This window comes from Candidatus Oscillochloris fontis (genome assembly GCF_004138135.1).
GTDB classification, from domain to species: domain Bacteria; phylum Chloroflexota; class Chloroflexia; order Chloroflexales; family Chloroflexaceae; genus Oscillochloris; species Oscillochloris fontis.
This window is the reverse complement of the sequence record NZ_RYFD01000004.1, coordinates 1-115,343: the sequence shown is the minus strand read 5'-3', so window position 1 is coordinate 115,343 and position 115,343 is coordinate 1. Positions and strand designations below refer to the sequence as shown.

Here is a 115,343-nt window from a genome sequence, read left to right as displayed (position 1 = left end):
TGTAGTTCTCCGAGATACGAACTAATCGTCGGGCGTCTTTGTACGACCGCCGACCCATGAGGCTATGACACACCTACTCATCACCCTCGCCCATGACCCGACGGTACGCCCGGCCTCGACGGAGATCGCCAAGCACATGCAGACGCGGGCGGTCGAACTCTACACGGCCTTTTTGGATGACAGTATTGCACTAGCAACACATATCAACCACGCTACAATCAGCCTGATCGTGCATGATACGTCACTCCTCCCCGAATATACCCGCTACACCGGAGAGATAGAGATCACCAATGTCCCCAACATGAGCCAAGCCACACTCGCCCAAGAAGTAGCACTGGCACTCGCAAGCGGGCCAGTGCTTCTCTTTGGCGGCGACATGCCACACCTGCCACTTTGGCGACTGCGTGACACCTTGACTCATCTCCAGAACGGGGTTGATCTGGTGATCGGATCGGGTGAGCAGGGGGACTGGTATCTGATCGGGTTACGCATGGCGCACCCGGCCTTGTTGCGCAACCTACCACTGAGCGGTGCCGCCCCCGATGATCTGTGCATTGCGGCGGCGACCCATGGGCTACGGGTTGAGCAACTCCCCCCGTGGTACACGCTGCGCACCATGAGTGATCTCAACCGACTGGCTGATGATCTGCGCACGATGCCACACGATGTGGCCCCGCAGAGCCGGATCTTCCTCACAGCGAGTGAGACCCTTTCGCGAGCGGTGGGGTATTAGGGAACGGGACGATCCTCACCCCCAGCCGCTCTCCCGCGTGCGGGAGAGCGGCTGGGGGTGAGGGTCACAATGCTGTCTCACCCACACTGGGTTGGGCGTTGCGCCTGCCCAAAGACGCGCTCAAACTCCTGCATATACCATTCGGCAAGCTCCGGGTCATCAATGATCAGCAGGTTCTCATCATTCAGATCCTCGGCACGGGCGGTAAAGTTGTATGATCCAGTGATCACCACTCGGCGATCAATAATGATCACCTTGTGGTGCATGGTGTAGCAGTTACCGTCGTTCAGCACATCAACCCCGGCATCGAGCAAGGTCTGGTATTCACTGCCCAACCCCTGGGCATTACGCTTCTCGAAGACCCCACGCACGGCCACACCGGCATTGTGGCGTTCGATCATCGCCTGCGCGATCTCGTCGCTGGTGTAGGAGAAGGCCAGAAAATCAATCTGCTCGCGGGCCTGGCTGAGATACTCGACAATGCGCTGGCGCGGTTTCTCCTTGGGCGAGAAGTAGTTCTCGATCTGGCCAGTGCCAAAGCGAATCTCTGGGTTTGGAGTGGATTTCTGTTTACTAGTACTGAAACGCCCCGCCATCATCTGCTCAAACTCGGTCTGGTAGTTGTCAATCAATTCGGGGATGGTGATCCGCAACAAGTTATTGTTGTTACGGTACGTATCGTTGATCGTCGCATTCCATGAACCTGTCCACAACACCTGCGCATCAATAATGATGAACTTGCTATGCAGAAAGGCATCGCTCTCCTGCCAACTGATCGAGATCTGCGCATCCTCGACCACACCGGCCCACTTCGCCATAACCGGATCTTCCAACTCTTCCTGATCCAGCGCCAGCCGAACATCCACCCCACGCTGCGTAGCTCGCGCCAGTGCATGCGCAATACTACTCAGATTGTACTCAAAGGTCACCATATCAATGCTACGAGTAGCCGCATCAATATCAGCAATGATCGCCTGTTCATGGGGCGGAGGAATACGATTCTTGGGCACATCCGGGTAGACGAGGCTGGGGGTGGTAAAAAAGACCTGGATGGCTTCGCTGCCATCAACAGAAGCCGCCGGTGGAGCAGATGACTCCAACCCAAAGAACCCCTGCTGAAGGAAATAGCCAATACCCAGAATGATGGCAACGATCAGCGCACTCAGAATAGTTTTGCTGGTACTTTGCTGCGGACGTGACTGTGCGCGACGAGTGGACATAGTACCTTTGCCTATCTCAAATAGACCCGGTGGGTTGTCAGTGAGATCTGACGCACCCGTAAGGAGACGCGCAGACGCTGGGGAGCCTGCGTTGGGGAGGAAGGAGGTGCAGGGGGCGGAGACTCAATTTCCGTCGGCTTGCTCAGCGTGGGTGCGCTTGTGGGCGGGGCGGTGGGGAGTGCCGGGGCTAGTTTGGCAAATGCAGCCTGGGCCAAGACAAGCACATCCTGGCCAGTGTAGGTTTGGCGCGCCGCTTGACGGGCAGCCTGACGCAATGCACTGAGCGTCGCATCAAGCAGATCATCACTCACCTCAGGAACAGCAGCTTGCACCGCCACCTCACCCGCCCAGCGGATCAACCGCACCGCCGCAGCATCCTCCAAGCCTCCAGCAAAGCCCTCATCCTCCTGAATACGTTCGGCGGCCAACAACTGGCGCGGGGTGAGATTCTCGGTGTCGGGCATAGCGCCATTCCTTGCCTAAGTACGGAAGAAATCAACCACCTGACTGCGCTCCTCATCACTGGGCATAAGCTCCAAAAAGGTGATGCGATGCCATGGATAGATCACCGACTGCACACCAGCCGCGAGGTAACTCACCGGCTTTCCGTCACGCTTACGCATGTTGGTCACTTTGAGAAACTGATCGCTCGCCTGCGGTTCCTGATCAATTTCAGCCAACACGGGGTCTTCACCACTCAAGTGGAGAATAACGGTCTTCGCCACACATAACTCCTTAATCTAGATCAATTCAGTTCAAAGCGCAGGATGAGCGTTCCAAAGCGCAACTCATCACCATGCTGAATCGGGGACGGCGTTTGGGGTTCCACCCGTCGCCCATTAATAAAGGTGCCATTGGCACTCGAAAGATCCTCCAACAAATAGATTCCGTGATCAGGGGTAATGATCGCATGACGCCGTGAGACACCCGCATCATAGCCACCATCAAGACCCAGATCAACATCGGGGAAGATCCCGCGCTGGTTATCTTTGCGCCCCACCAACAACTCTTCGCCCGCTTCAAGATTGATCCGTCGCCCGCTATTGATCACCACCAGGCTAATCGTATTGAGGGCTAAGGGTGGAGCGGGGGTAACCGATTCGGGTTCATCTTCGACCACCATCGGTACATCGTTACTCTGCTGATTCAGTGAGTTGGTCGTTTCGCGATTGGGACGCACATTCAAGAGCGATTCGCCGCATTCCGAACAAAAGATCGCCCCATTCATCTGATTAGCATGACAGTTACGGCAGCGTATCATCGCCTCCCCCTCACAGCTTAGACTTCGCGCTCCTGCATCCCCTCACCCTTCATCAGGCCACGGGTTCCATACTTGATTCGCTTGCGGCCCTCAGCACTGGTCTGCCCAGAGCGACTGAGGCGGGTAGCCTCTTCCTGTACGGTACGGGCGAGATCAACCTGCCCGGCCTCAAAGAGGCGGGTACCGGCCATCTGGAGGCGGCGAGTGGCCTCTTCGATACGGCCCTCTTCGACATCCTGCCACGCCCCGGCTTGGAGGCGATACGCCACCAGACGCTCCAACCAGTGGCGCACCGTCGCATCAACCTCATACCCAACCGTAGCACTAGGGCGAACACCGATGCGCAACACCAGATTGCCCTCTTGGTTCATCAGGTTGGCACCTGGCAGGCTATAGCGCAATGTCAAGCGTACCAGAGGATGATCGCCTGCGGGGAGGGGCGGCACCACCACCTCAAGCAGAAAGGCTTGCGGATCGGTTCCTGGCCAATCACCCAGACTCGCCGTCCAGAGCAGATCCTTCTCTTCAACAACCGGGATCGCGGCAATAAAGGGGCGCACACGATCCAGCGAGCGTAGCAGGCCACCAGGACGCACCTCGGCGCGCAGTTGGAGCCCCTGCGCAAAGACGGAGTGCATCCGCTTGACCTCATCGGTGAAGAGTTGGGTAATTTCAGCCGCTGAGGTGATGTACTGAGTACGGCTATTTTCGCGGGCCGACATCGTCTCAAGCAGATCTTCATTCCACTCACTACCGATGCCCAATGCGGTTAGCCCCACCCCACGTGCCTGAGCGCGGCGTGCAATCTCGACACAACGCCCTTCATCACCATAGGTACGTCCATCGGTGAGCAAGAGAATCCGGCTCACCCCACGCCCAGTCAGGGCGCGTTGCGTCTCTTGAATTCCTAGCGCCATACCGGTGGCCATCTCGGTACCACCAGCAGCCTCGATACCAGCAATCATACGCTTGAGATCGGCGCGACTCTGCGGGCGCTGGGAAGGAATGACTACCTCAGCACGATCATTAAACGTGACGAGGGAGAGATAGTCATCATCGGTGAGCATATCCACAATGCGGTAGGCAGCATCCTTCACCTGCTGAAGGCGCTCACCACGCATTGAGGAGCTACGATCAATTACCAGACAGAGGTTGAGGGGCAGCTTCGAGATGCTGGTAGGCACCCCATGGGCACTCACTTCGACCAGCACATAGACCAACTGCTCCTCGCTAACATCGGGAAGCAGGCTACGGCTCAGCGTTGAGCGGAGTTGGATGCCTGGTGCCATGAGATCACCTTTCCGCCAGTGGGAGTGAGACAACCACGGCTGAGATATTATCCTCGCCACCAGCCAGATTGGCCAGAGCTATTAACTCATTACAGGTATCCTGTGGCCAAGGGCTGCGCTTCAGTGCCTGTTCCAACATCGGAGTATCAATCAAGCCCCACAAACCATCGCTACAGAGCAACAGATGAGAACTGACGCCTATCGGCTGGTAGATAAAATCAACCATGACTTGAGGTTGTTGGCCAATGGTACGATAGAGTTGGTTGCGTAACGGATGCTCACGCGCTTCTGAGGGATCGAGCTGGCCGAGTTGAATCAGCCGCCCAACCGTCGAATGATCGCTCGTGAGTTGACGCAAGCCACCCGGTTCAAAGAGATAGGCCCGCGAATCGCCGACATGGGCGAGGTAGAGCGCGTGCCCGACCAGCAGCGCGGCGGTACAGGTGGTACCCATATCGGTACCCAAACTCTGCGCCGCCTCCCAGATCGTCTGGTTCGCCACCTGTACCGCCGAGATCATGAGCGGTTGGAGGGCGGCATTCATGTTGTCATCGAGGGCGGGTAGCACCAGTTGGCTCAAGACCTGATGCACGACGGTGCGCACGGCGAGGCGACTCGCCAGTTCGCCCCCCTGATGCCCACCCATTCCATCGGCAACAATGAAGAGCCCCACCGTAAGATCCGTCCCATCGCGGGGGAGGGTGGTGATCATCGCAAAGACGTTATCCTGGTTCATCTCACGCACACGCCCAACATCACGCACCGCCATTGCAGCGAGACCCTGGCGAGAGCGGCGGGCAATCAGGGCGGGAGCCTGGTTTATATCGAGTTGATGGGTCGCATCAATCGGTTCGGTAGCCAACTCAGAGACCATCGCTGGTTCATCCTCTGCGGCTGCGACCTGAGCGGCAATAGTGGCAAGGCGCTGACGGGCATGCTCGATCTCCAACAGACTCATCGGTGCCGTGGGAGTATCCTCCTCAGCAGCCGGAACCGGAGTCGCCTGAATTGATGCAGGCAGCGGGGTATCATCAGTGGCGGAGCTATTCCACCAAACAGCAGCATCAGGCACCGTGGTCGGGGCGGCTTCGGTAGCACCCTCACTCGTCTTCTGCTCGGCCTCAGATAGTGGTGTAGTCGGTGCCCCCTCATCTGTTGTGGCATCCGCCTCCTGATCGAGCGACTGATGTATATGCGCCATACCTAGCCTTTCAGGGCATAGATGTTATGATCCATGCTACCCACATAGACAATCCCATCCGCAATCGCTGGTGTTGAGACCACCGCTGCACCGGTGAGATACTTCCAAATCAAGGTTCCCGTTCCAGCGTCCAGGCAGTAGACATTGCCATCAACCGCCCCAAAATAGGCCCGTCCATTCTCCACTCTGGGCGAGGAGGTAATCTGGCTACCAACTTCAAACTTCCATGCCAAGCGGCCATTCTTAGCATCGAACGCATACATAAAGCCATCCACGCCACCCACAAAGACCCGCGATCCAAAGACGCAGGGCGAGGAGTTGATATAGTGGCCGGTACGGAAGCGCCATGCCGGCCAGCCGCCCTCAGCATCAAGCGCATAGAGGCTCTGATCGAGCGACCCCACATAGACCAAGCCTTCGTGGAAGGTGGGCGAGGAGCGCACAGGTTGCTGGGTGCGTTGCTTCCACTTCAGCGCACCATTGCGTATATCGAGGCAGTAGACATGGCCATCATCGCCACCAATGAAGATAACCTGGCTGGTAATGGCCGCCGAGGAGCGAATGGGGTTCCAGGTGCGATACTTCCAGATCGGCACCCCACGGATAGCATCCACGGCATAGATATGTTGATCATCGGAACCGATATAGACCACCCGATCTTCAATGCGCGGCGAGGAGCGGATCGGCTTACCCGTGCGGAATGTCCAGCGCAACGAGCCACGCCGCATATCACAGGCATAGAGGGCACCATCTTCCGAGCCAACAATCACATAATCCTGCCACACCGCTGGTGATGAATTGATCCCACCATCGGTAGCATACTTCCAACGGAATTCACCCCGTACCGCATCGAGCGCGTAGAGGTTTGTATCATAACACCCCACAAAGAGCATCCCGCTGTTGACTGCCGGGGAGGAGCGAATTTCATCTTCACAGGCAAACTTCCAGACCAGTTCTGTCTGGGGGGTACCTTTGGCAACAGCGGGAGCCGCAGGCAGAGCGGTGGCCCCTGGGGCAGAAACCCCACTAATCGTTGCCAAGAGCGCCTGCTTCATGGCATCGGCACTCTCCCAACGCGCATTCATGTCATATTCGAGCGCCTTAACGACGATGATCTCCATATCAACCGAGACATCGGAGTTAAGCTGGCGGATCGGGCGCTCATGGAAGGTGAAGGGGGTTTCAAGGCGGGGATCAGTATTGGTAAGGAGGTGGTGCAGCGTCGCCCCCAGGGCATATACATCACCCTGGGGTTCAGCCACCCCACGATACTGTTCGGGGGGCGAATAGCCCTCAGTGCCAATCATTGTCCCCTTACGGTCGCTCCGATTCAGGTTACGTGCAATGCCGAAGTCAATCAGCACGATTCGATCATCGCCCACCACCATGACGTTAGAGGGCTTCATATCGCGGAAGACAATCGGTTGGGGGGTGTGTTTATGCAGATAACTAAGCACATCACAGATCTGGATGGCCCATGTAACAACCCGCGCCTCGCTAATCGGGGTGCCTACTTCTTCCAGAACCGCCTCGAGATCCTTCCCCGGCACCAGTTCGAGTACCAGGTAGAGACGGTGATCCTCTTCAAAGAAATCGTAGACTTTGGGGATAGCAGGATGTTGCAGGGTCGCCAACAGACCTGCCTCACGCTCAAAGTTCTTCAGATTGAGGGCACGGGTATGCGAATCGGGTGCTGTCTGCGCCATCTCTTTGATGGCACAATAGCGCACCACATCCTTAAAGCGCATATCGCGACCCCGATAGACCACGCTCATCCCACCCACGCCGATGGGTTCTTCGATGCGGTAGCGCCCTTGCAGCAGCGTCCCGGTTGGGAGGATATGAATATCAGCGATTGAGGCCGCCGCTGACATCGCTGGGGTAGGCGGAGCGGGGCGGGGCGGGGCAACCGGTATCTGTTTGGTGCCCTCATCCGTCGGCTGGCCCTGGATACGGCGCGTGCTCTCCTCCTCAGTGGGAGGGGTGATGCGTGCGCTACTCTCTGCGGCGGGAATCTGGCGCGTGCTATCATCTGCCGATGGCGTGCCAAGACCCTTTGTGCCGACTCGTTTAATCAGGCCCATGCTGCGGCTTCCTCGTAACGTAGTGGTGGGGGACGAAAAAGAACGATTTAGGTGGTTGGGTGATGAACACTACCTTGTGCGGTTCTATTATAGTGTTTTGGCATACCTATCGCAACACCCGATCTGGGATTGTCCCAGAGTCGTAGGGGCGAAGCATCGCCCACCATGTGGTAGAGGAATCCGAACGAGGTTGGTGGGCGATGCTTCGCCCCTACGGGATGACGACACGATGCTATAATAGTCAACCATGCCTCACCCACCCCACAATCCCGATCTACACCACCAATTGCGCGAGCAGATCTTCATGCTCTCACCGTATGCCTTCGAGTTACTGGCGGGTGATCTCTTGCCGTATGTGGGTCTGCAACGGGTGACGGTGACCCGTCAGCGTGGTGATGGCGGGATTGATGCCGAGGGGGATCTGATCACACCTTCGGGGCTGGTGCATGTGCGCACCGGGGTGCAGGTCAAACGCCACCGCAACAATATCGGGCGGCCCGATATTGACCGCTTTATCGGGGCTTTAGGCGGTAGATTCCGCCACGGCATCTTTATTACTACCAGCAACTATGCGCCCCAAGCGCTCCAGAAGGCGAAAGAATCGCCCCTGATCGGGGTGGATACGATCAATGGAGACCAACTGATTGCTTTGATGCAGCAGTATCATCTGGGGGTTCAGGTGAATGCGGAGATTCCGCACGTAGATGCGGATTTCTTCTTGCAGTTTGAGGCCCAAGCACGGCTCTCTGCTACACACCTCAAAGATTCTCCCGAAGACTATACCGTAAGCCACGAGGCGGTTGTAGTCCCTCCACAGGATGATCTCATCTCCATGCGTACCCTGGGTTTTGAGTTGCGGGTTGACCCCTATACCGTGCAGGATTGGGTGCGCAGTGGTCGCTTGACGCCCGATAGTGCGCCGCTGGTTGGTAAGCACGAGCGTTACTTCTTCCGCCGTGATCGCATCAACACCATCCGCCATGAACTGGGGCTGGATGCACTACCGACCAGCGGAGCCGAGTGGCGTCAGGCATTCCTCAGTTTTGCCCGTACCCGCCAACTAACCCGTTCCTACAAGCCGGTGTTCCTGCTCGTTCTGCTGCGGCTGGTGGATCGCTGCGGCGAGGCCCATATTGATGCTATCGCCCGCGATTTCCGCGCCTTCTACCAAGAACAACTGCGCGCTGGGGTGCAGATTGAAACCGAGGGACTGCTCCACAACCCTGATCAGGCCGACCTAGCGGCGGTGCGGCGGTTGATCATCAAGCATCCGCTTGATCGCTTCATCCTTCAGCACTTCCTCGAATATGATGCAACGACGGGGATGGTGCGCTTTACCCCCCAACTCTGGCAGGAACTACGCGCCTATGAGTTGCGCGATCTCCATGCGAGTGCCGAGGCGCAGTTGCGTGATTACCGACAGCGCACCAAGCCGGGCTGAAGCAGGGGCGAAGCATCGCCCGCCAACCTCATTCGGGTGCCCCATGGCGGGCGATGCTTCGCCCCTACTAACGGTCAACCCGACTCTTCTTCTCCCCATCCTCGCCCCCTAAGAGCAACCAATCAAAGCTGACTCCCAAAATTGTGCGTAACACAATCAGTTCATCGGCACTTGGCAAGGCATCGCCATTCTCAATCCGGCTATATTGGGTGCGGCTCATGTAGACATGAGCCAGTTCCATGCGTGCCCGTAGATGCTCCTGAGTCAGATCGAGGGCTGTCCGGCGCAGGCGTATGCGCTCACCAATGGCACGGGCCAGAGTGCGTTGGTGGGTGAGGTATTCCTCTGGAAGATCTTGCATCCGCTTGGGCATAGTTGCTCCAAGCGGATACTATGCAACCTCGGTTCTGTTTTATGTCCCATAGAAGGGAGTTGCCTTAAAACATATGCAAGATCCCAAAATTGTTAATCAACCCTAACACAACAGCGGGGCGGTGCGAGGGGTAGAGACGCGGTATATTGCGTCTCTACCCCTCGCACCGCCCCGGTAACCCCAATCCCTAAATTACCCGCTCGTTCCCACCATCCACCGGCACCTGGGCAGCGGTGGTCTTCGCAAAGAGCGGCCCGCACATCTCGGCGGCCAACTCGGCCACGTCACGGCTGGTCACTTCGATTCGCATGACGTTGTTGGTCTTGTACTGCTCCACGGTCAGACCGTAGTTCTTAGCGCGTGCCTGTAAGACCTCCTCGGTCCAGATGCCGGTGTCGAAGACGGCATTGGGGTGCAGGCTGTTGATGCGGATGCCATCCTGGCCCCATTCGAGGGCTGCGACACGCGCCAACTGGTTGAGGGCGGCCTTGGAGGCTGAGTAGGCGGCTGCGCCCGGCCCCGGTGCGGGTACGTTCTTGGAGCCGATGATGACCACGCGGCCCCGGCGCGGGGCGAGTTTGAGCAGTGCGTGGGCCTCGCGCATCAGGATGAGGTTCGAGTCGAGGTTGATGCGCATGGTGCGCTGCCACTCGGCCAGCGGCATCGCATCAACGCGGCGCGAGGGCGGGAAGATGCCCGCGTTAAGGATGAGCATGTCGAGGCCGCCGAAGGTGCGGGCGATCTGCTCCAGCGCGGCGATCATCTGCTCCTCGCTGGTCACATCACAGCGGATGCCCAGGTAGTCGGGGCGATCAAAGAGGGTCTCGATGGCCGGATTGATGTCGAGCCCCACCACGGCTGCCCCACGCGCCATGAGCGACTCGACACACGCCTTGCCGATCCCCGACGCCGCGCCGGTGACGAGCGCGATCTCGCCCGCAAAGAGCGGCGGGCGGCCTAGGCGCTTCAGTTTGGCCTGTTCCAGTTCCCAGTACTCGAAGTCGAAGACCTCGGCGGTGCTCTCGGACTGGTAGGACTCCAGCGCTGTCGCCTGCGCGATGATCTCCATGGTGTGGCGGTAGATCTCGGCAGCGATGCGCGCCTCCTGGGCGGTGCGCCCGGCGGCAACCATCCCCAGGCTGGGATCGAGAACGACCCGTGGGGTGGGATCGAGCATGGTAAGCTCGAAGTTGGCGCGATCCTTATTCTCGGCGAAGTACTGCTCATACTCAGCGCGATAGGCAGCCACATCGCGGCCCAGCATCGGCACGCGCTTCGTGCGGATGACATGGTCGGGGGTGGCCGGCCCCTGCTGGGAGATGGTGGCCAGATCGGGGCGCTGGGCAAACCGCAGGCATGCCGCGTCGTTGTGGGTGGCCAGGATCATCGGAGCACCGGCAGCCTGCGAGATGGCGTGGCGAAGTGCGGCCAGATCGTAGCGCAGGGGGGCTTCGGGGTCGGGCATCTGCACCGGGGTATCGGCAACTGGGCAAGCCGCCAGGTAGGCTTCGGCCTGCTGCACCAGCGCGATCATCTGATCGTAGGCTTCCTGGGCTGTCTCCCCAAAGCTGAAGAGGCCGTGGCGCAGCAACACCACGCCCCGCGTCTGCGCGGTAAGCTCGGCGGCGAAGATACTGGCACAGCGCTTAGCGACGGGGAAACCGGGGCGCACGTAGGGCACCACGATCACGTCATCGCCGTAGATCTCGCGGATGCGCTCGCTACCACCAGGGGTATTGGTGATTGCCAGCACCGCGTCGGCGTGGGTGTGGAAGACATACTTGGCCGGGAGGAGCGCATGCAGCATCGCCTCCACTGAGACTGGCGGAGCCGAGGCATCCACGACACTGCCGCGTAGCTCATTCAGCCACTGCTGATCGGAGAGCGTCTCCAGCGTCGTCAAGCGCCGCAGATACTCCAACCGTACCGGGGCAAAATCCTTGGCCTCCACCGTGGCCAGATCAGAACCACTGCCCTTCACATAGAGCAACGTCTGGGGTTGACCGAAGATGTCGGCTTGCTCGATCTTGACCGACGTATTGCCACCGCCATGCAAGACGAGGGCCGGGTCGGAGCCGAGCAGCCGCGAAGCGTAGACACACTGGGCGAGGTCATCGGCGAACGAGGCCGCCGTCGCATGATCCCATCGGTTTTGCATAGGTAAATATCTTGTTGGTATATGGCGGCTTTGCCGCCATATACATAGGGGCGCGTCGTGACGCGCCCCTCTACCCCTCAAGTTCACGCAGTTTCTGCTTGGGGCTACGCCCCAAACCGAGGTTTTTGATGGTGCGGTTGGCCGCTTTGCGGCCAACCGCACCATCAAAAACCTTTTTATTCGTGGGGGCCTGCGGCCCCCACACCCCCGCTATGGGTGTTACGCCGCGCCGCCCTCGTTCTTGATCGTCTGGTAGAGATCATTAGCCTGGGCGGGGGTGAGATTCTCGTGGATGAGTGCCTGGAGACCCCGCGCCGCCGCGACGGGATGCTCGTCCTGCCAGACATTACGGCCCAGGTTGACACCGATAGCGCCGCGCTCTAGGCCGTCGTAGACGAAATCATAGACTTCGAGGATCGTATCGCACTTGGGGCCACCAGCAATCACCACTGGCACCGGGCAGGTCTCGGCGACCTTGTGGAAATCCTCGCACCAGTAGGTCTTGACCGCCGTGGCACCCAACTCAGCGGCGATACGACAGGCGAGTGCCAGGTAGCGCGCATCGCGCTTCTCAAGCTCTTTGCCCACAGCGGTGACAGCCATGGTCGGAATGCCGTAGGGTTCACAGGCATTGATCAGGTTGGAGAGGTTGCTGAGCGTCTGGAACTCATAGTCCGAGCCAACAAAGACCGAGAGTCCCACAGCAGAGGCATTCAGGCGAATGACCTCATCAATCGAGGTCGTCACCGTCTCATTAGAGAGATCGCCCCCAATGACGCTGCTGCCACCCGAAACGCGCAGGATGACCGGAACCTTCATGTTGGGATCAATACTGGCGCGCAGCACGCCACGGGTCACGAAGAGCGCATCAACATAGGGCAACAACGGCGTGACCATCTCGCTCGGCTTCTCAAGGCGGCGAGTTGGCCCAAGGAAGTAGCCGTGGTCCATCGCGAGGAAGAAGCAGCGCCCGTTCTTGGTGATCTGAGACCAGCGGTTCTGTTTGCCCCAATCCATAGTCACAAGCTCCTCAGTGTTGCGTATATGTCACAAGGATGACAACGAGGGAAGAAATGGGGCAATTATAAACTCTCGTGGGCGGCTGTCAACTAGGGGGTAAGAAACTCTATCATTGCCGGGTTCCCCGATCATCTCGTAGGGGCGAAGCATCGCCCGCCAACCTCGTTCGGGTACCCCTGCCACATGGCCGGCGATGCTTCGCCCCTACAAGTCATCGCCGTACCGCATGGCGGCTTTGGCGCACGAGCAGCAGCAGAAACAGCCCCCAGCCCATCCAGGCGAAGAGGCCACCACTGAAGCGCGAGATGAGCAGGCCCAGCAGCAGGAGCATACGAAGGGTGGCGATGCTCCATTGGCGCAACGGATCAACCCGCACCTCAGTCTCCCAATTCATGCGGCTGATGTGAGGCAACAGGCCACGTTCGACACAGCCCTCCAGCGAACAGATATAGATCAAGTCGGTATAGTGGGCTGCCAACAGCAGATCACGTTCGAGGGCCGCCCCCGGCAGGGGCGGTAGATCGTCGGGGGCACTGGAGACGGCAATACTATTGACCGCGCCCACCCCAATGCTGTCGGCGGAGGGGCCATAGTTACGGATCAAGGCTCCGCCCATATCATTGCCGAGGGTGTCAATCGGCACGCTGCTATAGCACATCACCACCTCGACATCAGCGGGGATACCCACAATGTCAAAGGCACGCTGGATCACCGTCGTACCTGCGCGGCGATCATCAATCAGGGCCGGGAGTTGGTAGGCATGCACCTCGTAGCCGTCACTATGGATCTCGCCGACCAGATCGGTGTAGGCGGCGCGCGCTGCGGTAAAGAGCACATTCTCGTGAGCCAACCAGAGCCGCCGGGTCAGGTCGCGCAGCCCCCAACGCTGGATGCGGTCGAGTTCACTTGAGGGTGGCTCGATGTCTATCCCGATCACCTGGAAACTCAGGTCATGCTCCTTGGCCCAGCGATGCACACTGCGGTAACGTTCGACCGCCTGGGGGTAGTTTTGCAGGTGGAACCAACTGCCCTCGTGCTGTGGTAGTTGCAACCAAGCGACGAGCGGGATACGATGCTGATTGAGCCGCCGCACCGCCGCCACCAACGCAAAGCTGAGGTCGCGGATGGCGACCGCCACCCCATAGTTCTGGATGGTCAGTTCATCCAACAGGCCGGGCTGCTCCAAGAGCGCCAATAACTCCGGCCCATCAAGGTCGCAGAAAAAGATCAGGGTTGGCCGCCCGTAGTGGGGTGCGGAAGAGAGGGTTGTGGTGTTGAATGCTTGCACAGCCGTTCCAAAAGATTTTGGTATGGTGTTGCATAGCGGCTACGCCGCTATGCAACACCATACCATGGGGTTTGGGGGCGCGTTGCAACGCGCCCCATTCACTACCCGGCATTATAGCACGCGGCATAGTCGGAAGGGTATAATAGGGGCGCAACCGCATAGCAACCGAGGCACCAATGAACACAACACGACGCTTTCCGTCCGGCTTTCTGTGGGGCGCGGCCACCGCCGCCTACCAGATCGAGGGAGCCTGGGCCGAGGATGGTAAGGGTGATAGTATCTGGGATCGCTTTGTGCGCAAGCCCGGTGTGATTGTTGATGGCACGACTGGTGATGTGGCATGCGACCACTACCACCGCTATGCCGAGGATGTTGAACTGATGGCGCAGATGGGCCTAGGAGCCTACCGCTTTAGTATCGCGTGGCCGCGCATCTTTCCGCAGGGCGGCGGGAAGCTCAACCAGAAGGGTCTCGATTTCTACAAGCGCTTGGTGGATGCGCTGCATAAGCGCGGCATCAAGCCGGTGGCCACGCTCTACCACTGGGATCTGCCGCAGGCGTTGGAAGATCATGGTGGTTGGGTCAACCGCGATACCGCACTGCGGTTTGCTGAATATGCCTATGCGCTCTTTCAGGAGTTGGGCGATCAGGTGCCGATCTGGTCAACCCTGAATGAACCCTTTATTCAGGCATTCTATGGCTATGGCAATGGCGAGAATGCCCCTGGCCGCCGCAATCCGTGGGCGATTCTGCCGGTTGTCCACCACTTGCTCCTCGGCCATGGCTTGGCAGTCGAGGCATTCCGGGCGGTACGCCCCACGAACGCGCAGATCGGCATTGTCATGCTGATCTGGCCCAGCCACCCGGCGACCTCGCTCCCCCCTGATGTGGCGGCGGCACGGCGCGTGGATGGCGCGATGCACCGCATCTTCCTCGATCCGCTCTTTCGTGGGCATTACCCCAAGGATCTCATGTTCCGCCTGGGTGTGCGGATGATGCGTGCCCCAGTACTCCCCGGCGATATGGCGATCATCAGCCGACCGCTCGATTATGTGGGGGTGAATACCTACACCCGCCTGCTGCACCGCGCCGATTGGCGCGACCCGCTCCTGGCGGTGCGGAAGATCGAACCGCAGGCTCCCACCACCGCCATGGGCTGGGAGATCTATCCCGATTGTATTGTCGAGTCGCTCCAGAAGGTGCGCGAGTATACCGATCTACCACTCTACATCACCGAGAATGGGGCGGCCTTTGAGGATACCCTCGACCCCGATGGCCAGATCAACGATACCGAGCGGATCGCCTATTTGCGCAGCCATATTGCTGCCGCCCACCGTGCGATTGAGTTGGGGATTGATCTGCGTGGCTACTTTGCCTGGACGCTACTCGATAACTTTGAGTGGGCCAAGGGCAAGAGTAAGCGCTTTGGGCTGATCTACACCGATTACGCCACCCAGCGTCGCATTCCCAAACAGAGTGCTGCGTTCTTCCGCGAGGTGATTGCCAACAACGGACTCTGAACCGATGCACCAACTCAGCCCTGTTGCACGGCTCTATCTGCTCCATGTGGCCCTGATCACCTTTGCTCTGGCCCTCAGCAGTCTGTTTCTCAACCTGATGTTACTCGATCTGGGCTACGATCAGCGCACGCTGGCCCTGCCCCTTCTGGGCGAGATCAGTCTGCTGGGGGTCTTCAATAGCCTGCCGGTACTGACCGCGAGCCTAAGTAGTTTGCCGCTCTGGGGCTTGTTGCTGCGGGTGGGGCTGCAACGCAGCATGCTGATCGCCTGCGGGCTGCTGGTCGCTTCCCTCTTAACCCTCGCCTGCAACACCGACCCGTTGCCGCTGTTGGTGGGCGCGGGACTGAGTGGCCCGGCCTCGGTGCTCTTCCAACTCAGCGCGGCCCCGCTGATGATGCGCCTGAGTGGGGATGGTGCGCGCGACACGCTCTTTAGCATGCGCTTTGGCCTGAGCATCGCGATGAGTGGCGTCGGCAACCTGGTGGGCGGCTGGCTACCGGGGCTTGGCGTGGCACTATGGCGGGTTACCCCACAGAGTGCGGCCAGTTACCAGTTCACCTTCGCCATCTCGGCGCTCCTGGTTCTGGTGGCGAGTCTGCCACTGCTGCGCGTGCGCGTTGCGGCCAGCCCGCCGCAACCCAGCGGCACACCCCAAGCGAGTAGCATGGGGCACCTGTGGCGCATCTGCATGCGCCGCCCGTGGGCGATTGGGCGGCTGCTGATCGCCCCGCTCCTCATCTCGTGCGGGGCATCGCTCCTCATCCCCTACCTGAGCCTTTACGTGCGCCAGCGCTATGCCACCCCCGACACCACACTCGGCCTGGTCTTTGCCGCTATCGGCATCAGCACCGGGCTGGCCGCGCTACTCGCGCCCCAGATCTCGGCACGCCTGGGCAAACCGCGCAGCGTCGTACTAACCCAGGGGCTGGCGGTAGTGTGTCTCCTCCTGCTGGCATGGGCACCCAGCCTATGGATCGCAGCGTTCATGGCGCTGCTACGCGGGGCGCTCATGAACATGGCCAACCCACTCTACGAAGCCTATGCCATGGAACAGAGCGCCGATGAAGCGCGCCCCGTAGTGAGCGGGTTGCTCGCTGGTTCCTACTCGGCAGCCTACATCATCGGCCCAACGATCAGTGCTGAGGTACAGCGTCAGTTCGGGTTCACCCCGATCTTCATCGCGACGGCGATCTGCTACGGGTTGGCGGTAGGTTGGGTGTATATGGTGTTTGTGCGTCGGGGGCGTGTGTAGAGACGCAACATCTTGCGTCTCTACAAATAACGCACCCGCAACCGCTCAGCCTCGTGGCGAGCGGCGGCGGCCTCATCATCCAAGCCCTGCGCGGTGGCAAAACGGGCAATATCGTGCCAGATCTGCACTTCGAACATGCGCATCCGCATGTTCGAACTGATCGTCAGGGCGTGCAGGGAACGCCGCTGGGCCTCGTCATACTCGTCCTGGTAGGCACTGATCGCCGCGAACTGGCGCAGGATGATCGCTTGGCCGGTGCGATCACCCACCGCCTTACTAGTGGAGAGCGCCCGGTTGGCTTCGCCCAGCGCCATGGTCAAATTCTGCTGAAAGAGATAGACCTGCGAGAGCCCGGCACGCGCCCGCACCTCGCCACTCCAGTTGTTGCAGGTACGTGCCTGAGCCAGCGCTTGGCGAAAGTTCTCGGTTGCGACCTCCAAGTCGCCCTCGTACAACGCAATCTGACCAAGGTGGTAAAAGCAGTGCCCCGCGAGGACCCGGCTATCTAGCCAACGGTAGGGAGTGTAGCGGTTTATCTCACCAATCATCCGCACATCAAGCGCCATGACGAGGGCTTGGCGATGATATTCGCGTGCCCGACGCAGATCACCGGCAGCAGTATAGGCCGCTCCGCAGAGATCACGTGTCCCAGCGCGTAAGAGCCGAATCTGCCGCAAGCGGTCGGCTACGGACTGTTCGTTGGCAACTTGAGAGATCGTCGCTTCAAACTGCTGACACTGTTTGAGTACATGGCCATACATACCGACAGCTAACAAATGCCCCAAATGATAATAGTGAACATAGAGTAACCGCAAGCGGTCGTTCAGTTGCTCACTAATCTGGCGTATGGCTTCAAGATCTTCAAATTGACTGCTGTGATTTTCTACTCGATCATTGATCATCACACGTAATAAGAGCAGATCTGCCCGTTCAGTCGGTTCGGTCGTCATGATCAGTGCCTGCTCGATATAGCGCAGCGCAGCGGTATTGGAGAAGAGCTGCGCCGCCTGTTCGGCGGCAATCCGCGCATAGCGGGTGAGGCGCTGCCACTCCTCAGCACGGTGCAAGTGCGAGATAAGCACATCATAGACCGCCATCGCAGCACGTCCGGCCACAATATCGGCTGCATAGGTCTGTTCGTACCAACGTGCGACGGCGGCGTGGAGCTGACGGCGCTGGCCAAAGAGCAGGCTGGTGTAGGCAACTTCGTGGGTAATGCCATACATAAAACGGTAGACCCGTTCGGGATCTTCGAGTTCGAGATCGATGATCTTCAGATGGATCAGAGTCGTGAGTTGGGCTAATAGTACTTGGTCGCTCGGATGGGCCGGGTGGATCTTCTTCAGCAGACGAAAGGGGAAACTGCGCCCAATCACCGCCGCTGCCTTGAGGGTGAGGCGAGTTGGTTCATCGAGCCGATCAACACGGGCCTGAATAACCCCCTGCGCCGAGCTTGAGACCTGCATCGTCAGGGCGTTGGGCACCAGTTTGGCGACACCATCTTCGATAAAAGCCAAGTTCTGTTGTTGCAGCACCCGCAGATACTCTTTGATAAAGAGCGGCTGGCCTTCGGTCTGGCGTTCGATATGTTGGCGCAATTCAGGTTGCACCTCGGCGACACCGAGCAGGGCGCGGATCAACTCAACACTCTGGGCACTACTCAGCCGCCCCAAGCGCACGCGGGTCGTCCGGCGATCATTACGTAGCGCGTTGAGTGCAGGCGGAGCAGCCGAATCCAATGGGCGGTGCGAGAGAGTCAAGCAAAGGGGGAAGAACTCTTCACCGACTGGTGCATGGAGTAATTGCGCCGCTACCTGGAGTGAGAGCACATCGGCCCAATGAATATCCTCCAGCACAATCAGCAGGGGGCCGAGTTGGAGTTGAGCGCGGATAAGCTCAATCACCACCCCGATCAAGCTCGCTTGCTCTTCGGGATCACTCAGGAGGCTCATCCCTTCAGTGGGAACCTCCTCATTCACGCCCAGAATCCATGCCAACGATTGCTGAGTCGCGGGATCAATAGGCGGAATCGTCATCAGCGCATCCTCAAACTGATCGCGCTGGATCTTCAGGTTGGCTCCCTCATCAATACCACAAATATCGGCCAGAATAGGCCGCCATGCCAATAGCGGCAGACCAATCCCGCCACTCACACACTCGCTACTATAGCCACGGTAGCCGCGTTCGATCCAACTCGCGGCCAAATCCTGTAAAATGTAACTCTTCCCAATCCCCGACTCGCCTTCGAGCAGAATGATACTCAAGCGCCCATTCACGGCCCGCTGAGCGGCGGACTGCATCGCACGGCGCTCCTCGGTTCGCCCAACCAGGCTCACCGCATTGGGCAGATAGCGCTGCAACGCCACCCCCCGCCCAATCCGTGCGCCCCCCGAAATCACCCGCGCCACCGGGACCCCCTCGCGGTGGCCCTTGGTGATAATCTGCGTGACTTCGCTAGTCTGGTAGCGCCCCATGATCTCGGCGCGGATGCGCCCCGAAACGAGTACCTCACCAGAACGTGCGCGTTGCATCAGGTGGGCAGCGAGGTTCATGTCATCGCCCTGGGCCGTATAGACCCGCCGTTGTTGGCTGCCCACGGTGCCCACAAACAGAATCCCCACCGTCACCGCTGCCCGATCAATCAACCCGCGATCTCGCAGTTCCATACAGCAACCAACCGCACGGCTGGGGTCATCACCACGTGCCACCGGAGCACCAAAGAGCATGACAAATACCGCCCCCTTATCACCGACCTCGACCTCATTCAGCCAACCACCCCAACGGAGTACGACGGCCTGGACATGGGAGACGAGGCGGTGCAGATCTTCGGGCTGCACTGGCAGCGCAAAGTTGGCGAAGGCGGGCACACACCGCCGATATTCAGGAATTAGATCATGCGAACGGAGCCGTTCGGCAAATGTCGGCGGGAGGAAGTGCTCCCAACTAATCGTGGTGGTTGGCTCAACAGTGCTCGTGGTTGGTAGTTGATCTGCATCGTCCAGGCATGGTGCATCAATACTGTGAATGGTTCCTGGTCGCGCCGACTGTTCAGCACGAGTTGCCGCACGTATCGCTGGCCCATAGATCACCACATAGAGGCCATGAATAGGCAAGCCCGCCAGAACCACATAGGTCGCCCCAGCACTCACACCAATTCGCACATCTAGCCGGAACGGACCGTGGGGTGTCTCGATTGCGGGCAGATCTTTCAGCACCGCGATCAGCGCCGCGCCACACCGCTGCGCCACCTCAATGTCGTAGCGATCCGGCCACCACGCCGTCAACGCATCCCCCGCAATGGTCGCAACATCCCCACCATGGGCAATAATCGTATCAATCAGCGCATCAAAAAAGTGTGTCAATGAATCATGCAGTTGCTCGGCACCATCTGGTTGGGTAGCAAACGTGGCGGTTAAGCGCGTAAAACCGCTTAGATCAGCATAGAGAATAGTTGCATGACAACGATAGACCATCCCTGGCTGGAGGGCGGGTGTGCCGATCCGCTCCATAAGCCAATGTGAAAGAAAGGGGCGTAAAAATGGGCTGACCAGATCGTGGTTCATTGCACCATCAGGGCGCACTGGTGCCACCGGGCACACGTCGCCTCGTATTGCTGCGGGGGAGACAGTTGGTATTGTACACGACATGTGTGTGCTTTGTGGTATACTACCTTTGCCCGTGTGAGTCATTCTACGGTGCCGTGCCGACCTCAATCTTATCCGCACGAAATCTCCTCATGAACCTGACTACAACGCACTAGCGAGAGCTGGCGCGAATACCAAGTAGTTCAGGTCGTTGAACTCCCGCCCTATCAACCAATATGGGCTCAAGGAAGGTGTTATTGTGAGTGCTGAACGTCTTCAGAAGGTGCTCGCCAACGCGGGTGTCGCTTCTCGTCGTGACTGCGAGGCGTTGATCGCCGCTGGTCGTGTGTGTGTGAATGGTCGGGTTGTCCAGGAACCTGGAACCCGCGTGGATCTTGATGCGGATGTTATTGAAGTTGATGGTCAGCCGGTACGGAAGCCGACGACACGAACCTACCTTGTACTCAACAAGCCGGTTGGATTTGTCTCGACTGTTGATGATCCCCAGGGCCGCCCTACCGTCATTGATCTGGTTGATGTGCCTGCGCGGGTCTACCCAGTTGGCCGCTTGGATGTGGATAGCGAGGGCTTGCTGCTCCTCACCGATGATGGCGAGTTGACCCACCAACTAACCCACCCGCGCTTCGAGATCGAGAAGGAGTATCGGGCGTTGCTCGACCGCCCACTCGATGTGGATGCGTTGCGCCAGTGGCGTGAAGGGGTATTGCTGAATGGTGAACCCACCGCGCCGGCGTGGGTCGATCTGCTTGAAACGACTGCCGAAGGGCCGTGGTTCCGGGTGGTGTTGCGCGAAGGGCGCAAGCGCCAGATCCGCGAAGTGGCGCACCTGCTAGGGTATGAGGTGTTGCGCCTGATCCGTGTCCGTGAAGGTGATCTGCTGCTTGGCGATCTTCCATTGCGTTCGTGGCGTCCGCTCACTGAGGAAGAAGTAGCGGCGTTACGCACCCACGTTGCGGTGCGCCGTGAGTCGGGTGAGCGTATGGAGGTGAACGGTAAGCGTCAATCGGCAGGCAGTCGCAGCGAATCCCGCCGCGAAGATGGCCCGCCGCGTGGGCGTGGCGAGTTCCGCCGCGAGGATGGCCCGCCGCGTGGGCGTGGTGAGTTCCGCCGCGAGGATGGCCCGCCGCGCCGTGAGGAAGGCCGAGGCAGCTACGGCCCACCCCGCCGCGAGGATGGCCCGCCGCGTCGTGACGAGGGCCGAGGTGGTTACGGCGCACCCCGCCGCGAAGATGGCCCGCCGCGTCGTGACGAGGGCCGAGGTGGTTACGGCGCACCCCGTCGTGATGAGGGTCGCGGTGGTTACGGCGCACCCCGCCGCGAAGATGGCCCGCCGCGTCGTGACGAGGGCCGAGGTGGTTACGGCGCACCCCGCCGCGAAGATGGCCCACCGCGTCGTGACGAGGGCCGAGGTGGTTACGGCGCACCCCGCCGTGACGAGGGTCGCGGCAGCTACGGTGCGCCCCGCCGCGAAGATGGCCCCCCGCGTCGTGACGAGGGTCGCGGTGGTTACGGTGCGCCCCGCCGCGAAGATGGCCCCCCGCGTCGTGACGAAGGTCGCGGTGGTTACGGCGCGCCCCGCCGTGACGAGGGTCGCGGCAGCTACGGCGCGCCCCGCCGCGAGGATGGCCCACCCCGTCGTGACGAAGGCCGAGGTGGTTACGGTGCACCCCGCCGCGAGGATGGTCCGCCCCGCCGCGATGAGGGACGGGGTGGCTACGGCGCACCCCGCCGCGACGAGGGCCGCGGCAGCTACGGTGCGCCCCGTCGCGAGGATGGCCCGCCCCGCCGCGATGAGGGACGGGGTGGCTACGGCGCACCCCGTCGTGACGAGGGCCGCGGCAGCTACGGTGCGCCCCGTCGCGAGGCGCGTGAAGAGCGTCCCGCAGCACCCAGCGAGAGCCGCGCACCGCGCTACGAACGCCCACGCGCCGAAGAGGTAGCACCTCCGACACCGCGCCAGGAAGCCCCAACCGAGAAGAAAGCGACTGGAGCAGGCCGGTCACCTGCGGCCAGCTTCCGCAGCCGCCCGCGTGGTCGCCCCAACTTCCCGATTCGCCCGCGTGGCAAAACCGAAGATGGTGAGTAGCACGCAACATATTGCGTCGCGACCCTAAGGTTTACCGCAGAGGACGCAGAGGGGCGCAGAGGTTATTGTCTAAACCTCTGCGCCCCTCTGCGTCCTCTGCGGTAGATGAAGCGCGGCCCCTAGACTCCCCGCGCAATGGCTGCTTCGACCATCGCCACATTCACCTCACGCAACCCGCGTACCCGTGCCGCCTCTTCCGCCGCCAAACGCAACGTGCGGCTCGCGCTGATACGCGCCAAAAACGGCACCTGCTCAAGCGCCGCATCCAGCCGCTCGGTCGCCTCCTTACTCCACGCCATCGTCTCCGCCGATGCCGCGCTTGCCGCTGCTGCCGGTGGCCCTGCCGGTGGCCCATGCCCCGCCGTCTCCACCTTCACCTGCTCCACCGGCAAAAAGTTGAACACAATATCGTAGAAGCGGTTCACCAACTCCTGCATAATGTTGGCCGCCCCCGCATAGCCCATAAACGGCGTCCCCATCGTGCGCCGCACCACCGGACCGGGGAAGGTCGCCGGGATGAATTGGGTCATCCGCGCATTCGTTTCGGCCAGATAGATCTTCTCGTTGATGCTGCCGAAGATGAAGGCCGGAGGCTTCGTGTGCAGACGGCGACGAATCTCGCTATTGTCCGGCTCCTCCTCGCGGCGCGGACGCCCCGACGACCACGCGATCTTCATCCCCAACTCGTTGCCGAGGAACTGCGTCAGCCCTTCCACATAACTGCGCCCGGCCACAACCGCGCAATCCACCGTCGCAAACCAGTCACTCTGGGGGCCGCGCCACAGATCCCAGACCGCCTGGAGGGTGGTACGCTTCTCGGCGGCAATGAATGCCTCGACCTGATCACTGGGGGTGCCGAGCAGTGCGCCAAGCTCGCGCAGAAACTCGGTGGTGCCGAAGACCCCGAAGGGCGCGAAGAGGTAGGGCCGCCCCAACGCCTCGGCCAAGCCCGTACCAAACTCGCGGTAGAGCACCACATTCACCGCCGCAGCGGCCAGTTTAGGCGTCGCCGCGAGGCTGGCCTCATACGGGTAGACCAGGTTCAGCTCGCCGCCCACCCCGGTAATCAGCCGCTTCACCTCGTGCAGATCGGCGGGGGCGTTGAAGCAGCCCAGCGATGGCCCGATGATGTTGACCAGATTGGCCGCCTTGGGCGCGGCATTCGCAGGAACCAAGGGCTTGCCATACTCCTCCCAGGCAAAGAGCAACGCCCGCTCGCGCCCCTGCCACTCATCATGATCTAACGACTGGCTCCAGAAGAAGCGCGCCTCAGGATCGAGTTGAGCCAAAAACTGCTTGTGGTCAGCACTGATCATCTCACTCTCAGCGGTACTGATCACCAACAGCCGCTTGCCCTCCAACGTCCCCAAGCCACGTAGATCATCAATCGTGCGCTGCAACGCCTTGGTCGTCCCATTGATCACATCCTCCTCACGGATCGAGGTCGGCGTCAGGTTCGCCATATGTGGCAGCGCATCGGTATAATCGGTGATCGCCATCCCCAGCAGGTTATAGCACCCAATCGGCGCATCACACACAATATGAATGTCGGGGAAGCAGCCAAAGACCCAACTCGCCCCCCAATAGGACGAGGAATCGGAAATGTCACGGATCAGGGTAATGGACATAGCTACCTCTGGAAGAAATCAACCATACGCTCATACAGCGGCTTGCGGCCCAACAGCTCGCGCACAAAACTGAGCGAGGCGATCATGCCACCGGCGAGGAAGAGCGGGCGCACACTCAGAATATTGGTGTAGTAGACCGCCGGGATGCCCAATTCCTTGGCATGCGCCGCCAGCGTCGTCGTCCCGATCACCAGATCAAACCTCCAGTACTCCATCGCCGCCATATCATCCTCAATCGCCTTGCGGTAGACCACCGTCTCACAGCCGTGGGCCTTCAGCCATGCCTCATCGGCGGCGGTGAGCATACTCTGGCCAATGCTGGTGCTGACATAGGGGACATGCGCACCGCCCTCGATCAGCAGGCGCGCATAGAGCATCTCGTTACCCTCATAGCCAGAGAGCATGATCGTGGTGCCCTTGAGCGGCTGCATGGCCAAGAAGCCCCGTGCTGCGGCCTCCTCCGCACTTGCCACCTGCTCCACCACCTCCTCGTCCAGATCCAGCGCCGCCCCAACTGCCCGAATCCAGGCCGCACTGCCCTCCACCCCAATCGGCGCACCCGTCACCACCCCAATACCGCGCTCACGCAGCACCCCCACCGTCTCACGGTAGTAAGGATGCAACGCCGCAACCGCCGTGGCGCGTCCGGCCAACTTCAACTCATCCACATGGCGACCGGGCAGCGTCGTCACCACCCGCCCGCCCATCTTGCGCAGCAGGCCATCAATGATCAGTGGATCAGCCGGGAAGACCTCGCCCAGCAGGGCGAGGGTGTGTGGTTCCGCCTCAACCTGCGCATCAACAAAACGGCGCATGACCGCCGCCAGCGCAATATCTTTTGCTTCGGGGTGCGAATGAATCGCATAGGCCGGAACCCGCACCAGCACCACCGGCTTCCCATCAACCTCGGTGGGCAACAACTCCTCGGCCAACCCAGCAGTTTCGGCCACACAGAGCGAAATGACCGGGATGACACTGACATTTTGTTCCTTCGCCGCCTCGGCGATCACCGCCTGGGCCGCCTCCTGCACCTGCCCAGACGAGAGTTCCGCCGTTCCGAGTTGCGGGGCAAGAATACTCTTGCGCGCCGCATAAAAGTGGCTCACAAAGGTCAACCCATACAGACAACCGGCATCGGTCACCATCGCCGGCTGCGCACCCTCTATCCGCGAAAGCACCCGCAGCGCCCCAAACGCGGGGCACATCGTCTGCGGGTGCAACTTACATGATCCGCCGCGAAACGGCTCTGGGGCACTCAGTTCGTCATCAGGGGCTGGGGGGGTATGCTCAGCCATACGTCGCTCCTCTGCGATAGGACAAAGTCATTTGTGTCGGGCATTATACGACACTTTGGATGGATCTAGCCGGTTATGCAGACAAAAATTTCTTAAATCAAAGTATTTGCATGGCCCTGATAGAGCGCCCCATGCGCCCGCGCAATCTGCGGCCACCCCAACGCGGCCACCGCAGCTTGCCCGGCTTGGCCCAACGCTCGCCGCAGGTTAGCATCGCCCGCAACCTGACGCAACGCGGCCCCCAGCGCGGCCCGATCATCCACGGGGATGCACAGCGCCCCCGGCCCCGCCGCGAGGATCGCTGCTGCACTAGGGTCGCTGGGGCTGGTCGTAATCACCGGGCAGCCGTGGGCGAGCGCCGCCAAGAGGCTCCCACGGCGCAACGAGGCTCCATCGCGGAAGGGTAGCGCCGCGCAGTCGGCGGCGAGCAGGTGCCCAGAGACCTCGGACGCTTCCACATGCCCGGTGCGAATGATCTGCGCCCCCAGCCCCAACTGGGTGATCCGGCGCTCCACCTCGGCGGCAAAGGCCACATCCTGGGGGGCCGTGGCCGCCCCGCCAATGATGACCAGACGCCACGCACGACCCGGCGGTATCTCGGCCAGTGCCTCCACCAGCAGATCCACGCCCTTGCTGGGCGAGAGTAGCCCAAAATAGGCCACCACGAACATATCGTCCGCGATCCCCATCTGCGCCCGCCACGCCCGCCGATCATAGTTGGCAGGCGGTGCCACCGCAATATTCGAGCCAATCGGGATCGTGGCCAGATGCGTCCCCCCCCACCCGCGCAACGTGGCCGCATCCGCCGCGTTGGTGGCGATCACCCGATCCGCGTCACGGGCGAGGCGTTGGTTGAGCCAACTGCGCAGGCGACCCGCTTTGGGGAAGAGGTAGGGAACGAGGAGATCGTGAAAGGTGACGGCGATCCGTGGGCAGTCGCCGCGCATGCGCAGGTAACGCGGCAGCAGATTGATCCCCGCCCGCATCCCATACGCGCCGGTCTGGTATTGAATGTGCAGCCAATCCGGTCGCCACACCCGCAGCGCCACCCGCAGTTTCGGCCAATCCCGCACCGACCAACTCAGCCCTGGGGCGGAGAGTACCTCAACACCACCATCTGGCCTACACGCAACCAAGCGGCCCTCACGCAGGGTGAGCGCCGCCACATCTAGCCCCTGTGCTGCCAGGGCGATGCTCAATTGTTGGGTGTAGTCACCAATCCCACCCGGTTGGGGCGGGTACTCACCCGTGAGGAGTGCAATTCGCATAGGAAAGTAGGGGCGAAGCATCGCCCAGCATGGGACATGGGAAACACGGACTCCATGGGCGGGCGATGCTTCGCCCCTACTACGCCTGCCGCCCCAACAGACTCTCGGCAATCGCCCGGATCTGATCGCGGGCTACCTGCACCGTCGCGACCTCACTGCGCCCCAGGCTCTCCAGTGCCGCCAGCGCCGCGTGGTGGTGCTCGGCAGCAAGTTGCGCACAATAGGCCCGCGAACCAGCCTGATCCAGAATCGCCAGTACCTTCTCCACCGCCGCATCATTCGGATCGGGTTGGCGGTAGATCTCGGCCAGTGTCGCCGCATCTGCGGCATGGCCCAGCGCATGCACAATCGGCAGACTCACCTTGCGCCGGTAGAGATCCGCCGCCCGTGGCTTGCCAGTCAATTCCGGCTCGCCCCAGATGCCCAGAATGTCATCCTCGATCTGGAAGGCCAACCCCAAACTGCGCCCAAAGGTACTCAACGCCGCCACCGTGACCGCATCCGCCCCCGCCACCATCGCCCCCAGCGCCGCCGAACCATCAATCAGAATCGCCGTCTTGCGCCCGATCATCGCCAGGTAGTCCTCGGTGCTAATACTCAGGTCGCCCTCGAAACTGATGTCGAGGAACTGACCCTCGCACACATGCAGGATTACCTCGTCGAAGCGGCGCAGGATCGGCAAAATCCGCTCCGCCGGCACGCCCAGATCAGCAAGTTGATGAATTGCTAGGTGCGCAATCACAAACATCCCGTCACCAGCGTTGATTCCTTGGGCTAACCCCCACAAGTGCCACAGGGTTGGCCGCCCACGGCGCATGTCGCTGTCATCTTCGATATCGTCATGGATAAGGGTAAAGTCATGCAAAAGCTGAATACCCGCCGCCAGCGGCAGCGCCAACCTCGGATCGCCCCCGGACGCCTGACATGCCAGCAACACCAACTGCGGGCGAATCAGCTTCCCTGGGTCAGATTCGCAGGCCACCAACTGCTCGTTGCGCCAGCCCAGATGGTACTCCTGCATCGCATAGAAACGCGCAACCCGTTCCTCGGCTTGGGGGAATGCCGCACGCATAGCGGCTTGGATACGCAGACGCATATCAGGTTGTTTCTCAGGTTGTGTCATCTTCATCTCATCTAAATGGCTTACACACTACCGTTGTATATAGTACGAGTACCGATAGTAAGTTCCGCATCCCAATGCGCTACGACTCAAAAAAGTACGCAGCCTACTGTAACCCGTCCGTAATCAAAAACCATTGTCCAACTGCGGCGCGACTCGTACACTAGTCCATATGTAAGGGCGTAGGAGCAATGGCAACACGCAGCGAATGCTCACTGTGGCCCCACACAAAAAGCCTGCCAGTCGCAGCCCCCACCTTTGAAAGGAGTGCAGTGATGCCACTCAACATGCGTTTCCGCTTTAGCCCCGCCAAGGATGGCCTCGTCAAGGTACTTGGCCCCCTTGAAACGGAGATTATGCAGATTCTTTGGCAAGATGATCGCAGTACCGTCAAGAAGGTGCATCGCCGACTCTCGGCACAGCGCGAGATCGCCTACACCACCGTTATGACCACCATGAGCCGCCTTGCCGAGAAGGGGGTGCTCAACCGCCACCGCGAGGGCTTGGCCTATGTCTATGCGCCAGCCATCTCGGAAGAGGATTTTGTCACCATGGTGGTACGTCAGGTACTCGACGGCCTACTCAATGATTACAGCGATACGGCGATTGAGTATATGATTGACTACCTAGCACGTAACAATCCGGCAGAACTCCAGCGGCTCCAACATGTCATCCAGAGCCGCACGAGTTAATCGTTCTCCTTATGGTCGGTTGGGGTAGAGACGCAAGATGTTGCGTCTGTGGAGACGCAAGATGTTGCGTCTGTAGAGACGCAAGATGTTGCGTCTGTGGAGACGCAAGATGTTGCGTCTGTGGAGACGCAAGATGTTGCGTCTGTGGAGACGCAAGATGTTGCGTCTCTACCTACCCGTCCCCCACACATCATAATCGGTTGCCTGGGTGATGGCGACCTCCACCCGGCTTCCGATTGGCGGTTCCCCCCACACAAAGACCTGGCCATCAATTTCGGGTGCGTCACGGAATGAACGACCGAGTGCGACGCTGCGGCCATCATCGGTGTGGCCGTGGGCCTCGATGAGTACCTGCATTGTCCGCCCCACCCAACGTTGGTTGCGTGCCCGCGAGATGCCCTGCTGCATCTGCATCAGTTCGTGCCAGCGGCGCTCGATCACGTTGGGGCGCACCTGATTGGGTAAACTGGCTGCGGGCGTGCCGGGTTCGCGGGAATAGCGGAAGGCTCCCACGCGGTCGAGTTGCATCTCTTCCAGAAAGGCCAGCAGCGCCTTGAACTCGCTGTTGGTCTCGCCCGGATAACCCACAATAAAGGTCGAACGCAACGCCATATCCGGCATTGCCGCCCGCAGTTCGTGGATCACCGCCCGCGTATGATCCGTGTCGGGTGGGCGGCGCATGCGGCGCAGCGTATCAGGATGCGCATGCTGCAAGGGCATGTCCAGGTAGGCCAACACCTGCGGGAGCTCGGCCATGACCCGGATCAGCCGCTCGCTGATGCCGTGGGGGTAGGCATACATGAGCCGCACCCATGTCTGCACCGGCACCACCTGACAGATCTCCTCTAGCAGCGTGGCCAAGCCATCCTCCAGCCCCAGATCGCGACCATAATCGGTGAGGTGCTGCGCCACCAGCACGATCTCCTGCACCTCCTGGCGCACCAGTTCTTCCACCTCGCCCAACACGGCGCGGATCGGCTTGGAGGCCATATCGCCCTTGATGCTGGGAATGGTACAGAAGGCGCAACGCAGGTTACAGCCATCCGAGATCTTGAGGTAGGCCGAAGGGGTCGGCTGGCTGCGCCGAATCGGGGTGCTGCGCCAATCCGCATAGGAGGACGCGGGGCTATCGAGCAGCGGGATCATCTGCGACGTGGGCGGTGCGACAACCTCGTTGATGCGTGTCCAGGCTTGGGTGCTTAACTGCGCATCCACCCCCGCCACCTGCGCTAAGAGGTCGCCATGGCTCTGCGCCATACACCCCGCCGCAATCAGCCGCTGGCCCGCACGCTTCTGGCGACCCAGTTCGCCCAACACCTGCACCGTCTCGTCGCGGGCTGCGGCGATGAAGCTGCACGTATTGACGATGATCACATCGGCATCGCTGGCATCAGCGGCCCGCGTGTGTCCAGCATCAGCGAGGAGACCATCCATGCCCTCGCTATCAACACTATTCTTGGGGCAGCCCAGCGTGACGATATGATACTTCATCGGAAATTAGTAAACTGGAGCGGGATCTCAATCTCGCCCTCACGTTCGCGTAGAAAGGCAATTACCGCCTGAAGATCATCGCGGCTCTTACTTGCCACCCGCAACGTATCGCCCTGGATGCGCGGCTGAATCTTGGGGAACTGATCGCGGATCTGCTTGACGATCTTCTTGGCCAGATCGCTGTTGATCCCCTTCTGCAACGTCGCCACCTGTCGCACCCGGCTGCCACTCACATCCTGGGCCGTCCCATAGCTGAAGATCTTCAGCGAGAGCTTGCGCCGCAGCACTTTGGTTTCGAGAATGTCGCGCACACTACTCAGCGACATCTCGTTATCGGTCTCGATCACCAACTCGGTCTTACTCAAGGTCAGACTCGTCTTGGTGTCCTTGAGATCGTAGCGGGTCTGAATCTCACGCTGGGCCTGATCAACCGCATTGACCAACTCTTGCTGGTCAAAGTCGGAGACAATATCAAAACTCTGTTCGCTCGCCATACCAACCTATAATGCTAAAGCTTCCAGGAAGCTAGGGTATCCTAATTCGGCGGCCACTCCCAGTTTACCGGCTGACCCGGTACCTGCCCCAACACGCCCTGCTCCATCCCATTCACCGTCACCAGCACGGCGGGTGGGTTACCCGCCCGCACCACAATTCGGCGTTGAGCCTCGAAGGTCTGGCGCTGGCCCGCGCTCATGATGCCTTCATAGATCGTCTTGCCATCGGCCTGCACCCGCACCCACGAACTGGTATCCGCACGCTGGTTGGCGATACTCACCTCGACCAAGATCGGCGCGGAGACAGTCGGCGTGACGACCACCGGAATCACCCCACCTGCCGGGCGCGGGGTGGCACTCGCTACCACCGCAAGCATGGTTGACGCGGGTGTGGTAGTCTTGTTAGTAGCAGGAACAGCCCGCTGAACCGTCGGCGAGGGTGAGGGTAACGGCGAGGGAGGCGGCACAAAGGCGGTTGCTTCGTTGGTGGTCACACTCGCAATCCCACCCGTACCAATCCGCCCAACGGCGCTCAGCGAAACATATGCCAAGCCCACCAAGGCGATGGTAACGAAGAAGACCCCAAAGAAACTGGGTAGGACGTATGTGCGGCGATGCGGCGGGGTGGTCACGGGGCGAATCTGGATCTTATCGGTCACTCCGCGCTCGCGCCGGTAGAGTTCGATCAACTCATCACCGGAGAGGCCGAGGTATTGGGCATAGTTGCGGATAAACCCGCGAATAACAACGTCCCCAGGAAGCCGCTGGTAGGCACCCTCTTCCAACGCGATCAGCGACTGCTGAAGTATGCGGGTGTCAACAGATGCCTGGGCCAATGAGAGCCCCTGGCTCTCCCGCGCCTGACGCAGCCGCGCACCTAAGTCACTCATAATACAGAACCTTATGTATGTTGGACGCTACCAAGCAACGTCCCGATTGATGAGACAAGAAACGGTGGGCAACACCATCGTGGCCCAATACTTCCCTACTTGTTGGCGTAAATTGTTTAACGTATTATACCACATGCGTATAGGGGCGAAGCATCGCCCGCCAATAGTAGTCAGTGCATGTGCAAAGTCCTTGGGGCTGTGCCCCAAACCCCAATTTTTGTTGTGTTTTGGCGGCTTTGCCGCCAAAACACAACAAAAAAGATCTTCGGGGGCAATGCGTCACCCCTACTCAATACTAGAAAGATCTCTATGATCCCCATTCATGCAGGCGGCCTCGATTGGTTGGCGATCTGGCGTCAGATGTACCTCGATGAACGAGCCCAGGGCGAATCAAAGGTTGACCCCATCTTTGCCGAACAAGCAGACTACTGGGCCAGCCAAGCCAAACGCTTTGCAACATGGCGTCACCATCAATCCGAGCCAGATGGCTTTATGCAGGCGCTGATCCCGCGCCTCTTGCCAACCGATACGGTAATGGATATTGGTGCCGGTACCGGGCGTTACCTGCCCGTTCTCTCCCCCCTAGTGCGCGAGGTGATCGCGATTGAGCCTTCGCCCTCTATGCGAGCCGAAATGGAACACATGGTGGCCGAACTGGGCTTGTCGAATGTGACGATCCGGGGCGATGAGTGGCCCATGGAGACGCCGATCAAGGCTGATGTCGTGATCTCGTCGCACGTCCTCTATAGTGTGGCTGATGTGGCCCCATTTCTGTTGGCGATGGATCAGGCTGCCCAGCGGGGCTGTTACCTCTACTTGGGCTTGCGCTCGCCAGGGGCGAGCTTGGCTCCGGTCTGGGAATACATTCACGGCCAGCCCCGCTTGGCGCTGCCGGGGGCGTTGGAAGCGCTCGCCTGCCTGCATCAACTGGGTTTGCCCGCAGCGCTCGAACTCTTACCAATCACCAATTTCTTCCGCTTCGCCTCTCCCGAAGAGGGGCTGTCCGATATTCGTATCCGCCTGCGCCTGACCCCGCAGCCCGAACGCGATGCCCGCATTATGGCGGCGATTGAGGCGCTATTTGTGCGTGATGCCGATGGTATGCTGACTCTGCGTGAGCAACTGACGCATACGGCGCTGGTGAGTTGGCAACCACGCGCCCAACGCCAGCGTCATAGTTAGTATCAGTTGGAATTGTTTACGCCAGAAGTAAAGGGGCTACCTACTCTGAATAGCACTGCTGATTGACGCAAAGGTGCCAAAACGCAATGAATGTGATTGTGGGCTATATTAAAGGCTTTGCGCCTTAGCGTCTTTACGTCAAAACCGGGATGCCAGGGTAATCCTCCATATCATCAAAGGAGATCTCGCGATGGCAACGTTCTTCCTCTTCCTACTCGGCGGCCTGCTGCTGCTCTCGCTCGTCGGATGGGGCACCTTCTGGATCTTGGTGCAGTTGGGGGTGATCGTCCAAAAGGCGGTCGAACCACCGACGACTGACACCAATAACTACTCGCTTGATCAGGGCCGCGATGTCGGCAAACGCGATCACTAACGTGGTACAATTGGGGCCGTTGTTCGGCTCGCGGTGAGGGAATCGCTTGTGACGACACTACTTATTCGGATGATCGCCGCTGCGCTGATCGCGGTTATCTTTGCGCTCCAGGCGCACAAGGCGCAGCCACGTTCTTCACGCCAACTGGCCTTCGGCGTGTCCGCTGCTGCCTTCGTCCTCTTTGCACTCACCAACGGCTTGACGATCATCTATCTTGATCCCAATCTGCTCCAGATCATCACCATGATCGGGATCGCCTTGCTGGCGGTGAGTCTGATGTTGATGGTGCGCGCCTACTCGCATGGTGAGATGGGCGATAAGCTGCGCCGTGCCCGCGAGATGATCGCGGAGGAGCGTTCTCGCACTAAGCAGCGTTAGGATGCGTCGTTGTATCTATTGAGGTGTTCATGGATCTTGTGCAGATTGGCCGTGAGGCCAAAGCCGCCGCCCGCCACTTGGCGCGCCTGAGTCGTGCCGAGAAGGATGCCGCTCTGCTCGCGCTGGCCGATACGCTCATGGCGCATCAGGCAACCATCCTCGCCGCGAATGCCGCCGATCTTGAGGCGGCGCACGCCACTGGTACGAGTGCCGCACTCCTGGATCGCATGCTGCTCACGCCCGCTCGTTTGGCCGCGATTGCCGCCGATACGCGCAGTGTGGCCGATCTGCCCGACCCGGTGGGTGAGATCTTTGATAGCACCGAGTTGCCCAATGGGCTGCGCCTGCATAAACGCCGTACCCCCATCGGGGTGATCGGGGTGATCTATGAGGCGCGCCCCAATGTGACGGTGGATATTGCCGCGCTCTGTCTGAAGGCCGGTAGCGCGGCGATCCTGCGCGGGGGGAGCGATATTCGCCACAGCGTCGCCGCCATCACCACCGCGATGAGCAGCGCCCTGGCCCAGTGTGGCCTCCCCGCTGCGGCAGTGCAGAGTCTGACCGATCCTGACCGCGAGTTGGTGCGCGGCCTGCTGCGCCTCGATCAGTATGTGGATATGATCATCCCGCGTGGTGGCGGCGGTCTGCACCGCTTCTGCCTCGAAAACTCGACCATCCCGGTCATTACGGGGGGGATCGGGGTGTGTCATATCTTTGCCGAGGCCAGCGCCGATCTGGAGCGGGCGGTGCCGCTGATCTTCAACGCCAAGGTACAGCGTCCGAGTGTCTGTAATGCGCTCGATACCCTGCTGGTGCAGCGTGAGATCGCCGCCGACCTCCTGCCCCGTGTCGCTGCGGCGCTCTGCCCGGCGGGTGTCGAGTTGCGCTGCGATGCCGAGGCACTCGCGATCCTCAGCGCTGCCCCCGGTGCCGAGGCGTGGAATCTGCGGCCCGCCACCCCCGATGACTTCGGTACCGAGTTTATGGCGCTCATCCTCGCCATCCGCGTGGTGGACAACCTCGATATGGCGCTCGATCATATCGCCGCCTATGGCACCCACAGCGATGCGATTCTTACCGCCGATGCCGCCGCTGCCGACCGCTTCGTGCGCGAGGTAGATAGCGCAGCGGTCTTTGTGAATGCCTCGACGCGCTTTAATGATGGCGGGCAGTTTGGCTTGGGGGCCGAGGTAGCCGTCAGTACCCAGAAGTTGCACGCCCGTGGGCCAATGGGTCTCAAGGAGTTGACCACCTATAAGTGGGTGGCGTTGGGTGATTATAGTGTGCGTGCCTAACTCATGACACCAAGCTACCACCTCAAACTGGCGCATCTCTATGCGGCGCAGATGAATGTCTACGGGGATCGCGGCAATGTGATCGCGCTGCGCCAGCGTTGCCACTGGCGCGGGATTGATCTCAGCGTGATCCCGATTGAACCCGGCGATCAGCCCGATTGGGCCAGTTTCGATCTGGCCTTCTTCGGCGGGGGCCAGGATAGTGGGCAAGCCCTGATCGCCCACGATCTGCTCGAACGCCAAGGGCCGGGCTTGCGCGCCGCGCTTGAGGATGGCCTAGTGCTCCTCGCCATCTGTGGCGGCTACCAACTCCTCGGTCACTACTTCCTCACCCACACCGGCGAACGCCTCCCCGGTCTGGGGGTGCTGGATGTGCATACGGTGGGCGGCAACCAACGCCTCATCGGCAATATCGTGGTCGAGGCCGATCTGCCCACGGTAGGGCCGGTGCGCCTCGTCGGCTTCGAGAACCACAGCGGGCGAACCTACCATGGGCCGGGGGTGCAGAGCATGGGCCGCGTGCTGGCGGGCCACGGCGATAACGGTGAAGATGGTCGGGGCGGAGCAATCTACCGCAACACCTTCGGCTGCTACCTACATGGCTCGCTCTTGCCCAAAAACCCGCAACTCACCGACCATCTGATCGGGCTGGCCCTGTACCGTCGCTACGGCCCCACTGCGCATCTGGCTCCGCTCGATGCGGCCCTCGAACACCATGCACAACAGACAATGATCCACCGCTTAGTCTCATGAAGAATGAGGATTTCCTATGACTTTAGCATATCAAATTCAGATCACTAATGACGCGAGTGAAGATGAGGCCGCCGCCGCTGTTGCCGTCATTGCGGCCTTGTTGTCCGCCGCAAGCCCACAGCCTGAAGAAGCCACCACCCCGCCCGTCCGCTGGCGCGATGGCTCGAAACTGGTGGCTCAGGGGCTAACACCCGCCCGCATTCCGGCCCGGTTGGGCTGGGGCAGCATCGAGCGTCTGCGCCGCGCCGGCAAGGGCGGCAGCGGCATTACCGGGATGTGACGGCTCCCAAACCCGAGGGCTTGGGCTTCAGAGACTGCCGCCCCAGTCTCGTTCTCCGAGGAGAACGTTGGTGGTGTGTGGCCTGTTGCTGCACTTGCCTGTGCTGGCTCTCAGGTTGGCCCCTTCCGCCGAACCAGTGCGCCACGTGACCATGAGCTTTTTACCCGACGATGGATTGCTCGTCGGAACGCCCAAAACTCAGTTGGAAACGTACACGAGGTACGACGCCTGAACACGAACAAGTGTACCATAAATCAGTACTTTATGCAACACATGGGCTAAAGCCGCTAAAGCGGGTGAAGCCCTTATATCCCAGCGCTAAAGCTGCTGGGCTTTACGGGCTATTTCTGTAATATGGCCTCCACACGGGGCGCATCGCGACGTGCCCCTACTGCACCACCCACGCCCGCCACTCCTGCTCCAAGACCTCCAACGGCTTGCCATAGACGCCCTGGTAATCGGCGGAGCCTGGCTCGGAGTTGCCCGTCACATAGAGCGCGTCAAAGCGTTCGCGCCCATAGACCTGCATCAGAAACTCGACAAAACTGGCCCACTGGTAGTAGAGCGTGTTCATGTCCCCAATCGGACGCCCCACATAGCTGGTGGCCAGGGGCAAGCCGCTCCCAGCAGCGATCCAAGGCCGCACAAAGGCACTGAAACGCTCTTCACCATTCAACCAATAGCTCCCCGCGCCCCAAGTGGCCAGACCCTCTAAGAGGATAAGATCGGCCTGAAGGTGGCGGCTCCCGTAGTGATCATGGGCGAGTTGGTGAACAAGCTCGTGAGCCAGAATATTGACCGCCCGCACCCGTGGCAGGGTGGCGCAGGTATAGACCTGCACCATCCGCTCGCCCGTGTAGGCAATGCCATGAATCCCGCAACTCGCTTCTACGCCCACATAGGCGTTGATGCGCCCACGTGGCCCGCTACCAAACCGGCTGCTCACATAGCTCAGCGCCTGCTCAATCTCTTGCGCGAAGGCTTGCTGTTCCGCAAGCGGGATCAAGCCGTCGGCCAGTACAACATCGAGCGACTGCACCGGGATATAGGTACCATTGAGCGTCTCATGCGTTGCCGTGGCCTCGCCGGGCATGATCGGGCGCTCCGGCGCATCCACCATCGCCACCACCGCCGAAGCCGGGGCTAAGCTAGGGCGCGGTGCGGGATGCACAAGCAGCGCCAGCGCCACCACCAGCACCCCAAGTAAGGTTGGGCCAATCGCGGCCAGCGAGATGTGGGGCAACGTCAGCTTCATGAATCAACTCGCACCTGATAAGTCGCCTTCTCAGTCGTGTGGAAGGTCGCCCCCATCACCATCAACACCGCCCGCTCATCGGGGTTGATGGTGGCCAGCGCACGCCCCGTCGCATCCACACGCAGTGGCTCCACCCGCACGTTACGATCCGCGTCGGTAATGACGAGGCGCAACTGCCAATGCTGCAACAAATCGCCATCAACCCGTACAAACCCCTCGGCCTGCCAATCACCTGCACCGGCATCCACAGCATCAGCGAAGCCCAGTTCAGGAATCGCGATGTTATCAATCAGCATCCCCGGCGCATTCAGCCCTTGATCGTTAATCTGCCAGAAGCGCAACAGGATCTCCTGCCCCGCGTAGCCACTCAGATCGATCTGCTCACTGACCCACTCGCCGCGCACACCATCCTCGATCTTCGCCCCTGGCACCCCACTCACCCCGGTGATGCCGTGGCCATAATTAGCCCCCTGCGGATCGTCGCTGGTGGTGAGGCTCCCCGGCAACGTCTCCCACGTCTGCCCACCATCGGTCGAGACCGTCACGAAGGCATAGTCGTAGTCATTTTCGATCTCATACCAGGTGTCGAAGGTCAGCGTGGCGCTAGAGAGGTTGCGCAGATCCACCGCCCGCGTCAGCGTAGCGATACTATCATCACTACGATTACTCCACCACGCATAGCCGCTGGGCATCGCAGCCGCAAGCTGCACACTGGTGGAACCCATAAACTCGACCTGAGTCGTGCCACGCGGCAGCGACAGATAATCGGCCCCAAACTGGCTGACCGTATCTTCGTGTAGATCGCGCACGCGGGTCGTATCGGCCTTCATGGGCAACAGATCGGGCAACTCGTGGCCAGTGGCGTAGGTATAGCGGCCATCGGCCACGTCGGGGGCATCAATCAGGTTTGCCACGGCCCAATCGGCAACCAGCGTGCCAAAGTCGCTGATATCGGGGCGGGTCTGAGCCGCCAGAGCCACAAACGCATCAAGATTATCACCCGCATCAGCCTGCATCAGCGGACGGATCTGTTCGGCCTGGGCATACTGGGCATACATATAGCGCGTAAAGAGGTGCGACGCACCATAGTGCTGCCCGGCTGTCTCTGGAGAACTCCCCCACCCGGTAAGTTGGGTATCGGTATTAAACAGATAGAACATCGCAAAGCCACTATTCGAGAAGCCATTCAGGTCTTCGGAGAGCTGTGAACAACCCTCATTGAACCATGTGGCCGCATTGGCATGCTGGTTCTGATGGATCATGTGTTGGAACTCGTGGGCCAACACCTCCAAATAGCGTTGATCCGTAAAATCCATCGCCGCCGCATTCATAAAGAACATCTCGCGCTCATTGCTGAAGCGATTGATCTGGGCGGGCAGCGAATCCTGCGAGGAGTAGTAACCCAGCACCGTGCCACTCGGATCATCCGCATTGAGGATCGTCAAACGTAGATCGCCATCAACCCCCGGTTGGATCTCGGAGCCAAAGACCTCACGGGTACGCGGATAGATCTCCTCTTCAAACATCTTAGCAGCATATTCGAGGTCGCCCTGATCATACTCAAGCCCCTCTTGAACATACATGAGTACCACCGGGCCAGCATAGCGCAGTTCGGCCTTAATCTGGAACTGGGCATCGGTATTGAAATCAACCACCCAGAAATCGCGCACATCACCCACAGCCACATCGAGCGGCGTGGTACGCACAACCGTCGGGCACGCATCGGGGGAAGTGCGGCAACTGCCGAGACTACGCGCCAACTCCACCTGATCGCGGCCAAAGCGGGGTGCGGCGCTCAACGTCGCCAACTCAGCGGCATCAGCGGCGAGCAGTTGCGGATCGGGCGGCTGAGTCGGCTCCAGCGGCAGCGGAGTCGCCGTCGGAATACGAGTCGCCGTCGGCGGAACGGGAGTAGCTGTTGGCGGCACCTGAGCCACATTGGGGCTACACGCCGCCAGCAGCAGGGTGAATAAGAGCAGAAGGGGTGCATGGTTCTTCATGCACCCATTGTACTTCAGGTTGGTTGTGTATGCATGGGGATGATGGCCAAGGCATGTGCAACGCCCTTGGGGCGAAGAAGCCTTGGGATGGCAAGAATGCGGCGCACTGGCTTCGACAGGCTCAGCCGGCGGCGCATTCCAGAACTTCTTCGCACGAACAAAGATCTGCGGGGGTATTGTATAGTATGCGAGAGCATAGTAATGCGAGAGCAACAACGGGGAGGATCATGCAACCAGGCGATCACCTTCTCCACTACCACATTCGTCAGTTACTCGGTGAGGGCGGGTTTGGCCAGGTCTTTCTGGCCCACGACCAGCGCTTGCTGATTGATGTGGCACTCAAGGTGATGCGCCCTGAATTGGCTGCGGATAGTGCGGTGTTGCATCGGTTTCTCATTGGCGCACGCACGGCCGCTCGGTTGCGCCATCCAAATATCCAGTTGGTCTATACCATGGCTCGTGATGAGGCTACCCAGACCAACATTCTCGTCATGGAGTACCTCTCCGGTGGCGATCTACGTGCCCGTCTGGCGCGTGGCAAGTTGTTGCCGACAGAGGCCATTCATACCTTCACCACCATCTGCCAGACGATGGACGTTGCCCATCAGCAGGGTGTCATCCATCGCGATCTCAAACCAGCCAACATCATGTTCCACGCTGATGGACGCTTGGTGATCACCGACTTTGATCTGGCCCGTATCAGAAGCGAAATCCGACATACACGTTCTGGCACGGTGCTTGGTACCACCGCCTATGCCTCACCCGAACAGTTGCGTGGTGAAGATGTCACCCCAGCCAGTGATGTCTATAGCCTCGCACTCATCCTATTTGAGTTGTTGACCGGGCAGCGCCTCTTTCGTGGCACCCCTAGTGAGATCGTCCAGAGTCATCTCTATACCCCGGTACCGCATCTTGCTGATATTGCCCCCTACCTCCCAGCACAACTCGATGCGGTCTTGCAGATGGCCTTGGACAAACAACCAACACGGCGCTTTCAGCGTGCAGCGGATCTTGTGGCTGCGGTAACAGCCATCTACGACCAGAGTGCCCTTACCGAGGCTCCCACGCCACGCCAGCCATTCGTCACCCAACAACTAGAAGCGAACCAACCCGCTCTGCTCCGGGTCTTGGCGGGGCCACAGGTAGGTCAGGTCTTTCCGCTGCATGCCTCAACCTCGATTGGTAGTTACAAGGCTCCCAACGATATTGTGCTCCAGGATAGTTTTGCCAGCCGTACCCATGCACGCATTCAATACAAAGCGGCCCAGTACCAGATCACCGACTTGGGGAGTGCCAACGGTACCCTGCTCAATCAGCAACGTCTAACTGCTCATCAGCCGGTCAATCTCGCTCCGGGTGATGAAATTCGGATTGGATATACGCTACTCCGCTTTGAAGGAATTTGAGTATATTTTCTATACAAAGTCTGATCGGCCAAACAATCGAACACTATCAGATTGTTGAGCAGTTGGGCGAAGGGGGCATGGCAACCGTGTATGGTGCCTACGATCCGCGCTTGGATCGGATGGTTGCGCTCAAGGTGATCCGTGCCGATCTGGCCAATGGGCATGAATTTCTGGCTCGTTTTGAGCGCGAAGCACGTGCATTGGCCCGCTTGAGCCACCCGCATATTGTGCGGATCTTTAGTTATGGGCAATACCAGCAGATCTCCTACCTCATCATGGAGTATCTCCCCGGTGGAACGTTGCGCCAACGCATGACCCGGATCTATGATCCCGCTGAGGCTGCCCGTCTCCTGGTTCCGATTGCCCATGCCCTCCACTATGCCCATCAACACCACATCATCCACCGTGATGTGAAACCATCCAATATCCTCTTTAATGCCGATGCCGAACCGCAACTCTCCGATTTTGGGATTGCGGCTATCGCTGAGCGCGATCCTAGCCCCGGATTGACCGGTGTTGGTATGGGTGTAGGTACCCCCGCATATATGGCCCCCGAACAATGGCATGGTCAGGCTGGTCCCGCTAGTGATCTCTATGCCCTTGGCGTGATCTTCTATGAGTTGGTGACCGCTCAAACGCCCTATCCAGCCGAGACACCCGCCGCAATTTTTTTGAAACAATCTACCGAGCCGTTGCCTAGTCCTCGCAGATACAATCCTAGTCTTTCGGCCCAGGTTGAGCAGGTGATCTCTACTGCATTAGCCAAAGATCCGGCGGATCGCTATGCTTCGTTAGCGCTCTTTGCGCATGCGTTGGAACAGATTGCAACAGCCAAACCACCACCTCAGCGCAGGTTTGCGTGGCCTATAGCCCTCGTGGGGCTTGCGCTGGTGCTCCTCTTGGTAGTCGGTGTCTGGTTGGCTCTCGCTCGAACGAACATGACAGCGGAGATTCCCATCCCTACCCCAAGCCCGGTCGTGCCGATGCAACCTACCCCAACCTCCCGCCCCACATCCCCGACACCACTGCCCACCCTAACACCACTACCACAGACCTCCACTACGGTGATTGCGGCGCTCCAACCAACACTACAGGCGCTCTTTAGCATTCCCGATGCGCGTGAGGTGATTAGTTCAGAGAATATTGATCGCCTCAATATCGTCAATAGCATCTCTACCGATCCCGATCATAATCCCCAAATCTGGCTTATGGATCTACAGTGGAGCTATGATGGGCGCTATATGGGGCTGGTGACGGGTGGCCAGATCATGATTGATGATGTTCTAGAGTATGTTGATGGTATCCAAATCTATACAGCACCTGATCTTCAGCCGGTCTGTTCGATCCCAAACAATTCGATCAATTTTGCTTTTGTCACCCACAACTGGAGTTTTTCTCATGATTCACGTCTGCTTGCAGCCGTGCGCTCTGGTCAGGTGGTTATTTGGGATGTTGTGAACTGCCAGGAATACCTAGCTCTTGATCCGATAGATGTTGCGCTCGATTTTATGCTTACCTTCTCACCGGATGATACGCTGATCGCGGCAACTTCTGGTGATCACTCGCTTTATGTTTGGGATGTAGGCACTGGTAACATCGTTTATCATTTTGCAGAACATAGCAATACCATCAGAGGTATTGCCTTCTCATCTGATGGCAAACTACTTACTTCAGCATCGGATGATGGCAGCATCCGTATTTGGGATGTGGCAACGGGTACGCGGCTACGGGTGATCAGTTCGAGTATCTCCTACCGCGATACCCCGATCCGCTTTTGGCCCGATGATCAGAGCCTTGCGGTCGGCCAGAAGATCTATGATCGCAGTACGGGCCAACTCAAGCGTACCCGAGAAGGCTGTTGTGGCCCGGTCTCACCCGATAGACGGTTGATGTTCTCGGAGGCGCAGTTCTGGGATACCGCAGCCTGGAAGTCGCTACGCTTATTGAATAGTGCCGCCGTTCGTGATGGTCAACCAAGTTTCTCTCCCGATGGAACACTCTTTGTTGCGGCGGGTAATGGTGCAGTCGAAATCTGGGCGATTGATCCAGCGAGGTAGCCTGTGGAATACCAACTTGGACAGATGTTTGGCCCCTTTCAACTCCGAACCTTGGTCGCTGAAGATGCTCATGGCGTGGTGTATCGTGCCTATGATACAGATCTCGAACGTCATGTACTGCTCCGTCTCATCCATCCCGACCAGGTTGCTGATCCGCAGGCACACGCCCGTTTTGCTGCGGAGATCCAAGATCCGCAGTTGGCGCGGGTACTCTCCTATGGTGAACACGCAGGCATCCCGTATGTGGTACTTGAAGATGCCCAAACTGAGCCACCCACAGATACCCATCCCTACCCCCACGAGCCACCCTCAACCACCCATCCCTACCCCATCCCTCCCCCGGTTCGGCGCACTCCGTTCTGGGCGTGGGGATTGCTCTTGGCGCTCACCGGCGTGGTTGTGATCCCACTCATGATCCGCTGGATGAGCGCGAGTAGCCCCCAATCTAGCCCGACTGCTGCCTTACTCTCCACGCCCGCACCCGATCTCGCCCGCCCAACTGCTACCTCCAACCCATCTGCGGATAGCTCCAATACCAATCCGGCTGGGCGTCTTCCCGCTACCCTCCCCCCGATAGATGTCCATAATGCCCCACGCCTCGATCTCTTGGACATCCTGGGCGGCCCCGGTGAAATTATTGCTTGGTCGCCTGATGGTCAACAGATCGCAATCAATGACTCGCTCCAGGTGCGAATAGTTGATCTGAATACGTTTGAAGAGATTAATCGCTTTGATGCCCCCAATGAGCATGCGTTATTCACCCCCGATTGGTCATTTATGGCTCTATCAGTTCAGGATCGTATCGAGATCTGGGAGGTTGCAAGTGGGCGCTCGGTACGGGCGTTGCGCGGCCATACCGCTCCCATTTTGGCGCTAGAGATCGATTCCACTGGCCAGATTCTGGCCAGTGCGGGGCAAGATCAGACTATTCGGTTGTGGGAGGTGGCTACTGGTAATGCATACCAGGAACTGAGCGGACATACCGCAGCAGTAACGAGCATCGCCTTTACCCCCGATGGGACACAGATTGCCTCAGCCTCCGCTGATGGCACGATCCGGTTGTGGGATGTTGCTACTGGTAGCGAACTACGCCAACTGAGCGCAATTGAGGGCCAACTTGGTGAGGTGGGGACGATAGAGCAGATGGTGATGGTGCCTGATGGTAGTTTTGTGGTGGCGGCTCAGAGTAGCGATTCTGGTGATAGCCGGTTGATTCGTTGGGATCTGCACACCGGCGAGATGTCTCTGCTTTCCCTCTTTGGGTTCCGTGAACCTAGCTGCATAGCCATGGCCCCCAATGCACAACTGTTGGTGGTGTGCCTCAACTCCACCCTCATCAGTATGCTCGACCCCCACACTGGTCAGGATAGCTCGCTCCTCGATTTTCATGCCAATGATATTCGTCAGATCAGCTTCTCGCCCGATAGCCGTATGCTGATCATGCAGATTTCCAATGGCCTACAATTCTGGGGTGTTACTCGCGCTGCTCCCCAAGCGTTTCAGCCGATTAGTGCCGAGAATGCGAATCAACTCCAACTGGTTGCGAGTATCAGCCCTGGCTTTATGCCTATCGAAGCCGATCAATCGATCCCATATCTGGCCATCGCTGGCATAAGCATCAATCCCGATGGCGATAGTCTGACGGTCGCCACAGGCGATATCTTTGATCCACGTCAGGGAGCGCTCATACGCTATGATCTGCTGCGTGGCGAAGTCACCCAAACACTCCCTACGGTTGTCCGCGCATTAACTGCCTCTGCCGATGGGCGCTGGCTTGCGGGTATGCTATGGGATGGCCAGATCACCCTTTGGGATGCGCAAAGCCTTACAATAGTACGCTCCTTCCCGCTTATCGAAGATTACTCCGTATCCCTAGCCCTCTCACCAGATGGAACGTTATTGGCGGCGCAGAGCCAAGGGACGGTACACCTCTGGGAGATCGCTTCAGAAAGCGAGATCTTCAGTCTGCAAGGCACTTGGGCAAGCGTTACCTTCTCTCCTGATAGCACCATGCTGGCGGTGGGATCTACCAACGAAGTTCGCCTGCTTGATCCCCGTAGTGGTGATGAGATACGGACCCTGCATGGGGGAGTGGGAACCACACTTACCTTTGCCCCCAACGGCCAACTCCTCGCTGGTTCAGGAATGGATAGGGACTATGAGTGGCACGTAGCCCTCTGGGATCTGACCGATACAAGCAATATGGCGATCCTGCTTGAACAGCGCCGGATCAACCTCTCCGATACGGGTCAACTTGCCTTCGCGCCGGATAGCAGCCTCCTTTTGAGTGGGAGTGCTGGCGTAATTCGTTGTTGGCGCACCGATGACTATAGCCCAATACGTGAATTTCAAGCCCACACCTATCCGATAGAAGTGGTATGGCTGGCCTTCACTCCCAACGGGGAGCACCTAATCTCCGCCGCCAACGACGGAGTGATCCATCGTTGGGGTGTGGGTATCGAATAACCAAAGGCGCTGCCAGCCAATGCTGGCAGCGCCACGAGGTAGGAGCATCAGGCTACACCATCGCCACACCCTGGCTACTCATCGCCCGCAGGCGTGCGATGCGCTCGGCGGTGGCGGGGTGGGTACGGAAGAGCCCAGCCAAACCACCCACCAGCGGGTTAATGATATAGAGGTGCGAAGTGGCGGGGCTGGCCTGCATCGGCACGCGGCCCGCCGCCCACTCCAACTTCTCCAGCGCACTCGCCAGCGGCAACGGGTTCCCCAGGATACGCGCCCCACCCGCATCAGCGAGGTACTCACGCGAGCGCGAGATCGCCATCTGGATGATCATCGCCGCAATCGGAGCCAGGATCATCATCAGGACACCACCGACCATTCGGGCGATACCCTCATCCTCACCGTCGTCCGAGCCACCCAGGCCGGCGAACATCAGGCTCCACATCGCCATATCGGCCAGCATCGAGATCGCGCCGGCAATCGTCGCCGCAATACTCGAAATGAGCGTATCGCGGTGCTTAATATGCGCCAACTCGTGGGCCACCACACCCGCCAACTCGTCGCGGGTGAGCAAACGAGCAATCCCGGTCGTCACCGCAACTGCACCCTTGGCCGGGCTGCGCCCCGTGGCGAAGGCGTTGGGCGTCTCACTCTCGATCAGATAGACCCGTGGCTTCGGAATTTCGGCCCGAAGCGACAACTCCTCCACCATCTGGTGGAGTTCGGGAGCCTCCGCCGGACTCACCTCATGGGCACCACTCATGCGCAGCGCCAAGGTATCCGAGAACCACCACGCGCCCATATTCATCGCCACGGCCATCACCAGCGCGATGATCATCCCCACCTGACCGCCAATCGCCCCACCGATCAGCATAAACAGAGCCGTCAAGCCAGCCAGAAGAATGGTTGTTTTGAAGGTATTCCAGATCTGCATTATTGTTCACCTATGCTCTACTCTATGACCACAACAGGGATGGAGTGCCCACACCATTGTGGGCGATCCACCCTGTCTTGCCCTTCTAGCCTAACATTCTAACCACGTGCGTGTTAGGGGCAGCTTCCCAAGCATGCTAGGGAATTCTTCCCGGTCAAGGCCCATCGGCAAACCTGTCAGGGCATGGGCAAAGTTCTTGGGGCTGCACCCCAAGCCCCATTTTTTGTGGTGTTTTGGCGGCTTCACCGCCAAAACACCACAAAAAAATTCTGCGGGGGCGGCGCAGTCGCCCCCGCACCCCCACCGGAGGTGACTTTGCCCATGCCCTGGCAAACCTGTGCATGCCTCTTGTCATTTGGAGCATCTCGTAGTATACTCGCGTTGCATATAAGCAACGATATTGCCCAAGACACTACCTGTTCGCCACAATTACGACACATTTCCACGCAAAACCTGAACAAAGACCGAACAACGACCCCAAACAGAGCATCTACTATAGGCACTCAAAAGATATACAGATGTGCCTATCCCCTGGAGCAGCCCATGGATGTGAAATTCCAGACCGCAGCCAAGACCGCGAACGCCAGCAAGTCGGCGATCAACTATGTACGGATGGGTATGGCCAACCCAGAGCGTGCCATTCTGATCTACTGGGGCATCTCGTTACTCTTGGGTCTGGTGGCGTTGAACCACTGGATTGGGGCTTGGAATGTTGGGGCCACCCTCGCGCAGCCCTGGTTGGTGGCCTTTCTGGTCGTCACCTTCGCCCTGAGCCAGACCCTCTATGTGCTGGTGGCGCGCCACGATGATCGCCCAGTGCTACCATTGCCGACGGTGATCTTCTCGATTGGGAATGGGATCTTCGAGACCTTCGCCTTCGCCTTTGTCTACTGGCTCGGAGCGTTGATCGGATCGAGTGTGGTTGGGCTGTTTGCACCTGGGTTTGCCAGCGTCGCCGGGTTTGGCCTGGGGTTGGTCTTCTTCATGATCTATGGTGGCCTGATCCACGGTTTGTTCTGGTTACAACTCCTGCCGCCCCACTTTGACGATTCACCGCGCTCGGTTGCCATCCGCAAGTTCCGCCCACTGGCCGAGGTGCTGCTCGTCTTTGGGTGGGGTCTCTGCCTCTGGCTCTACAACGACATCTGGACGGTGGTGCTGGTTCATACGCTGGTTGATGTGGGCCTGATGCTGCGTGTGCGCCCCATCCTCTTCCATCGCTAAAGCGCGTCATAGCTATCTCGGTCAGGGTGGTGTTCAGCCACCCTGGCTTTTTGGTGTTGACGCCTATGCTACTCTATGCTACCATTTTGAGCACAACTGCTTGCTTGAGAACAAGAACACATATTCTGTCAGATGGCTGTCATGTACGATCATAGGTAGTTGGTTCGCAACCTATGGTAAAATTTGCATGGGTTCGATACTAGTGCATTCGGTTCATACCCTCAATTGAGGGTTCAGCGAGAATATCAGGCGGCTGTGCGCATTGTACGAATGGTTCGATCTTCCCGTAATCGGTGCAATGACCCATGGAACCTCGTGGTCGTAGCGCTGTTTACGTTCTTGTTGAGTGGTTGCATGGAGGCACTCCAGAGTAACCAACCTGACACTATCCTCCCACCCTCGGCACTCCCATCCATGGCGATTGTTGTACCTAGCGAATCTGTGCCATCAGCAATGCCTGAGATCATACCTACGCAGATCAACCCAACTGTGGATGGAGTGGAGGGAGTAGCAACTGCAACCCCTGCGCCAACTGCGGAGATCGTTCTTCCATCGCCAACTGCAACGATACCGCCACCATTCATTCTGTCAACCCGTGCGCCACAAAGCAACGAAGAGCGCTGGCGTGAGCAACAGATCAATCGCATCGTGTTCGAACCAATGCGTATCTATACAACTGCAAGAAGTGAGTTGTGGTGGTACGACCCGATCAATCAACAGCATGTCCTTTTGGGTACATTCATGGGTGATTTCTCGGCGCAAGCAGCATTTACCTTGCGCGATAAAAATCTTGACGCATTGGAGGTGCCATACAACGTCAATAAAAGTTATGGCCTTACTGCCCTCTCTCCAGCACTTATTGCGCGTATTAACGCCGCCGGAGGAAGTGAGTGGATCGAAACCTATGTCGTGATAACTCCAGATCTTGTTGGGCGCTAAGTAGGCCCATTCGGTACGTATGTGCCTTACGTATGCACATTTTTGTACGCCATTATACCTAAGCCGACGCCTCGCATGGCACACGGCCCACTGACAGTTAGAGGGAAGGACACGAACGTGAGCAGCAGATACCTTGATATGGTTCGTGGGCAACGTCGCCGCAGCACCAGTGGGGGATGGCAGTTTACCGCTAAGTCGTTGTTGGCGGTGCTGGCCTTTGTAGCTATGATAGGATCGGCGGTCTATTGGTGGGGAGTGCAGAGCCAACTTACTACTAATCCAGTAGTGGCAATCGCTTTTACTGCGATTCTGGTTTTAGCACCACCGAGTCTGACGAGTTTCTTGATTCCTTGGTCGCCAGGTGGCATGTTATTACAAAAAATCAACGCAAAAACATGGGGTTACGGTGTTATTATTGCCGCATCACTCTACCTTATCTATTATTCCTTTGAAATACAATATAGTTGGTGGGCAATACAACCAGTTGTCGCAAATAGCGGCCTTGTTCTGCAACAAGTGATTATTGGGATTATAGGTTTTATTATTATTCCAGCACTGCTCTGGACCCCTGTGACAAGTGAGGAATTGGTTGAGCAAGTGCGCCAAGCCCATTTAGTGCGTAGGTATGAACTTCAAACCCAAGCCGATATTGCTATTTTACGTGCAACACTCCTGCGAGCACAAGAGAAGGCACTGATAGGTTTTGCAAATTTGACCGTGCAAGAAAAAGAGGAATTAGCTGCGGTTATGCGGGGATTAGTGAAGGGTATAGATGGAACCCTTAGAGATATTGGCGAGAGCGTCAAAACAGTCAGCGGAGCTACGGTTCCATTTAGTAGCCTTGATGATAATGATGATATTCGCGGCTATCTTGATTATATTCACGAGAGCCTCACCGAAAACGCCCTCATTCCACGGCGCGGGCAGACCACGACCCAACTCCAGTATCAAGAATCCTATGATGACGAGTCGGCGTATGATGATGTGCGTCCACGTCTACGCGGGCGCTAACTGGTTGGTGGGGAGTCTATGCGTGGTTATCGCTACAGCACTGATCGTCGCTTACCTGAGCGCGATATGCTCGATCTGGCCGATGCCCTCGCGCTTCAGTTGCACGAATCGTTAGGGGATCGGGTCTACCTGCTGCCCCGCCAAGATGTTGCGGCGTTGATTCGTGACTATGTGGATGATCTCTGTGCCGAGGATCAGCATGATCTCTCGTGGATGATCTGGCACCTCTTCCAAGATGCCCGCGAGATTGAGGAGCATAGTCATTGACCGGGCAGCGGATTGGGGTCTATGGTGGCACCTTTGACCCAGTACATATCGGCCACTTAGCGATTGCTGAGGAGGTACGCTATGCGCTGCGGCTTGATCAGGTGATCTTTGTGCCCGCCGCCCGCCAGCCACTCAAGGGGGTGGCCCCCGGTGCTTCACCTACCCAGCGCCTTGAGATGGTGCGCCTCGCATGTGCCGCTAACCCCGCCTTTGCGGTCTCGGATCTCGAACTGCGCCGCCCACCACCCTCCTATACCCGTGATACGTTGGTGGGTCTGCGCAATCACTTGCCGCCATTCAGTCATCTCACCTTGATCATGGGCGCTGATGCGGCCCGCGATTTGCCGCGCTGGCATCGGGTACACGAGATCTTGCGCCTTGCGCAACTTGCGGTTGTCGCACGCCCCGATCATCCGTGCGATCTGGCCGATCTGGAATCGCGCTTGCCGGGGGTGCGCCTGCGTACCACGCTGATTGATGGCCCACGTCTGACGGTGTCGAGTACCGATCTGCGCCTGCGCCTAGCGAGTGGCCGCCCTACCCGCTACCAGATTCCTGATGCGGTCTTGGCCTATATTGCGCACCATGGTCTTTACCTCTGAGCTTCCAAGGCTTCCCGGAATCAGGGCATGTGCAAAGTTCTTGGGGATGTACCCCAAACCCTATTTGTTGTTGTTTTTTGGCGGCACAGCCGCCAAAAAACAACAACAAAGATCTTCGGGGGCGACGCAGCCGCCCCCGCCCCCCACCGGAGGATAACCTATGTCTGATGATCTTTTGGTTCAGACCTGTACCGATTGGGGCATGAGTCTGACCCCTACCCAACTTGATCAGTTGGCGCGCTATGCGCAGCTCTTGCGCGAATGGAATGAGCGCATCAATCTGACGACGATCACGGATCTGGCTGAGATCTACCGCCGCCACTTTCTCGATTCGCTCAGCCTGGCCCGATTCTGGGGCAGTGGCCCGAATAGTCTGGTGGATATCGGCAGTGGGGCCGGGTTTCCGGGCCTCGTGCTGAAGATCTTACGCCCCGAACTGCGCTTGACGCTGATTGAGTCGGTGGGCAAGAAGGCCGAGTTTTTACGTCATGTGGCGCATGACCTCGATCTGCATGCGGTGCGGGTGCTGGATGCGCGAGCCGAGGATGTTGGACGTAACACGGCTGAGCGTGCGACCCATGATCTCGTCACGGCGCGCGCCGTAGCCGAGTTGCGGGTCTTGTTGGAGTATGCCCTGCCACTGCTGCACATCCGTGGGCGGTTGCTAGCCGCCAAGGGGCCAACGGTCTACACCGAGGTGACAGCCGCTGAACACGCCTTACGTCTGTTGGGAGGCAAGTTGGTAGGGGTGGAGCCGGTGGCACTGCCCGGCCAAGATGCGCATGTGGTGGTGATTGTGGAGAAGGTAAACCCAACTGACCCGCGCTATCCCCGCGCACCGGGGGTGCCGACCCGTAAGCCGTTGTAGTGCCAAACATCTTGTTGCGAGGATGTTCCAATGTTCATCTCTCGACATTTTCGACTGGCTGTGCTCATCGGGATTCTCACGTTTGGAATCTATATGAGTTCGGCACTGCTCTTATATCGGGTTACCTCGCCCCCCGATGCCCATTTTGATCGCTTGGCCGAATCCTTCTTGCATGGGCGATTGTTTCTGATCAATCCACCCGCTACGGTTGATTTAACATTCTATCATGGCCACTGGTATGTTCCCTTTCCACCCCTACCTGCGTTACTCCTGTTACCCTTTGTTGCTGTTTTTGGGGTTGCTGGGGTGAATACGGTCATTTTTGGGGCGGTTATGGGGGCGATCAATGTGGTGATTGCCTTTTTGTTACTGGAGGCATTGGCGCAACAATGCTGGACACAACTCTCTTTAGCTGACAATCTCTGGTTGACGTTATTGTTTGGGCTAGGTTCTGTCCATTGGTATGTATCAACCCTGGGCAGTGTCTGGTTTTTAGCTCAGATTTGTACCACAACTTTTCTGCTTGCTGCGATCTGGTTGGCAATCAGTACGCGCAAGGCGTATCTTGCCGGGCTGGCATTGGCGTTGGCGATGCTTGGCCGCCCCCATGTGGCGTTGATGCTGCCCCTGCTCATGGCGATTGAGTTGCAGCATCGGGGATGGGGGGCTTGGAGCGATTGGCGTAAGTGGTTGGGTTGGGGTATTGCGACCATCGCCCCTATGGGCTTGGCGGTGTTGTTCTTGCTGAGTTATAACTATGCCCGTTTTGATAACCCGCTCGATTTTGGCTATCTAACCCAGAATGTGAACCCATCACTTACTGCTGACCTCCAGACCTATGGTCAGTTTCATAGCTTCTATATTCCCCACAATCTTTGGGTGATGCTATTGGCGGGGCCAGTCTGGGATGCTGAACGACGGATGATCGTTCCCAGCCTAGAAGGTATGAGTATTCTCTTCACCACGCCAGCCCTGATTATGCTGGCATGGGCACGGCAACCCCGCACACTCGTAGTTGGGGCGTGGGTGGCCGTCGGATTGCTGCTCATCCCCCTGATGAGTTACTACAACACGGGTTGGTGGCAGTTCGGGTACCGTTTTAGCTTGGATCTGCTGCCGAGCGCGCTTGTCTTACTGGCGCTGGCTGCCAAGACGCGGGTGGGTTGGCCGATGCGGGTGTTGATTCTGTTGGGGGTTGTGTCTAATGCGTGGGGGACGTGGTGGTTCTTGAATCCACGTTTCTTTGAGGTGGTGGTTTTTTTGGGGTCGTAGAGACGCAAGACGCAAGACGCAAGACGCAATATCTTGCGTCCCTACGGCGGTTATGCCTACACCGGGTGTAGGCCGGGGAATTCTAGCCCCAGCGTCTCTTCAAAGCCGAGCATCAGGTTCATACACTGCACCGCGCTGCCTGCCGCACCCTTCATCAGGTTGTCAATCGCGCAGATGCTGACAATCCGCCCGCTCTCTGGGTCAAGCGCGAAGCCGAGGTCGGCGAAGTTGCTCCCGGCCAAGATCTTTGGTTCGGGGTAGCGGTAGATACCCTGGCGCTCCTTCACCAGACGCACAAAGGGTTGCTCTTTGGCGAAGCCGCGATAGGCTTGCCAGAGGTCTTTGTCGGCGATGGGGCGGACGGCAAAGGCGTGGGCGGTGGCCAACGCGCCGCGCACCAGTTCCACCGAGGTGATCGAGAGGTGCGGAGTACTCAGGCCCGTCACCTGCTCGATCTCGGCGGTGTGGCGGTGGCCCACCGGGGCGAACGAGCGTACCGCACCGGCGCGCTCCGGGTGGTGGCTGCTGTCGGTGCTGCTGGCACCACCTTCGGAGGAACCCACTTTGACCTCGATCAACACCGGTTTGCTGGTGTCAATCAGCCCGGCGCGCACCAGGGGCAGCAGGGCCAGATTACTGGCGGTGGCGTTACAGCCCACCCCGCTGGCATATTTGGCCCCACGCAGCGCCTCGCGGCTCACTTCGGGCAAACCATACACAAAGCGGCCCAGCCATTCGGGGGCGGGGTGATCCTCACCGTACCAGCGCTTGTAGGCGGCAGGATCGCTCAGGCGGAAGTCGGCGCTACAGTCAATGATGCGCTCGGCAAGGCCGGTGTAGCGCTGCATCGCCCGTGCCGCCTCGCCGTGGGGCAGGGCCAGGAAGAGCAGATCGCACGGCTCCAGTTTGTCGGGATGCACAAACTGAAGGCTGGTGCGCCCGCGCAGGTTGGGGTGTACTTGGTAGAGATAGCGCCCCGCATTGCGCCCGCTAGTGGCCTGAACGACCGTTACTTCGGGGTGCCAGAGCAGCAGGCGCAGCAACTCGCCACCTACATAGCCGGAGGCACCGACAATACTTACCCGTGTCATGGTATTCCTCGTTTTTTGGGTTGCTGGTTGACGGCTTTGCCGTCAACCAGCAACCCAAAAAGATCTTCGGGGGCGGCTGCGCCGCCCCCGAACCCCCACCCTGCGTGATCTTACCCGCGTGCGATACGCAACGTGTAGTCAATGATCCGCGCCGGAATGTCCACCCCGGTGGTATCAATGCTGTTGCGGAACTCCATCGTGTAGTTGACCTCGTTCACCAGCAGTTGGCCGTCCTCTGTTTCGAGCAAATCCACCGCCACCACACCGCCCCCAACCGCATGGGCGGCGCGCACGCTCAGATCGGCCAACTCCGGGGTGAGCGGGCAGTTCGAGGCTTGCCCGCCACGCGCCGTGTTGGTGATCCAGTGCTCGCTGGCACGGTAGATCGCCCCGATGCAGTCGTCGCCCACCACAAACGAGCGGATGTCACGACCGGGCTTCTTGATGTACTCTTGGATGTAGAAGATCGAATGCTGGTAGTTGCCCAATACATCACGATGCTCCAGAATAGCCTCGGCGGCATCACGGTCGTTGATCTTGCTGACCATGCGCCCCCAGGAACCGACCACGGGCTTGAGCACGACCGGGTAGCCCATCTGCTCAATGCCCTCCAGGGCGCTCTCCGGGGTGAAGGCGAGCAGGTTGCGCGGCGTGGGTACCCCGGCATGCACCAGCGCCTGGGTGGTCAGGAATTTGTCGCCACAGGTGCTGGCGACATGGTAGGTATTGACCGTCGGGACTCCAGCATCGTTGAAAATCTTGAGCATGTAGAGGGCGCGGCTGTGTTGAATACAGCGCTCCAACACCACATCAAACGGATACTCGCGCTGGTGCAGATCGAAGATCTCTTCACGATCATCGATTTTCACATAATCAAGGCCGCGACGTTCCAGTTCAGCAAAGATCAACTTCTCCTCGGCGCGCACGCGCGAGGCCAGAACAGCAATACGCATGTTTATGCTCCTCTAGAGGTGCCGCCGCGCCATCACGCGGCGGCAGCCGAGCCACGTTACTCGCCCCAATCCTCTTCCACCTCAGGGGCCAAGGCCAGGGTCGGCGGGGTGAGGCTGATCACCTCAAGTTCAGCGCCGCACTCAGGGCACGAGATGATCTCACTCTCCAGGGTATCGGCGGGCAGGCTGATCTCAGCAGCGCACTCAGGGCATGTCGCGATCATGGTCTATCTCCTTCAAGAATGATGATGTTAGTAAACCTTATTAGCCCAAACGATCAATCACCGCCTGAGTGACCGCAGCGGTGGTGGCGTCCCCGCCCAGATCGGGCGTGCGCGGACCGTGGGCGATCACCGCCGTGGCGGCGGCACGCACCCGCTGGGCGGCATCAACCCGGTGGCGCCACTCAAGAAGCATCGCCACACACTCTATCGCGGCCAGTGGGTTGGCGATGCCCTTGCCGACAATGTCGGGAGCCGCGCCATGCACCGGCTCGAAGAGCGCCCGGCCTTCGCCTAAATTGGCACTTGCGGCCAGCCCCAAGCCACCCCCGTGGATGCAGGCCACATCCGAGAGGATGTCGCCAAAGAGGTTGGTACTCACCACCACATCGAAGCGCTCCGGGTTCTGGGCGAGCCGCATAGCCGCCACATCTACCAGCAGTTCATCGGTGCGGATGTCGGGGTAGCCCGCTGCAACCTCCAACGCCACCGTGCGGAAGAGGCCATCGCTGATGCGCAGCACATTCGCCTTATGCACGATGGTGACGGTGGGGTTAGCTCGCCCTGCCGCTGCCCGGCTGCGGGCGAGATCATAGGCGGCACGCACAATGCGAGTGCTGGCGCGGCGGGTAATCTGGCGCTCGGCAATCGCCGTATCGCCATCATCCTCCAGCCGCTCGCGGCCAATATACATGCCCTCGGTATTTTCGCGTACCACCACCAGATCCACCACTGGCCCATCGGGCGTGCGCTGTTGCGCGTTGCTGGTGGGGCGGATGTTGGCATAGAGATCGAGTTCGCGGCGCAGCGCCACAATCGGGCTGCGGTAGCCGGGGACACTGTGGCTAGGTGAGGCGACCGCGCCAAACAGCACCGCGTCGGCCTCACGCGCTGCGCCCAGGGTTTCGGGGGGCAGCGCAACGCCTACCCGCTGGAAGGTGGCCCAACCTGCGTCGGCCTCATTCACCTCCACATCGGGAGCAACAACCCGCAGCACCTGGATGGCAGCCGCGAGTACCTCCGGGCCAATCCCGTCGCCGGGGATGACACAGACACGCATTAGGCGGCCTCCCCCGGAAAGCGCCCGTGCTGGCGGTAGAAGGGCACGATCCCACCCGCAGACCAGACCTCACGCAGGAAGGTGGGCGGTGGCGGCAGTGCCAACTCGCGACCATCGGCGCTGGTGATACGGCCCGCTTCCAGATTCAGATCAACCTGCTCACCATCGGCAAGCTGGCCGGTCAGATCGGCGGTGAAACAGGGGATACCCAGGTTGAGCGCGTTGCGAAAGAAGATGCGCGCAAAGAGTGGCGCGATGATCGCGCCCACCCCGACCATCTTGAGCGCCAGCGGGGCATATTCACGCGAACTGCCACAGCCGAAGTTGTTCCCGGCCACAATGATGTCACCGGAGCGCACCGTCGAGGCAAATTCGGGGCGATGTTCGACAAACGGGTAGAGGCGCAGATCATCCTCATTCTTGAGCATGATCGGCGCGTAACGGCCAGGGACGATCTGGTCGGTGTTGATGTCCTGGCCGAAGATCCAGACACGGGCCATAATGGGTGCCTCCAAGTATCTGCTCACTTTTGGGGTAAACAGTATGCTCTTCTTGACGCAAAGGCGCAAAGACGCAAAGATTTTGATTGGAACTTCTATTGAAGACGTTGCGCCTTGGCGTCTTTGCGTCAAAACCGGGATGCTAGGAGATTAGTGCTACAGTACGTCTTGCGGATCGGCGATATACCCGGCCAGCGCGGTCGCGGCGGCAACTTCTGCCGAAGCCAGGTAGATGTTGGCCTCAGGGCTGCCCATACGGCCACGGAAGTTGCGGTTGCCGGTGAAGAGGCAGGTCTCGCCGGGGCCAAGCACGCCCATGTGGCGACCGATGCAGGCACCGCAGCCGGGGGTACCAATTGCGGCACCAGCGGCGAGCAGGGTGGCCAGCGTGCCATCCTGGGTGGCGCGCAGCATGGCATCGCGGCTGGCCGGTACGACCATCAGGCGCACGCCGGGGGCCACCTGCTTGCCCGCTAGGATGCGTGCGGCAGCGGCCATGTCCTCGTAGTGGCCATTGGTGCAGGTACCCAAGTAGACCACATCCACCGCCACGCGGCCCAGATCGCCCAGATCGCTGACGTTGTCTACAAAGCTGGGCGCACTCACCTGGGGCTGGAGGGTATCGAGATCCACCTCCACCACCCGGCTGTAGGTGGCACCCTCCTCGACGCGCAACCACTCTGGGGCGACCTGGGGGATGCCGACCGGCGGCACCAACCCGGCCTTCGCGCCGACCTCAATCGAGAGCGTGGCCAGGGTCATGCGCTCCATGACGGTAAGGAACTCGACGCCGTGCCACTCGACGGCAGCGTAGGTAGCCCCATCGGCGCGCAGCTCGCGGGCGGCACGCAGCGCCAGATCCTTAGCATTCACACCGGGGCGGAAGCGCCCGGTGGCGCGTACCAGCACCGTTTCGGGAACGCGGAACCAGGTGCGCCCGGTGGCAGCCGCCAGGGCAATGTCGGTTGACCCCATGCCACTGCCGAAAGCCCCGACGCAGCCGTAGGCAGTCGAGTGGCTATCGCTGCCCACGATCACCATACCGGGCTGCGCGACACCCTCTTCCACCAACACCGGGTGCGAAATACCCCGGCCCACATCATAGAAGTGGGTAATCCCCTGGCGCTGCACCCAGCGCCGCACTTCATTCTGCTTCTCGGCAGTCTGCACGGTGGCCGCCGGAGCGACGTGATCCACCACCACCGCGACACGCTCCGGGTCCCAGACCCGCTCAGCGCCCAACTCCTGCTCCATGATCTTGATGATGCTGGGCGAAAGGCTATCGTGCATCATCACCAGATCGACCGCCACCGTGGCCACCTCACCTGCGCGCACCGGCTTCCCTGCCGCCTGCGAGAGGATCTGCTCGCTCAATGTCTGTGCCATAACTACCTGTATTTACTCCGCGTATTCGTACAATAACTCATCAACCGTCGTGCCATCAATATCATGCTCATCGCCGAGCGCCTTAATACGGGCGGCAGCGGCGCGCGCCTGGGATTCACTCAGATAGATGCCCAGTTCGCGGGCACGCTCGGCAATCGCGTGCCAACCCACCAAGCGATGCGCCACCGCCACGGTGCGGGTGCGCCCGAACATACTCGGATCGAGGATTTCGTAGCTGCGCGGATCGGCCAGCACCGCCTTGGTGTGCATGCCAGCCTTGTGGGTAAAGGCAGTGGGGCTGGTGATGCAGCTATTGAAGGGGATGGTTATCCCGACCATCTCAGCGACCATCTGGTCAATCTCGTTGAGCATCTCGACATTATAACGGGAGACCAACGCCGGGTCTATCGCCGCCAAGCGGGCGATCATGCCGCCCAGCGAGGCAATACCGTTGCGCTCACCGATACCCAGCACCGTCACGTCAATATGGGTTGCGCCACCTTCCCATGCGCAGAAGGCGTTGGCAATTGCACAGCCGCTATCATTATGGCCGTGGAACTCGATGTCGCAGCTCACTTCGGCGCGGATGGCGGAAAGCACGTTATAGACTTCGCGTGGCGAAGCAACGCCGACGGTATCGGCGAGTCCGATGCGCTTAACGCCCAGGCTGTCAATGGCTTTGTAGACGCGAATGAGATCGGGGAGGGGGGTACGGAAGCTATCTTCGCAGGAGAAGCGCACTTCAAGGCCGTGGCTCTTGAGGTAGGCGATGACCTCAACGGCGCGCTCGATAATCTCATCGAGGGTCCGACCGTGGCTCACCTGGCGCAACTGCTCAGAGGTCGCAAAGAGCAGATTGGCCCCATTGACCCCCGACTCGACCGCGAGGCGAGCATCGTCCATGTGGCAGCGGATGTGGGTCAGGATGCGCGCCTTGAGTCCCCGGCGGGCAATCATGGCGAGGTCGCGGGCGCTCTGGGGTGAGGCAGCGGGCGAGGTGAGTTCGATATACTCCACGCCGAAGGCATCAACCGCATCGGCAATGGCAACACGTTGCTCACTCGTAAAACGTGCCCCGGCGAACTGCTCACCCTCACGGAGGGTGGTTTCAACGAAGTAGAACTGATCAGGGAACGACATGGCCTAGCAACTCCTGTCTGACTTGACACGAGCCGAACAGCTCGGGGCGGCAACGGCGTGGCGTATAGACGACCGTCATTGGCATAAAGCGACACTGCTTCATAACGAACTCCCAACATTCGCGGTATAACGCAAAAGACCCGCCTCACCCCTAGTCTGGTGAGCCGGGCCTACACTCGATACCTCGTGCAAGCAACGCTAACCAGACCGGTGGGCTGGCTTCTTCACGCGCTTAACCTGCTTCGAGATGGCAATGGGCATGGCCGTTTAGTCTTCACTTACTTTGCTCGTTGGCTGACGGGCGGAGTATAGCAGGATGGGCAAAAGATGTCAAATAGATTTTTTTGATTTGACAGAATCCCCATCCTCGCCTATACTCCCCCAACCCAGAAGTTTTGAGAAAGTAAAGACGGGCAGGCGCGGGGGAGGCGGGGGCGTTGAGCCACCTATGCAGTCATTCCCTTCAGTTTTGCTGACCCAGTTGCCGGTGCCGAGCAGCCCACTACTCAACACCCCTTTAGCTATCGGCTACCTCGTGGCCTATGCACAAGCCCAGGGGTGGGCGAAGCGCGTGCGTTTCAACATTCTCCCCCGCTCTCTCGTCGATCATGGCGGGGATGCGGCGGTGGTGGCGGCGATTGTTGCGCATGCCCCCGATCTGCTGGCCTTCTCGCTCTATAGCTGGAACAGCGAGCGCTCGCTCAGCATCGCCCAACGGGTCAAAGAATACCTGCCGCATGTGGTGGTGGTGGTGGGTGGCCCCGAAGTGCAGCCCGACAACCCCTGGATTCTGCACCACCCGGCGGTTGATCTGGCGGTGGTGGGGCCAGGTGAGGCCACCTTCGTGGAGATTCTGGCTTGGTGGGTGGCTGGGTGTGACCCCGCCGCTCGCGCACGGATCACGGGGGTGGCCCCGCTCTTCGCTCCGCCGCATACGCCCCTCCCTGACCTCATGCAACTTCCCTCCCCCTACCTCACCGGCTGGCTCGATCTGCCGTTGGATAGCCTGCAACCCATCGAAATCTCGCGCTTCTGCCCCTACACCTGTAGCTACTGCCTCTACGGTCGCCATAACGAGCAATCCAGTTTTAGCCTCGAACGGGTGCTGGCCGAGATCGCATGGGGTCGCGAGCGGGGCATCAAGCGAGTTCACTTTGTCGAGGCCAACCTCAATCTGCAACCGATCTTCTGGCCACTCATGTACGCACTGGCCGAACTGAATGCGGATCGCCAGCAGACCTTCTATGCCGAACTGCGCGCCGAGTATTTGGATGATGCAGCAGTGGCAGCGCTGGTAGCCGCCAACGTGGCGGTGGTTGAGGTGGGCTTGCAGAGTGCCAACCCGGTCGTGCTGCGCACCATTACGCGCCACACCGACTTAGAGCGCTGGCTGACGGGGGTGCAGCGGCTCAGAGCGGCGGGGATTGAGGTGCTGCTTGATGTCATTCTCGGTCTCCCCGGCGATGATGCGGCGGGAGTGGCCACGACCCGCGCCTTCCTGCAAGCCCACGGGCTAGCCCACTACGACACCTTCATGCTCCAGGTGCTACCGGGTACACGCCTGCGCCGCGAAGCCGCCCAGCACGGCCTCATCTTTCAGGAGCGCCCGCCCTACACGATTCTGGCCACGTCCGGCCTGAGTTATGTCGAGTTGCGCCACTTGCGGCGCGAGTTGAAGGCGGAGGCGGGGTATCCCCCGGATGGCCGCGAGGGTATGCCGCCGGTGCGCGCCACACAGCCCGCAGGCACGTTCCAGATCGTCCAGCATCTCAACATTGAAGATCTCGACTCGTGTACACCTGATCTGCATACATTGATGCAAGCCAATCCGAGTAGTGTGGTTGATCTCTTCCTGCATGTCAGGGATGAATTGCCGAGGGTTGAAGCGCTGCGTGCTTGGCGTAGGGCACTCCCCTACCAACCCAGTTACCTAGATCGCGTGAATGTCTACCTGAATGACTCCCAAGTGCGGCTGCGGCTCTGGCTGGTGCTGCCGTGGGTCGCGCAGGTGGAGCCGGAGGCATACGCAGGTGTGGCCGAGGTGCTGTGGCGCTACGTGGCCGTGGCGGGGGAGGTGTTACCGTTAGGAGCGTGGCGAGTCGCCGGAGGCGCGGGGATTGCGCTGGAGGGAGCCGATGCCGAGCAACAGGGTGAGGCGCTGGCGTGGGCTAAGGAGCAGGGGCGAATGGTGGTGAAAGCGAACCCCCCTCTCCCGCAAGCGGGAGAGGGGGGCAGGGGGGTGAGGGCCAGATGATTAGTGAGCAGCCGAAGCCGAACCCGCACCACGAGGCACGCGCACGCTCTCGACCATCTCCTGGATGTGAGCGGGCGGGGGCGGGGTGACCCGCGAGACCACCAGCGTCACTACGAGGTTGAGGATCAGGCCAACCACACCCACACCCTGAGCCGAGATGCCCATGAAGTCGGTCATGATCGGGGTGGCCGTACCGAGCAGTTGCACCGAGCGCATCATAATGATCATCCCGGCAGTGAAGATCATACCCGTCAACATACCCGCGATGGCACCCTGGCTGTTGGTGCGCTTGTCGAAGATCCCGAGCAGAATGATCGGGAAGAAGCTCGCAGCGGCCAGACCGAAGGCGAAGGCCACCACCTCAGCCACAAAGCCGGGCGGGTTGATACCGAAGTAGCCTGCCGCGACTACCGCGATGAAGATGACGATACGACCGACCAGCAACTGCTGGGCCTCGCTCGCCTTGGGGTTGATGAGGCGGTAGTAGATATCGTGAGCGACCGAACTTGAGACCACCAGGAGCAGACCCGACGCCGTTGAGAGCGCGGCGGCCAACGCACCAGCGGCAACCAGACCGATCACGAAGGGCGCGAGTTGCGCAATCTCAGGCGTAGCCAGCACGATGATGTCGTTGTCAATCGTGATTTCCGAGTCCTTGGCGACTGGCTTCAGTTCGACAATCCCATCAGCATTCTTGTCATCGAACTTGAGCAGCTTGGTCTTTTCCCAGCTATTGACCCAATCCAACTGGCGCACTTCGGTGAGCGGCTTGTTGTGCAGGGTCTGGATCAGGTTGTAGCGAGCGAAGACCGCTAGCGCCGGGGCGGTCAGGTAGAGCAAGGAGATGAAGAGCAGCGCATAGCCAGCCGAGTAGCGCGCCGCGCGCACGTTCGGCACGGTGTAGAAGCGCACGATAACGTGGGGCAGACCAGCAGTACCGGCCATGAGCGAGAAGGTAATGCAGATCACGTCAATCATCGAGCGCGAGCGGAAGGGCTGGGTATACTCCTTGAAGCCGAGGTCAACTTGGAGCTGGTTCAGCTTGGGCACAATGTCGCTGAAGACCAAGCCCAACTGCGGGATGGGGTTGCCGGTCAGCTTCATCGAGATGGCCACCGCCGGGATGATGAAGGCGACGATCAGTACGAAGAACTGCGCCACCTGGGTCCAGGTGATGCCCTTCATACCGCCGAGCACGGCGAAGAAGGCCACGATGATCATACCGACAACCACACCTGTGTTGATGTCGAGACCGAGGAAGCGGCTGAAGACCACGCCCACGCCACGCATCTGACCGGCCACGTAGGTCATCGAGATGAAGACCGCCGAGACGGCAGCAACGGCACGCGCAACATTGGAGTAGTAGCGGTCACCCACAAAGTCGGGAACGGTGTACTTGTTAAACTTACGCAGATAAGGAGCCAGCAAGAGGGCCAACAACACGTAGCCACCCGTCCAGCCCAGCAGGTAGACCGCACCATCGAAACCCATGGTCGAGATCAGACCCGACATCGAGATGAACGACGCGGCGCTCATCCAGTCTGCCGCAGTAGCGGCGCCGTTGGCGATGGCTGGCACACCCTGACCGGCAACATAGAAGCCCTTGGTGTCACGCACGCGGGCGGCGAAGCCAATGTACATATAGAGACCAAAGGAGAGGACGACGAATACAATCGTCCAAATCATCACTTCACTCATAAAGCTGGCTCCTTAAACCTACTCGTTCACATCAAACTTTGCGTCAATGCCGTCCATAATCTTGGCGTAGGCGAAGATCAAGATCACGAAGGTGATGATCGCGCCCTGCTGTGCCATCCAGAAGGGGAAGGGCACATTTCCAATCATGATCCCATTCAGTGGGTTCGCTAGGAGGTACCCTAGCCCAAACGAGACAATCGCCCAAATCGCCAAGAGAATACCGATCAGGCTGATATTGGCCTTCCAGTACCCAATGGCTCGCTCTTCCGCACTCTGCTTCGACATACCACTACTCCTTTACACACAACGACGACCCGACAGACACAGAGCATGTGCCTACCCCCATCACCTCCGGTGGGGGTTCGGGGGCGGCTTCGCCGCCCCCGAAGATCTTTTTTTGTTGTTTTTTGGCGGCTTCGCCGCCAAAAAACAACAAAAACGTAGGGTTTGGGGCGCAGCCCCAAGGACTTTGCCCATGCTCTGCCCCCAAGATGGACGCACAAAGCCATAGTGAACACCACATGCTCGTTGCGAGCGGGGTGCAACCCAGTGACTTTCAGAGTCCGGGGCTATAGGTTCCATATCACGGTGATATGTATAGTAGCAGGGTTTTTTGAACGTAGGTTAAGGTTTGTGTAAAGTTTCGGTAAAATACGCGGAAATTACAAAAAGTGGGGGTGTTGGTGGCATAGCCACCAACACCCCCACCTTGATTATTGCTTAGCGCACCTTGCGCCCTTCGCTATAGCGCTTGAGGTGAACCACCGTGCGGCTGAGTTGGCGCACTGCGTGGTGCATCTGCTCGAAGATGGACTCATAATCCTCCTCCGAGAGCGGGTCATCATCATCGGTAAGGCGTTTCAGTTGGCTGCCGAGCAGACTGACTGGATTGTAGATCTCATAGATCAGGTGGTCAATCACCTGATCGGGTTGCAGGTTATCCCACTGCTGTGGGTCCTGCCGAAGGGTCTGATCGCTCATGGTGAGGTCTCCTGGCAGTAGCGATAAAACCAAGCCAGCGTGCGGCGCATATGGTCGGCGCGATGATTGGGTTCACCGGCGCGGGTAAGTTCGTGGCCTTCACGCGGGTAGCGCACCAATTCAACGGTCTTCTTTTGACGGCGTAGGATGGCAAAGAGTTGCTCGGCCTCGCTAATCGGCACGCGGTAATCCTGTTCGCTATGCAGCAGCAACAGGGGGGTTGTGATCTGATGCGCGTGGGCAAGGGGCGAATGCGCCCAGAGTTGAGCGGCATTTTCCCATGGGTATGCACGAAACTCGTGTTCGATCAATTCATGGGCATCACTGGTGCTATGTTCGGTGAGCAGATTGTAGACCCCACGGGCAGCCACCGCACAACAGAAGCGGTCGCTGTGACTGATCATCCATGCGGTCATATAGCCACCATAGGAACCACCAGTGATCGCAATCCGTTGCGAATCAACATGACCACGAGCAATCAGGAGATCAATCCCGGCATGGATATCGCCTTGGTCGGCATAGCCCCAATTACCGTGGATGGCCTCACGCCAGGCGGTACCGTAGCCCTCGCTGCCACGCGGATTACAAAAGAAGCAGATGTAGCCACTGGCGGCGATAGTCTGCCACTCGTGCCACATAGACCGATAACCCGGCCCCCACATGACGTGCGGGCCACCATGGATATGAACGACCAGCGGTGCGGGTTTGGTTGGTGTAAAGTCGGGTGGATAGAGCACCCATCCCTGAACGTCAGCCCCATCGGATGCCAGATAGTGCAGTTCCTCAAAGGGCGTGATGATGCGTTGATCGAGGAGTTGCTGGTTGATCTGGGTAAGTTGGCGTTCGCTGCCATCGGGGAGCCGCACATAGAGGTTACATGGATATTCGGTACTCCCGGCAATCCAGGCGAGGGTTCCATCACCGGCAACCGAGAACTCGCTGATGAGGCGTGCGCCGCCCACCACAGTGGTATAGGTGGAGTTGGCGGGCAACCCGCTGCTGCTGATATGGGCAACCCCATGCCAGCCGGAGAGGAGATAGATTGACTGACCAGCGGCATCCCAGGCGAACTGATCGATATTACGGTCAATTGCGCCGGTCACTTCTTGGATGGGGCCACCCGTAGCGGGCATCACCGCCACGTGGGCACCATCGGCAAGCAGGCGATCCTCGCGGATGCGGCGGAAGGCGATCTGGCTGCCATCGGGGGCGGATTGGGGCGTGAGGCAGGTATAACCAGCGCCGGTGAGGCGTTGGGCGGATGCGCCATCCACAGGAACCCGCAGGACATCCTCATAGGCAAAGAGCGAGTCAGCATCAGGATCGCGGCTGGCGGTGGTGAGCAGGCTCAAGCCATCGGGCATCCAAGCTGGTGCGGCGTGGTGCAGATCGCCGTGGGTGATACGGCGCGGGGTCGGTGGGGCTTCGAGATCACCAGCCGGCACCTCGATCACATAGATATGACGGTGGCGATCATCGAAGTAGCTCGTACCACTGCGGTAGGGCAACTTCGTAATCACACGCGGGTCGAAGCGTTGGGCCTCGGCATGTGCGCGTTCTTCTTGGGCGCGGCGAGCGGCCCACGCATCGCTGGGGGCGGGTGGTGGCTCGTTACGCTCCTCGCGGCTGCGCTCCTCGGCATTCACGCTGGAGAGACAGGCGATCATGCGGCCATCAGGACTCCAGACGGGATCGCTGGCCCCATTGGGGAGCGCGGTGAGACATTGCGCCTCGCCGCCGTCGAGGCGAATGCGATAGATCTGGCCCTGGGGGTGGTTACGGGTGGAGACAAACGCCAGCGCACGCCCATCGGGACTCCAGCGGGGTTGACGATCCTGACCGCTCCCGGACGTAAAGCGCCGCATTGGCCCGCCATCCACGGGCACCAAGAAGATTGATCGTTGGTAGCCGTTGGCTTGTCGATCAACCGAAACCTGAACCACAGCGATCTGCTGACCATCCGGGCTGATTTGGGCATCTTCCAGCCAGGCAAGATCGTAGAGATCCTCAACAGTGAAAGGTTGGCGATGGCTAGTCACGAATTTGCTCAGAGTTCTCAATTCTATATGCTGCGACACCAGAGCACATGACAAGTCTGATCACCTTCTATTGTAACACATTGGCTTGCCCAAGGAGGGGCGTATGGGCGGCTTGTGAAGCGTAATAGGCGATAGATGTGCTTGATTCGATGACTCTTTTCAGGAAAATGCCATGAAATAACACGGAATCACACAAAAAGCGCCGATTCGGAGAATCTATGCTTGACAGTATCGTTCGATAGATTTATACTCCATTTTAATAGAATCATATCAACATTCACGCTATTTCTCATCGCATTAGTACAACCAATTGGTAGATTAGCGATCATCAGGAGTAGACAAACATGTCCACCACGAGCGCCTATCCTGAGAAGTTACCACTCTCGGTACTTCTCTTCCATGCTGCGATGGATCGTCGTATCTCGATCAACGCATTCGCTGATGATATTGACGTTGGTACCATCTCGCTGCGTCAATTTATCGCAGGCAAGACCCAACGTCCACGTCAGAAGACGATAGATCGCATCAGCGAGAGGTTGGATATCCCTGTAGATGATGTGCGCCAGCGTATGGATTTCTTGCCCGAAGCTGCGCCTGTCTTTAGTGAATGGTTACAAGATCAGATCAATCAGTGGGGAACCCGTTCCAAACTGGCGAAGCAAACCAAAATCAGCGATGGGGCACTACGCAACTACCTGAATGGCCATACCTTACCCGATGCCGATCAGGCGATGAGCATTGCTGAGGTATTAGAGATTGACAGCCTGAAGATGGCAAATCTGGTAGTGGCCAATCATGTCATGAAGAATGGTGGGAATCTTGCTGAACAGGTGGCTCCTGAAGCGGAGCCATTCGTAGAGGTTGAGGCCATCGCTACGATTGAGGCGGTGAGTAGTGAATTGTTGAGCGCCCCCCCGCTCGTAACGGGGATAAGTGCAGATGAAGAACATCTGATTACGCTGTGGCGCAAACTGCACCCCCAGGGGCGGCGAGCGTCGTTGCAGTATATTGCGACTCTCTTGGCCGAGGGGTAGGTGAACGATCTTTCTTTTTTGGTGGTATTTGGCGGCTATACCGCCAAATACCACCAAAAAAGATCTTCGGGGGTGGCTTCGCCGTCCCTCTATTGCGCGAGACCTCTAGCCATGCTAGAATCAGGTTATGGAAGCGCATACACCAGAACCTAGCCCACCACAGACTCCAGCCAAGGAGCGTTCCTCACGCATCCCTGGTTTTGACGCAGAGGCGACCCCGTTGCTCGGTATTGGCCTGGGGCTTACCGGCTTAACCTTGGGGTTACGCCCGCGTTTTGCGCCTTTGCCCCTTGCGCTTACGGCCCTCGCGGCGGCCCTCTACCGTGATCCTGAGCGCGTAACCCCATCTGATCCCCATGCGATCTTTGCTCCGGCTGATGGCAGTCTGCTCCTGATTGATGAGATCTATGAACATCGCTTCTTGCATACCGACTGTGTGCGGATGGCAATTGCGGTTTCACCGATTGATGTGCCGGTCTGTCGCAGCCCAGCGGCGGGGACGGTGCGCTACATGGAGCATGTCAATGGCGAGTATGGCCCGGTGAGCAATGTGCAGGCAGGTGATCGTAACGAGCGGGTCTATATTGGCATTGAGACGGCCTGGGGGCCGATCTTGATTGTCCAGATCGCGGGGCCACTTGGGCGACGAATTGTCTCTAAAGTCGCGGTTGGTGATGCGGTCAATCCTGGGACACGGTTAGGAACCGTGCGCTTTGGATCGCGAACAGATCTCTATCTGCAACGCGATGTGGCGCGCATCCTGGTTGAATCTGGTCACCATGTGGTTGCCGGGTTGAGCCGCATTGGAGATCTGGCGAGTTCGTGACGCACATGAATCCGATTGGCCCCGGTAGCGCTTACACGCTGCTCTTCGACGATGCCCCCCACTTGGGAGTCGGTCTTCCAGAGGCAGCCCAGGCGATCTATGCCAGTAACTGGTATTTGCCCCCGGCGCATGCAGATCGCCCCTACACCTTCACCAATTTTGTTGCTTCCCACGATGGGCGCATCTCCTTTGCCGAGCCGGGGCGATCTGGGGGTGGCGCGGTAAGCCGTTGTGCCCCCCACGATACGTGGCTGATGGGGTTGCTACGGGCGCGTGCCGACGCCATCCTGACTGGTGCGGGGACGCTTCAGGTGGCGCGGCGACATCTGTGGACGCCGACGCAGGCGTTTTCAGCGGATGCGCAGTTCTTTGCGGATCTGCGTTTGGCGGAAGGCCGCACGCCCATTCCACTATTGGTAGTAGTAACCAGCAGTGGCGATCTGCCCGCCAATGCCGCCGCCTTGCGGGGTGATCCGCAACCGGTGCTGATTGCCACCACCCCGGCGGGGGCGACGCGGGCCTATACACGCTTGGGCGAGCGCCCAGGGGTGAGCTACCATATTTCACGCAGTGAAACGGTGGATCTGATCGGTTTGTGTGCCGATCTGCGCCAGCACATGGGGGTGCGTAGCCTGTTGAGTGAAGGTGGGGCCATGATCTATGGGACGTTGGTGGCCCAGCGCCTACTCGACGAGACCTTCCTGACCAATAGCCCGATCATCATCGGTAGCCCGCCGGGGCGTCCACCGCGCCCAAGTCTGATCGAGGGGGTAGGGTTTAGCCCCGATGATCCGCCGCGTCTGCGCCTCTTGAGCTTGCGGCGGGCCGGGGATTATCTTTTTCAGCGACTGGCGTTGCTTTAAACTGTTACTCACGTTTTGACGCCAAGACGCCAAGGCGCAAAGATTTCCCTAGAGGCTCCCATCGAAACCTTTGCGTCTTTGCGCCTTGGCGTCAACACAAGGCTGCTGTTTCCCCAAGTGTGAAGAGTTACGCTTAGGGTATAATACAACCCGTGTCGCCGCAGTGAGGCAGCGCCGGTGCCGCTATGTTGAATGAAGAAGAGCGCATCATCGAGTCGGCCCAGCGAGGCGATGTTGAGGCGTTCAACCAGCTTGTGCGACTCTATGAGTCGCGGGTCTATAACCTGTGTTACCGTATGTTGGGCGATGCCGAAGCGGCAGCGGATGTGGCCCAAGATACGTTCATCTCCGCGTACCGCAATCTGGGCCGCTTTCGCGGCGGTCTGTTCCGATCTTGGTTGCTACGGATTGCCACCAATGCCTGCTATGATGTGCTGCGCGCCCGCAAGCGTCGCCCATCCACCTCGCTCGATGCGCTGGGGACATCCGATGATGAAGGGCGCGGCTTCGATCTGCCCGACCCCCACGAACACCCCGATGAGGTTGCGTTGCGCCACGAGTTGGCAGCGGCGATTCAGCAGGGCTTAGCCCAACTCCCCGAAGATCAGCGCGTGGTGATTATTCTGAGTGATATTCAGGGTATGGCGTATGATGAGATCGCGGCCATCACTGCTACCAGTCTCGGTACGGTCAAGTCGCGGTTGAGCCGGGGGCGGGCGCGGCTGCGCGATATTCTGCGTGCCGGGGAACTGCTACCGGCAAAGTTTCGTCATGAAGATAGGTAGCAGCACACCGCGACAGATACCACCATGAAGACACCCCAGCCACAATTTTCGCCTCTGCCAGAGCAGGATCTGGAATTGCTCTCGGCCTATCTGGATGGCCAGCTTGAGGGGCCGACACGCAGCGATCTTGAGCGGCGTTTGGCCGACGATCCGCGTTTGCGCTCTGAGCTTGAGGAGTTGCGTAGCACCACCGCGCTGCTGCGCGAGTTGCCCACGCGGACTCCGCCACGCTCGTTTACGCTCGATCCGGCCAAAGTACAGCCGCGCCGTTCTGGATGGGCGCTGGTTTGGTTTGGCCAGCTTGGGAGTGGCTTGGCCGGTCTGATGTTGGTGTTGTTGGCCAGCCTCCAGATGCTGGGCGGAATGAGCGGCCAGATGGCGGCAGCACCGGCCCCCATGATGGTGCAAGCCACCGCCCCGGCACTGTATGAGGCAGCTCCGGTAACCACCGAGAGTGCCGCCGCGATGATGCTGCCGGTCGAGGCGACAGCGCTACCGGAGGCCGCTGCCGGGACGATGGCGCTGCCCGCCAACTCCGAGCCGGTCACTGCGACTGAGTCGGCATCGGTGATGACGCTACCGAGCGAGCCGATGGTGAATAGCGATATGGCGCGTCAGACCGCGCCGAGTGATGCTGAAATGGCGGCGGGAACCATGAGCATGAGCGAGAGTGCGACACCCGAAGTAGCAATGGGCAAGGCGGCTCCGGCACCCGCCGGGGTGCCGCCGGTGGTGGTGTTGCTGCTAGGCTTGGTGCTGGTGGGGGTGGCCGGGGCGAGTTGGGTTTATACGCGAACTTCTGGGAAGTTTTGAGCTTGCGGGAAGTTTGGGTACCCTATGGGCACGTCACGGCAGCCAAGTTTGCATTGTAGTTACCGAAACAGGTCAACCCAGTGGAGAGCGGGCCGTTGAGTTGGCTCTGGGTAATCTTTACGATACTACCCGACTGATAGGCACTGTTGGTACTTCCAGTGAATACCGACGTAGAGATCGTTGCGGTGCTCGTTGCGGTGCTCGTGCCAAGGGTATAGATACCATAGTTTTTCGTTCCACCCGTCGCAGTCGCAGTCACGTTGGTCAGCGTAGGTTCTGACATAAAGGTGCTGAAGACACCATAACTATTGGTGCCACCCGTCGCGGTGAGGATTCCATTGATCAGCTTCGGTTTGGCGGCAAAATTGAACATACCATAGTTGTCTGTGGTTGCCCCCGATGCAGAAGCGATCACATTCATCAGGGTTGGTGTTGATTGTATTGCTTCATTGTGGATAGCAGTGCTTCTGTTACCACCGGTAACGGTGGCGGTCAGGTTCATGATGGAGCCTGCGCCACTAATAGAAATGCCTTGATTAGTTGAGCTACCTGCACCTGTAACGGTGATAGTTATATTGTCTAGATGGAAATTTCCAGACAAATTTATACCCCTATTGATACTTGTCCCTCCACTTACATGAACTTGAACATTGTTCATTTTAATCAATCCGTAATTATTATAAATTCCGTAGTTTTCCGTACCACCAGCCGCTTTGATCATAACATCCTGAAACGTTGTTGTCGCCGTACTAGGATTGTAGGATGCGATACTATACGTTTTCCCAGTACCATCGCTTTCAATAGTCATGGAGCGCACAGTTGCATGCGCTGATCCGGTAAGTGTGACGCTCGCATTTCCACTCAAAAAATACTGATCGCCGCCCGTCCAACGGATAACCGTGGCTTCTTCTCCCGATCCTTCGAGGGTTATGTAGGGTTTGAGGATTACATGTTCGGTGTAGATGCCAGGGGCAATGAAGATGAGGTACGGCTTGGTTGCGCCAGCATCAGTAATGCTGTCAATTGCTGCTTGAATGCTGGTGAAGTCGCCCCCACTCGTGGCAACGGTGATCACCTGGGCGTAAGGACTGCCTTGGGCACGGAAGGTAGTATTTTCAAGAGCCAAGCCGATACCGGCAGTATAGGTGGTATCATTGTCGCCATCGGCTAAACCCTCAGGTATGCCAATGAGACCTGTCCAGGGGGTACTTGCTGCATAGAGGGCCGTTGGCGCAGGGGTGATGGGTTGGCGTGGGCTGAGGAGGGTATTGCCCACCTCGATTTCAAGATAGCGTGGCCCCGCAAAAGCCCCGGTTCCAAAATCTAGCTGCACCGTGAAGATACCGTGCGTAACCGTTACCTCGTTCACAACGACGGTATTCCCAATCTGTGTCCCCGTAACAAGCGCATCGTAGAGCCGAAATGTTAGGCTATAGGTACCATTCGCAGGCTGATCACCATCAAGGAGTTGACCCTGATAGGTAAATGCGGATGGTAGTGTTGTTGATGTAACACCAGGATGCGCAAAGATCTGGCTGACCCCAAAGAGGAGTAAGCTAACCAAAATGGTGAGTACGTGGGGAATGAGCTTACGCATACAGGCAATTCCTTTGTAGTAGTTAGGATAGCAAGTGTGCGGATTAATCCCCACAGCTATGGTATAGCCTCAGCCATGGATCACGGGAGAGGTGAACATAGGCTTTGAGGTATCATTATAACTCGTGTCACCGTGCAAGACTCTCGCCAAAATGACCCGCTCATTGGTTCTTTAACAATCAAACATTTGCGCAACATCGGAAGCACCATGGATGCGGTGCCGTCGAACGATTCGCACGCAAAGGGCTTTTGTCGTATCGTTGGGGTGATCGTATCCGTTCACGATGGGGGTAAACGGATTGCCACTCCTACCCAAAACGACAGGTTGACGCAAAGGCGCGAAGACGCAAAGGTTTTGTTGCAGGCTTTGCGCCTTTGCGTCTTTGCGTCAAAATCTTGATGTTCGGGGCAGCGTGAACAGTTACGGGGTGATCAAACAGAACCAACTTGGTCGGATTCATCCGGCTGAAACGGAGTTGATCGCGGTATGATTTTGGCGGTAACTGTTCACACTTGGGGTAAGAGAAACGTTATTGTTCACGCGAAGACGCGAAGGTTTTTTACCCCAATCGTGAACACTTACTTTTGGCGAGGGTATTGTATGAGAACACGGTTTGTAAATGTCGTGCATGCCTAACCATCACCGGAACCCATATTAGAAAGAATCTAATGAGAACACAATGGCTACTTGCATCGCTGGTCTGCCTAGGTTTGCTGATCGGTAATGCGGCTCCTGCCGCCGCATGGGTTCCCCAATCCGTACCCTCGGTGACAAGCAAATCTGATATCGTTGCCTTGTCCCCCACCAATCCGAACGATGAACTTCCTGCGACCATGTTGGATGCCAACATAGCCTCTGCACAGCATACAACACCCATCGCAGCAGGCATTTCTCACACCTGCACCCTGACCACCGGCAGCGCGGTCTTATGCTGGGGCAATAATGAGTTTGGCCAACTGGGCGACGGGACGACGATCCAGCGTAGTACACCGGTGGCAGTGAATGGGCTTTCGAGCGGGGTGGTTGCCATCGCCGCAGGCGACTATCATACCTGCGCCCTGACCACCAGTGGCGGAGTCTCATGCTGGGGCAATAACGAGTCTGGCCAACTGGGCAACGGGATCACGATCCAGCGCCGCACACCGGTGCAGGTGGCGGGGCTTTCGAGCGGGGTGGCGGCCATCGCCGCAGGCGACTATCATACCTGCGCCCTGACCACCGATGGCGGCGTCACATGCTGGGGGTCGAACGGGTATGGCCAACTGGGCGACGGGACGACGATCCAGCGCAGCATACCGACGGCAGTGAATGGGCTTTCGAGCGGTGTGGCGGCTATCACCGCAGGCGGTTCTCACACCTGCGCCCTGACCACTGGCGGCGCGGTCTCATGCTGGGGAAGGAACTGGAATGGCCAACTGGGTGACGGAACGACAGACCAGCGCAGCATACCGACGGCAGTGCATGGGCTTTCGAGCGAGGTAGCGGCTATCACCGCAGGCGGTTCTCACACCTGCGCCCTGACCACCGGCGGCGCGGTTACCTGCTGGGGCGCAAACTGGTCTGGCCAACTGGGCGACGGGACGACGGACGAGCGCAGCACACTGGTAGATGTGGTGGGGCTTTCGAGCGGGGTGGCGGCCATCGCCGCAGGCGACGATCATACCTGTGCCATAACCACCGGCGGCGCGGTCTCATGCTGGGGAAGGAACGGGTATAGCCAACTGGGCGACGAGACGACAACTCAGCAAAGCACACCGGTGGTAGTGAAGGGGCTTTCGAGCAGCGTGGCGGCCATCGCCGCAGGCGACGATCATACCTGCGCCATGACCACCGTCGGCGGGGTCGCATGCTGGGGAAGGAACTGGTCTGGCCAACTGGGCGACGGGACGACGACCCAGCGTAGCACACCAGTGAATGTGGAGGGGCTTTCGAGCGGGGTGGCGGCCATCGCCGCAGGCGACGATCATACCTGCGCCCTGAGCACTAGCGGCGGCGTCACATGCTGGGGCAATAATGAGTCTGGCCAACTAGGCGACGGGACGACGACCCAGCGTAGCACACCAGTGAATGTGGAGGGGCTTTCGAGCGGGGTGGCGGCCATCACCGCAGGCGGGTCTCACACTTGCGCCCTGACCGATGATGGCGGGGTCACATGCTGGGGCGCGAACGGGTCTGGCCAACTGGGCGACGGAACGACGACCCAACGCAGCACACCGGTGGATGTGGCGGGGCTTTCGAGCGGGGTGGTGGCCATCACCGCAGGCGGGTCTCACACCTGCGCCCTGACCACCGACGGTGGGGTCACCTGCTGGGGTGCGAACTGGTATGGCCAATTGGGCGACGGGACAACGACCCAGCGCCGCACGCCGGTGAATGTAGCTGGGCTTTCGAGCGGGGTGGCGGCCATTGCCGCAGGCGATAATCATACCTGCGCCCTGACCACCGGCGGCGCGGTCTTATGCTGGGGAAGGAACGCAGAAGACCAACTGGGCGACGGGACGAGAACCAATCACAGCACACCGGTGCAGGTGGAGGGGCTTTCGAGTGGGGTGGCGGCCATCGCCACAGGCTATGCGCACACCTGCGCCCTGATCACCAGTGGCGAGGTTGCATGCTGGGGATGGAACTGGTATGGTCAACTGGGCGACGGGACGACGAACCAGCGCATGACACCGGTGGCAGTGAATGGGCTGTCGAGCGGGGTGGCGGCCATCACCGCAGGCTACGCGCACACCTGCGCCCTGACCACCGGCGGCGGAGTCACCTGCTGGGGGTGGAACAAGTATTACCAACTGGGCAACGGGATGATGACCCAGCGCAGCATACCGATGGATGTGGTGGGGCTTTCGAGTGGGGTAGCGGACGTCGCCGCAGGCGACGTGCATACCTGCGCCCTGACCACTGGCGGCGGGGTGACATGTTGGGGTTGGGATGTGTATGGCCAACTGGGGGTAGGCACCATCGCGTATCGAACAACTCCTGTGGATGTGACAGTCTTCTTCGTATACCTGCCTGTAATATCGAGGAGTTGATGCCTTTAGTTATGCTCAGAGAACATTTCTAAGCGCCCTAGAGGTACGTCGAGTGGGTCGCTACTATACGGCGAGCGACCCTTCGGCATCAACCCCATACGCATGCACACACGGCGGCCCGTCACTCAGATAGAAGCGCTGGGCATGCAGATCCATAATCACCGAGACGACCGTCTGGTAGTGTTCGGTGGGTGGCTCGGCGGGATCAATGTGGAAGCAGATCCCATACGGGTGCTGCTGGTGATCGCGCAGGAGGGCTTGGAGGTGGCTGAGACCGAGGTTGCGCTGACCAGCCAGGAGTTGTTCGCTGCGTTCGAGGCGCCAATGGGAGTGCGGGCAGGATTCGACGGGTGGCTCGTGGACGCCAAGCAGTGCGGCATCCACGAAGTGGTTGGTGTGGACGAGGTAGCCCGTTTGGGCGGCGCGCAGCACGGCGCGGTGGGGTGTACTCTCGATGGTAACGGCGCGATCGGGTACTTGAGCCAGTAGGAAGTTGGCCGAGCAGGAGCGCGGTGCATCCATGACGATGGCGATGGCGGCATCGAGGCTGCGGCTGTGCAGGATCTCGTAGCAGCGCAGGTGGAAGGGGCGCTGCAAGCGTGCCCAATCATCCTCACTGCTGGTGAGGCCGTTGATGAGTAGCCCCAGCCCTGCCGAGTTGAACCCGATCTTGCCGCCTACGATCCCGGCCTCGGTAAAGGCGCGGATCGTCATGCCGTCCTCGGTACGGCTGTGTAGGATGGCCCCGCGCACCCCGGCGATCCAGTCCCAGTTCTCGGCCAGCCACAGATGCCCATCGGCTGTCACCGTGGGGAGCAGCGCAATAGCGGTGCAACCATCAGCCATGGCATTGACACCGAACTGGTGGTAGAAGAGCTCGTAGCGCACATTCAGCGCGGCGATCTCGGCGTAACTGTAGCCCGAAGCATCGGCAATCCCACGCATCGCAGCGGCGTAGGCGGGGCTTTGGGACTCTAGCGCCTCGGCATAGACGCGGGCGCGGCGCAGCGTTTCGGCACGCGTAAGGTGCAGTTCACGCTCGAAGCGGGCGAAGTAGATGGCGAGATTGGTGCCAATCGCGCTACGCAGCGCCGCGCCGTGTTGGCAGCCCTGCTGGTATGGGCTGCCAGTCAGGTGCAAGTATGGTAGGGGCATACGGGTTAGCCCTCACGCAGTTGCTTGGCGAAATTGACCCACGCGGGCTGCTTCACAAAGCCCAACATCTCGTTAATGCTCAGCATGGCCCGGTTGTTGGACTCGTTCCAGGTCTTGAGGGTGCGGATCTGGTGCTGTTGGGCGTAGGCAATGGCACGCAGTTTGAGTGCCAGCGCAATGCCCCGGCGGCGGTAAGCGCGGCGCACCCCGGTCAGGCCGGTGTAGAGTTCGGTGGCATCGGCCTGGCTCTTCCAGAGGGCGCTCAGACCAACATAGTTGGAGCCATCGAGGGCCACAAAGAAGCCTTGCGGTAAGAAGTTGGGATTCTTAAAGATCCAGTTCTCGAAGGACTCCAGCGTTATCTCGGTCGGTGCATCGGGATGCGGGACATCGTGCATCAGTTCGGTTTCGAGTTGCCAGAGCTTCTCGCGGCAGGCCGGATCGTGTTCGAGCAATTCGGCCACGGTGATAACACGGATGCGCTCGGCGTGCAGGATGGCCTCGTGATCGGCATAGGGTGTGGGATCAAACGCAGCCACATCAAGGCGCGATTCCCACTCACGCATGCCCTCCTGAAAGCCGCGATCCAACAAGAAGTGCAGGCTGCGCTGCATATCTGCGCGGGTGCGCGAGCGAAGCATGATCGGGCGCTGTGGTTCGAGATCGCTGATCAGGTGATCATAGAGCGCGGCTCCAATGCCGCGCCCCTGGTATTCTGGGCGCACATAGACGAAGAGACCGAACTTCTGCGGATGGTACATACCCTCGTGGTGGTGGTAGGTGCCATAGGCAACCGGAACCCCATCCAGATCGGCGAACCAGCGTACCTGGAGCACATGGGCAGGGCGATTGGCATCACCAAAGCGCCACTCATCAACCGTATCGGGGTATTCAGGGTAGACCTGGTTGGTAATCTCGACCGCAGCAGCAAAATCGGCGTCACTGCCGGAAAAGCGGCGCATTTGGATACCGGCAAGAACCGGGGTGCGCTGTAGGTTGGTGGACATCAGGGTGCCTCCGTTGGGGTGGGGGGAATTATTCGTTTTGACGCCAAGACGCAAAGGCGCAAAGCCTTTAACAACCTTTGCGTCCTTGCGCCTTTGCGTCAACTCTGCGAAACGTTCCCCCTTTGTGTCGAACTGTAGCATATCGTACCGGGTACACCCGGTGTAGCCATCAGCCTTTTGACCCAACCGGGATCGGTCGTAGGGGCGAAGCATCGCCCACTAGGTGGTCTGCGGAACACGAACTGGTGTGGCGGGCGATGCTTCGCCCCTACTTTTGGTAACAATCTCTAACATCTGGATCACAGACATGATCTAGAATCGAGCCACTTGAGTATGGTACAACAGAAGTAGCGAGAATCCAGATTCAAAAGAGGAGGCGTTATGCGACGTTGGTTTATGCTTATCAGTTTGTTGATCAGTGCGCTGCTCTTGGGCGCGTGTACAACGCAGTTGCCAACTGCGGAAGAGATCGTCGCCAAGATGGAGGCGGCGCGGGAGAGTACGAACGATCTGCACGCAGTTGTGGCGATCAGCTTCACCTCGCCGGAGCAGTCGGGCAATCTGGTGATTGAGGGTTGGATGCAGAAACTGCCTGCTGCTGAAGATGGACACCCCAAGGCACGGGTGCGCGCCCAGATCCTTGAGGCCAGCCAGCCAGAGATGGTGGGTTCCTTAGTGGTGAGTGACGGCGAGCAGTTCTGGCTCTATAACCCCAGTGAGAATACGGTTGTCACCGGGACGGCGGCGGAGATGAAGGAGTATGCGCCGAATAGCCCCGCTGGAGCGACCGTGGTGTTGCAGGATATTGTGCAGCAGGGCTTGGATGCGGTGACCCTAGAAGTGCTGGGTGAGGAACAGGTGGCGGGTAAAGCGACCTGGAAGGTGAAAGTGACTCCGAGCGCCGAGACGAGTGCCAACCTCAAGCTTGATGGCATCATCGAGGGTATGATGTGGGTGGACGCAGAGTTGGCGATGCCACTCAAGCTCACCCTGGATGCGAGCGACTTTGGGAATGGGAGTGTGGAAGTGCGCAGCATCGAGGTCAATGCCGGAATGAGCGCGGATCTCTTCACCTTCACCCCGCCCGCCGATGCGACCGTGGTGCAAGCGGCTGACCTGATCGCCGAGATGGGGCCGAAGCAGGCCACGTTGGACGAGGCGCGCACGAGTGTGAGCTTTACGCTGCGTGAGCCGAGTTTCTTGCCTGCCGAGATGTTGCTGGTTGAGGTGCGCGTGGTCGGCACCGATACGGTGATTATGAACTACAAGAGCGAGAATAGCAGCATGAGCCTGGTGCAGAGCAACGGCGACATGCAAGATGACCGCGAACCGCCAGCGGGGAGCAACGTGCAGCAGATCACGGTGCGCGGCCAGCCCGCAACGCTGATCACCGCCGAGGGACAGGGCAGCCTGCTGACCTGGGAAGAGGACGGGATTAAGCTACTCATCGCCGGGAAGTTGACGGGTGATGAGGCGGTTCAGGTGGCTGAGGGTTTGCGGTAGGAATGGGGGCGGCTGCCGCCGTATTGGCGTTTGGTTAAGGAGGGGCTTCATCGTGGTGAAGCCCCTCCGCATCCTTGATGGTAAAGCATATCAACCGCAGAGGACACAGAGGTACGCAGAGGGATGGGTTTCGAGATACCTGCGGGTACAACTCAACCGCAGAGGACACAGAGGTACGCAGAGGGATGGGTTTCGAGATACCTGCGGGTACAACCTCCGGTTCTTCCTCTGCGTTCCTCTGCGTCCTCTGTGGTCAACAACCAGGGTGCAATACGACGCGTAACCGAATGCCTATGCGGCTGCGCCGCCCCCGAACCCCCACCGAAGGTGGCCATGCACCAACGCCTACTCAACACCAAGTTCTTCCCCCCGGCCCGCCCGCCAAGCGAGATCGAGCGGCCCAGGTTACACGCACTCCTCAACATGGGGCTGCGAGGGGCAGCGACGCTGGTGTCGGCCCCGGCGGGGTATGGCAAGAGCGTGCTGATCAGCGGCTGGCTCTTTGGCCCCCACGCGCCGAGCCACCCAGCCGCATGGTTGGCGTTGGAAGAGGCCGACGATGATCCGGGGCGCTTTTTGCGCTACTTCGTTGCTGCATTGCGCCAGCACGAATCTACCTTCTGTAGCGATCTCTTTGCCGCACTTCAGGCTGAACAACTGCCTCCAGATGAGATTCTGCGCACCACGCTGATCAATGCCCTGCTTGAACTACCTAGCCCGCGCATCCTGGTCTTGGATGACGTGCAGCATCTTCAGGATCAGCGCATCCTCGACATCCTCACGGCTATTCTGAGCCAGCACCCGACCAACCTGCACCTGATCCTGATCACCCGCGAGGACCCGCCCTTGCCGTTGGCGCGGCTGCGGGCGCACGGGTTGTTGAATGAGATCCGGGCGGCGGATCTGCGCTTCTCGTTGGCTGAGAGTCGGGCCTTTTTGCATGCCCTGGGGCTAGATCTGGGTGATGCGGATGTGGCGCGCCTGACCGAGCGCACCGAGGGCTGGCCTGCGGGGCTTCAGTTGGCGGGGTTGTCGCTTCAGGGCCACACCAATCCGCGTGCGTTTGTGGAGTCTCTGAGCGGGACACACCGCTTTATTCTCGCCTACCTGACCGAAGAGGCGCTCAAGACCCAAGCGGCTGATGTGCAGGAGTTTCTGCTGCTGACGGCGATGCTGCACCAATTGAGTGGCGATCTGTGTGTGGCGCTGACGGGGCGCAAGGATAGTGCCGAGTTGCTTGAGCGGCTGGTACGGGCCAATCTGTTCATTATTCCGCTTGATGATGGCGGACACTGGTACCGTTACCACCACCTGTTTGGTGAATTGCTGCACCACCAACTGCGGCGTACCTACCCCGAACGGATTGTTGCGTTGCACCAACGGGCGAGTGCGTGGCATGCCGCTCACGATCTCCCCGCATTGGCGATTGAGCACAGCCTTGCCGCCGCCGACTACCCCCAGGTGGTGGAGTTACTCGAAGCGCACCACTGGTGGCTGATCAACCAGGGGTATGCGCGGAGCATGGAGCGCTGGATGCAGCGCCTCCCCGCCGAGTGGCACGCGAGCAGCCCGCGTACCAGCTTGGGGTTTGCATGGGCGGCGCTGCTGCGGGGGCGCTTCGAGCAGATCGAACCCTATGTGGCCGTGGCCCAAGCGATGATCACGCAATCGGCAGCCGATCAGCCGATGTTGCGCGCCAATATGCTGGCGCTACACGCCAATCTGGCTCAGATGCGCGGGCAGGTGGCGGAGGCACTGGCCTTGGCAGAAGAGGCACGTAGCTTAGCCCCGGTCGGTGATCTGCGCCTCAGCGCCCTGATCGCACTGGCGATGGGGGCGGCCCAGCGGCAGACGGGGGCGTTTGCGAGCGCCATTGCGCACCTCCAGCGCGCCATCCAGACCGGGCAACAGATTGGGGATCACGTCACCGCGATGTTGGCCGTGGCCCACCTGGCGCTACTCACGCTTCAGAGCGGGCAACTGCACTTCTTCGTGCGCATTGCCGAAGATGCGCTGGCTCAGACCGCAGCGCTGGAGACGGCTCCATTTATGGTGGGGGCGGTTCACATTGCTCTCGCTCAGGTCTATTACGAGTGGGGGCGGTTGGAGGCAGCGCGAGAAACCCTGCAACGCGGGATACACCTAGCGACCCTGAGCGGTCATACCGCCTCGTTGGCGTATGGCAAGATTCACTTGGCGCGGTTCCAGCAGGGCGCGGGCGATCTGGCAGCAGCGGCGCAGAATCTGGGGGAGGCCGAGGCACTTTTGGCGCAGGGGGTACCGGGGTGGGTGCGTAGCGACTGGCTGGTGGGGAAGGTGGCGTTGCTGGTGGCCCAGCAGCGTCTCGACGAGGCCGCAGCATGCTTGCGGAGCAGCGGCATCGCTGCGGATGCGCCGGTCAGCCAGCAGAGTGAGCGGTTGCATTTGGCGTGGCTGCGTTGGATGGTGGCCAGCCAACACCCGGATGGGCTGAGTCTGGCGGAACGGATCTGCGCGGCGGCGGAGCAGGGGCAACGCCACGGGAGCCTAATCCACGCCCTGATCCTGGGTGCGCAAGCCGGGGGTGGAACGGCGTGGTTGGAGCGTGCGCGGCAGCTAGGGGCGAGTGAGGGGTATCAGCGCAGTTTTGTGGATGATCGGTTGGTGTTGACGACACCCAGCCCCGGTGCGCTGGTGGAGCCACTGAGCGAACGCGAGATCGAGGTGCTGCGGTTGTTAGCGGCGGGCTACAGCTACACCCAGATTGCCGCACAGTTGGTGGTGAGTGTCAACACGGTGCGCTACCACATCAAGGGGCTGTACAGCAAGCTGGGGGTGAACAAGCAGGTACAGGCGATAGAGCGGGCGCGGGCGTTGGGGTACGTGTAGGGCAGCGGGATCTGCATCAACTTTGATCAGGATGCGGGTACATGTTCAGCATATTTGAGGCCATCGTGACTTGTTCGTAGACATCTTCTAGGCGCAAACGAGCCTGAATGGCGGCTATTGGAATGCTCTCTGTACGACCAAAAGCATCGGATAGCAGCCATTCATTGTTTTCTTGACGCACAAAGCGTTCAATATGATAGCGATCTTGCGCGATGAGGATATATTCTTGGAGCGAATCGAGTGTACGGTAGTGCTGAAATTTGAGACTACGATCATAGCGCTCTGTAGAGGGCGAAAGAATTTCGATGATAACTGTAGGATTGATCAGGGTATCGCGTTTTTCAGAATCAATAAATTGGGATTGGCCACATACAATGGTGAAATCAGGATAGGTATAGAGGCCAGTCTTGATGATCTTGACACGCATATCACTAGGGTACGCCCGACATGAACGCCCACGCAACAGGGCATGCAGGAGTGCCGCAACATTCATGGCGATGATGTTGTGTTGTTCGCTTGCACCTGCCATTGCATAGACTTCACCAGCGTAATATTCGTGTTTTTTGGGGCTGGTACGTTCAGCTTCAAGGTACATCTCTTCGCTGATCGTGGGTTTGGGTTGGGCAGTCATAGAAGAACCTCGCATTGATTATTTTGGGGGAGGTTCTTCAATTGTAGCACGGAGAGGTGGCTACATCAAGGACTACATTGGTATGTAGTCCTTGTTTTGATGTGCCTATCTATACTAGGGGGGAATAGATCACGAGAGGAGTACCCCGATGAATATCCCCCTGCGATGGATGAGCCTCCTGATTGCCCTGCTGGTAGCCAGCTATGCCGGAATGGGACTCTTTAGCACTGGTGGGCCAGGGCCGTCCATATTTGTGAATCAGTATGGGCAGGAGGTTGCGATCTATGGGCACGGGATCTATGCCCATGATTCGGCCTTCAAGGCCCCTATTCTGCGCGGCACCGATGCGATTACGCTCTTTTTGGCGCTGCCTGCGTTGTTGCTGGCGATCTGGTTGGATGTGCGTGGCGGCATGCGTACACGCATCTTCCTGACCTGTATGCTGGCCTATACGCTCTACAATGCCACCTCGTTAGCCCTCGGTGCGGTCTACAACCCGTTGCTGCTGGTCTATATCGGTTGTGCCGGGTTGAGTTTCTTCAGCTTTGTGCTGGCATTCCGCTCGATAGATCTGGCTGCATTGGCGCAGCAGACCAACCCGCGCTTGCCTCGGCGTTGGTTGAGTGGGTTTCTCTTCCTCGCGGGGATGTCGCTGGCGATCTGGATCGTGGATATTGTGGTGAGTATGGTGACACAGCAGGTGCCAGCGCATCTGGGCCATTACCACACCGAGGCGACCTATGTGCTGGATCTGGGCATCATTCTGCCTGCGGCATGGTTGGCGATGGTGCTGGTTTGGCAGGCAAAGCCGCTAGGGACGTTGCTGGCCGCGATTCTGCTCAGCCTGAATGTGAGTATTGGGTTTGTTGTTGCTAGTCAGTCCATTATGCAGGCGTTAGACGGGATCATCCTTACCCCGGCGCAGTATGCCAGTTATGTCGCCCCCTTTGTCGTACTGAGTCTCGTGGCGGCGGTTTTGTTAGGGCAGATCTTTGGCCATATCAAGGAACAGCCATGAACAGCGCAGCATGTATCCACAACTACCACATCGAGGTGCTGGGGCGCTTAGACGCAGATTTTCTGGCGGCCTGCTGCCCGCCTGAGACACGTATGGTGCTTGGTGACACCGTGACAACACTGAGCCATCTGCGCACCGATCAGGCGGGCATGATTGGGATTATTCGCCATCTGCATAACCGTGGGTGTGTGTTGCGTATGTTGATGATGGAAACCGAAGGTGCATTATGAAGTATCTACTCGTGGCCCCCTGGAGCTACCGCGCTCAGTACGGGCGTGATGTGGCCGCCGGGATGGCCAGCCACACCAATCAGACCGAGATAGTGACCGAGGCTGATCTGGCACATCTGCCAACGGCGGTGCAGCAGTATCTCCGCTTTGCCGGGGTGGTGGGCCAGCCACGGGTGAGCAACTACCGGCTCCAGATGCGCGGAGGGTTGCGTAATGGCCCCAATGATGGCTGGATGCAGGTGGAGATTGATCAGCAGAGTTTTGTTGGCCCACATACACGCCTGTTTCTGGTGGATACGACGATGTTTGGGGTGCCTGTGCAGGCGTACCACCGCTACATTGGCCCGCACGCAACCTTTGAGGTGAAGATTGCGACGCTCTTGAGGATCGTGAATGCACGCGGGCCAGAGATGGATCGTGGCGAGACGGTGACACTCTTTAACGATATGTGTCTGCTGGCTCCGGCCACCCTGATTGACCCCCAGATTGTGTGGGAGGAACTTGACCCCCAAACAGTGCGGGCAACCTTCACGAATGCGGGCAACACCATTCATGCGGTACTGAGTTTCGATGCCAACGGCGCGTTGCGCAACTTCTACTCGGATGACCGCTCGCGCACCACGAATGGCCAGAGCTACGAGTTCGTGCGCTGGTCCACCCCGGTGAGTGGCTGGCAGATGGTGAATGGCCACCTCATGCCGCACGGTGAAGCACACTGGCACCTACCAAGTGGCGAGTTTTCCTACGCCTACATGGAGGTGCGTGAGGTGGAGTATAACGTCACCCAATCTGTTTCAAATACTCCATCATCGCCATCTCGTCCATAAATGGCGCTTGGATGCGGACAATCTCGCCGCTCTTGCGCCGGAAGAGCATATCGCCATTGCCCAGTAGATTTTCGGCCCCCGGTGTGTCCAGCACCACCCGCGAGTTGGTGTTGGTCGCCACTTTGAAGGCGATGCGCGCATCGAGGTTGGCTTTGAGTTTGGAGGTGACGATCTCGGCGCTGGGGTGTTGGGTGGCAATGATCAGGTGGATGCTGACCGCCCGCGAGGCAGCAGCGAGGATCATGAGATCTTGTTCAAAGGATTCGCGATCTTTTTTGTCCATCATGTTGGTGAGTAGGGCATACTCATCAATCAGGGCCACAATGGGCGGTTGGGCTTCGTCGGGGTAACGCTGGTTAAATTCCTTCATGCGCATACTGCGGTTGGCGATCAGGTCTTGGCGGCGCTGCATCTCGCTGCGGGCGAGTTCGAGCAGGGCTGTGCGGGCCTCGTTGCCATCCACGATCACCTTACCCCCACGCAGGTAGGGCAAGCGGTTGAAGAAGGTGAAGTCGGTGCGTTTGGGGTCAACGATGAGCAGTTCGAGGCCGCCGGGGCGATACTGGGTGAGCAGGCTGAGTAGGAGGCTACGCAAAAAGACCGACTTGCCCGATCCGGTTGCGCCAGCCACCAGCAGGTGCGGGAAATCGGCCAGATCCTCGCAGATGAGGCTACCATCGGGGGTCTTGCCGAGGATGATGGGTAACTCAGCCGAGCCGGGTTGCCCCAACGCATCAAGCAGCGGGCGCAGTGGGATGGTTTCGCTCCGCTCGCGGGGAATATCAATCCCGGCAAAGGTGCTGCGGCTGATGTTATCAATGATGGGTGTCCCCGGCAGCGCCAAGTCGCGGGCCAGATCTTCGGCCATCGCCTGCACCTTTTTGAGCGACTCGTTACCGGCCAAGCGGAACTTGAAGCGCACGATGCTGGGGCCAACATCGGCGTCGGCGGGGTTGATCTTCATGATCTGGATGCCGCGCCGCCGCAGGACTCGTTCAAGGTCGCGGGCTTTGTTGGCTACCCATTCGGATTCGTGTTCGGTTACGGTTTTGTCGGGTGGGGGCGGTTGTGTCGGTAGCGACGCAACATCTTGCGTCCCCGGTAGCGACGCAACATCTTGCGTCCCCGGTAGCGACGCAACATCTTGCGTCCCCGGTAGCGACGCAACATCTTGCGTCCCCGGTAGCGACGCAACATCTTGCGTCCCCGGTAGCGACGCAACATCTTGCGTCCCCGGTAGCGACGCAACATCTTGCGTCGCTACTGCCTGGCGCGGTATCCACAACTCTGGATGCGGGCTAGGCCCAGTGTGGTGCTCGATCAGGCGACGTAGCAGCGCACATAGTTCGTTGCGCCCGTAGTGATGGGCCAGGAGGGGTAGATCGCTCTCGCCCTTGCCGAAGTGATCTTCACTGGGGCCGTTGGTAATTTCTGCTTGGCTATCGTAGCAGAAGACCCATGTGTGGCCACTCAGATCAAGCTCGAAGGCTCCTTGGTGCAGGTGTTCACGGAAGAGTTTCCACACCTCTTCCTGGGCGATCTCGACCTGAAGGTTGCCAACGATGGCACGGTAGAGTTGATCGTACCAGTTGAGGGCGTCAAGATGCTGCGCACCACTGGCGAAGGCGCTTCCAATGCGTTGTATGCCTTTCAATACTTGGTGTTGGGCGTCACGCGCTTCGGCATCAAAGGCTTGTACGCCAATACATTTGGCCTCGATCACCTCTAGGTGTAGCTTGAGTTGGCCGTTCTCGCTCGCGGAGATCGCAACAAAGAGCAGGTCGGGGAATTTGCCACTAAACCAGTGTTCCACATCATCGAGCAGAATCCAGGTGCTGAGGGTGTCGGGATTGCTGCTACGGTAGCGCTCCTCGGTAGCAAATTTGGCGCTCACCAGGCCAATCAGTTCGTTGAGGAACATACCCGGCCCAGCCGCACGCAGCACAATATCGCCCGAAATCAGCTTGGCCTCTTCCACCAAACGCTGGGCCACATGCTGGAGGAAATCGGACGAATCGTGGTGCTCCAACATCTGCGCCAAGCGAGCGGCCAAGCGACGTACCACAATGTCCTGAGCTTTATGGGAGGAAGAGACGGTCAGGTTGTGTTGGCGTTTGGCACCGAGGCCCAGCGAGTAGCGGATGAGTTGCACCTGATCGGGGAAGGTACTCTCGATCAAGAAGCGGTCAATCGTCGGGTCGTAGCAGACCACCCAGTTGAAGTGGTCATGCATGGCACTAATCTCCGGCTGCCATGCCTCCAGGCTCATCTCGCGGTAGAAGCGGGCCTGCTGGTCGAGTTGCACTTTACGGCGCTCGATGGCCGCATACTGGCTGAGCATGAAGAGGCGACTCATACGCGGCTGGTGGGGCGGGGTGAGCAACAAGTTGCGCTGGAGTTCACCCACTTGGAAGGGTTCCTGCTGCGCTCGGTAGGTGGGGAGATAGCCCATACTGGGCAGATCGGTAGCGAGGTCGGGATCGATCTTGGCACTCATCCGTTGGCCGCGTTCGGCCAAGACATCGGCCAAGATGATCAGATCGCTATCTGCGCAGCGCTGGAAGAGGGCGGTGTGGGAAGATTCTTGCATCACCTGTAGGGTAATCGAAGGGAAGTAGGTACGCGCCTCGCGGCTACTCGGCAGGCGCTCACGCTCCACCCACTCGCTGACGCGGCGGAAGATCGGCGCACCGCGATCAGTGGTATGCACCACCATGTTGATGCGCACATGCCAATCGCGGCGCTTGCCGATCTGATGCAGGCGCTCAATGAGGAGACCGGGCAGTGCGCCGTTGCGGCACTCAAAGAGGAGGATTTCGAGGCCATCGCGCACAAACGGGTAGGTCTCGATGTAGTCTTGAATCACCGCCGTAATGCCCTCAACGGCACGTTGGGCAGCGATCTCCTGTTCGTCATCCGAGTCTTCACTCTCCATCCCAAACGCATCGGTGCGTTGCGCTTCGCGGAAGAAGAGTTCGTAGCCATCGCTCTCTTCGGCGGCGACAAAGTACTCGGCGGGCTTCCCGTCCTTGAATGGCAGCGCGATGAGCGGTGGGAAGCCACTTGAGCCATAGGTGGCCCGCAGTTCGCGCCGGAAGCGCGGCTCGTCCACAATGGTGGCGGGCGTGGCGGGATCGAGCAGGTGGCTCAGGATCTGGCTGAAGTAGCGGCTGCGCTCGCGCCACCAGAGCAGTTTGAGCGGGTGGAAGAGCGGCATCAGCGCCCAGTTGGGTTCGTGGGGGTGGCTGATCATCCAGGCTTGGTTGAGCACACGATAGCCATAGCTGATCTCGTTGCCACTCTGAAAGTTGCTAATCACCCGATCTAGCAGGTGCTCGTAGGCGTGCAGCAGCGGCTCCAGATCTGTAGCCAGCAAGCCCTGCTGGCTGGATTGCACCAAGGCGGCCCAGGCATGTTCGAGGTTGCGCAGCGCCTCGCTCACCACCTGCCATACACCCGGTTGTACCCGCTTGTGCAGGCTACGTTCGAGTAGATCGGCGAGGCTATTGGCCTGCTCAAACCATGCGCCAAAGGAACGAACCGGGCGGCTGATGTCCAGATCATCAATCACGCTACTCTCCGGGCAGGTGTTGAAGACCGGCACGCGCAGCCGCAATGGCTCGCTGGCACCAATCTGCCTGCGCTCGGCGGCCAAGGTCTGGTGGGTGGCCCCGGCGGGGCTATCGGCGCGGTAGATCCAGATCAACTCGGCACGGCTACGCTCCTTCCCGTCCGGCCCCAGCAGGATGAGGCGGAAGGGAATCTCCTGACGGATCTCGCGCTCCTGTTCAGGCTCGTTCTGGCCCTCTTCCTCTTCTCCACTCGGCTCTTGCTCACTCTGATCCCAGAGCGCCTGAAGATCCCAATCTAGTTGTTTCCATGCCTTCTCGATGCCCCCATAGAGGGTGCGGAAGGTGGCACAGGCTTCATTGAGGTGCTCACTCTTCTTGGCCCCCCGCAGATTGACCTGCACCTGGAGCCGTGTTCCGGCTACCAGATCATGCTGGTGCGGAGCGAGTAGCGTTAGGGCCACACTCACCACCCCGACGAGGAAATCGGTGTGGCGTTGGGTACGCGGTTTGACCAGCCGCTGGAGATCGGTCTTCAGTTTTTTGGGCAGCGCATCGCCCTGCTCGATCAGCAGTCGGTCAAGCGTCTCTGGATCGGGTTCGGTACTATTGCGCAGGTCATCAAGTACCTCCTGAACATCGTCACCACCCAGCCGCTCTTCTTCGGCTAACACCTGGATTTGGGTAGCCAGCGTCGCCAACTTCTGCTGGGCGGTATTGCGCGTCTTGCTCAGGATGATCTGCTTGATCTCTTCCCAATCAATCTTCAGCACCTCCAACTGCGCATCGCGGTCGTTGCGCAGTTCACCGGCAATGAAACGCGCCAGCAAGTGGCGCTTCTGGGCAGCCGAAGCGCCATTCAGATCGTCGAAAGTTGCATGCTGAAGACGCTCCAGATAGTCGCTATACTGACGTTCCTCCAGCACCTCGTCACCAATGCGGGCAGCATTCCAGACTTGGCGCAGGAGCTTGTCGCTGTGGCCACTCTTCACCGTCGCCAGCTCTTTGCAGCGGAAGAGTCCCAGCCAGGGCAGCGCACCAACCAGAGCATGCTGCACATCCATACCGGGTTGCTCGGCCATGCTGCGATCCACCTCGACCAAAAACTCGACCAGATCGCGCAACTGTGGCTCGTGGATCACCTTGGCAAAGCGGCGCACAAATTGGATGATCCCGTCGCGCTGATTGGCCTCGGTGTTGAGTTGGTAGTGGGTGAAACAGGTATCGAGCAGCGCATGAATCCCATCCTGCGAGATGGTCATTTCCGTAACCGAGAAGAGATCCTTGAGGCTCTGGGCATCGGTACTGCGGCGGTTCTGGATGAGGATGAGCGCCTGCCCATCCTGCACCGTGTTGCGGTACCATGTGGCCGAGCGGTGCGCTGGGAGCGCCTGTTCAGGATAGCCGGGGATGGGATCAATACTACATACCAGTAGATCCTTCTCGGCAAGCCGCCATGCTGTTTGCGCTAATGCAGCGAGCAACTCCTGGTAGACCGCTTCGCGGAAGCCGGAGATACGGAAGAAGGTGCGGGTATTGGCGGAGGCACGGATCTTTGTCGCCAGATAGCGGCGCAGCGCAGCGGCGATTATGGAATCGGTATTCTCAGGCATAACTTCTCCTTGCATCCAAGGTTTAACGCAAAGACGCTGGCGGTGGCTTCGACAGGCTCAGCCACCGCCACCGCGCCGATGGCTGAGCTTGTCGAAGCCATACGGCGCATCGCAGAATGTTTTCACACGAACAAACCTTTGCGTCATTGCGCCTTTGCGTCAACAAGGGGCTTTGAGCTACCCAATTAACCCCGCTGCACCAATGCCGTTGCATCCGAATAGTGCTGAAGCAACCCAGCGCGCAACATGCGGTCGCGCAGGGCATCGCGGTTGCGGGTGTAGTACTCCTCGTTGATACGCAGGCGCTCCAACAACCCGGCCTTACTCACCTCACCCGGCCCGATGATGATGCCATAGCGCTCGTAGAGCCGTTCGAGCAGCGTCCCGAAGGGGATGGGCGGGGCGTTGCGCGGCAAGAGCGCCATAATCAGCGTTTTGAGCAGCGTATCGCCCAAAACAAAGCGCGGCTGCGGCCCCTTGCGCGGCGCGATCATGCCAATGGCGCGCCCGATCTTGCGGTGGACGCTGAGGAAGTTCTTGCGGAATTCCGATTCGAGTACGCTAAAGACGGTCTGGCTGTAGATTTGGATCAGGAGATCACGATCCGTTGCGGTTGGATCGTATTTTCGCTCGACTGCCTTGATCTGCGCGTCATAGTCTTGCTTGATCTTGCGACCACTGGTACTGAAAAATTGGCGAATCTCTTCATCAAGCCGCTCGTGCAGATCGGGAGCACCCGCATATTGATTGACCCAGGTACTAATCTTCTGGTTAATGAAACTGTACGCCTGCTGAAGTTGCCAATCCTCGTGCTGGCGCAGGCTGCGCGCCGATTGGTTGCGCATAATGCCGCCATCCTGCTCGCCCAGCACATCTATTAGCAACTCCGGACGACACGCCTCAATACAACTCCCCGCCGCATGGCCTTCGGGGTGGCTGGCCGGGTGGGCACGGTGGTAAATGTAGAGCAGCATGTGAAAACTGATCAGGTGGGCGAGTAGCTCTAGGCATTCGAGCGAATCGAGTTGGTTATCGAGGAAGGTATCCAGATCCTCGGCAATTTGGCGATAGAGTGCGCATTGGGGATCGAGAATCCAGCCCAGTTTGCCCGTGATCATACCCTCGTGATCACTATTGAGTGCCAGATCGCTCCATGTGCGGTCAATGATCTGGGCGATCTGGCCCAGAGTGGTGTTGTGGTTGGTGAGCAGGTGGTGCAGCCGCTCGCCAATACGGCTACGCAACTCCGGGTCATGCTCGGTACCGGCGGAGAGGATGAGGTAGTAGATCTCACCGCCACGGGCGAAGAAGTTGCGGGCGCGGAAATCCATGGATTTATCGAGGCTGGACAGTTCGAGATCGTCAACCGAGGCGGTATAGTTGTTCTTGGTTGAGCCTTTGCGCAACGCCTCCCAGAGCAAGAACTCCTCGTGTACTGGAAACAGCGCCTTGGCATACCAGGAGCGCGCCTCTTCAATGGCCGAGAAGGAGCGCAGTAGCGAACGCACCTGCTCCATCAGGTCGGCATCCGCATGGCCATTGAGCGTGGGCATGGTGCGTCTGAGTTGGTCGCGCAACTCGTTGAGGGCACGCGTATCACGACTATCGCGGCTCTTCTCGTGGCCATCGTAGAAGATGAAGCGCCGCAGACCCAGCCGCTTGGGGATGGAGTAGGCGAGATCCGCATCGCCGCCACGCAGACCACGACCGAGTTGGTAATCATAGCCGGAGAGGACGCTGAGAAATTCGAGCATATATTCGATCCAGGTCTGGCCGGTGCGTAGCCGGTGGCCCCAGATCCATGCTGCGATAGGGAACTGTTCTTTTTGTGTACTTTCAGGCCCACCATAGATGCTCGTCATCGCGTTACCTCATCAGAACGAAGCACGAATAGTACCCTGCTCATCAATACTGAGTTTGCGCAACGCATAGCGGCGCTGTTCAGCTACGAAGAACTCAACCATCCGATCCGTAGCTGCTGTTTCACTCACAAATGCACGCAACAGACGATCTTTGAGGCTGCGCACGCTCAGTTCACACTCTTCGGCCAGAATATTGAAGGTGCCGCCATGGGCGAGGCGCATGAGGTACTCGAAGAGCAGCAGGTTCATGCGCCAACTCTCTGGCTTGGGCGGCACCCCGGCATGCATCGTGAGCGCCGGTGGTGGCGCGATCACCAACGCGAGGTCGGCACGATCATAGTTGTAGGCAGCATGTCTCCGCCGATCCACCCGCAGATCAATGCCCTGAATGGGGATGGTGAGGCGCACGAGTGGGCGCGGCTGTTCGGTACTGTGCAGGTATTGGCTGGTAATATAGAGGTTGTCGCGCTCATTCAGGTAGAGCCGCGAGAAGGCGCGATTGAGGCCCAGTACCAGATCGCGGCGGATCGATTCTTTATGCCGCTGTTCATTCTCAAGGAGATCGAGGTAGTCGGCCAAGAAGAGGAAGGGAATGAGCCGGTTGACCTGTGGATTTGCGTGCCACTCGAAGAAGAGTTTGCGCCGACAGTGGGGCAACCACGCGAGCATAGGAGTTTCTTGCTGCGCCCCGGTTTCGGCACCACCCTCAATGTATGCACGGCGCTCCTGCTCAAACCGGCGCTGGTTCAGATCTACATCGGAAGGAAAGAGTCGCTGATGCTGCTCCTGCTCCTCTGCGCTCTCGCCGCCACTCACAATGAAGTTGTCCAACTCGAAGAGCGAGTGGTTGCCGATGTGCAGACGCTCTAGGTGCTGCACCACACTCGCCTTGCGCCGGAAGTCGGGGTGGCCATTGTGGCCCCAGATATTTTCGTAGTAGACCAGCGCACTCAGATCCCGATGCGCCACGTGCATGTGTTGCAGGTGTTGGCAGCGTTGGTTGGCGGTGAGGGTATAGGCGAGGTGGATGAGCATGTCACGCATGGTGACGTGGATCTCCAGATGTTCGAGGAGTTGGTAGAGCATCTGGACGCGGTCGGCAATGGGTTTTTGGCTCAGTTGGCGCGCATTGTAGGCCAGCGGGCATGCAGCGCGGCTCTCACACCCATCACACGCCTGCCAGTGAACTGGAGCGGTCATCCACTCCAGGGTTTTGCGCACGAACGAGGAGGTGGTCACTTTGGTCAGGTTGATCACCAAGACTCGCGCCCCATTGGCTTCACCCAACGTGAGTTGGTCGTGGATCAGGTTGTAGAGAGGGGCGAGTGTGACATCATTACCGGCCAGCGCCCGCAGCCGCCCCTCGTTGGCCGCGATCAGGTAGCGCTCCTCGCTCTCCCCACTGAGGGTTGCGGCCACGCGGTGCAGCAGCGCCGTACCCTGGGCGTCGCCCAACTCGGAGAGATCCTTGATCACATAGAGACGCTTCCCATTGAGCATGATCGGCTCGTGCTGGAGCCGCTCCCAATCGTGGAGCGGCTGCTTGGTGGTAGCGTTGATGATCTGGCGACACAGGTAGGTCTTGCCATCCCCGGCATTGCCGGTCAGGATGACCGAGGGCGGATCGGGTTGGGCAAAACTCACGTTGAGGAAGTTCTCAACCTGGGTTGGGAGGTGCAGCGGCTGGCCGGAGGGCGGCGCGATCTGGGAGAGAAATTCATCGAAGGCCGCCTCATGATCGGGCGAGGCAGTGGTGTAGCGGTTCAGGTAGTCAACGAATGGATTGCTCACACTCGCCATAGCCAACTCCTCCTACAATATGTTCGCGCTTCTCCTAGCATCGCGGTTTTGACGCAAAGGCGCCAAGGCGCAAAGCCCCATCCATATCGGCTCCCATCAAAACCTTTGCGTCTTTGCGCCTTTGCGTCAACATGAGGCTTCTCTTGCACCCAAGTGGAAGCAGCGTCCTACAAATGGCAAATATCGCACCCCTGATCATCATCCTCGGCATCCAATGCCGCCCCGATCACCTCGATCAAGGGGCGGTCGGGGCGGTTGGCACGCTCGCGGGCCATCCGCCGCTCATGCTCGCGCTTAATCTGGGCGACTCGTTCCGGCTGTTCTAACGTACTCAGGCTCTCGCCCTGCCGCCAGGTGAATTGTTCGCCGCCACGCTCGCTCTCGTAGGCTTTGGACTGCGCAAAAAGCTCCGGGTGGCGCTCCATCAGGCCCACCCACTCGCTGTTGCGCTGGTAGAAGCAGAAGAAACAGCCGCTGCGCTGGCGCCATTCGTAGTAACTGGGCAGACCCAGGCCGCTCTCCTCCAAAAGCCGCTCGATGTCGCCCAGCCCCAACCCGAACTCCTTGAAGGGGAAGATCGGGTGGATGTTGGGTTTGGTCGAGACATAGCCACTGCGCGCTTCGTCGGCGCGGATGCCCACGTAGCTCCAAACGATCTCGCTGCCCACGTAGTTCTCGAAGGGTTCGATCTTCAGCTTGCGCGTACACCAGCGCACCTGCGCCGAGGGCAGCATGCCACCATACATATCGAGCCAGTGGTCGAAGCCGCGCTGGGCGTTGAGCTTGATGATCGGGCGTTGCAGGTAGGCCGAGAGCCGATCTAGGTACTCGTAGGTTTCGCTCAGCTCTTTGTGCGTATCACAAAAGAGGTACTCCACCTGCGGGATCTTGTCGCGCAGGAAGATCGCCAGCGCGGTGCTGTCCTTGCCGCCGCTCAGGTTGACAATATGACGGCCAGGGCGCTCGGCCCAACTCTGGATGATGCGTTCGTCGTCCATGGGGGTACTTCCGGGTTTCTTTATCATCCCGTAGGGGCGAAGCATCGCCCACCATGATGGCAGGGGAGACGGTGGCGATTGGTGGGCGATGCTTCGCCCCTACTCCTCTAACACGCCTTGCAGAAGAACAGCCAGCGCCGCCGCCCGCTGCTCACTCGTCAGCCCCTGGTGGCGCTGGAGCAGATCGCCCAGTTCGTTGCGCAAACGTGCCACTGCGGGGTCGGTCTGGTCCATGTGCAGCACCCGGCTGCGCTCGTGCTGCCCGTTCGAGAGGCCCACCCGCAGGAGCGCCGCCTCGGCGGGGACGCGCTGGGCGATGATGGCCAGCTCCTCGGCGGCGCGGAAGCGTTGCCCCAACTGGGCCACCGCATCCTCAAAGCGGGGCAGATCGTCATCCCCCCACTGCTCCGGGGGCCGCTTGCCGAGCAGCGCGGCGATGCTCTCGACCCAGGCATGCCCGTCGGGGCTGGCGTTCTCTAGGCGCACCCCCAACATGCGCAGTTGGGTATCGTTGCTGCGTTCGGCAATCAAATCGTAGCGCGCCTGAAGCTCGGCACATCCTTGGCGCAGGCCGAAGGCGCGTTCAATCTGGGCCGCGATCTGGCCGATCAGGTGCGTGTAGGCATGTTGGAGTTCCTGCATCCCCGCCAGCACCGCGCTGACAAAATCGTCTACCCGTTGCGCATCCACCTGGGTATCGGCGCGGAAGGCAGGCAGATCGCAGGCGGTGGGCAGGCGCTCAAAAAGCAACTCATCGGGCGCACGCGCCTCGCGCAGCGCCCGCCGGATGGCCTGCGCCTGCCGACTCACCCGCTTGGTCTGCTGGCTGTAGGCGGGCAGGTGGCGGTATTGGCGCAGCAGCGGGATGGCCACCGCCAGCAGCGCCGGTTGCACCGGCTTGGTGAGCGCCGCCGGAGCCAACGCGGCGGCAAGCTGCTGGTAGACCTGCCAGCGCGCCCCGTCGGCGCGGCACAGGCGTACCCCAAACGGCTCCGGGCGCGCCAAGAGCCGCTCGAAGGTGGCCATGTCGGGGTCGGGAACGAAGGTGCCACGCTCGTAGAAGTTGATCTCGCCCGCACGGGTGAGGTAGAAGGCCATGAAGAGCAGCGGAATCAGCCCCGGCTTCACCCCAAACGGCGCGGCCTCAAGGCGGGCAAAGAGGCTGGTTAGGGGCAGCGGTTCCGCATCTTCGGCAAGCAGCAGCGCCTCCAGCGCCGACCACGCCGGGCGTAGGTGGAGCGGATCGTCATCCGGGGGTGGCCCGATCTCCCACACTCCAGCCGCATTGGGGCGGTGCAGCCCACTCATACGCAGCACACTCGCATAGATCGCCCGCTCCGGCGGGTAGCCACGGATACCCAGCAACTCCTGGTCGGGGTGATCGAGCATGGCCTCGATCAGATTGCGGCGCGCCTTGGCCGCTGCCGAAGAGAGTTGGCGGCGCACGATCAACTCGTTCCAGACCCGTGGCGTCTGCGGGTAGGTGGCGTCGGCAGCCTGCGAGAGCAGATCATCAATCTGGCTGGCACTGAAGATCGGCTGGGGCTGGCTGCGGTAGAACCAGCGCCCGTGACGCCCTGCGTAGGTCTCGTTCATCACCCCGGCCAGGGTCTGCTGGGCCTCGATCAGCCGTCCCGCCACTTCACGCCGCGCCGGGCGATCATGTTCTAACTCCGGCTGCTCCTCTAGCAAGTGGCGCAGCGCAGCCACATCGAGCAGCACATTGCGCAACTCGCGCACGCGCTGGGGCAACACCGCAATCCGTTCTGGCTCATCGCGGCGCGCCGCCTGCTGCGCCCAGGCTTCGGCACGGTGCAGATCGTCATCGTCATTAGGCACAACATGCACCACCTCGCCATCGCAGCCCGCCGTCGGGGCGGGAGGCGCATCGAGCTGCGCCGCATCGAGATAGCGCACCGCAAAGAGGCGGGTAGCCCCGCTGCGGTAACTATGCCGCCGCGCCACACGCGGGGTCGTGTCGGCGTGGTGTTGCAGCAACCCGGCCAGGGTGGCCCGCTCACCCAGATCGCGGCGCGCCACCTGCGTCAACGCCTCCAGATCCAGATCGCTGCCTTCCCAAATAATGTAGCTATCGCGGTGCTGGCGGAAGGTGATCATGCGCCGCGCTTGCAGCGCCAACAGCCCATCACTCACCTCCGCATCCAAAGCAAAGGCGAGGATCGCCTGACTGGCGCGCAAGCCAGAGGAGCGCTCCATCGCCCCAATCGTCCCGATCACCGTGAGCAGATCGAGCAGCGCGGGATCGCCGTTGCCCAACAGCGTGCGCACCTCGGCCAACTCGGCCCAACGCTGGCCCCGCGCACGCGCAAAGAGGCTCGGCCCCAGACTCGCTTCAACATAGGCGTAGAGGTGGGTGAGGCGGTAGATCGGCAGCGTGGCGGGCGGAGCTTCTGCCTGAAGCGCATCACGCAAGCCCCACGGCTCATCCGAGTGCAGAAAGGCGAAGAGCGAGCGCTCATTCTGCGCGAGTTGGCGGAAGAGCTGCGGCAGCGCGACCAGCACGGTGGGATGGATGGGATAAGAATCGGCCAAGATCTGGGGCCACTCGTGGGCCGCGATCTCCACCGGGCGCAAGCCCAGCGCCTCGCTCTGCGCCGCCATCTGCTCCGCCCATACCGCTCGTGCCGCCTGATAGGGATCTTTGCCGCTCGGACGCAGCGCCAGCGCCACCATGCGCACCATCTGGCTGGCGGGTTCCTGGAAGGGCAGATCCACAAAGCGACCCTGCACCTTGGCCCACTCGATCCGCCGAGCGAGGCCCGCATTCAGCGTGTAGCGCTCAAACGCCTGGTGCAGAATCGTGATCACCAGCAGCCGATCTTCACCACTGCGCGCCGCCGCCTCGGCGACACTCTGCAACACAAAGAGATCGCGCTCCTCATCTTGGCGCGCCGCATAGTCCAAAAACTGACCGAGCTCATCAATCAGCAGCACCAAGCCCTGGTATTCGCCATGCGAACGCAGCGCAGCAGCCACATGGCTGGCCAGTTGCGCCACCCGCTCCGGGTCGAGGCTCTCAGCGCGGCTGGCCTGACGAATCTGCTCACGCAGATCATCAAGCTGCGGCGCACGCAGACGCGGATCGGCCAGCGCCTCCAGCATGCCCATCAGGATGGCGTGGCGCAGCGAGCTATTGTTGCCCGCAATCAGCGCCACCACCATGCGCGGCGCAGCCAGCGGCAAGAGCGGATCGGGCGTGGCCACATGCAGCGCATCGAGCAGATGCTGGCGCGATTCGGGTTTGCGCTGGAGGAAGTGGGCCACAAAGAGGCCAAAGGCCGACTTCCCGGCTCCAAACGGGCCAATCAGCGAAAAGGCACGCTCGCCACTCTGCGCCGCCAGCCCCGCCACGATGCGCCCCGCCACCTGACGCACCAGCGGCGTCACGTGGTAGCCATCGAGGCGGTAGCGCAGATCGCGGAAATCGCGGCGGATATGCACCGCACGGGTAAAACGCGGCGCAACCATGGGGAGGCGGCGTTCAGACATAGTGGCGCTCCTGGGCAAACGCAGCCTGCAACAGCTCACGCGGATACGCAGCATCCTCAAGGTTGCGCCATGCCAACTGCCGAATCCCGCCACTCTCCGAGAAGGTCGCCTGCCCCTGAGTGATCTGCTCCATGTGCAACAGACGGGTCAAGAGCGAATCTTCATCCAGGCGAAAGACCCGCCCTGGCGAACGTTCCGCATACGCCAGATCATTAAAGGCCAGCGTGGCCCGCCCCAGGTGGCGTGCCTGAAACCATGCCGCGAGCGCCACCAACTGATCGGGCAGATCGGCGTGTGCGCCCCCGGCGAGGCGGTACGTCCCCTGACCGGGCAAGATCTGGATCAATTCCAGATCGTGCAGCGGACACTGCAAAGATTCCTCAAGCGGCGCACCGCGCAGCGTCGCAGAGGGGCGCACATAGCAACGCAGCATACAATCAATATCGCGCCCCAATGTCGCCGCCGAAGGCACCTTCGCCCCAATCTGCGCCAGCACATGGCTCACCTGCTGCGCCAATTGGGAGCTACTAAACTCTCCGCGCCGCAGCATGTTGAAGGTGAAGAACCACGTAAACACCGCCGCAGACCCGGCACAGATCTGCCAGTGCAGCAACCAGCGGCTAGTGGGCGTCACCAAAAAGGGGTCCCAGCCCTGATCATCGGCAAGCAGCGCATCACCCAGCCACGTGGGGCGATAGCTCGCGCCATCTTCACTACGCTCAAAGACATGACAGACGCGGCCCCAATAGCGGATGGAGTGGGCCATATTCTTGCCCACCCCCAAGCGCACAAAGGCATCTTCGAGGAAGAAGAGATCGGGCTGAGTGCGGAGCAGATCGTAGGCTTTTTTGAGCCAGTGACTACGTAAGATGAAGGTCTCATGCCCACTGAAGCTGAGCAGAGCTGGGTCGAAGGTGGTGGCGAGCATGGCGGTTCCGTAGATGCATGTGGGTACCACCAAGCATTGTACCGCAAAATTCCCATCTATGGGAATATGAAAATATGGTTAAACCACCTGCGCTGGGGGATGATGGAGTGTCCGCAGATTACGCAGATTGCGCAGATTTTTTAGGGTAAAAAATGTGGTGCGGTGGCTTCGACAAGCTCGGCTTCGACAAGCTCAGCCAGCGGCGCGGTGGCTGAGCTTGTCGAAGCCCCGCGCCGCATCCCCGCCATCCCAGAACTTTTTCGCGCTACCAACACTTTTCTCGTATGTTGGCGGCTTCGCCGCCAACATACGAGAAAAAAGCAGGTTTGGGGTGCAGCCCCATCGGAGATGACTTTGCCTATGGCAACAGCCAATTATGCGCGCCCTTCCCGATAGCGCCGGATCAACGCATTGGTGGAACTATCATGGTTCGGAGCCGGATCATCGTTCGACTGAAGCTCCGGCGCAATTCGCCCCGCCAGCACCTTGCCCAACTCGACGCCCCACTGATCGAACGAGCCAATATCCCAGATCACCCCCTGGGTAAAGACACTATGCTCGTAGAGCGCCACGAGTGCCCCCAACACCGCCGGAGTCAGCCGCTCGGCGAGGATGGTGCTACTCGGCAGATTACCGGGGAAGGTGCGGTGGGGCACGAGCCAATCGGGGGTGCCCTGCGCCGCCACCTCAGCCGCCGTCTTGCCGAAGGCCAGCGCCTCACTCTGGGCGAAGAAGTTGGCCATCAGCAGATCATGGTGTGCGCCGAGCGGGTTAAGGCTCTGGCAGAAACCGATGAAGTCGCAGGGGATCAACTTGGTACCCTGGTGGATCAACTGGTAGAACGAGTGCTGGCCGTTGGTGCCCGGCTCGCCCCAGAAGATCGCCCCGGTCTGGTAGGTGACCGGCTGACCATCGAGCGTCACCCGCTTGCCGTTGCTCTCCATCGTCAACTGCTGGAGGTAGGCCGGAAAGCGGCTGAGGTACTGATCGTAGGGCAACACCGCTACGGTTTCGGCCCCAAAGAAGCTGCTATACCAGACATTCAGCAAGCCCATAAGCACGGGCAGGTTCTGGGCGAAGGGGGCGGTGCGGAAATGCTCGTCCATGGCGCGGAAGCCGCCGAGCAGGGCGTGGAAGTTGTCTGGCCCCAAGGCGATCATGGTCGAGAGACCAATCGCCGAGGTCATCGAGTAGCGCCCGCCGACCCAATCCCAGAAGCCGAACATATTCGCGGTATCAATCCCGAAGGCCGCGACCGCCTCGGCATTGGTCGAGACCGCCACGAAGTGCTTGGCGACCGCCGCCTCATCGCCGAGGGCCGCGAGCAGCCATGCACGGGCACTGCGGGCATTGGTCATCGTCTCCAGCGTCGTGAAGGTCTTCGAGGCCACAATAAAGAGCGTCGTAGCCGGATCGAGGTCGCGCACATTCTCGACAAAATCGGTCGCATCAATGTTGGAGATGAAGCGGAAGGTAAGATCGCGCTGACTATAGTGGCGCAACGCCTGGTACGCCATCACCGGGCCGAGATCCGAGCCGCCAATCCCGATATTGACCACGGTGCGGATGGGTTGGCCGGTATAACCGCACCACTCGCCGGAGCGCACGCGCTGGCTAAAATCAGCCATCTGGTCAAGGACTGCATGCACATCGGGCACAACATCATGCCCAGCGACAACAATCTGCGCCGTGCGTGGGGCACGTAGGGCGGTATGCAGCACCGCCCGGCCCTCGGTAAGATTGATCTTCTCACCCTGGAACATGGCCTCAATCCGTTCGGCGAGGCCACAGGCTTCCGCCAGCGCCACCAGGAGGCGGATCGTTTCGTCGGTAACGCGGTGCTTGGAATAATCGAGGAACAGACCCACCGCCTCAGCCGTCAAGCGCTCGCCACGCTGCGGGTCGGTGGCAAAAAACTCGCGCAAGTGGCGCGGGCTAATCGTCTGATAATGTTCGGTCAGCGCCTGCCATTCTGGCCGGGCGGTGAGGAGTGTGCGCATGGACTACTCGCTTTCTCGCAGATAGGGTTGCTTATGGGCGCGTCAATCATACCGCAACTGGTTACGAGTTGCATAAAAAACTGGGGTTTGGGGCTACGCCCCAAACCCCAGTTTTTTGTTAGGACAAGTAGGGGCGAAGCGTCGCCCGCCAACCTTGTTCGGGTTTCCCTGCTCCATGGCGGGCGATGCTTCGCCCCTACACCGGGCGACGCGCTGGCCGCTGATCGCGGCGCGGAGCGTTACCGGCACTGCTGCGCGGCGGCACCGACGTGCGCGGGGCGCTCCGGCTCTCGTGGCGCGGCTGGCGTGGCGGGCGCTCATCCAGATTGACTGCCGGTACCTGGGCGTTATAGTCAAAGCCCGTCAGTTGGCGACGCTCCAGTGGCGCACCGATGGCGCGTTCGATCTGGCGCACCTGTGCCGAATCCTCTGGTGTCACCAGCGTGAAGGCGTCGCCACTGCGGGTGGCCCGCCCAGTGCGCCCAATGCGGTGAATGTAGGCATCCGGCGTATCGGGGATGTCATAGTTGATCACATGCGAAATACGCTCGACATCCAAGCCACGCGCCGCAATGTCGGTCGCCACCAGAATACGGAAGCGCCCATCGCGGAAGCCATCGAGAGCCAACTGGCGCTGGTTCTGCGACTTGTTGCTGTGCAGAACAGCGGCGCTATGCCCCTCGCGAGCAATCTGCTGGAGCAGCCGGTTAGCGCGGTGCTTGGTGCGGGTAAAGATCAACACCGAGCCACTATTGGCCTTGTGCAGCAGATCGAGCAACAGCGCCGTCTTACGGTGCGGGGGCACCGGATAGATCGCGTGCGTGATCGTATGGGCCGGGCGCACTAGGCCAATCTGCACAACCTTCGCATTCGGGGCGGTAGTGGCAGCCAGATTCTGCAACTCAGACGGCAACGTAGCCGAGAAGAGCATCGTCTGGCGGCGGATTGGAAGCGCACTCAGGATGCGCTGGATCGCAGGCAGAAAGCCCATATCCAACATCCGATCCGCCTCATCCAGCACCAACATCTGCACACCATCAAGGCGCGCACTGCCGCGACTCATATGATCAATCAGGCGCCCAGGGCAAGCGACTACAATCTCAACCCCAGCGCGCAAGGCACGCTCCTGTGGCTCCATCCCTACCCCGCCATAAATCGGCGCACTCCGCAACCCGGTACCCTGAGCCAGATCACGAATAGTCTCGTTAATCTGCTCGGCCAATTCACGGGTCGGCGTCACAATCAGCGCCTGAGTGCCGCGCTGACGATTCTGGAGTAGACGTTGGAGGATGGGCAGGACAAACGCAGCCGTCTTGCCAGTACCCGTTTGGGCCAGACCGATGAGGTTCTCACCAGAGAGCGCAAGGGGGATAGTTTGGGCTTGGATGGGGGTAGGCTGGGTAAAGCCTTGGGCGGAGACATTCTGCATCAGGGCAGAATGAAGGGCAAAATCAGCGAAATTCAACGCGGCTCCTTTATGGGGCGGCCGCAGGAGAGGTGTGGCTCTATACGGCCGGTAGGGTGCGCCGAAAAGGGAAATGCGGCGCATATCAAAACAGACAATACGAATAGAGACACCGTGAGGCGCGGAGAGGAGAGTCGGAATATGTGACCCTCCCTCCGCGCCTCTGCGGAGTAGTTACTGGAGGGTATAGGAAGCATAGCTCCTATGCCCATTATGACTTAGTAGCGGTCGCGCCCGCCGCGGTTACCGCCACCGAAGCCACCGCGGTCGCGGCCACCACCGCCGCCGCCACCACCGAAGCCACCGCGTCCGCCGCGACCCTTGTCCTCGGCCTCATTGACGCGCAGCGGGCGACCATCAATCTCATGGCCATCGGTGGCGCGGATTACTTCCGCAACATCGTCGACATCCATCTCGACGAAACCGAAACCACGCGAGCGGCCCGTGTCACGATCATTGATCACGCGCGCACTCTGCACATCACCATGGGACGCGAAGATCCGCTCAAGGTCAGCATCGCCAACGCTCCAGGGCAAGTTACCAACAAACAGCTTGACCAGCATCGAGTTCATTCTCCTCTGCATGACGCAGATGATCATCGCTGACGAACCACAGTCGTCGCCAGCATGTCACTAAAAAGGCCATCCCGTGCAGCCGGCACCACGGCAGATTCCGAGGTGTCTCGCTCCGGCGATCCACAACGTACATTACCTTCGAGCGAAGAGGTTCTGTCGAGCGACCAGGGGACTAATTACGGAGTCTCTGATGCAGGTCTCGCAGTGTTACGTTGAGCAAACACAGCTATCATACCATATTTTCAGCAAACTGCAAGACCCACATTTACAGATCTACCAGCAAGGGCAGGGCATGTGCAAAGTCCTTGGGGCTACGCCCCAAGCCCCATTTTTGTTGTTTTTTGGCGGCTACGCCGCCAAAAAACAACAAAAAATATCTGCGGGGGCGGCTGCGCCGCCCCCGAACCCCACCGGAGGTGACTTTGCACATGCCCTACCAGCAAGGGCGCAGCACTTTACACTCCCCAACTTTCGGGTATGATTATGTTGCTCATCACACTAGCACAAGGAGAAGCGGGGTTCGCCCCACAAGCAGTTATGCCTCAACATCGAACCCACCTGACGAGCCACCCCGCATTTGCTGCGGTGGCACCCTGGCTCTTTGTGCTGCTCTGGAGTACCGGATTTATCGGTGCGCGCTATGGGCTACCCTATGTTGAGCCGTTCACCTTTCTGCTGATCCGCTTCATCATCGTGATCACCCTTTTGTTGGGCCTCGCGCTCATTTTGCGCGTCCCCTGGCCACGCCGCGAACAACTCGGCCACATTGCCGTGGTGGGGTTACTCCTTCACGGCGGCTACTTGGGGGGCGTCTTCTATGCGATTGATCACGGTATGTCAGCGGGCATCGCCTCGCTCATCGTCAGCCTGCAACCCATCCTCACCGCCGTGCTCGCCCAGATCACGCTGCGTGAGGCGGTGGTGTTGCGCCAGTGGATCGGCCTGCTGCTCGGCTTTGTTGGAGCGGGCTTAGTCTTGCTCGAAAAGCTGATCGCACCTGGCGCAGATGGAGTGATGATCACCATCCCCACCCTGATCGCGATCATAATCGCGCTCTTCAGCACCACCGGCGGCACACTCTACCAGAAGCGCCATGGCGGCTCAATGCCGCTCATCACTGGCACCCTGGTGCAGTATATTGCTGCGGGCGCACTGATTCTCATCCCCGCATTTGCCTTTGAACAACGGGTCATTAACTGGACACCCCAACTGCTCTTTGCGCTCAGTTGGCTAGTCTTCGTCCTCTCACTCGGCGCAATCTTGCTGCTCATGCTGCTGATCCGCGCCAACTCTTCGGCGCGCGTCACCAGCCTCTTCTACCTCGTACCACCCGCCACGGCCCTCGAAGCCTATTTCGTCTTTGGCGAACACTTCGGCCTCATGGCGATTGCCGGAGTGATCCTGGCCTCAGTCGGCGTCGCACTCGTGGTGGCTGGCCCCAAACAGGCATAACAACAGGGCGGTGAGCATGGCTCACCGCCCTGGTCTCTACCCCCCTGTCGCCAATCCCTACCGTCCAACAACCGGAGTAGCGGTCTGAGTAACTCGGCTCAGGGCGGCCACGGGGCGGGCGAAGGGGAGGTTCGCCACCCCGCTGTACTGGCGCAGCAGATGGTAGGTGAGGAGCAACTGGGTGATCGCCAGCGGATCGCTATGGCGCACCTCACTGCGATCAAAGTAGTCACCAAACTGATCACCTTGGATCGGTGAGAGATCGGGGAGGTGCTGCCAAATCACATCCTCAAGGCGGCGCGCATTCTCTGGCGAGACGGAGCCATCAATCTCCAGGATGTCCACTGGGCGGCTGCCATCGCGGCCTAACTCTAGGCGCACACCAGGGCTCTTGGTACCATCCTCGCACAGGTAGGTCAGGTCTGGATGCGGAATGGTCGGGCGCAGGGTCAGGCGGGCATTGAGCGTTGGCCCAGCCTCCTCGACCGGCACATCAGCCGGGGGGTAGAACTGCACCACAATATCAGCGTGGTCGCGCTGGGGGCGAATGAAGGCCGCCGAGTCTGGCTCACGCTTCTCCATTTCAGCCAGAACCTGTTCGGGCGCATAACCACGCTTGGCAACATCACGCTTAATCTTCCAGACCCTGCGCAGATCCTCAGGTGGATTGAGGTAGACCTTCACATCATAGAATTGGCGCATGATCGGAGAGGAGAAGCCGAGAAGACCCTCGACAATCACAAACTCCTTGGGCTGTATATATTCAGGGCGCACCAAGCTGCCCGTGCTATGATCGTAGACTGGTTTGAGGATCGGCTGACCATAGTGCAAGCGCTCCAGATGCAGTTCCATCACATCCAGATAGTTACAATCGGGATGCAGCGCCGTAATCCCGATCTCCGCCCGTTCGCGCCGGTCATACTTATGATAATCATCGGTGCAGACGTGGGTCACCCGATCCTCACCTAGGAGCTTCACTAGCCCGGAGGTGATCGTCGTCTTCCCCGCCGCACTATCGCCCACAATTCCCAAGATGATTGGTCGCTTGCGCATAGTCGTGGTTGCTTCCCTTCCAAAATGGCGTGGGGGCTAGAGCCGCAGCATGCGGCCCTAGCTTCCAACGTGAATGTATGGGGCAGCGTTGCCCCCAGCCCTCCCCGGCCAAAGCCGGTTATGCGATGTGTTCGGCGGAGATCCCGCCACGAAACACCCGGCTAGCCCGTACATCTTCCACATCAATACGAGCTAACTCGCTGGCCACAATGCTGCCCCCAGCCTGAACGAGTCGGTTGGCCTGCCGTAACTTGATCCGATCAATGGCATTCCGCACGCTACGTGCATTGGCAAAATGCGGCTGCTGTAGACGTAGCTCTAAATACTCACGAAACGCTACTCGCGAGTCGGCATCGAAGGAATACATCTGCTGCCGTACCATCAGATCAGCAATCTGCACCAACTCGTCCAGACTGTAATCTGGAAAGTCCACATGATGGGCGATGCGCGAGTGGAAGCCTGGATTGGACTGAAAGAAGGTGTCCATGCGATCTTTGTAGCCAGCAAGAATGACTACCATATCATCGCGTTGGTTCTCCATGGCCATCAGCAGCATCTCAATCGCCTCTTGGCCGTAGTCACGCTCATTTTCAGGACGATAGAGGTAGTAGGCTTCGTCAATAAAGAGGACGCCCCCCATCGCCTTCTTGAGCATCTCCTTGGTCTTGGGCGCGGTGTGGCCGACATACTGTCCCACGAGGTCGTCACGCGAGGCCACCACGAGGTGGCCTTTGCGTACATAGCCAAGCGAATGGAGGATCTTCGCCATCCGCATAGCAACGGTGGTTTTACCGGTACCAGGGCGACCAGTGAAGCTCATATGGAGCGTTGGGCGATCCGTCGCCATATGGTGTTGTTCTCGCAGGCGCGCTACCAGCAACATGGCTGCAATCTCGCGGATGCGTGTCTTCACCGGCACCAGCCCCACCAGTTCCTCGTCCAGTTTGTCGAGCAGAGTCTGGATCTGGGAGTCACTCCATGCCTGATCCAGATTGACCTGCTCGTTCGATTCGTTGCCTGTCTCTGCCATAAGAGTTACTCGTAGCGCTGACCGCTCGGCTTATCGGCTGCATACGAACGGATGGTGTAGCGAATGCGGCGGTCGCTCATCTCTTGACGCTCGACATGGAAGCCCGGCTCGTTGGCAGGGCGATTGACGATGAACTGAAGCGCCGTGGTTGCGCGACCGAGCGAACGGTCATAGCCGGAAATCCGAATGTAGTGGTTGGGGAAAGTGGCCTTGCACTCGGTCAGCGTCTGCATGATCGCTGCCGGGTCGCGGATATCAAACAAGGGCATCCCGAACATGTCCCAGTAGACATTACGCGGATGCGGATCATCGGTATACTCGATGGCAATCGGCCAATCGCGATCAAGACAGTATTGAATCTGGGCCTTGATCTCCTCATCGGTAAAATCGGGCAGAAAGGAGAAGGTTCCCTGAGTGATACGCATAAGAGTTGGCTCCATCTATCAAAGTAGGGGCGAAGCATCGCCCAGCCATGCACTGAAGTTATGTAGCATTGCAAGGGGCGATGCTTCGCCCCTACGCAACATTCCGGCGCGACACTAGGAGGGCGTCACCATCACATCGGGCATATCGGTGCTGGCGTAGTCGAAGGTGATGTCCTTCCAGATCTCCAGCGCCTTAGCCAGCGAGGGCGACCAGCGCGCCGCACGCTCCAGGATCTCCGGCCCCTCGTTCAGATAGTCGCGGCCCTCATTGCGGGCCTGGATCATGGCCTCGATGGCCACCCGGTTTGCAGCAGCCCCCTCAGCGATGCCATCCGGGTGACCAATCGTGCCACCACCAAACTGCATGACTACGTCCTCACCCAGGTAGTGCAACAACTGGTGGATCTGGCCAGCGTGGATACCGCCCGAAGCCACCGGCATCACACCCGGCATGGAGGCCCAGTCCTGCTCGAAGTAGAGTCCCTGCACGGGGTTGGGGGCCACCTTGTTCTCGCGCAGCGTGGCATAGAAGCCCTGCACACTGTTCGGGTCGCCCTCCAGCTTACCCACAATCGTCCCGGCGTGGATGTGATCCACCCCAGCCAGCCGCATCCATTTGCTGATAACACGGAAACTAATGCCGTGAGTCTTCTGGCGAGTGTAGGTACTGTGACCAGCGCGGTGCAGGTGGAGAATGACGCCATTCTTGCGACACCAGTTGGCCATGCTCTGGATGGCAGTGTAGCCGATGGTCAGGTCAATCATGATGATCACGCTGCCCAGTTCTTTGGCAAACTCGGCGCGCTCATACATCTCTTCCATTGTCCCTGCGGTCACGTTCAGGTAGTGGCCCTTGATTTCGCCGGTGGCCGCACTTGCCTTGTTCACCGCTTCCATACAGAAGAGGAAGCGATCACGCCAGCGCATGAAGGGCTGCGAGTTGATGTTCTCATCGTCCTTCACAAAGTCGAGGCCACCGCGCAGTGCCTCATAGACCACACGCCCATAGTTGCGGGCGCTCAGGCCCAACTTGGGTTTGGTGGTCGCGCCCAACAGCGGGCGACCAAACTTGTTCAGGTACTCGCGCTCCATGATGATGCCATGCGCCGGACCTTGGAACGTCTTGGTGTAGATCGGCGGGATGCGCATATCCTCAAGGCGCAGGCTCTTGAGTGCCTTGAAACCGAAGACGTTTCCGATGATGCTGGAGGTCAGATTGGCAATCGAGGCTTCCTCGAAGAGATCGAGATCATAGGCGATATAGGCGATGTACTGATCGGTCCCCGGCACCGGATCGACCCGGTACGCCTTGGCCTGATAGTGCTCGTGAGCCGTCAGGCGATCCGTCCACACCACCGTCCACGTCGCGGTGCTGCTCTCACCCGCCACCGCCGCCGCTGCCTCAATTGGGTCCACACCCTCCTGGGGGACGATGCGGAAGGCACACAGAATATCGGTATCCTTGGGCTGATAGTCGGCGTCGTAGTAGCCCATTTCAGCGTAGGGGGCTACACCCGATGCCCAGCGGCTCTTCGGCGTTTCGTTGCTTGATCCGGCCATGCCTGTCTTCTCCTTAGCAGCTCACGCGGCTCTCACGGCTATCACGTCGTTGTTGACTGTAGGTATGGTACACAATTTATGTTGTGATGGAAATCACCAAGGCGGGTAGGATTCCTCACCCTCAGAGGGGGGTGTGTTGCGGGTGGGGGTTTGGGCGCGGCTGTACCGCGCCCAAAGATATTTGTGTTCTGTTTTGGCGGCTGCGCCGCCAAAACAGAACACAAACGAGGGTTTAGGGTATCGCTTGGTGTATACTGCACCCATCAATGCTGAATCTGCACGCTGAGAGGGAGGGCTGTATGGCGCGTCTGAACCAGATCATCGCGGTTGAAAAAGGGGTGAAGAGTCGTTCCTTCCAGGAGCTTACTGAAGCCCACCATGTGCTCCAGAAACCCGCACTTCTGAGCGGGATTGCCCGTACTTACCGCCCCAAGGATGATGAGGGCGAACTACTCCCACCCGAATCAACCAAGGTGCAGGTGAATGCTGAAGAGGTGATCCAGCAGACCGCCGCTATTCTGACCCGGCTCTTCGATATTACGGCCACTAAAGATTGGACCAACTGTATCGCCCGTGCCGATGTGGTGGTGGATGGGCAGATCCTGCTGCCCCAAGTGCCGATCACCTATCTGCTCTTCCTCGAAAAGCAGTTGGTGGATCTGCATACTTTTATTAAGAAGTTGCCGGTGCTGGATGCTGCTGAGACGTGGAGTTTCGATGCTTCGGCGAACTGCTGGGCCACTGAGGCGGTGCAGACGGTGAAGACCAAGAAGATTCCGCGCAACCACGTTAAGGCCGAGGCGACCGAGAAGCACCCCGCGCAGGTCGAGGTCTACTACGAGGATGTGACGGTGGGCTACTGGCGCACGGTGAAATTTTCGGGGGCGCTACCGGCCAAGCGGGTGAGCGATTTGCTGGAGCGGGTGGAACGGCTGCAACACGCGGTCAAGTTTGCGCGTGAGGAGGCGAATAATAGCGAGGCCCAGGAGCAGAAACTGGGCGAGAAGGTGTTTCGGTTTTTGTTCAGCTAGTTGCACCAATCTGGTGTGTGGGCTATCATGCCTATGCGCAGAAGCGCAAGCTGAATCTCAGGCTTAGGCTGATAGGAAGAGGGTATCCAGTGGAGGTTCGAATCCTCCCCCCGCCACCACCTGCGGCGGGGTAGCCCAACTGGCAGAGGCAATGCCCAACTCCGCACCAATGTCAGACTATTGCGCCAGTTTCAGCATTCACCGCCGAACGCCAGGTCAACCGGCCACGGCAACAAACGTCGGATGCTAGTTCAATTCTGGCCCGCCCCGCCACACGGCATGGGCAACGTCTATGGGGCATAGCCCCAAACCCGGTTTTTGTTGGGTTGTGGCGGCTACGCCGCCACAACCCAACAAAATAAAGATCTTCGGGGGCGGCTGCGCCGCCCCCGAACCCCCACCGGAGGTGGATGTTGCCCAAGCTCTATACTAGGGGGCGGTAGTTCAAAGGAAGAACACGACGCTATCACCGCATGACTAGTGGCCTTTAAATGTGCTGGTGTGCGCAAATGGGCGGTAACGAAGGGGCCTGGGGGAAGGCTACTCTCCTGGGCCTCGTATTTCACCCGGCAAATGCTTATGAGTCCCCGATCTTACCAGATAGATTCGACACCCCTGCCCGATGATCCCGATCTGTTGCGCCACCGCATTGCCGAGCTTGAGCGCGATGCGCTGCGGATGAGCCGCATCGCCCGGATCTTCTATGTCACCCATGCGCTGGCGGTGGCGATGCAGACGGCGGGGGATATTTCCGAGATCCACGAGCGCGTCTTGACGCTGATTACTTCTGAGTTGGGCTACGACCGGGCGGTGCTGGCGATGATCGAGCCGCATGATGCGGTACTCACCGGCTGGTTGTGTAGCACCGATGGCCCAGGGGCACATCTTCAGCGTATGCCGCATACCGAGCGCCTCCCCACCGATGATGAGAGTTGGGCGATTGTCGAGGCGTTGCGCCGGGGTACCCCGATGCTCATTACCGATGAGCGCCCGCCCACGGGTGATCCGCATGCCAACGAGCTACTCGCGCTGTGTTGCTATGCGATCCTGCCGATGGTGCTGCTCGGTCAACCGCTGGGGGTGATCCTGGTGGATAATCCGCTACGTGGTGAGCCGCTGACGATGGATGATCTCTATACCCTTCAGCATGTGGCCAGCCATACGGCGGTGCTGATCGGGGGTATCCAGGCGGTGGTTGGGCGCGCCCAACGCCTTGCGGTCGAGGAGGAGCGTAGCCGCATTGCCATGGAGATCCACGATGCGATCTCGCAGCAACTCTATGGCATTACCTACACCATTGGTGCGTGTATTCGCCAACTTCCCGCCCACCCCGATGCGGTGCGTGAACAACTCGTCTACCTGTTACCCCAGGCCCAGCACGCGGCCCAGGGGTTGCGGCGAGCGATCTTCGATCTCTGGCCCGATGACCTCGATGCGGCACGTTTTAAGGAGGAGCTATCAGGCTACTTTGAGGAGATCGCTCCTCCACCGCGCCCACGCCTCTTCTTGCATGTGGATGGCGGGTTTGATCGTTTGCCGGTGGTGTTGCGTCGCCAACTCTACCGTATCGCCCAAGAGGTGCTGAATAATGTGGTCAAGCACGCCCAGGCAAGCCAAGCCAAATTGACCCTGTTGTACCAGGATGGTGAGGTGGTGATGCGTATCGCCGATAATGGCCAGGGTTTTGATCCGGTGCAGGTGCTGGCGGATCGTTCAAACGCCAGCCATTATGGCCTCTCAAGTATGCGCGAGCGTGCCGATGCGCTGGGCGGGCAGATTCGGATTGATAGCGCTCCGGGTAGTGGAACGACGTTGACGGTGACGTTGCCACTTCGTTAAGGGTGGGGGAGCAAGCATCACATAAAGGGTACAATCTATGATCAGGGTTCTGATTGTTGATGACCACGCTGTTGTTCGTCATGGCATCCAGAGTATGCTCACCCTTGAGGATGATATTGAGGTGGTAGGGGATGCCGATAGCGGCATGCAGGCGGTGGAGAAGGCGCGCAGCTTGCATCCACAGGTGGTACTCCTCGATCTCAAGATGCCGGGAATGGGCGGCGCACTCACCTGCCGTGCGGTCAAAGAAGTCTCGCCGCGTTCACGGGTACTCATTCTCACCGGGGTTGATGCGGAACAGGATGTGATGAATGCCCTCGAACATGATGCGGATGGGTATCTGCTGAAGGACGCGCCCGCCGAGGAGTTGCTGCACGCGATTCGGGTGGTGGCGAGTGGCCAAGCCTACCTGCAACCGAGCATTACGCGGCGCGTCTTGCGGCGTCTCTCCGCCTCGAATGGGCCACAGCAACCCCTCCTGCCGCCCCAACTCACCCCGCGTGAACTAGATGTGCTGCGCCTGATGGCCACGAGCCGCTCGAATAAGGAGATGGCCGAGGCGATGACCGTCACAGAAGAGACGGTACGTTCACATATTAAGAGTATCCTGAATAAGCTGCGCCAACCCAACCGCATGCAGGCCGTGTTGATGGCACTGCGGCTGGGGATCATTGAATTAGAATAGCCGTTGAGGAGTCTATGTCCCTTCCTCCCGAATCGTCGCCCAACGAGGCGAACGCTGGCCCGGTTTGGCTCTTGCCCGTCATCATTGTGGGCGCGATCATCCTGGTGGCGGGCCTCGTCACCCTGACCTTGACGCTGCGCAATGCGCCGAGTCCGAGTAGTAGTGCGAATGGTACCGCCGTGGCCTTGCCGACGGGTCACCCCACGCTTGATCCGGCACGCGATTCAACCGCGCTGCCCTCGGCGCATGGTGGGGTTGACCCCGATGGGCCGCCGGTGGAGATGATCAGCCTAACCGATGCACGCGCCTACCAAGAGGCGGGTACGGCGATCTTTATTGATATTCGCCCTGGAAGTGACTATAACGCGGCGCATATTCCGGGGGCGTTGAGCCTTACCGCAACCGATCTTCAGACCCAGATGGCGGCGCTGCCCACTGAGACGCGCTTTATCGCCTATGGTGATGCGACGCGCCCGGAGAGTAGCCAGCGTGCGGCGCAGATCTTTCTTGATCTGGGCTACCCGCAGGTGAGTGCGCTAGAGGGCGGCTTTCAGGATTGGGTGCAGGCGGGCTATCCGGTGGAGCCATAAGCATGATCGATCTACACATTCATACCAACGCCACCCCGCACCACGCCTTCTGGGAGCCTGCGGCACTGGCGGCGGCGGCGGCAGAACGGGGGCTAAGCGTCATCGCCGCCACCGACCACAACACCACGGCGAATGTGCGTGCCCTGCAAGCAGCGGGGGCTGAACATGGAATCTGGGTCGTGCCGGGGGTCGAGATTGACAGCACCTATAACGGCAAGCTCTGGCACACCCTGGTGTACGGCGTTGCCCCTGACGCGCCCGCGTTGCTGGCGCTCTGTGCCGAGGTCTTTACGCGCAATGCCGAGGATGCCCAGCGGCTGATGCAGGAACTCCCAGCACGCGGTTGGCGGCTAGAGGGGCTAGAGAGCCTGGGGCGCAGCCCCAACGTGGCCGATGTAGCGACGGCACTCGCCAAGCAGAACGAGTTGCCCAACCGCCAGCCCCGCGAGGGCCATGAGGAGGCGGGCATGCGCTACATCCTGACCGAGATGGCGGGGGCGTACCGGCCACTCGGTGTGGATGCGGTAATCCAGGTGGCGCACAAGCTCAAAGGCATCGCGCTACTGGCTCACCCAGGGCGGAGCAAAGGCATCTACGCCATCCCCGCCGATGCGTCCGATATTGCCGCGTTGGCCACCGTGGGCCTTGATGGGCTGGAGGTCTACTACCCCAGCCACACGCCCCAGGTCGAGCAGTTCTTGTTGGCGCAGGCCAAGCAGCACAAACTGCTCGTATCGGGCGGCTCGGATAGCCACCACCCGCGCCAGCCGCTGGCCGAGATCCCGGTGGAGAATGTGGGGGCATTTTTGGCGCGTCTGTCGCGGTAGGGATTATCCGCAGATTACGCAGATTGCGCAGATTATTAAAAAACAAAATCTGCGTAATCTGCGGACACTCTACCGGGGCGGACACTCTACCGGGGCGCATCACGTTGGTTATCCGCAGATTACGCAGATTACGCAGATTTTTTAGGATAAAATAAAAACATAATCTGCGTAATCTGCGTCATCTGCGGACAAGACCGGGGATGCACCCCAAAGGAGGCATGCGATGAAAGAAGCGTGGAAGAATCTTGCAGCCGTCGAGTCGCACCCTGATGTGGTAAGTGGCGCATGGGTCTTTCGGGGAACACGGGTTCCAGTTGCTGCGTTGTTTGAGAATCTACGCGATGGCGCAACCATAGACCAATTTCTTGAATGGTTTCCTGGTGTCCAACGGGTTGATGTGGAAGCGGTATTAAACTACGAAGTTGCGGTGTTGAGCATACGGGCAGCAGCATGAATATTCTCTTTGATCAAGGTACACCTGTCCCACTTCGACGCTACCTCGGCACGCATCTTGTCACGACAACCTATGAACGGGGATGGTCAGAACTTGCTAATGGGCAACTTCTCGCCCAAGCTGAATTAGCCGGTATTGACCTGCTAATCACAACCGATCAGAATCTCCGCTACCAACAAAACCTGAATACCCGTCACATTGCCATTGTGGTTCTTTGCTCCACATCTTGGCCCAAGATACAGAGACATCTTGATGCTGTTCAAGCGGCTGTTGAACGAGCGAGTGTGGGTACCTACGAAGAGGTTGCTATCGGGTAGAGACGCCCCTTGGCAGTAGAATACAAGAACCACCGAGGAGCGCAGAGGTATCCCGTAGAGACGGCCCGATGGGCCGTCTCGGTGGGGTTCGGGCGCATCCCCATCCCCCCGACCCGTCATTAACCGCCGAGGGACGCCGAGGGGCGCAGAGGCAATACCGACATCGCGAGCAGGGGGATGCTGCGCCCCCCTGCACCCCCAGCACCCCTGTCTCAGCCCCAATCCCCTACCAAACCCTTCACAAGCACAACAAGACAAAAAGCCGAAAAGTCATGAGGACGAGGACGAGGAGAACAAACGGGCAAGACGAAAACCGAGGAGGCCGTTGAACGAGGCGGGGTTGAGAACGTCGCGATAGGCGCAACGGGCGACAACGCGGGTATTGCGCCACGAGCCGCCGCGCAGCACGAATGTTCGATTAGAACTATTATGCTTTGTGTAAAGACTTTCTGTATCCGTCTCACTTGTCAATGGGTAGTTCCGGTACGCACTGCGTGTCCACTCCCAAACTGTGCCGGTCATATCCAGCAGCCCGGTATCGGGGGTGGCTCCGGCGGGGAAGCAGCCCACGGCGGTGGTGCCGTTATATATCCCATCGAAGTTGGCCCGCTCCGCATCAGGTTCCTCATTCCCCCACGCATACATGCGCCGCTCCCTACCACGTGCGGCAAACTCCCACTCGGCCTCGCTCGGCAAGCAGTAGACGTAGCCATCCTTGAGATGCTGCGTTAGCCATGCACAGAAAGCCGTAGCCTCGTACCAACTCACACCCACCACCGGGTGGTTGGGGCGGGCAATGCCGAAGCGAGGGTCATCCCAGAAGCGCGGCTGCCGATAACCTTGCTGCTTTAACCAGTCACGCCCAATCTCCCACCAGGGTTGCTCCGGGTTGTAACCATCCTTGTCCATAAACAGCTTGTACTGCGCATTCGTCACCGGGTAGCGCGCGAGGGCAAAGGGTGCCACGATGACGGGTTGGGTATTGATCGATCTCTTGTACCAATCCTTCCCTCCATACAGATCCTTATGTTCCTCCGCAGTAATCCCCATCCCAAAACTCCCCCCCGCAATCTCCACCATCACCGGGGGCAAGCTGCATACCCCAGGGCGCGGGTCGCCCAGGCCAGCCAGGAGTTCCCCGGCGCGCACGCGCTCGGTGGCGGGGAGCAGGGTTCCCTCGACAACTGCGGCCAAATCGTGGACGATGCCGGTCTTCAACTTCTTGAAGCCCGTGCCCTCAAGGCGCTCCCAGCGCACATCGGCGGCCAGCTCGGCGGCCAAGATCAGATCGCGTTGCCCCTGGAGGGTCTGGGCGTCGCTGGTCAGCTCGTCGAGCAGGTCGCGGAAGAGGCTGGGTAGCCCCTCACCCACGGCATGGCCGATGCCCAGGAAGATCGGTACGCGCCAACGCTCATCGTGACGCCGCGCCAGGATGGCCTGTACTGGACGCTCAGCCCCCACCAAGGCCAACCCCGCCAGGTACTCCTGAAAGGTCAGATGGGCGAACTGGTAGTCGGCGCCGGCAGCGCTGGCGTGGAGCAGCCCGGCGCGGTAGTCGGTATACTCCAGGAAGCGCAGCGCCCCTGCGTAGGGATTCGGGTGACCCTTGGTGGCTAGGAACTTCTGCACCAATACCTGCAACGTGGCGCTGCTCAACACCCCCGGATTCTGCGCACTGAGCGCTTGGTGCGCCGTGAAGGCCACCTCGGCCAGCAAGGGGCGCAGCGCCTTCACCTCGATCCCTGGCAAACCGATATAGTCCATCAGCGCCTTGTACTCGGTCTCTTCTTTGCCGCGCAACTCCCAACGCGCCAACAGGATCTCGACACACTCGCGGTAGAGCGAGGCGCGATCCTCTGGCAAGTTGCGCTGCCGCAGATGCACCAGCGCCATGATCGTCAGCAACAGCGGGCGCTTCCCCAACTCGCGCAGGTCGGGGCGTGCCTGGAGGGCGGTGCGAAGCTCGGCCACCCGCTCGGCGCGTTGCGTCGCAATGTTCGGGTCGGCCATGGCGACCGCGCCGTACCATGCCTCTACGAAGTGCTCCATCTGCGCCGGGGTCAGATCGGCGAGGGTGACGGTGGGCCAGCCGGGCAGGTGCCAGTGGCGATTCTCCGGGTTGATCTGCGCGTCGTAGGTACGCACGCGGCACGAGACGACGATCCGGCAGGTGGGATGCTCCGTCGCAAAGGCGCTGATCGCCGTATCCGTTCAGGGTGGGTCACTCCTGAGTTGCGAGAATCAGTAGAATCCGGCATACTACCGCTATGGACGAGCCAC

General features: G+C 59.6%; 93 protein-coding genes and 1 tRNA gene. 43 read left to right on the top strand and 51 right to left on the bottom strand.

From position 1 onward, the window contains the following. Positions 1-64 precede the first annotated feature (64 nt). Positions 65-733 carry a DUF2064 domain-containing protein gene (locus tag EKD03_RS03395; RefSeq protein ID WP_129627472.1) on the top strand — a complete coding sequence of 223 codons (669 nt, stop codon included), beginning with the start codon at positions 65-67 and terminating at the stop codon, positions 731-733. Between the two features lie 77 nt (positions 734-810). On the opposite strand, the gene EKD03_RS03390 is transcribed toward EKD03_RS03395, so the two are convergent. From EKD03_RS03390 to EKD03_RS03360, 7 genes are read right to left on the bottom strand one after another with little or no spacing between them, the layout of a single operon-like run. Further along, positions 811-1,953 carry a phospholipase D-like domain-containing protein gene (locus EKD03_RS03390; RefSeq protein WP_129627469.1) on the bottom strand — a complete coding sequence of 381 codons (1,143 nt, stop codon included), beginning with the start codon at positions 1,951-1,953 and terminating at the stop codon, positions 811-813. An 11-nt stretch (positions 1,954-1,964) separates the two neighbouring features. Continuing rightward, positions 1,965-2,417, bottom strand: a complete 453-nt coding sequence (locus EKD03_RS03385) for a hypothetical protein (RefSeq protein ID WP_129627466.1) — start codon at positions 2,415-2,417, stop codon at positions 1,965-1,967. 15 nt (positions 2,418-2,432) lie between these two features. After that, the gene (locus EKD03_RS03380; RefSeq protein ID WP_129627463.1) at positions 2,433-2,678 is read right to left on the bottom strand and encodes a hypothetical protein; all 246 of its coding nucleotides are present in this window, start codon (positions 2,676-2,678) and stop codon (positions 2,433-2,435) included. Between the two features lie 20 nt (positions 2,679-2,698). Then, a complete protein-coding gene (locus EKD03_RS03375) occupies positions 2,699-3,214 on the bottom strand; it encodes an FHA domain-containing protein (RefSeq protein ID WP_238613366.1) in 516 nt (171 codons plus the stop codon). A 17-nt stretch (positions 3,215-3,231) separates the two neighbouring features. Further along, complete coding sequence (locus EKD03_RS03370; protein ID WP_129627459.1) at positions 3,232-4,503, bottom strand: vWA domain-containing protein; 1,272 nt, start codon at positions 4,501-4,503, stop codon at positions 3,232-3,234. A gap of 4 nt (positions 4,504-4,507) precedes the next feature. Beyond that, positions 4,508-5,704 carry a protein phosphatase 2C domain-containing protein gene (locus tag EKD03_RS03365; RefSeq protein WP_129627456.1) on the bottom strand — a complete coding sequence of 399 codons (1,197 nt, stop codon included), beginning with the start codon at positions 5,702-5,704 and terminating at the stop codon, positions 4,508-4,510. Between the two features lie 2 nt (positions 5,705-5,706). Next, positions 5,707-7,788, bottom strand: a complete 2,082-nt coding sequence (locus EKD03_RS03360) for a beta-alanine-activating enzyme beta-propeller domain-containing protein (RefSeq protein ID WP_129627453.1) — start codon at positions 7,786-7,788, stop codon at positions 5,707-5,709. 247 nt (positions 7,789-8,035) lie between these two features. Here EKD03_RS03360 and EKD03_RS03355 point away from each other — a divergent pair, with 247 nt between their 5' ends. Beyond that, positions 8,036-9,229 (top strand): restriction endonuclease, encoded by a 1,194-nt coding sequence (locus EKD03_RS03355; protein ID WP_129627450.1) that lies wholly within the window; start codon positions 8,036-8,038, stop codon positions 9,227-9,229. 67 nt (positions 9,230-9,296) lie between these two features. Here EKD03_RS03355 and EKD03_RS03350 read toward each other — a convergent pair whose 3' ends face one another. From EKD03_RS03350 to EKD03_RS03335, 4 genes are all read right to left on the bottom strand, one after another. Next, the gene (locus EKD03_RS03350) at positions 9,297-9,602 is read right to left on the bottom strand and encodes a helix-turn-helix domain-containing protein (protein WP_129627447.1); all 306 of its coding nucleotides are present in this window, start codon (positions 9,600-9,602) and stop codon (positions 9,297-9,299) included. Between the two features lie 187 nt (positions 9,603-9,789). After that, positions 9,790-11,760 carry a bifunctional aldolase/short-chain dehydrogenase gene (locus EKD03_RS03345; protein ID WP_129627444.1) on the bottom strand — a complete coding sequence of 657 codons (1,971 nt, stop codon included), beginning with the start codon at positions 11,758-11,760 and terminating at the stop codon, positions 9,790-9,792. A 219-nt stretch (positions 11,761-11,979) separates the two neighbouring features. Then, positions 11,980-12,777, bottom strand: coding sequence for a 3-hydroxy-5-phosphonooxypentane-2,4-dione thiolase (lsrF, locus tag EKD03_RS03340; protein ID WP_129627441.1), 798 nt, complete (start codon positions 12,775-12,777; stop codon positions 11,980-11,982). A gap of 214 nt (positions 12,778-12,991) precedes the next feature. Further along, positions 12,992-14,068, bottom strand: a complete 1,077-nt coding sequence (locus EKD03_RS03335; RefSeq protein ID WP_129627438.1) for a hypothetical protein — start codon at positions 14,066-14,068, stop codon at positions 12,992-12,994. Positions 14,069-14,244: 176 nt separating this feature from the next. On the opposite strand from EKD03_RS03335, the gene EKD03_RS03330 reads away from it, so the two are divergent. Together EKD03_RS03330 and EKD03_RS03325 are read left to right on the top strand one after the other, a co-directional pair. Then, positions 14,245-15,588 (top strand): GH1 family beta-glucosidase, encoded by a 1,344-nt coding sequence (locus tag EKD03_RS03330; protein WP_129627435.1) that lies wholly within the window; start codon positions 14,245-14,247, stop codon positions 15,586-15,588. Between the two features lie 4 nt (positions 15,589-15,592). Beyond that, the gene (locus EKD03_RS03325) at positions 15,593-16,840 is read left to right on the top strand and encodes an MFS transporter (RefSeq protein ID WP_129627432.1); all 1,248 of its coding nucleotides are present in this window, start codon (positions 15,593-15,595) and stop codon (positions 16,838-16,840) included. Positions 16,841-16,860: 20 nt separating this feature from the next. Here EKD03_RS03325 and EKD03_RS03320 read toward each other — a convergent pair whose 3' ends face one another. Next, positions 16,861-20,430, bottom strand: a complete 3,570-nt coding sequence (locus EKD03_RS03320) for an AAA family ATPase (RefSeq protein WP_161569170.1) — start codon at positions 20,428-20,430, stop codon at positions 16,861-16,863. A gap of 253 nt (positions 20,431-20,683) precedes the next feature. Between EKD03_RS03320 and EKD03_RS03315 the strand changes: the two genes are divergently transcribed. Beyond that, positions 20,684-22,531, top strand: coding sequence for a pseudouridine synthase (locus EKD03_RS03315; RefSeq protein WP_129627426.1), 1,848 nt, complete (start codon positions 20,684-20,686; stop codon positions 22,529-22,531). Between the two features lie 119 nt (positions 22,532-22,650). Here the strand turns inward: EKD03_RS03315 and EKD03_RS03310 are convergent, their stop codons facing one another. The 4 genes from EKD03_RS03310 to EKD03_RS03295 all read right to left on the bottom strand — a co-directional run bounded on the left by EKD03_RS03310 (position 22,651) and on the right by EKD03_RS03295 (position 27,845). Then, positions 22,651-24,159 carry a nitrogenase component 1 gene (locus EKD03_RS03310; RefSeq protein WP_129627423.1) on the bottom strand — a complete coding sequence of 503 codons (1,509 nt, stop codon included), beginning with the start codon at positions 24,157-24,159 and terminating at the stop codon, positions 22,651-22,653. A 2-nt stretch (positions 24,160-24,161) separates the two neighbouring features. After that, positions 24,162-25,454 carry a chlorophyllide a reductase subunit Y gene (bchY, locus tag EKD03_RS03305; RefSeq protein WP_129627420.1) on the bottom strand — a complete coding sequence of 431 codons (1,293 nt, stop codon included), beginning with the start codon at positions 25,452-25,454 and terminating at the stop codon, positions 24,162-24,164. 92 nt (positions 25,455-25,546) lie between these two features. Next, positions 25,547-26,743 carry a glycosyltransferase gene (locus EKD03_RS03300; protein ID WP_129627417.1) on the bottom strand — a complete coding sequence of 399 codons (1,197 nt, stop codon included), beginning with the start codon at positions 26,741-26,743 and terminating at the stop codon, positions 25,547-25,549. A 58-nt stretch (positions 26,744-26,801) separates the two neighbouring features. Then, entirely contained in the window at positions 26,802-27,845 is a 1,044-nt protein-coding gene (locus EKD03_RS03295; RefSeq protein WP_129627414.1) for a polyprenyl synthetase family protein, read from the bottom strand. 272 nt (positions 27,846-28,117) lie between these two features. On the opposite strand from EKD03_RS03295, the gene EKD03_RS03290 reads away from it, so the two are divergent. Next, positions 28,118-28,534 carry a BlaI/MecI/CopY family transcriptional regulator gene (locus EKD03_RS03290; protein WP_129627411.1) on the top strand — a complete coding sequence of 139 codons (417 nt, stop codon included), beginning with the start codon at positions 28,118-28,120 and terminating at the stop codon, positions 28,532-28,534. 168 nt (positions 28,535-28,702) lie between these two features. Here the strand turns inward: EKD03_RS03290 and rimO are convergent, their stop codons facing one another. The 3 genes from rimO to EKD03_RS03275 are packed head-to-tail and all read right to left on the bottom strand — an operon-like array spanning position 28,703 to position 31,409. Beyond that, positions 28,703-30,025 carry a 30S ribosomal protein S12 methylthiotransferase RimO gene (gene rimO, locus EKD03_RS03285; protein WP_129627408.1) on the bottom strand — a complete coding sequence of 441 codons (1,323 nt, stop codon included), beginning with the start codon at positions 30,023-30,025 and terminating at the stop codon, positions 28,703-28,705. Then, on the bottom strand, positions 30,022-30,519 hold the full coding sequence (locus EKD03_RS03280; protein ID WP_129627405.1) for a YajQ family cyclic di-GMP-binding protein: 498 nt from the start codon (positions 30,517-30,519) through the stop codon (positions 30,022-30,024). Before EKD03_RS03280 ends, rimO begins: the two co-directional genes overlap by 4 nt. Before the next feature lie 41 nt (positions 30,520-30,560). Further along, positions 30,561-31,409 (bottom strand): helix-turn-helix domain-containing protein, encoded by an 849-nt coding sequence (locus tag EKD03_RS03275; RefSeq protein ID WP_129627402.1) that lies wholly within the window; start codon positions 31,407-31,409, stop codon positions 30,561-30,563. A gap of 309 nt (positions 31,410-31,718) precedes the next feature. On the opposite strand from EKD03_RS03275, the gene EKD03_RS03270 reads away from it, so the two are divergent. From EKD03_RS03270 to EKD03_RS03245, 6 genes are all read left to right on the top strand, one after another. Next, positions 31,719-32,591 carry a class I SAM-dependent methyltransferase gene (locus EKD03_RS03270; protein WP_161569169.1) on the top strand — a complete coding sequence of 291 codons (873 nt, stop codon included), beginning with the start codon at positions 31,719-31,721 and terminating at the stop codon, positions 32,589-32,591. A 190-nt stretch (positions 32,592-32,781) separates the two neighbouring features. Continuing rightward, complete coding sequence (locus tag EKD03_RS03265; protein ID WP_129627397.1) at positions 32,782-32,964, top strand: hypothetical protein; 183 nt, start codon at positions 32,782-32,784, stop codon at positions 32,962-32,964. A 48-nt stretch (positions 32,965-33,012) separates the two neighbouring features. Next, entirely contained in the window at positions 33,013-33,342 is a 330-nt protein-coding gene (locus EKD03_RS03260; protein WP_129627395.1) for a hypothetical protein, read from the top strand. A gap of 29 nt (positions 33,343-33,371) precedes the next feature. After that, entirely contained in the window at positions 33,372-34,637 is a 1,266-nt protein-coding gene (locus EKD03_RS03255; protein ID WP_129627393.1) for a glutamate-5-semialdehyde dehydrogenase, read from the top strand. Positions 34,638-34,640: 3 nt separating this feature from the next. Continuing rightward, positions 34,641-35,390, top strand: coding sequence for a type 1 glutamine amidotransferase (locus tag EKD03_RS03250; RefSeq protein ID WP_129627391.1), 750 nt, complete (start codon positions 34,641-34,643; stop codon positions 35,388-35,390). A 16-nt stretch (positions 35,391-35,406) separates the two neighbouring features. Next, positions 35,407-35,670 carry a hypothetical protein gene (locus EKD03_RS03245; protein ID WP_238613359.1) on the top strand — a complete coding sequence of 88 codons (264 nt, stop codon included), beginning with the start codon at positions 35,407-35,409 and terminating at the stop codon, positions 35,668-35,670. Between the two features lie 388 nt (positions 35,671-36,058). On the opposite strand, the gene EKD03_RS03240 is transcribed toward EKD03_RS03245, so the two are convergent. Together EKD03_RS03240 and EKD03_RS03235 are read right to left on the bottom strand one after the other, a co-directional pair. Next, positions 36,059-36,925, bottom strand: a complete 867-nt coding sequence (locus tag EKD03_RS03240) for a hypothetical protein (RefSeq protein ID WP_129627388.1) — start codon at positions 36,923-36,925, stop codon at positions 36,059-36,061. Continuing rightward, complete coding sequence (locus EKD03_RS03235; RefSeq protein ID WP_129627386.1) at positions 36,922-38,925, bottom strand: M6 family metallopeptidase; 2,004 nt, start codon at positions 38,923-38,925, stop codon at positions 36,922-36,924. Before EKD03_RS03235 ends, EKD03_RS03240 begins: the two co-directional genes overlap by 4 nt. Positions 38,926-39,152: 227 nt before the next feature. Between EKD03_RS03235 and EKD03_RS03230 the strand changes: the two genes are divergently transcribed. From EKD03_RS03230 to EKD03_RS03220, 3 genes are read left to right on the top strand one after another with little or no spacing between them, the layout of a single operon-like run. Continuing rightward, positions 39,153-40,331 carry an FHA domain-containing serine/threonine-protein kinase gene (locus EKD03_RS03230; RefSeq protein ID WP_161569168.1) on the top strand — a complete coding sequence of 393 codons (1,179 nt, stop codon included), beginning with the start codon at positions 39,153-39,155 and terminating at the stop codon, positions 40,329-40,331. Next, on the top strand, positions 40,328-42,388 hold the full coding sequence (locus EKD03_RS03225) for a WD40 repeat domain-containing serine/threonine protein kinase (protein WP_153188290.1): 2,061 nt from the start codon (positions 40,328-40,330) through the stop codon (positions 42,386-42,388). Before EKD03_RS03230 ends, EKD03_RS03225 begins: the two co-directional genes overlap by 4 nt. 3 nt (positions 42,389-42,391) lie before the next feature. Beyond that, complete coding sequence (locus EKD03_RS03220) at positions 42,392-44,854, top strand: WD40 repeat domain-containing serine/threonine-protein kinase (protein WP_129627378.1); 2,463 nt, start codon at positions 42,392-42,394, stop codon at positions 44,852-44,854. A 52-nt stretch (positions 44,855-44,906) separates the two neighbouring features. Here EKD03_RS03220 and htpX read toward each other — a convergent pair whose 3' ends face one another. Continuing rightward, entirely contained in the window at positions 44,907-45,785 is an 879-nt protein-coding gene (gene htpX / locus EKD03_RS03215) for a zinc metalloprotease HtpX (RefSeq protein ID WP_129627375.1), read from the bottom strand. A gap of 543 nt (positions 45,786-46,328) precedes the next feature. On the opposite strand from htpX, the gene EKD03_RS03210 reads away from it, so the two are divergent. The 7 genes from EKD03_RS03210 to EKD03_RS03180 all read left to right on the top strand — a co-directional run bounded on the left by EKD03_RS03210 (position 46,329) and on the right by EKD03_RS03180 (position 51,968). Next, positions 46,329-47,009, top strand: a complete 681-nt coding sequence (locus EKD03_RS03210) for a hypothetical protein (RefSeq protein ID WP_129627372.1) — start codon at positions 46,329-46,331, stop codon at positions 47,007-47,009. 414 nt (positions 47,010-47,423) lie between these two features. Continuing rightward, complete coding sequence (locus EKD03_RS03205) at positions 47,424-47,948, top strand: hypothetical protein (protein ID WP_129627369.1); 525 nt, start codon at positions 47,424-47,426, stop codon at positions 47,946-47,948. A gap of 117 nt (positions 47,949-48,065) precedes the next feature. Continuing rightward, on the top strand, positions 48,066-48,959 hold the full coding sequence (locus EKD03_RS03200) for a hypothetical protein (RefSeq protein ID WP_238613357.1): 894 nt from the start codon (positions 48,066-48,068) through the stop codon (positions 48,957-48,959). An 18-nt stretch (positions 48,960-48,977) separates the two neighbouring features. Next, complete coding sequence (locus EKD03_RS03195) at positions 48,978-49,226, top strand: hypothetical protein (protein ID WP_129627362.1); 249 nt, start codon at positions 48,978-48,980, stop codon at positions 49,224-49,226. Then, the gene (gene nadD / locus EKD03_RS03190; RefSeq protein ID WP_129627359.1) at positions 49,223-49,828 is read left to right on the top strand and encodes a nicotinate-nucleotide adenylyltransferase; all 606 of its coding nucleotides are present in this window, start codon (positions 49,223-49,225) and stop codon (positions 49,826-49,828) included. The genes EKD03_RS03195 and nadD overlap by 4 nt, the downstream gene beginning before the upstream one ends. A gap of 160 nt (positions 49,829-49,988) precedes the next feature. Further along, positions 49,989-50,696 (top strand): 16S rRNA (guanine(527)-N(7))-methyltransferase RsmG, encoded by a 708-nt coding sequence (gene rsmG, locus EKD03_RS03185; protein WP_129627356.1) that lies wholly within the window; start codon positions 49,989-49,991, stop codon positions 50,694-50,696. Between the two features lie 30 nt (positions 50,697-50,726). Then, the gene (locus EKD03_RS03180) at positions 50,727-51,968 is read left to right on the top strand and encodes a hypothetical protein (protein ID WP_129627353.1); all 1,242 of its coding nucleotides are present in this window, start codon (positions 50,727-50,729) and stop codon (positions 51,966-51,968) included. Positions 51,969-52,024: 56 nt separating this feature from the next. Here EKD03_RS03180 and argC read toward each other — a convergent pair whose 3' ends face one another. The 7 genes from argC to lysS form a co-directional block, all read right to left on the bottom strand. Further along, positions 52,025-53,059: an N-acetyl-gamma-glutamyl-phosphate reductase gene (gene argC / locus EKD03_RS03175; RefSeq protein ID WP_129627350.1), complete on the bottom strand. Its 1,035-nt coding sequence runs from the start codon at positions 53,057-53,059 to the stop codon at positions 52,025-52,027. A gap of 110 nt (positions 53,060-53,169) precedes the next feature. Further along, positions 53,170-54,012 carry a lysine biosynthesis protein LysX gene (gene lysX / locus EKD03_RS03170; protein ID WP_129627347.1) on the bottom strand — a complete coding sequence of 281 codons (843 nt, stop codon included), beginning with the start codon at positions 54,010-54,012 and terminating at the stop codon, positions 53,170-53,172. Positions 54,013-54,068: 56 nt separating this feature from the next. Next, the gene (lysW, locus tag EKD03_RS03165; RefSeq protein WP_129627344.1) at positions 54,069-54,236 is read right to left on the bottom strand and encodes a lysine biosynthesis protein LysW; all 168 of its coding nucleotides are present in this window, start codon (positions 54,234-54,236) and stop codon (positions 54,069-54,071) included. Between the two features lie 40 nt (positions 54,237-54,276). Next, positions 54,277-55,293 carry an isocitrate/isopropylmalate dehydrogenase family protein gene (locus tag EKD03_RS03160; RefSeq protein WP_129627341.1) on the bottom strand — a complete coding sequence of 339 codons (1,017 nt, stop codon included), beginning with the start codon at positions 55,291-55,293 and terminating at the stop codon, positions 54,277-54,279. Beyond that, complete coding sequence (locus EKD03_RS03155) at positions 55,293-55,793, bottom strand: LeuD/DmdB family oxidoreductase small subunit (protein ID WP_129627338.1); 501 nt, start codon at positions 55,791-55,793, stop codon at positions 55,293-55,295. Before EKD03_RS03155 ends, EKD03_RS03160 begins: the two co-directional genes overlap by 1 nt. 156 nt (positions 55,794-55,949) lie before the next feature. Continuing rightward, on the bottom strand, positions 55,950-57,179 hold the full coding sequence (locus EKD03_RS03150) for a 3-isopropylmalate dehydratase large subunit (protein ID WP_129627335.1): 1,230 nt from the start codon (positions 57,177-57,179) through the stop codon (positions 55,950-55,952). Between the two features lie 12 nt (positions 57,180-57,191). Next, positions 57,192-58,319: a homocitrate synthase gene (gene lysS / locus EKD03_RS03145; RefSeq protein WP_129627331.1), complete on the bottom strand. Its 1,128-nt coding sequence runs from the start codon at positions 58,317-58,319 to the stop codon at positions 57,192-57,194. Positions 58,320-58,767: 448 nt separating this feature from the next. Between lysS and EKD03_RS03140 the strand changes: the two genes are divergently transcribed. Further along, the gene (locus EKD03_RS03140) at positions 58,768-60,573 is read left to right on the top strand and encodes a B12-binding domain-containing radical SAM protein (RefSeq protein ID WP_161569167.1); all 1,806 of its coding nucleotides are present in this window, start codon (positions 58,768-58,770) and stop codon (positions 60,571-60,573) included. Here the strand turns inward: EKD03_RS03140 and EKD03_RS03135 are convergent, their stop codons facing one another. The 4 genes from EKD03_RS03135 to EKD03_RS03120 form a co-directional block, all read right to left on the bottom strand. Then, the gene (locus EKD03_RS03135; protein ID WP_129627325.1) at positions 60,574-62,271 is read right to left on the bottom strand and encodes a sodium:solute symporter family protein; all 1,698 of its coding nucleotides are present in this window, start codon (positions 62,269-62,271) and stop codon (positions 60,574-60,576) included. 18 nt (positions 62,272-62,289) lie between these two features. After that, positions 62,290-62,556 carry a DUF4212 domain-containing protein gene (locus EKD03_RS03130; protein ID WP_129627322.1) on the bottom strand — a complete coding sequence of 89 codons (267 nt, stop codon included), beginning with the start codon at positions 62,554-62,556 and terminating at the stop codon, positions 62,290-62,292. Positions 62,557-62,991: 435 nt separating this feature from the next. Next, positions 62,992-63,252 (bottom strand): hypothetical protein, encoded by a 261-nt coding sequence (locus EKD03_RS03125; RefSeq protein WP_129627319.1) that lies wholly within the window; start codon positions 63,250-63,252, stop codon positions 62,992-62,994. Next, a complete protein-coding gene (locus EKD03_RS03120; protein ID WP_129627316.1) occupies positions 63,249-65,291 on the bottom strand; it encodes a S9 family peptidase in 2,043 nt (680 codons plus the stop codon). The genes EKD03_RS03125 and EKD03_RS03120 overlap by 4 nt, the downstream gene beginning before the upstream one ends. A 344-nt stretch (positions 65,292-65,635) precedes the next feature. Here EKD03_RS03120 and EKD03_RS03115 point away from each other — a divergent pair, with 344 nt between their 5' ends. From EKD03_RS03115 to EKD03_RS03095, 5 genes are all read left to right on the top strand, one after another. Further along, the gene (locus EKD03_RS03115; protein ID WP_129627313.1) at positions 65,636-66,325 is read left to right on the top strand and encodes a helix-turn-helix domain-containing protein; all 690 of its coding nucleotides are present in this window, start codon (positions 65,636-65,638) and stop codon (positions 66,323-66,325) included. 127 nt (positions 66,326-66,452) lie between these two features. After that, complete coding sequence (locus tag EKD03_RS03110; protein ID WP_129627310.1) at positions 66,453-67,151, top strand: phosphatidylserine decarboxylase; 699 nt, start codon at positions 66,453-66,455, stop codon at positions 67,149-67,151. A 5-nt stretch (positions 67,152-67,156) separates the two neighbouring features. Next, on the top strand, positions 67,157-68,014 hold the full coding sequence (locus EKD03_RS03105) for a RibD family protein (protein WP_129627554.1): 858 nt from the start codon (positions 67,157-67,159) through the stop codon (positions 68,012-68,014). Positions 68,015-68,199: 185 nt separating this feature from the next. Then, the gene (locus tag EKD03_RS03100; RefSeq protein WP_129627307.1) at positions 68,200-68,799 is read left to right on the top strand and encodes a sigma-70 family RNA polymerase sigma factor; all 600 of its coding nucleotides are present in this window, start codon (positions 68,200-68,202) and stop codon (positions 68,797-68,799) included. A 24-nt stretch (positions 68,800-68,823) separates the two neighbouring features. After that, positions 68,824-69,612, top strand: coding sequence for an anti-sigma factor (locus EKD03_RS03095; protein WP_129627303.1), 789 nt, complete (start codon positions 68,824-68,826; stop codon positions 69,610-69,612). A gap of 22 nt (positions 69,613-69,634) precedes the next feature. On the opposite strand, the gene EKD03_RS03090 is transcribed toward EKD03_RS03095, so the two are convergent. Next, the gene (locus EKD03_RS03090) at positions 69,635-71,209 is read right to left on the bottom strand and encodes a pectinesterase (protein ID WP_129627298.1); all 1,575 of its coding nucleotides are present in this window, start codon (positions 71,207-71,209) and stop codon (positions 69,635-69,637) included. Between the two features lie 668 nt (positions 71,210-71,877). On the opposite strand from EKD03_RS03090, the gene EKD03_RS03085 reads away from it, so the two are divergent. After that, positions 71,878-74,241, top strand: coding sequence for an RCC1 domain-containing protein (locus EKD03_RS03085; protein ID WP_238613356.1), 2,364 nt, complete (start codon positions 71,878-71,880; stop codon positions 74,239-74,241). Positions 74,242-74,304: 63 nt separating this feature from the next. Here EKD03_RS03085 and EKD03_RS03080 read toward each other — a convergent pair whose 3' ends face one another. Together EKD03_RS03080 and EKD03_RS03075 are read right to left on the bottom strand one after the other, a co-directional pair. Beyond that, entirely contained in the window at positions 74,305-75,396 is a 1,092-nt protein-coding gene (locus EKD03_RS03080; RefSeq protein ID WP_129627295.1) for a C45 family autoproteolytic acyltransferase/hydrolase, read from the bottom strand. A gap of 5 nt (positions 75,397-75,401) precedes the next feature. After that, positions 75,402-76,403, bottom strand: a complete 1,002-nt coding sequence (locus EKD03_RS03075; protein WP_161569166.1) for a GNAT family N-acetyltransferase — start codon at positions 76,401-76,403, stop codon at positions 75,402-75,404. A gap of 381 nt (positions 76,404-76,784) precedes the next feature. Here EKD03_RS03075 and EKD03_RS03070 point away from each other — a divergent pair, with 381 nt between their 5' ends. Further along, positions 76,785-77,906: a DUF4367 domain-containing protein gene (locus tag EKD03_RS03070; RefSeq protein WP_129627289.1), complete on the top strand. Its 1,122-nt coding sequence runs from the start codon at positions 76,785-76,787 to the stop codon at positions 77,904-77,906. Between the two features lie 333 nt (positions 77,907-78,239). Further along, positions 78,240-80,774, top strand: coding sequence for a winged helix-turn-helix domain-containing protein (locus EKD03_RS03060; protein ID WP_129627286.1), 2,535 nt, complete (start codon positions 78,240-78,242; stop codon positions 80,772-80,774). 16 nt (positions 80,775-80,790) lie between these two features. Here EKD03_RS03060 and EKD03_RS03055 read toward each other — a convergent pair whose 3' ends face one another. Then, the gene (locus tag EKD03_RS03055) at positions 80,791-81,405 is read right to left on the bottom strand and encodes a Uma2 family endonuclease (RefSeq protein WP_129627283.1); all 615 of its coding nucleotides are present in this window, start codon (positions 81,403-81,405) and stop codon (positions 80,791-80,793) included. A 148-nt stretch (positions 81,406-81,553) separates the two neighbouring features. On the opposite strand from EKD03_RS03055, the gene EKD03_RS03050 reads away from it, so the two are divergent. From EKD03_RS03050 to EKD03_RS03040, 3 genes are read left to right on the top strand one after another with little or no spacing between them, the layout of a single operon-like run. Continuing rightward, a complete protein-coding gene (locus EKD03_RS03050) occupies positions 81,554-82,423 on the top strand; it encodes a hypothetical protein (RefSeq protein WP_129627280.1) in 870 nt (289 codons plus the stop codon). Next, positions 82,420-82,653 (top strand): hypothetical protein, encoded by a 234-nt coding sequence (locus EKD03_RS03045; protein ID WP_129627277.1) that lies wholly within the window; start codon positions 82,420-82,422, stop codon positions 82,651-82,653. Before EKD03_RS03050 ends, EKD03_RS03045 begins: the two co-directional genes overlap by 4 nt. Beyond that, positions 82,650-83,480 carry a DUF6544 family protein gene (locus EKD03_RS03040; protein WP_129627274.1) on the top strand — a complete coding sequence of 277 codons (831 nt, stop codon included), beginning with the start codon at positions 82,650-82,652 and terminating at the stop codon, positions 83,478-83,480. The genes EKD03_RS03045 and EKD03_RS03040 overlap by 4 nt, the downstream gene beginning before the upstream one ends. Here EKD03_RS03040 and EKD03_RS03035 read toward each other — a convergent pair. From EKD03_RS03035 to EKD03_RS02995, 9 genes are all read right to left on the bottom strand, one after another. Then, positions 83,434-88,662: a DNA translocase FtsK gene (locus EKD03_RS03035; protein ID WP_161569165.1), complete on the bottom strand. Its 5,229-nt coding sequence runs from the start codon at positions 88,660-88,662 to the stop codon at positions 83,434-83,436. The genes EKD03_RS03040 and EKD03_RS03035 overlap by 47 nt on opposite strands. Before the next feature lie 185 nt (positions 88,663-88,847). After that, positions 88,848-90,524 carry a hypothetical protein gene (locus tag EKD03_RS03030; protein WP_129627268.1) on the bottom strand — a complete coding sequence of 559 codons (1,677 nt, stop codon included), beginning with the start codon at positions 90,522-90,524 and terminating at the stop codon, positions 88,848-88,850. Between the two features lie 12 nt (positions 90,525-90,536). Then, on the bottom strand, positions 90,537-92,324 hold the full coding sequence (locus tag EKD03_RS03025; RefSeq protein WP_129627265.1) for a hypothetical protein: 1,788 nt from the start codon (positions 92,322-92,324) through the stop codon (positions 90,537-90,539). A 167-nt stretch (positions 92,325-92,491) separates the two neighbouring features. Beyond that, a complete protein-coding gene (locus EKD03_RS03020; protein ID WP_129627262.1) occupies positions 92,492-93,322 on the bottom strand; it encodes a phosphoadenosine phosphosulfate reductase family protein in 831 nt (276 codons plus the stop codon). A gap of 99 nt (positions 93,323-93,421) precedes the next feature. After that, the gene (locus tag EKD03_RS03015; protein ID WP_129627259.1) at positions 93,422-96,832 is read right to left on the bottom strand and encodes a hypothetical protein; all 3,411 of its coding nucleotides are present in this window, start codon (positions 96,830-96,832) and stop codon (positions 93,422-93,424) included. Beyond that, complete coding sequence (locus EKD03_RS03010) at positions 96,825-97,760, bottom strand: DUF4007 family protein (RefSeq protein WP_129627256.1); 936 nt, start codon at positions 97,758-97,760, stop codon at positions 96,825-96,827. The genes EKD03_RS03015 and EKD03_RS03010 overlap by 8 nt, the downstream gene beginning before the upstream one ends. Before the next feature lie 374 nt (positions 97,761-98,134). Further along, positions 98,135-99,760, bottom strand: a complete 1,626-nt coding sequence (gene pgi / locus EKD03_RS03005) for a glucose-6-phosphate isomerase (RefSeq protein ID WP_129627253.1) — start codon at positions 99,758-99,760, stop codon at positions 98,135-98,137. A 196-nt stretch (positions 99,761-99,956) separates the two neighbouring features. Then, positions 99,957-101,225, bottom strand: a complete 1,269-nt coding sequence (locus tag EKD03_RS03000; RefSeq protein WP_129627250.1) for a DEAD/DEAH box helicase — start codon at positions 101,223-101,225, stop codon at positions 99,957-99,959. A 218-nt stretch (positions 101,226-101,443) separates the two neighbouring features. Next, positions 101,444-101,824: an RNA recognition motif domain-containing protein gene (locus EKD03_RS02995; RefSeq protein WP_238613354.1), complete on the bottom strand. Its 381-nt coding sequence runs from the start codon at positions 101,822-101,824 to the stop codon at positions 101,444-101,446. 513 nt (positions 101,825-102,337) lie between these two features. Between EKD03_RS02995 and EKD03_RS02990 the strand changes: the two genes are divergently transcribed. After that, the gene (locus tag EKD03_RS02990; RefSeq protein ID WP_129627246.1) at positions 102,338-103,252 is read left to right on the top strand and encodes a DMT family transporter; all 915 of its coding nucleotides are present in this window, start codon (positions 102,338-102,340) and stop codon (positions 103,250-103,252) included. Between the two features lie 57 nt (positions 103,253-103,309). Here the strand turns inward: EKD03_RS02990 and EKD03_RS02985 are convergent, their stop codons facing one another. The 4 genes from EKD03_RS02985 to EKD03_RS02970 form a co-directional block, all read right to left on the bottom strand. Further along, the gene (locus EKD03_RS02985; RefSeq protein WP_129627243.1) at positions 103,310-104,305 is read right to left on the bottom strand and encodes a phosphoribulokinase; all 996 of its coding nucleotides are present in this window, start codon (positions 104,303-104,305) and stop codon (positions 103,310-103,312) included. A 118-nt stretch (positions 104,306-104,423) separates the two neighbouring features. Then, a complete protein-coding gene (gene cbbX, locus EKD03_RS02980) occupies positions 104,424-105,335 on the bottom strand; it encodes a CbbX protein (protein WP_129627240.1) in 912 nt (303 codons plus the stop codon). A gap of 5 nt (positions 105,336-105,340) precedes the next feature. Next, a complete protein-coding gene (locus tag EKD03_RS02975) occupies positions 105,341-105,760 on the bottom strand; it encodes a ribulose bisphosphate carboxylase small subunit (RefSeq protein ID WP_129627237.1) in 420 nt (139 codons plus the stop codon). 114 nt (positions 105,761-105,874) lie between these two features. Then, positions 105,875-107,320 carry a form I ribulose bisphosphate carboxylase large subunit gene (locus EKD03_RS02970; protein ID WP_129627234.1) on the bottom strand — a complete coding sequence of 482 codons (1,446 nt, stop codon included), beginning with the start codon at positions 107,318-107,320 and terminating at the stop codon, positions 105,875-105,877. A gap of 299 nt (positions 107,321-107,619) precedes the next feature. Between EKD03_RS02970 and EKD03_RS02965 the strand changes: the two genes are divergently transcribed. The 8 genes from EKD03_RS02965 (at position 107,620) to EKD03_RS02935 (ending at position 113,063) form a co-directional block, all read left to right on the top strand. After that, on the top strand, positions 107,620-108,351 hold the full coding sequence (locus EKD03_RS02965; protein ID WP_129627231.1) for a DUF7873 family protein: 732 nt from the start codon (positions 107,620-107,622) through the stop codon (positions 108,349-108,351). Between the two features lie 127 nt (positions 108,352-108,478). After that, a tRNA-OTHER gene (locus EKD03_RS18300) sits at positions 108,479-108,624 on the top strand. Between the two features lie 306 nt (positions 108,625-108,930). Next, entirely contained in the window at positions 108,931-110,190 is a 1,260-nt protein-coding gene (locus EKD03_RS02960; RefSeq protein WP_161569164.1) for a GAF domain-containing sensor histidine kinase, read from the top strand. A gap of 37 nt (positions 110,191-110,227) precedes the next feature. Continuing rightward, positions 110,228-110,875 carry a response regulator gene (locus tag EKD03_RS02955; RefSeq protein ID WP_129627225.1) on the top strand — a complete coding sequence of 216 codons (648 nt, stop codon included), beginning with the start codon at positions 110,228-110,230 and terminating at the stop codon, positions 110,873-110,875. 14 nt (positions 110,876-110,889) lie between these two features. Continuing rightward, positions 110,890-111,465 (top strand): rhodanese-like domain-containing protein, encoded by a 576-nt coding sequence (locus EKD03_RS02950; protein ID WP_129627222.1) that lies wholly within the window; start codon positions 110,890-110,892, stop codon positions 111,463-111,465. 2 nt (positions 111,466-111,467) lie between these two features. Then, a complete protein-coding gene (locus tag EKD03_RS02945) occupies positions 111,468-112,292 on the top strand; it encodes a PHP domain-containing protein (protein ID WP_129627219.1) in 825 nt (274 codons plus the stop codon). Between the two features lie 223 nt (positions 112,293-112,515). Continuing rightward, positions 112,516-112,746 (top strand): DUF433 domain-containing protein, encoded by a 231-nt coding sequence (locus EKD03_RS02940; protein ID WP_129627216.1) that lies wholly within the window; start codon positions 112,516-112,518, stop codon positions 112,744-112,746. Next, the gene (locus EKD03_RS02935) at positions 112,743-113,063 is read left to right on the top strand and encodes a hypothetical protein (protein WP_129627213.1); all 321 of its coding nucleotides are present in this window, start codon (positions 112,743-112,745) and stop codon (positions 113,061-113,063) included. Before EKD03_RS02940 ends, EKD03_RS02935 begins: the two co-directional genes overlap by 4 nt. A 270-nt stretch (positions 113,064-113,333) precedes the next feature. Here EKD03_RS02935 and EKD03_RS02930 read toward each other — a convergent pair whose 3' ends face one another. Further along, positions 113,334-115,208, bottom strand: a complete 1,875-nt coding sequence (locus tag EKD03_RS02930; protein ID WP_129627210.1) for an SUMF1/EgtB/PvdO family nonheme iron enzyme — start codon at positions 115,206-115,208, stop codon at positions 113,334-113,336. Positions 115,209-115,343 lie beyond the last annotated feature (135 nt).

What these genes read in the sequence shown, in the direction of transcription:
- EKD03_RS03035 (WP_161569165.1), bottom strand. Translation starts at nt 88,662, where the DNA reads ATGCCTGAGAATACCGATTCCATAATCGCCGCTGCGCTGCGCCGCTAT.
- argC (WP_129627350.1), bottom strand. Translation starts at nt 53,059, where the DNA reads ATGACACGGGTAAGTATTGTCGGTGCCTCCGGCTATGTAGGTGGCGAG.
- EKD03_RS03030 (WP_129627268.1), bottom strand. Translation starts at nt 90,524, where the DNA reads ATGACGAGCATCTATGGTGGGCCTGAAAGTACACAAAAAGAACAGTTC.
- EKD03_RS03090 (WP_129627298.1), bottom strand. Translation starts at nt 71,209, where the DNA reads ATGCGTAAGCTCATTCCCCACGTACTCACCATTTTGGTTAGCTTACTC.
- EKD03_RS03070 (WP_129627289.1), top strand. Translation starts at nt 76,785, where the DNA reads ATGCGACGTTGGTTTATGCTTATCAGTTTGTTGATCAGTGCGCTGCTC.
- EKD03_RS02935 (WP_129627213.1), top strand. Translation starts at nt 112,743, where the DNA reads ATGAATATTCTCTTTGATCAAGGTACACCTGTCCCACTTCGACGCTAC.
- cbbX (WP_129627240.1), bottom strand. Translation starts at nt 105,335, where the DNA reads ATGGCAGAGACAGGCAACGAATCGAACGAGCAGGTCAATCTGGATCAG.
- htpX (WP_129627375.1), bottom strand. Translation starts at nt 45,785, where the DNA reads ATGCAGATCTGGAATACCTTCAAAACAACCATTCTTCTGGCTGGCTTG.
- EKD03_RS02955 (WP_129627225.1), top strand. Translation starts at nt 110,228, where the DNA reads ATGATCAGGGTTCTGATTGTTGATGACCACGCTGTTGTTCGTCATGGC.
- lysX (WP_129627347.1), bottom strand. Translation starts at nt 54,012, where the DNA reads ATGCGTATTGCTGTTCTGGCCTCGCGCGTGCGCGCCGAGGAGAAGTTG.
- EKD03_RS03355 (WP_129627450.1), top strand. Translation starts at nt 8,036, where the DNA reads ATGCCTCACCCACCCCACAATCCCGATCTACACCACCAATTGCGCGAG.
- EKD03_RS03330 (WP_129627435.1), top strand. Translation starts at nt 14,245, where the DNA reads ATGAACACAACACGACGCTTTCCGTCCGGCTTTCTGTGGGGCGCGGCC.
- EKD03_RS03375 (WP_238613366.1), bottom strand. Translation starts at nt 3,214, where the DNA reads ATGATACGCTGCCGTAACTGTCATGCTAATCAGATGAATGGGGCGATC.
- EKD03_RS02990 (WP_129627246.1), top strand. Translation starts at nt 102,338, where the DNA reads ATGCCTCAACATCGAACCCACCTGACGAGCCACCCCGCATTTGCTGCG.
- EKD03_RS03360 (WP_129627453.1), bottom strand. Translation starts at nt 7,788, where the DNA reads ATGGGCCTGATTAAACGAGTCGGCACAAAGGGTCTTGGCACGCCATCG.
- EKD03_RS03390 (WP_129627469.1), bottom strand. Translation starts at nt 1,953, where the DNA reads ATGTCCACTCGTCGCGCACAGTCACGTCCGCAGCAAAGTACCAGCAAA.
- EKD03_RS03115 (WP_129627313.1), top strand. Translation starts at nt 65,636, where the DNA reads ATGTCCACCACGAGCGCCTATCCTGAGAAGTTACCACTCTCGGTACTT.
- EKD03_RS03350 (WP_129627447.1), bottom strand. Translation starts at nt 9,602, where the DNA reads ATGCCCAAGCGGATGCAAGATCTTCCAGAGGAATACCTCACCCACCAA.
- EKD03_RS03365 (WP_129627456.1), bottom strand. Translation starts at nt 5,704, where the DNA reads ATGGCGCATATACATCAGTCGCTCGATCAGGAGGCGGATGCCACAACA.
- EKD03_RS03130 (WP_129627322.1), bottom strand. Translation starts at nt 62,556, where the DNA reads ATGTCGAAGCAGAGTGCGGAAGAGCGAGCCATTGGGTACTGGAAGGCC.
- EKD03_RS03300 (WP_129627417.1), bottom strand. Translation starts at nt 26,743, where the DNA reads ATGCTTCGCCCCTACTTTCCTATGCGAATTGCACTCCTCACGGGTGAG.
- EKD03_RS03040 (WP_129627274.1), top strand. Translation starts at nt 82,650, where the DNA reads ATGAAGTATCTACTCGTGGCCCCCTGGAGCTACCGCGCTCAGTACGGG.
- EKD03_RS03095 (WP_129627303.1), top strand. Translation starts at nt 68,824, where the DNA reads ATGAAGACACCCCAGCCACAATTTTCGCCTCTGCCAGAGCAGGATCTG.
- EKD03_RS03025 (WP_129627265.1), bottom strand. Translation starts at nt 92,324, where the DNA reads ATGGCGAGTGTGAGCAATCCATTCGTTGACTACCTGAACCGCTACACC.
- EKD03_RS03135 (WP_129627325.1), bottom strand. Translation starts at nt 62,271, where the DNA reads ATGAGTGAAGTGATGATTTGGACGATTGTATTCGTCGTCCTCTCCTTT.
- EKD03_RS03100 (WP_129627307.1), top strand. Translation starts at nt 68,200, where the DNA reads ATGTTGAATGAAGAAGAGCGCATCATCGAGTCGGCCCAGCGAGGCGAT.
- EKD03_RS03210 (WP_129627372.1), top strand. Translation starts at nt 46,329, where the DNA reads ATGGATGTGAAATTCCAGACCGCAGCCAAGACCGCGAACGCCAGCAAG.
- rsmG (WP_129627356.1), top strand. Translation starts at nt 49,989, where the DNA reads ATGTCTGATGATCTTTTGGTTCAGACCTGTACCGATTGGGGCATGAGT.
- EKD03_RS02985 (WP_129627243.1), bottom strand. Translation starts at nt 104,305, where the DNA reads ATGCGCAAGCGACCAATCATCTTGGGAATTGTGGGCGATAGTGCGGCG.
- EKD03_RS03045 (WP_129627277.1), top strand. Translation starts at nt 82,420, where the DNA reads ATGAACAGCGCAGCATGTATCCACAACTACCACATCGAGGTGCTGGGG.
- EKD03_RS03255 (WP_129627393.1), top strand. Translation starts at nt 33,372, where the DNA reads ATGGATCTTGTGCAGATTGGCCGTGAGGCCAAAGCCGCCGCCCGCCAC.
- EKD03_RS02965 (WP_129627231.1), top strand. Translation starts at nt 107,620, where the DNA reads ATGGCGCGTCTGAACCAGATCATCGCGGTTGAAAAAGGGGTGAAGAGT.
- EKD03_RS03395 (WP_129627472.1), top strand. Translation starts at nt 65, where the DNA reads ATGACACACCTACTCATCACCCTCGCCCATGACCCGACGGTACGCCCG.
- EKD03_RS03245 (WP_238613359.1), top strand. Translation starts at nt 35,407, where the DNA reads ATGACTTTAGCATATCAAATTCAGATCACTAATGACGCGAGTGAAGAT.
- EKD03_RS03325 (WP_129627432.1), top strand. Translation starts at nt 15,593, where the DNA reads ATGCACCAACTCAGCCCTGTTGCACGGCTCTATCTGCTCCATGTGGCC.
- lysS (WP_129627331.1), bottom strand. Translation starts at nt 58,319, where the DNA reads ATGTCGTTCCCTGATCAGTTCTACTTCGTTGAAACCACCCTCCGTGAG.
- EKD03_RS02970 (WP_129627234.1), bottom strand. Translation starts at nt 107,320, where the DNA reads ATGGCCGGATCAAGCAACGAAACGCCGAAGAGCCGCTGGGCATCGGGT.
- EKD03_RS03385 (WP_129627466.1), bottom strand. Translation starts at nt 2,417, where the DNA reads ATGCCCGACACCGAGAATCTCACCCCGCGCCAGTTGTTGGCCGCCGAA.
- EKD03_RS03250 (WP_129627391.1), top strand. Translation starts at nt 34,641, where the DNA reads ATGACACCAAGCTACCACCTCAAACTGGCGCATCTCTATGCGGCGCAG.
- EKD03_RS03290 (WP_129627411.1), top strand. Translation starts at nt 28,118, where the DNA reads ATGCCACTCAACATGCGTTTCCGCTTTAGCCCCGCCAAGGATGGCCTC.
- EKD03_RS03160 (WP_129627341.1), bottom strand. Translation starts at nt 55,293, where the DNA reads ATGCGTGTCTGTGTCATCCCCGGCGACGGGATTGGCCCGGAGGTACTC.
- EKD03_RS03055 (WP_129627283.1), bottom strand. Translation starts at nt 81,405, where the DNA reads ATGACTGCCCAACCCAAACCCACGATCAGCGAAGAGATGTACCTTGAA.
- EKD03_RS03020 (WP_129627262.1), bottom strand. Translation starts at nt 93,322, where the DNA reads ATGGACGACGAACGCATCATCCAGAGTTGGGCCGAGCGCCCTGGCCGT.
- EKD03_RS03205 (WP_129627369.1), top strand. Translation starts at nt 47,424, where the DNA reads ATGGCGATTGTTGTACCTAGCGAATCTGTGCCATCAGCAATGCCTGAG.
- EKD03_RS03195 (WP_129627362.1), top strand. Translation starts at nt 48,978, where the DNA reads ATGCGTGGTTATCGCTACAGCACTGATCGTCGCTTACCTGAGCGCGAT.
- EKD03_RS03295 (WP_129627414.1), bottom strand. Translation starts at nt 27,845, where the DNA reads ATGACACAACCTGAGAAACAACCTGATATGCGTCTGCGTATCCAAGCC.
- EKD03_RS03240 (WP_129627388.1), bottom strand. Translation starts at nt 36,925, where the DNA reads ATGAAGCTGACGTTGCCCCACATCTCGCTGGCCGCGATTGGCCCAACC.
- EKD03_RS03370 (WP_129627459.1), bottom strand. Translation starts at nt 4,503, where the DNA reads ATGGCACCAGGCATCCAACTCCGCTCAACGCTGAGCCGTAGCCTGCTT.
- EKD03_RS02995 (WP_238613354.1), bottom strand. Translation starts at nt 101,824, where the DNA reads ATGATCATCTGCGTCATGCAGAGGAGAATGAACTCGATGCTGGTCAAG.
- EKD03_RS02945 (WP_129627219.1), top strand. Translation starts at nt 111,468, where the DNA reads ATGATCGATCTACACATTCATACCAACGCCACCCCGCACCACGCCTTC.
- EKD03_RS03075 (WP_161569166.1), bottom strand. Translation starts at nt 76,403, where the DNA reads ATGTCCACCAACCTACAGCGCACCCCGGTTCTTGCCGGTATCCAAATG.
- EKD03_RS03015 (WP_129627259.1), bottom strand. Translation starts at nt 96,832, where the DNA reads ATGTCTGAACGCCGCCTCCCCATGGTTGCGCCGCGTTTTACCCGTGCG.
- EKD03_RS02960 (WP_161569164.1), top strand. Translation starts at nt 108,931, where the DNA reads ATGAGTCCCCGATCTTACCAGATAGATTCGACACCCCTGCCCGATGAT.
- EKD03_RS03050 (WP_129627280.1), top strand. Translation starts at nt 81,554, where the DNA reads ATGAATATCCCCCTGCGATGGATGAGCCTCCTGATTGCCCTGCTGGTA.
- rimO (WP_129627408.1), bottom strand. Translation starts at nt 30,025, where the DNA reads ATGAAGTATCATATCGTCACGCTGGGCTGCCCCAAGAATAGTGTTGAT.
- EKD03_RS03085 (WP_238613356.1), top strand. Translation starts at nt 71,878, where the DNA reads ATGAGAACACAATGGCTACTTGCATCGCTGGTCTGCCTAGGTTTGCTG.
- EKD03_RS03270 (WP_161569169.1), top strand. Translation starts at nt 31,719, where the DNA reads ATGATCCCCATTCATGCAGGCGGCCTCGATTGGTTGGCGATCTGGCGT.
- EKD03_RS03180 (WP_129627353.1), top strand. Translation starts at nt 50,727, where the DNA reads ATGTTCATCTCTCGACATTTTCGACTGGCTGTGCTCATCGGGATTCTC.
- EKD03_RS03275 (WP_129627402.1), bottom strand. Translation starts at nt 31,409, where the DNA reads ATGAGTGACTTAGGTGCGCGGCTGCGTCAGGCGCGGGAGAGCCAGGGG.
- EKD03_RS03280 (WP_129627405.1), bottom strand. Translation starts at nt 30,519, where the DNA reads ATGGCGAGCGAACAGAGTTTTGATATTGTCTCCGACTTTGACCAGCAA.
- EKD03_RS03105 (WP_129627554.1), top strand. Translation starts at nt 67,157, where the DNA reads ATGAATCCGATTGGCCCCGGTAGCGCTTACACGCTGCTCTTCGACGAT.
- EKD03_RS03345 (WP_129627444.1), bottom strand. Translation starts at nt 11,760, where the DNA reads ATGCAAAACCGATGGGATCATGCGACGGCGGCCTCGTTCGCCGATGAC.
- EKD03_RS03230 (WP_161569168.1), top strand. Translation starts at nt 39,153, where the DNA reads ATGCAACCAGGCGATCACCTTCTCCACTACCACATTCGTCAGTTACTC.
- EKD03_RS03265 (WP_129627397.1), top strand. Translation starts at nt 32,782, where the DNA reads ATGGCAACGTTCTTCCTCTTCCTACTCGGCGGCCTGCTGCTGCTCTCG.
- EKD03_RS02940 (WP_129627216.1), top strand. Translation starts at nt 112,516, where the DNA reads ATGAAAGAAGCGTGGAAGAATCTTGCAGCCGTCGAGTCGCACCCTGAT.
- pgi (WP_129627253.1), bottom strand. Translation starts at nt 99,760, where the DNA reads ATGCGCACACTCCTCACCGCCCGGCCAGAATGGCAGGCGCTGACCGAA.
- EKD03_RS03140 (WP_161569167.1), top strand. Translation starts at nt 58,768, where the DNA reads ATGCAGTCATTCCCTTCAGTTTTGCTGACCCAGTTGCCGGTGCCGAGC.
- lsrF (WP_129627441.1), bottom strand. Translation starts at nt 12,777, where the DNA reads ATGGATTGGGGCAAACAGAACCGCTGGTCTCAGATCACCAAGAACGGG.
- EKD03_RS02950 (WP_129627222.1), top strand. Translation starts at nt 110,890, where the DNA reads ATGTCCCTTCCTCCCGAATCGTCGCCCAACGAGGCGAACGCTGGCCCG.
- lysW (WP_129627344.1), bottom strand. Translation starts at nt 54,236, where the DNA reads ATGATCGCGACATGCCCTGAGTGCGCTGCTGAGATCAGCCTGCCCGCC.
- EKD03_RS02975 (WP_129627237.1), bottom strand. Translation starts at nt 105,760, where the DNA reads ATGCGTATCACTCAGGGAACCTTCTCCTTTCTGCCCGATTTTACCGAT.
- EKD03_RS03110 (WP_129627310.1), top strand. Translation starts at nt 66,453, where the DNA reads ATGGAAGCGCATACACCAGAACCTAGCCCACCACAGACTCCAGCCAAG.
- EKD03_RS03150 (WP_129627335.1), bottom strand. Translation starts at nt 57,179, where the DNA reads ATGGCACAGACATTGAGCGAGCAGATCCTCTCGCAGGCGGCAGGGAAG.
- EKD03_RS03125 (WP_129627319.1), bottom strand. Translation starts at nt 63,252, where the DNA reads ATGAGCGATCAGACCCTTCGGCAGGACCCACAGCAGTGGGATAACCTG.
- EKD03_RS03310 (WP_129627423.1), bottom strand. Translation starts at nt 24,159, where the DNA reads ATGTCCATTACCCTGATCCGTGACATTTCCGATTCCTCGTCCTATTGG.
- bchY (WP_129627420.1), bottom strand. Translation starts at nt 25,454, where the DNA reads ATGGCTGAGCATACCCCCCCAGCCCCTGATGACGAACTGAGTGCCCCA.
- EKD03_RS03010 (WP_129627256.1), bottom strand. Translation starts at nt 97,760, where the DNA reads ATGCTCGCCACCACCTTCGACCCAGCTCTGCTCAGCTTCAGTGGGCAT.
- EKD03_RS03080 (WP_129627295.1), bottom strand. Translation starts at nt 75,396, where the DNA reads ATGCCCCTACCATACTTGCACCTGACTGGCAGCCCATACCAGCAGGGC.
- EKD03_RS03155 (WP_129627338.1), bottom strand. Translation starts at nt 55,793, where the DNA reads ATGGCCCGTGTCTGGATCTTCGGCCAGGACATCAACACCGACCAGATC.
- EKD03_RS03060 (WP_129627286.1), top strand. Translation starts at nt 78,240, where the DNA reads ATGCACCAACGCCTACTCAACACCAAGTTCTTCCCCCCGGCCCGCCCG.
- EKD03_RS03235 (WP_129627386.1), bottom strand. Translation starts at nt 38,925, where the DNA reads ATGAAGAACCATGCACCCCTTCTGCTCTTATTCACCCTGCTGCTGGCG.